This window comes from Anabaena sp. CCY 9613, from assembly GCF_963920895.1.
Taxonomy (GTDB): Bacteria; Cyanobacteriota; Cyanobacteriia; order Cyanobacteriales; family Nostocaceae; genus Cyanocohniella.
Genome location: NZ_CAWUDE010000001.1, coordinates 346,030 through 440,680, shown reverse-complemented (window position 1 = coordinate 440,680; position 94,651 = coordinate 346,030). Strand labels below are relative to the sequence as shown.

Sequence of the window (94,651 nt, the reverse complement as noted above, 5' to 3'; positions counted from 1 at the left end):
CATTGCGTTCGCGGAGCGTTCCGAAGGAAAGCAATTAGCGGTGAGAGTGTCAATAGCCCTGATTCTAAACCAGGGTAATCAGAAAAACTGGCGATCGCTAGTTGTTTTGACCATACTGACTCAGCAGTGGATAAATTATCTAGATAAGTGCGAAAATCACATATATGCGATTGAGTCAAGAGGTCATGCCAAGATTCTCGTGTTTTTTGTCAAAAACTGTTCGTAATCTTTTGGTGTATCCAAGTCGATTAGACCTTGTGAGAAGGGAATACTAATAACTTCCTGAGTATACTTTTTGATTATTTGTCTTGCACCAGTTATCCCACTGAGTGTAATTAGTTCTGAAAATAAAACACGGTTAAATAAAGCGGGAACGCCTATAATATCTGCATATTCTGAAGCAACAATTAACTTAAGAGTAGTTTGATGTATCTCAACTAGCTGATTAATAAGTTGAGGAAAAACAAAAGGTTGATCACACAGCATCAAGACAACAGCTTCTGCTTCTGGGTTGATTGCATTCAAAGTTTCCATACCAACACGAATGGAGGTACTCATACCCTCACCCCAAAGTGGATTTTCCACAGTATGTACTTGTAATGGTTCAATCTCTTGTTTAATGCGTTCAGCATCTGCCCCAATTACAACAATTACTGGGTAGCAAACTGAGGCGATCGCTACTTCAACTACGTGATAAATTAAGGTCTGCTGACCATATTTAAGCAGTTGCTTGGGTGTTCCCATACGGGTGGATGCACCAGCCGCCAGAATAATTAGACCGACACCGGACATAATACATCCTTTCTATGGATTGACCCGAATCGCTGCCTCAGCAAACCACCAGCGCGATTTTCTAAAACTGCTTGAATTTCCGCCACAATCGAGAGCGCAATTGCTTCTGGTGAATCAGCTCCAATATCAAGACCCACAGGACTAAACAAACGTTGTAGTTTTGCAGGAGTTGGTATAAATCCCTCTGATTTTAGGTCTTGTAATAATTGCTGAGTCCGGCTTTTTGGCCCCAGTATCCCGATGTAACGCACTGCTGATGGTAACAAATTTCTGAGCAGGATTAAATCAGTTTTATATTGATGAGTCATAATTACAGCGACCATGCGTGATGTGAGGAGATGGTGCTTGTGGATTTCTTGGGGGTCGCTGAAAATAATTTGATCAGCATCGGGAAAACGCTCAGATGTTATGTAACCTGGTCTGTTATCTACGACTGTAACATGCCAACCTTGGTGTTTAGCGAGGCTCACAACTGGAATGGCATCATGACCTGCACCGAAGATGACTAAAGGCACAAGGGGGTGGATAACTTCCAAAAATACTTCCACAATCCCGTCAGGCAGAGTGTAACATTCTACACGAGAGCGCCCTTGTAGGAGTACTTGCCAAGCATCTGCTAAAACCCGGTCGGCAAAAGCTTGATCTTGAATATTATTCATAACTGAATAATCTGGCTTGAGCAGCAATCGAGATCCCACTTGAGCATTAATTTCTCCCTTCACGTCAAATACCGTAGCCATGACCCCTGACTGCTGCCCGTAAAGGCATTCAGCGATAAATTCTAGCTGACCGATGGCTAATGAATGAGAGAGCGGCTCAATGAGTACCTGAACTGCACCATTGCAACCTAGACCAAAACCCCAAACAATATCGTTGCTGGCGGTGGTGTCATATTCAATAACAACGGGGTCACCACCATAAAACATCAGTGGTTGTGCAAGTTCAAACACATGACTTTCCAAGCAACCACCACTGATGCAGCCAATCATTTGACCGAATTCAGTCAGCAGCATCCGAGCGCCAGGGCGACGATAGACGGAGCCATTAGTTTTGACAACAGTAGCTAAGGCTGTCAGATGACCTTGCTGTTGAGCTTGCTTAAATGCTCCCAGTATATTTTGAAGTTCCTTCATAGATAGCACAGACCTTTTGACGGCTAGTTGAGTTTAAACAACTTTTCTGCGTTCAGATGGTATATCTTTTTCCTATCAACATCACTAATGGGAGCACTATCTATTCCTTCCACGGCTTGGGCTGTGGATTCATAAGGATAGTCAATGGCAAACAAAATACGGTCGGGACCCAGTACTGAAAGTGCAAACATCAACGCCGGCGGCCAGTTTACCCCACTGGTAGCGATCGCAAAGTTGTCCAGGAAATATTCGCTTGGTGTTTTTTGCCTCTGTTTTACTCGACCAGAAGCATCCATCTCCGTCCATGTTTTATTAGCAAAACGACCATCGATGCGGGGAAGCCAGAACGGTATACCCTCACCCATATGACCCAGAATAAACTTTAGTTTGGGAAAATCATCAAATAAACCACTGAGAATTAAGCGCATCGCGTGCAAACTGGTCTCAACCGCAAACCCCCAACCAGCACCTTCCAAACCATATGCCAGAAAGGGTTTGATCATCTCTGGAGAGGGTGTTCTGGGGTGCAGATAAATTGGTACATCCAAGGCTTGAGCTGCCTCAAACAGTACCCAATATTTTTGTTGATCCAAATACTCGCCCTGAGTGTGGGAATTAATGATTGCACCCTTTAGCCCTAAATCTTTTACCGCCCTTTCCAATTCGCGTGCGGCTTCGTCTGGTGCCTGGGTTGCCACTGCTGCGAGTCCAGCATAGCGATTTGGGTAAGCATGTACAAATTCAGCTAGCTGGTCATTGCTCTTTCGGGCCAGATCAACTGCTTTGTTTGTACTGAACACCTGAATACCCGGTGACGTAATTGATAATATCTGCATGTCAATGCCATGTTGATCCATGTCGCGAATCCGGCCTGCTCCCAGGTCAGTAAGTCGGTCACGTATATTTTTAGTGGCAGAGCTACTGAGAAACGGTGCGTATAATTTGCGGAATCCTGGTTCATTTTCTGCATTAGTAGCGAGAAGTTTTTGCCACTCAGCAAATAATTCCGGCGTTGCAAAGGCCTCCTCAATTGCTATTTTCTTGACGACGTTCTTGCTGTTATTCCTAGTATAATCAGCAACCTGGGCTGCATCTGTCGCCAACGGACTTATTACCGCACCGATAGACAGATCCATTGCTGTTTTCAAAAAAGCTCGTTTGCTAAAATCCATCACTATTCCTTAACAACCAAGAAGCCGTAATCTGGAGCCAGAATTTTTGTTAGCTGCTGAAAATTTTGTTCAAGGCATCAAAACCGACCTGAAACACCTGTTCTAGATTCTGCCGTAATCCGGGTTCTTCTTCAGGTAAGCATTTAAAGTCTGCCAGCCATTCAATATAAGTGCGATCGCCATCTGTGATTGGTAACAGCCGCAGAGTGCAAATATAGTCTGTCATTGGCTGACTAGGCTCTAACAGGAGATAGGTGCAGACATGTTGATGATCATCAAGTTCTAGTAATTGCTCTCGTAGAGTTAGCCCATCTTCACGATTAAAACTTCGGATACAGCCTATTTTATCGCTGGGTTCACCGTTTTCTATGTGGCTGTCGATTACAGACGGATACCAGTCAGGTAGACCGTTAAAGTTCCGGACTTTCACCCACACTTGTTTAACAGATGCGTTAATTACAGAACTGGTTGTAATGTTTACTAGCATTTCACTCCTCTACTAATTTTGCTAAAGTTTTTGCTGGTCACTGCAAAGTCTATGTGCCCCAAAAGCTGGCACGAACGCTCTTAAAGACCGTAGGTAGCCAACTGATTTCTTTAGCATGAGAAAATGTGGTTAGCCCTACACCTGTAATTAAAAAGATAATACCAACGATTTTTTGGAGCGAAATTGGGTCTTTAGGAGACTCTAAAATGCCTAAATGACTTACCACTGCTGCCATTACCACCTGACCCAAGACAAACAAAACAAAGAAAGTACTAGCTCCCAACCGGGGAATCAAAACGCTGGTTCCCAAGATTAATAAAGCACTAAAGACACCACTAAGATATAGATAAATCGGCACATTTCTAAATTTTGCGGCGATCGCTAACCCATCGGTGTTTGCTGTCAATAGCAAGGTGATAGACAAAGCTATGAGAGTGGTAGCTAGACCCATGAAAAAGAAAGCCATATTAGCTAGAATTGGCGAACCTACATACCGAGCCACCGAGCTATTCATGGGCAAATATATGGGGGTAATAGCTCCCATCAAAAAGGCAGCTAAGAGAAATACGATAAATTGCATGACTGAAATTTCCTTTTCTTTGTTATTAAATTCAAAAGCTGTAAAAAACGGCTGACTATGACATTTTCAAAACAGGTTTGATTGCCTTACCGGCTTTAGTATCTGCCACAGCTTTGTTGATATCTTCAAAATCATAAACAGTGATCAAACGTTCAAAAGGAAAGCGTCCTTGCTGATTTAATTCTAGTAATGTCGGCAAAAACGTATTTGGTACAGAAGACCCTTGAATAATTCCCCGTAAATTTGCTGCACGTTTAAAAATTTGCGTTGGGGAAAACGGATATTTCTCTCCAAAATGGGGCGCAATTACCATACCGCATTCTCCACCAGTAGACAGACAGGCGATCGCATCGTTCAACGCTTGCTCATTTCCAGAAGTCTCTAAGGTATAGCGCACACCATGAGGAGCAATTTCTTTAATTCGCTCGGCAACTTGCCCGTCTTTGGCATTTAATACATGGGTGGCGCCCAATTCCAGCGCCAGATGCAAGCGTGCTTCTACCACATCGATAGCAATTAATGGCGACGCGCCGACTAGCTTACCCGCCATAACTGCACTCAAACCCACAGCACCAGCACCGAAAACTGCCAAACCGTCTCTAGGGCCGACTTTAAATGTATTCAGAATAGAACCCGCGCCAGTTTGTACCCCACAGGGAATAGCCGCCAACATCTCAGCCGCCTGATTACTAGTTACTGGCACGACATTACGCTCTACTGTAATGGAGTGATTAGCAAATGAGGACTGCTGAAAAAATGCGCCAGAAATGCGCTCTGCACTCAACTTAATTGTGTGCGAGCCGTCTAAGCGAGTGCCGCCAAATCCCAAGGGAATATGATGATCGCAGAAATAAGGTTGACCCTCTAGACACCCATGACAAACACCACACCAAGGATAAGAAAGAATTACTCGGTCACCTGGTTTAACTCGACTAACTCCTGATCCCACAGCTTCCACTACCCCCGCGCCTTCGTGACCCAACACAGCCGGCAGTTTCATCAGATTTTGCGCTACAAAATCTGTATGGCAGATACCGCTTGCTTGGTTGCGAACCAATATTTCGTTGCTGCGTAGATCATCGAGTTCAATGGTTTCAAATGTAAATTGCCCCTGGGGTTCGTGGACTACGGCAGCAGTTGTTGTTGTGGTCATTTTACCTCCTGGTTTATCTGAGTGCTGATTGCAAAAATGAGGGAGCGTTGTCGTTACTGTCTCCTATCCCCTGCTTATAGGTAGTCGTCGAATTCGTTTGCCTGTTGCCGCAAAAATCGCGTTGCAGACCGCAGGTGCGATCGCTGGTGTGGCAATTTCACCTACACCACTAGGTTTTTCGGTATTTTGCACAATATAAACTTCGATTTTTGGCATTTCATTCATGCGTAGTACAGGATAATCGTGAAAATTACTTTGCTGTACACGACCGTTTTTAAATGTAATCTCTCCATACAAGGCGGCGGATAAGCCATACACAATGCCTGATTCCATTTGGGCGCGCACAGTGTCAGGGTTGATCACGATACCGCAATCTACTGCACAGATTACTCGGTGAATATGGGGCGTTCCCTCGGCCGTGACGGATACTTCAGCAACCTGGGCAACGATACTACCGAATGATTTATGTAGAGACAGCCCTTGATAAACACCTGTGGGCAGCTGGCGTCCCCAACCTGCTTTTTCCGCAGCGAGTTTCAGGGTGGTTCGGTGTCGTGGCTGCTCGCCTAACATGGCAAGTCGAAATTCTAGTGGATCTCGCCCAGCAGTGGCGGCTAATTCATCCAAGAAAGATTCAACAACAAAGGCTGTGAAACTGTGACCAACAGAACGCCACCATAGCACTGGCACACCATTATCAACCGGGTGATAATCTACCAGTTGGTGGGGAATTGCGTAAGGGTGATCTGCCCCTTCAATGGAAAGGTGATCAATGCCTTCATGAATCAATAACTTTTCAAAGGGAGTACCTTTGCCGATGGATTCACCAATCAGCCGATGAGACCATGCTGTAATATTGCCATTTTTATCGAGTCCTGCGGCAATTTTGCTGTAATGCATCGGACGGTAATAGCCGCCTCTGATATCGTCTTCCCGCGTCCAGATCACTTTGACCGGTTTGTTAATGGCTTTGGATAGTTGCACGGCTTCTTTGACGTAATCCCCATGTGGATTAGAGCGTCGTCCAAAGGAACCACCCAGTAAAGTCGTATGAATCTGCACTTGTTCGGGCTTGAGTCCGGTAATTTCGCAGGCTGCTTGCTGATCGGTCGTCTGCATCTGTGTGCCAGTCCAAATATCGCAACTATGCGATCGCACATCAGCCACACAGTTTAATGGCTCCATTGGTGCGTGGGCAAGGTAAGGTGTTTCGTATACTGCTGCCAGCTTTTTGGTTGCTACATCAAGTGTTGATGTTGCTGTGCCTGTTTTTCTGACGACTAGCCCAGAATTATTTGCTAGGTCGGCATATTTGTACAGTAGGGCTTCAGATGAAAGCTCGGCATTAAGCCCCTCATCCCATGTGATTGTCAGTGCATCACGCCCTTTTTTCGCTGCCCAGAAGCTATCTGCTACCACAGCTACACCCATAGGGAGCGCTACCACATGTTTCACACCTGCAATAGCCTTGGCAGCCTCAGCGTCAAAATGCTGCAAGCGACTGCCAAACACCGACGGACGCACCATCACTGCTATCAGCATACCGGGAATTTGGACATCGATCCCGAATACTGCTTTAGCCTTAACTTTGTCGTCGGTGTCTAAGCGTTTGATAGGTTTACCAATGAGTTTGAATTCACTCGGTTTTTTGAGTGTCACGGTTTGCGGGATCGGCATTTGAGCAGCGCGATCGGCTACTTCTCCAAAAGATAAGCGGCGATCGCTCGTTGGATGTAAAATATAACTTTTTTCCGCCACACAACTCCCCGGCGATACATCCCATATTGTGGCAGCCGCAGCAATTAACATCTCACGTGCTGTAGCACCAGCGATCCGCAGTTGATCCCAAGTGGAGCTGACACTAGTACTAGCGCCCGTGCCTTGATAATTTTTCCACACGGTATGGTCATAGTCGGAATGCACAGGCGCAGATTCAATGCGAATTTTGTCCCAATCGGCCTCGAGTTCTTCGACAAGGATCATGGGTAAAGAAGTATAAACTCCCTGCCCCATTTCAGCTTTATGCACAATAATTGTAACGATATTATCCGGCTCAATCCGGATAAATGCATTGATCTGAGACTGTGTTTGATTGCCTGGGGAGGCGGCGGCTTGCAGGCGATTGGGCAGTGGCAAATAAAACCCAAGAAACAAACCCACGCCGACTTCACCAGATGCTTTCAGGAAAGTGCGCCGCTTCATCATATTTGGTTCCATCCTGGCAACTCTCCTTATTTAGGCGGACATGAGATCAGCCGCTCTATGGATAGCGGCTCGGATGCTTTGATAAGTCCCGCAACGACAAATATTGCCGGACATTGCCGTATCAATATCTGCATCTGTAGGTTGCTGCTTCTGAGAAAGTAGTGCCGTAGCAGCAAGCATTTGCCCCGACTGACAATATCCACATTGCGGCACATCGAGTTCTGTCCACGCCTGCTGAATCGGGTGATTACTATTTGCCGCAAGACCTTCTATAGTTAATATTTCTTGGTTAACAACTGCTGATACTGGTGTTACGCATGAACGTATGGGAACACCGTCAAAAAGTATTGTACACGCACCACATTGTGCCATCCCACAACCGAATTTTGTCCCATTCAGTCCCAGATGATCCCGAAGTACCCATAAAATTGGTGTATCGTATGCAACATTTACTACCTTTTCTTCTCCATTTATCTGTAGTTTTACTATGGAGATTTCATTCATTTACCCACTCCTTCAGCATATGTGCTTCTAAATCAGATGGATATTAATAGACCTCTTGCAAAATTCATAATTTTTGCGCCTTTCTTTGCGACTTTGCGACTTTGCGCGAAACAAAAAATATTTCCGCAAGAGATTCAATGTATTACTAGATACATCTTTAACGATGTTCCATACTTCAAAAAGGACAATGTAATAATGTTTTTCAAGACTATTACTTGTCGATTTGAAGAGTCCTGAAAAGTGGCGTATCACTAAATTCAACAGGACGCATTCGCAGCCCTATTTCTATCAGCGCCAACGCAGTTATTGGTGAATGTATTGCTGTGGAATCAGGGTCATCTTGAAAATGACTCATGGCATCGGGTAGGCTAAATTGTTCACTAAACAACAAATCTAATCGGCTGAGTCTATCGAACGCAGATAAAGCATAGGCCGCAACCATATAACTAGAACCATAAGTGCTTTGCAAATAACGTTGAGAACCTGGCGTTTGTGCTACACTTGCCGACAAGATTGACAAAACGCGCGGATGAAGCATATCGGGTCTTCCTAACTGGCACGCCAGATGAATCAGATAAGTACAGCGTAAATAATCATCGACTCGCAAGCCATCTGTTGATTGTAGATATCCTTGCATACATTTATCAAAGAATGTGACCACATCGGGTACATACATATCAAGCATCCCCAGATTATCCAATGCATAAACAAAAAAGGTGATCTGCGAAGCCTGGGAAGCTGGCGAAAGCGCATGAAACAACGATACAGTTTGCTGTACCCAGTCTCTTTTGTATATCAAATAATCAGGGCGATCCAATACGGCAATTGCATTAAGTATCAACGAGAGGGGAAATATATAGTAATCGTTTCCCTCATGGACACCATCTGCATCTCGGCTTGATGAGCGATTCAACTTTGCATCAAAGATATCCAAAAGAGTTTGAAGATGATTTTCTTGGCCAGTGCATACTTGCTCTTGGCAACCGATAATTGCCAAGACAGAAAAAATAATTGCTGAACCTCTACCTCGATAAAATACATCGGAAATGGTTGTAGACACTTGCAAAGCTGTATCGGTATAGGTATCGCCTAGTAAGTCCGAAAACCCTGCCTGTCCTGCTGCTAACAAGAGATTGGCGAAAAGTTGTAGTTTTTCATAGCGAAGCTTGTCATTGGTTGGATCTAGTCTCGTCACTTGTCTAAATGCAATTTCCAGATGCCAATGAATAGTATCTCGAAAGGCTTCAAGTTGACCAAGTTTCACGAGACTCTCTGTTAACAAAGCGCAAGCACGTGCATATTGCCAATGTTGACTTGGCAACCGCTCTATTGCACTTGTGAATTGATTATGGGCGACTTGTTGGGCGAGGCGATCGCCTAACGATAGAGCCGCACATGTGGCAACAATACCATGTAACAAATGATGTGTGAATACGTGAAAGTCAGTTTGCGTTTTTCGAGACAGTGCAAGACTTATTTCGAGTAACCGATTCGATTTATCCGGCTCAAAACCAGTAGCTTCTTGCCCGATCCCCAGTCCATGAACACACCAGTGCCAAGGGGTAGGAAAAATCCGTCGCTCATTTAGCAGCCCTCGAAAGCACTGGTTTTGACTAAAAATTTGGCTACTTGGCGACGAAAATTTTGAGAAATTCATAAGACAAATACCTTTTTTTTACTTCCAGCTTCATCAGCAAACATCTCTTTTTGTTACATGTATGGAGTTTATGTGTTCACTAAATTTCTGTGAATTCCGAAATTATTAACTGGGATACCGTGGAATTTATCTATTCTTTCTTCGAGTAGATCCAGAGTTAGATTTAGCCATTTAATTCCTTCAGCATAGATCGCCAACGGACGGCTTTGGTTATGTGCATCATCGATCAAAACACCATCTTTACCCTTGCTGAAGTGAAATGGTGGCATAGCCATAAAGTGCGTACCCATGAGGAAAACAAAACGTATGAGCCAGTTAGGATCGTGACGATTGATATCTGAATCCGGATTGTCCAAATTCCAGGACGCATTCATGACTTCGCTAAAGTATTCTTCTATGCCTCTGTATGAATATTCATATGGATTATCTTCATGAAAGACCAGAAAAATATGGGGTATGTTTCTATGAAGTTGGTAAGCGAGATCAAAATGTTCGCCGTGAATTTTGTCATAATTGCCCAGGCTATTATGCCACGGCTTGTTGTCGTACATGGGATCATCGGCACCAGTATCAATACCGTTTTGATGAAACCCAATAGCACGTGGATCGAGAAAACGAATCTCCAAATCCTCAGCGCTGAAGGGAGGGTTGGTGATGGAGAAGTTGACATAATCCCTTAGCAATGGTTCGATATTGCCGATTTTTATATTTTCAGTATTAGTATCGCCTACAACCAGGGAATGGAATTTCGGTTCAAGAATATCGAGATACGCTAAATTAGAGCGGAATTTTCTCAGCAAACGAGGCAAATTAGACATTCTTTTGCCGTTAATCATAATCTCTTCAGCTTTAAGCAGTTTGTCGCTAAAAGTTTTTGGTGCCGTATCCTGCGCGAGAGCAAGACGCTTTTCAATTTTGGTAAAGTATGATTGCTCCAAAGTGGGACATGACACTTGGCGTCGGCGTTGGCTGTGGATCTTTTCATTCAGAAGTTGGAAGATGATGCGGTAGAGTGCGGCTACAATTTTCTTCGGTGGGTTATATTTTCTGACGAACTGGCTAACTTCGATACCAGGAACAAAAGTCATATCGTAAATATATTCGTAGACTGTAGAGCCATCATCCTCTGTTGCTTTTTGTTCACGCTCGATAATATTAAGTACTTTGGGAAAAAGAGGCTTAACTGTATCCGGCAGATTCATCAGGTATTGAGTTTGACTTTTGGCTTTCGCACAAGGGGGTAACATAACATTGCTTCCCTCCCTACTCCATTTGGGGGTAATCAGTTGTTCACTCAGTACCTTGCGGACAAATTTTTCACTACCCGGCTTCTGCAAAAAAAGCGTCATGGATTCACTGCCGCCGTACCCGAATCCTACTACAGTCTCATCAGAGTTCAGATACTTCTGAAGTAGCTCGTTGCTTTCTTGAGCAAGAGACAAAGCATCAGACGGCAATTCTGATCCTTTGGGATCATGATTATATTTTGGTTTACTCTCTTGAGAAGACTGATCTTTAAGTTTCATAGAGTATATTGTTTCGTTCAGTGTCATTGCTAAAAATCTCCTTTTTAGGATTAATATCTAAGATTTTTTACGCACATTTCATAGCAAAACTAGCTGTCCAAATTTATTTTTTTATCATAAACAGCAAAAAAATAAATTTGTTTTTCCGAGAAAACTTAAATGAATACAATCTGTAGAGTTATCAGACTTTAATTGGAAATTTATGCAAATTTTAAAATATTTTTTATTGAGTTGGTATTTGAGTTGATCAACCCACTCAATGAAAATATTTTAAGCGTATTTGTCTCCAGAAATGGCTACAATTATTAACTCAATACTTGGTTTTGATTACTGTTGAATTATTTTCAATTTTTATTAAAAGCAAAACCTTTAACCATTTTCATTTTCCTAGCTTTTTGATAGTCCAAGGAAAATGATATAATATTAAACAAGTTATTTCGAAAAACATGCTAAATACACTAGCTACACTAGGCTCTATATTTTACAAGTACAGCCTAAAATAACTTATTTTTCGGAAATAAAAGACATTGCTTTATGATGTGAGATGTACAATAAGTAAATAACTTATACAGTTTTAACAAAATTAAGTACACATCACTTTCACATTACCGACCTACTTATGAGAGGATATCTATGAAAGTATGAGTTGGTATATTTTGCCATTCTGAGTGGAGAAAGGGGAACAAAGAATCTAAGATTAAGCCGTTAATCAGATATGCTTTACATTCACATTATTCCAGGCTACTTTCTTTGCTTAACTAAATGAAACATACTTCATTACGCGCAATGTAATCAATGGTTTTTGTTGCATCATATTCGTGCATTTTATACAAGAATGGATTTAAATAACTTACGCATCTTCATCGAAGTCGCTCGTAGCGGTAGCTTTGCTGCTGTGGCCCGAAACCGCAATATAGACCCGTCGTCTGTATCGCGAGCAATTGCTGCTCTCGAACACGAGTTGGGTTTGCGCCTATTCCAGCGCTCGACACGGCGCATAGCCTTGTCGGAAGCCGGGAATCTCTACTTCGGTCGCATTGAGGCGTTGGTTGATGAGCTAGACCATGCGCGTGATGAAGCTCTTGCTGTTAGTGCCAGTCCTGTGGGGACATTGCGCCTCACAGCCTCAGTGGCGTTTGGTCATAAGTGCATTGTGCCGTTGCTTCCAGAATTCCGGGCTTTATTTCCGGATCTCAAACTTGAACTTTTATTATCGGATACGATCCTCGATTTAGTGTCCGAGCGTATAGACCTGGCGGTGCGCCTCGGACCAAGTATTGACATTGGTATGTTCGGCATTAAGTTATTCAATACACGCTACCGGGTGTGCGTCAGCCCCACTTACCTAAAGCAGGCGCAGCCTTTACATGTTCCAGATGACCTCAGAAATCACAAATGCCTACTTTTTACCTTACCTAACTTCCGATCGCGCTGGTTGTTTCGCGATCGCAATGGCATGGTGAACGAAGTACCTATCGACGGAGATGTAGTAATATCGAATGCTCTCACGCTTCGCGACTGTGCGATCGCAGGTATGGGGCCAGTACTGCTAGCTAATTGGCTCATTGACAAAGATATTACCCAAGGACAACTGATTGACGTGTTTCCAAACTATTATGTGACGGCAACAGACTTTGAAACAGCCGTGTGGCTTCTGTATCCTAGCCGCGTCTACTTGCCAAACAAAGTGCGGACAATGGTCGATTTTCTGAGGCGAAAGTATCAGAACTGAGCTTTCGGTTTCTCTGCGTTACGCCACTTAACGCCAGTCCCCTCCGGGAAACCCGCTCACGCGGCTGGCTCCTTTATTTCGGGGAAACCTTTTCCAGTGGTCATTTATTATTGCCAGGAATAAGCAGAATTTGACTTTTCAAGTATATAATAAAACTATATATATTCTCATGTTTTAATTAAGATTAACATATATTAAATCAGATAGCTTTACCCTGCGTCAGTACATTAAGTTTATCTTAACTAAATAATAATAAATTAATATTTAGTTAATAATCTAAATTTTACAATTAAAAACTATTGTAAAGTTGTTTGGAGAAAGCAACAAAAGTATAAAGAGCCGCACCTAAATCACAATGACAAAATAATGCTTGCAGTCGTGGTAATATCTTTCTACGGATATCTAACCGATATCTACATGACTAGTATTTGATTGTTGAAAAAGCTCCCATCTGTTCTGTGTTATTCTTAGGCTTGTTTCCCCTCTGTTGTTGAACCTAGTAGTTTATTAATCAAATTTTGCCGTAAGGCATGTTTGTATTATTTACCAAATCAGCACTTTTAGCTTTAACCATCTAGCGAAGTTGCCTTGGTAGACCGCTAAGGGTACATCTAAGACTGTTTGAGTGTCTTCATCTGAATGGCCTTGATAAATCAGCTTAACGACTAGTGCATTTTTTACCTCACACACATCTAGGTGAAGAGTAGTAAATTAATGTAGTTCTGCGTTAGCGTTCGCGGAGTTTTCTAGAGGAAAGATATCGCCTGTGAGGTTATTTTCTTTGGAAGCATCGCGGCTTTAAAGTGCTGTTTTATCATTGTTTGCGGTCAGATATAATTGCCCTTCTGTGAGATTCCAGAAAGCTTTTTCAAAAATTAAATAAAGAATCCTAACAAGTAAGGATTTTATCAATTACGTTTTTTGCAGTTCTCTAACTAACCATTATCTACCACTAAAAAAGTACAACCTTATGACAGACTCTCAGGTCAGGTTAGGTACCGTCTCTAACTTTGTTTCGTTGTTCGTAAAAAGTACAGCAGTTGCATCTGTACTTAGTGCTGCGGTGATCCCTGCAAGTTACGCTCAATTTACAGGGGCACGCCCGGATATCCAAATCGCATTTGGTGAAGTTTTTCGGAAACCGACACTATTAGGCGCAGATGTTAAACGCGGTCGAGTTGACGTTGTTATTACTAATCGCGGTACAGCAGTTTATCAAGGCCCTATAAATCTCAATATTTACGTATCACCGGACGCAATCCTTGATAAGAACCCCCTAAGTACTCCTAAAACTGTCACTCAAGTGTCAACGTTGGGTACTACCGTAAACGAGCCTCTAGTAGGTACAGATGAGATCCTGGGAACCAAAACAATTCCATCTGTGAACTTGCTTCCTGGTGCTTCTACAACTGTTACCGTAAACCTTGGTCAGACTAACTTTGTTCAACCGAGTGTTGTAGCACCAGGTGCTTACCATCTCATTACCGAGGTTGACACCACCATTCCCCAGGCCACTCAAGACAAAAAAGTCATCGAGAAGTTGGTGAATTCTGGTGACCCTGTAATTGTTTGGAATGCAACCTTGCTAAATGCCATCTTGGCAACAGGGATTCAACGTGAAAATGGCGTGATTTTAGCTAGAGGTGGTACACCACCCCCAGTAGCGACACGCAGTCAGGCGATCGTTCACGTGTCAGTCTATGATGCGGTCAACTCAATCCAACGGATTGGTTCACCTTACGCTGTGACAGTAACCCCTGCTAGTCTTGGGCTGAGTGGTGGTGCCAATGCACGCGCCGCAGCTAGCCAAGCAGCTTATACAGCCCTCATTAATCTCTTCCCAGACCCACAACTCAGACCTGTATTTGACCGACAACTGGAAGCATCTTTGGCGGGGATATCAGATGGTACAGCTAAAGATAATGGTAGAGCTGTAGGAAGAGAGGTTGCTAATCAAATACTAAAATTGCGGAACAATGATGGTTTAGCTCAAGCATTGCAGTCGGTTTACACAGGCGGAAGTTTAGCGGGTGAATGGCAACCATCTTTCCCCGACTTTTCAGCAGCAGCATTGCCAGGTTGGGGATCAATTACTCCATTTTCATCTAGCGTACCTCCTCGCGACCCCAATAATCCCCAGGCTCGCTTAAATCAGTTTGGACTGACTGGCCCCGCACCATTTGGTAGCCAACAGTTCGTAGATGAAGAAAATCTTGTCCGACAAGTAGGTGCTTTCCGCAATACTACTGTTACGACAATTACTCGTACTTCCGACCAAACTAAAACTGCTCTCTTCTGGGCTTTAGATCGTGCAAACACATTTAGACCACCCGGTCAGTGGAACCAGTACGCCCAACAAATCTCTTTGAATAGAGGTGCAACACTGGCTCAGAACGCCCTTTTATTTGCTCAGTTGAACGTGGCACAGGCCGATGTCGGTATTCTCACTTGGGATTCCAAGTACACCTACAATCAATTACGACCAATTCAGGCAATCCGCCAAGACCAACGCACCTTCGTATCCCGAACTGTTCGCGATACCACCTGGCTGCCACTGATCTCATATCATGACCCTCAAAGGTTCTTTGACATCCCCTTAACCCCGCCGTTTCCAGACTACAACTCTGGACACGCTGCATTTGGTGCAGCAGCAGGACAAGTGTTGATTAATTTCTTCGGTGACAACACAATTTTCTCCGTTCCTTCCCAAGACTTACCAGGCGTAGCTCTCACTTTCAACACCATTAGTACGGCGGTAGAGGCTAATGCTGCTAGCCGCATTTTTGGTGGAGTTCACGTTCCATCTGCAGCAGTAGTACAGGTACCAGTAACCAGATCCAGTAGCGAATCTCTGACCAACGAATCAGAAGCTTCTACTACAGAGACAGAAGCATTTACCACCACTACCTCTGAGGGTAGTACTTCTTCTACCACAGAGAAAGAACTATTTACCGTCAATACTACTGAGGGTGGTGTTCTGCTACGTATAGAGAATGATCCCGAAGTTCAATTAGGTAAAAACGTGGCTGATCTCGTAATTAAATCATTCGGAAACTAGTAGTTTGTCTAGTCTAAATTTTAGGCTTGTCAGTCCACTAGTGGTTTGTCAAAACTAAACGATATCCAAATTCTCCATATATAGAATTGGATTTGGTAGCGATTTAGCTAGGTTGGCGTTAAAAAATCAAAATATCGAAAATTAAGTTCAGGTTGTTTGCTGATTTTACATTTCGTGAAGTTGATTTTTTAACGCAAACTTACTAAAAATTTCTAGGATGAAGTCGTGAAATGACTTCATCCTGACTGACACTTCTTCATTCAATAGAATTAACAAATTTCCAAAACCGCTCTATAGATTTGAGTTAAAGAGAGTGAGCAGGTTGAACGATCGGGATAATATTGCCTGAAAAATTGATAACTAAGGCATTATGAAAATTTTCTGTGAAATTAAACCAATGCATCAATTATTATGAAACTCAAATCAATTAACGTAAAAACCAAAACAGTATTGGCAGGCATTATATTTTCTATACTTCTTGGCACAAGTAGTATTTCATTAGTTTCGTCGGGTAAATCTACAAATAAATTACTAATAGATAATGAACAAACGCGTACATTAAATACTAATTCGGTGTGGGTTTATTCAGTCGCCATTAGTCCCGACAATCAAAAGCTTGTTACAGGGAATTATGATAAAAGTATCAAGGTTTGGAATCTAAAAACTGGCGAATTAATTCACACACTTCGGGGACATGGAAACTCTGTAGAATCTGTTGCAATCAGCCCAGACGGTGAAATTTTAGCTAGTGGAAGTTGGGATTTCCAGGTTAAATTGTGGGATTTGAAAACAGGTGAACTAATCCGCACTTTATCGGGACATTCAAATGATGTTAAAGCAGTTACGTTTAGCCCCGATGGTAAAACTTTAGCTAGTGCTGGCTGGGACAAAAAAGTAAATCTCTGGAGTGTAGAGACTGGTGAATTATTGCAGACTTTCAGTCAATCAAAACCAGTGATAACTGTTGCCATTAGTCCCGACAGTCAAACTTTAGCTAGTGGCGATGAAGATGGAAAAATTATGCTTTGGCAGATAAGTACTGGTCAATTAAAAACGCCTTTAGCAGCTCATAACCAAAGAGTTTGGTCTATAGCCTTCAGTCCTGACGGACGTTTTCTAGCTAGTGGTAGTTCTGACCGTACAATTAAGTTATGGAACTTACAAAATGGACAGTTACGCTACGTTATAAAAGAGCATGATAGAGCAGTTCATTCCGTAGCTTTCAGTCCTAAGGGAGAGACTTTAGCTAGTGGTAGTTATGACAAAAAAATTAAGTTGTGGAATACACAAACAGGACAGCTAATTGATCAACTTAAGGGTCATGACAAGGCTATTTGGTCTATAGCTTTTAGTTCAGATGGACAGTTTATTGCTAGTGGTAGTTCTGATGAAACTGTGAAAATTTGGCTCAACCCTGTCAATTGAGACGGATAATTTGAGCCAAATTTTGTCTTGTTTGAAAGATGTCACAGCAATTTCATTTAGTCCCCAAGACCATAGCCAGATATCTTGCATCGGTTCTATATCCCGCCAAGAAATAAATTTTTTGGACAGATGATAGTTTTTGATGCTGGTGCAAGATATATATCTTTAATCTGGTCTAAATCTCAGGAGCAATTCGTGTAAAACATACACGAAATTCATTCATCAATTGCTATTTATTGCTTCTTTGACATCAAGTATAGTTAGTTCATGTTGATAGTTGATTACCGCAATCAACTGAAACTTGGCTCTATGAAATGGTAATAGGGTACCTACTCACCCCAAAAGCAATTACAAAGTTTGCACTAGCTCCAGCCTAAAGCGAATTATTCCAGAAGTTTGCAGAGACAACTAACTGCAAATCAGACTAGTAAACTACAAAATTTTCCCAAGAAAAAACCATGACTTTAGCACAAGAAATTGACAAAGTTCTGTCATATATGCAGAGCAATGTTCCGGTGGAAACTCTGACGACAATCAATCAGGCAACAGAAAATTTAGCTCGTGTTGGTATTGTGGAAAAATCCCTACAAGTGGGAGATACAGTACCTAACTTTACTCTACCTAATGCCAAAGAGCAGGCTGTTCAAATTCAAACGCTACTGGCTCATGGCCCTGTTGTGATTTCTTTCTACCGGGGACAGTGGTGTCCTTTTTGTAGTCTGGAATTAACTGAACTGCAAAAAGTTCTGCCGGAAATCAAGTCTCTAGGAGCTTCCTTGGTGGCAATTTCGCCTCAAACCCCAGACAATACTCTCTCTACCGTTGAGAAGAATAATCTTGAGTTTGAAGTGCTTAGTGATGTAGGTAATAAAGTTGCTAAACAATTTGGACTAGTTTACCAACTTTCTGAACAAGTGCGTCAGGTTCATAAAGGGTTTGGAATTGATGTGTCTGAGTATAACGGAGATACGTCTTACGAATTACCCATTTCAGCGACTTATGTAGTGGCTACAAATAGTCAGATTGTCTATGCATTCATAGATCCAGACTATACCAAGCGTCTAGAGCCTACAGATATCTTGACTATTCTCAAGCAGTTATAGATTTTTGCTTGTTGAATAAGCTTGTCACGCCTATACGATTTAGGCAAGACTGGCTGGACTCTACTTTACTACTTCAATATCAGTAGATCTAAAAGTTGTTGTTTTGTGATCTACTGATGTTTTAATCATCATCTGGATAAAACAAAAAACCCATGATTAATCGACACACACACTTGAGAAAACTCGGCAAAAATGTTCTGGCAGGTATGTTTGCGTCATTGTCTACTTTAATCAGTTTTTCAGCAGTAAATGCTGCAACCTTAAGGGTGAAAGTGGAAAACATAGCACCACAGCAGGGCAACTTTTTTAGCAGTTTATGGGTTGGTTTCCATGATGGGAATTTTGATTTCTTTGATGTTGATCAACCACCAAACTTAGCTCTTGAGCGTTTAGCAGAAGATGCAGACTTGAGTGAAATTAGCAGTTTGTTTAACAGCAGTAGCACTGGTTCAGTTGACGGGATAGTCTTTGGCCCAACAGGCCCAGTACGAGATTTTTTCCCTGGAGACAGCGCATCAGCAACTTTTACAGTAGATGGATCTCTTGCCAATAGCCGTTATTTTAGCTATGGTGCGATGATTTTACCTAGCAATGATGCTTTCGTTGGTAATGATAATCCTCTTGCTTACAGAATATTTGATGACGCAGGCAAATTTATTCCTACTAGCTTTGTCGTTCTTGGTGCTGATGTTTTGGATGCTGGTTCAGAAATCAACGACGAAAGTAGATTTAATGCTGCTGGTGCGGGGCCGACACCGTTTGATGATTTTCAACCCAACACAGGTATTGATGAAAATGGAGTTGTGACAGTACATCCAGGTTTTATTCCTGGAGGTAATATTTTAGGCGATCCTAATTTTGCTAATGCTAACTTTAGAGTTCCTGGTTATCAAGTTGCCAGAATTACAATTACCCAAGTTCCTGAGCCAAATACGTTTATAGGACTATTGTTTGTGGGTAGCTTGTTCTTTTTGCATCGTCAGAAAGGTCAAAAAGCAAGAAGCAGTGCCAAAATGTGAGGTACTAAAAAGCAGGGAAATAAATCACCTATGTCTAGGTGTGATGGCATCTTGAAATAGGTGATTTATTACTCGTCTAATTATTTAATGGCAAATTAAGCTAACTCTGGGAATCAGGCGATCGCAGGTGACGTAGTTTCTAACTCAGTAAGTGAAATTTAATTGTAAAAATGATGTATACAACATGGTTTGCCGATTCTATTTCCCTGGCTAACTTACTAGGTATGTTGGCAGTAGTTAGTTACATATTGACATTACTTCCAACCTCTTTAAGAGTAGTGTTTCCTGCACTTAAAAAGGCGAAACTTCCCATTAAATTATTGAAAAGTCGCCGCCAATTAGGTATTCTATCCTTTTTGTTAGCTTTGGGTCATGCTTGGCTGTTGGTAATCAAAAGAAATTTTGATTTCTTCGATTTGAACACCTATAGAGTATATGTGCATGGCTCGGCAACATTTATTATTTTCACACTGCTAGCAGTCACTTCTAATGACTGGTGTGTCAAAAAAATGAAGAAAAACTGGCAACAATTGCATCAGTTAACTTATTTAGCAATGTTTTTACTATTTTGGCATATTAATGACAAAATGTATGGACATTGGAATTTTACCACTCCTGTGACAATTATTGGCATAGCAATAATAATCATTTTGTTCTTGAGAAGATGGTGGCTGGAGCGGCAAGTGAAAGAAACTCAAACAGTAAAAGAAAAGCAATTATTAGGATAGAACAACTAAACTACCATATTTTAAGCTCAATAAACAGGAATTAATTTCCTGCCCTTAGCTTTTTTATGTAGCGCTAATTTGTCACTTTGCTAATAAATTAGGTAGTTGGTCTTACCAGTTTTTAGCACCTCACAAATAGAGTGAATTTGGATAATTTCAATACACAAGGCTTGAATGTACAGTTGGTATCAATATTATCAAACTGTTGATAGAATCATTATTGTTAAGAGGAGAGAATATGGATCTTAAACTTTATGATTTAGCTGGAGCCAAGGATGATTGCCGCTTTAGTCCGCCTTGTTGGCAAGTCAAAATGGCTTTAAAGCACAAAGGACTTAATGCCCAAGAAATCCCTTGGCGGTTTACAGAAAAAGAGGCGATCGCTTTTTCTGGACAGGGGAAGGTTCCTGTCTTGGTTGATGGTGAAAACATTGTAGTTGATAGTTGGGAAATTGTGCGTTACTTGGAAACGACTTATGCTGATCATCCCAGTTTATTTGGTGGAAAAGCCAGTGAATCAGGTGCTTTATTCATGAAGTTTTGGTGTGTGCAAACCATCACACCAATTATTTTACGGATTATTCTCCTAGATTTATTTCAGCATTTACATGAAAAGGATAAAGCATACTTTCGCGAGAGCCGAGAGAAATTTTTGGGAATGACACTGGAAGAATTTGCGACGCCGGATGATGCGACTATTACTGCTTTGCGAACAGCTTTATCTCCTCTAAGAGAAGTTCTCAAACGTCAACCCTATTTAGGCGGTGATAGTCCTTATTTTGCTGACTATATTGTATTTGCACCATTTCAATGGGCAAGGGCAGTTAGTCCCATCCAATTACTGGACCAAGATGATCTAATTTATGCTTGGCGCGAACGCTTACTGGATGCTTTCGATGGTTATGCTCGCAATTCATTTGGTTACTCAACCTAAAAAATTAGCGTTGCATATTTGCCGGATGAATTGAGCTTGTTAATCAAAGCTAAAGATTTATTCTTAGCGCTTTTGCTACGGCAGTAGTCGCCCATGGGAAAATCCCCAAGTCCGAAATTTCTGCCTAGTCTTTGCGTGCAATAAAATTTATGCAATTAATTAGCAACGCCCAAAATTCACAATATTAGTACGAAAAAATTCACGGGAGAAATAGTATGAGCAAAGTTGCATTACTGGGAATGGGTGCAATGGGATTTCGTGTAGCACAGAACCTTCTTAGTGCTAACCATAAGGTCTTTGTTTACAACCGCACGGCGGATAAAGCCATACCCTTGCTGGATAAAGGAGCTGTTTGGGCGGCAACGCCCAGAGAAGCGGCCGAGTCAGCTGACATCGTGATTAGTATGGTCACTGATGACGATGCGTCACGAGCAATCTGGCTTGACCAAGAAAAGGGTGCAGTGATGGGACTTGGCAAAGACGCAATTGCAATTGAGTCAAGCACGCTAACTGTTGATTGGACGAAAGAACTAGCAGCAAACATTGAAAGCCGTGGGATAGCCTTTCTTGATGCTCCCGTCATTGGCTCTCGTCCACAAGCGGATGCCGGAAAGCTCATTTATGTTGTTGGGGGAAGTGTAGAGACTTTAACACTAGCCCAAGATGTCCTCTATGCTGCCGGAGCCGCAGCTATCCATGTTGGCCCAATTGGTCAAGGGATGGCGATGAAACTTGCAGTCAATGCGCTTTTTGGTATTCAGGTGGCCGCATTGGCAGAAATTTTGGGAATGCTGAATAAGCAGGGGATTGACCCAGCAAAAGCGATGGAATGCCTCGGTGATATGCCTGTGATGAGTCCAGCAGCTAAAGGCGTAGGAAACCTGATGTTGATGAACAACTATGCACCGATGTTCCCGATTAATTTGGTGGAGAAAGATTTCCGCTATGTTACTCAAACAGCGCAAACTGTTGCTGCTGCGACTCCGGCATCTAATGCTATTCACGGGATTTACTTGGAAGCGATCGCCAAAGGATATGGAAACGACAATATTACAGGCGTTGCCCAACTTTTCATCTAAACGTCTCAGTTGGTGAAACCATAAAAGCTGACCCTTCGGGAAAACGCGACAATTAAATTTTCCTAGTGATTATCTAACTTTTTCGCGTTTCTCCTGGGTAGGTGCCTCTGGTGAGAGCCTCGCTACATCCTCACCTGTGAGTAATTCACTTACTTTTAGGCTGTTGAAGTAACTCCAACCATTCCAACCAGATGAGAGTAGCCTTTTGTTGTAATATTTTGGCATAGCGAACTGTATCGGCGCGTAAGCTTTCAACACTGACACCGGGTGTGGCATTAATTTCACAAGCATGGCCAATGAACCAGCGTTCTAACCCTGATGCAGTCACCTCTAGATGAAACTGTAGCCCCATGCAAGATTTACCCCAAGAAAATGCTTGATTTTGATACTCTTTGGTAGCAGCTAAATGTGTAGCGCCAGCCGGCAAATCAAATGTATCTCCGTGCCAGTGTAGAACTGGGGTTTGTTCTGTAGCTAAATGAACTAAGGGAGAATGTTTCCCAGCGTCGCTCAGTTCTATGGCAGACCAGCCAATTTCTTTTTGCGTTCCAGGGTAAACTTTGCTTCCTAAGGCACGAGCCATTAATTGAGCGCCTAAACAAATGCCTAGCGTAGGTGAATCAACTGCTAAACGTTGTTCTAATAAATGTAGCTCGTCTCTGAGGAAGGGATAGTCTTGTTCATCATAAACCCCAATTGGGCCTCCTAGAATAATCAGGAGATCTGGAGTCAGAGGCGCGATCGTGGCCAAAGAATCAACCCCAGCTTCAAAATATTTGACTGTGTAACCTTTTTGCTCAAGAGCCAGTTCTAGAGAGCCTAAATCCTCAAAAGCTAGATGTCTGATGACTGTTGCAATTTTCATGGTCAAATAATCTTTGTTAAATGAGTTGATAATCTGCAAATATTTGGGAAGCCGAGGGAATATTGAACACACCTGCCGCTTCAAACATTTTTAAGGTTGGACTAGCTGCCTGTTTTACTGAAAGTGCGACTTGTTCAGGTATATATACTTCTTGTAAAATCCCCTCTGCATCTGGGGCATTAAAGCCTAACCGTCTGACAATACTGTACTCAAGCTGACGATCTGGAGCGAGAAAAGCCCAGACTAACTTGGGTAAAATTTGCACCATTTTTTCTTTTTCGTAAGCGGAGAGATGCGCCCACAGCAAGGGAAACAAATTACGGAAATAAGCACTGTGTAATGCTTCATCAACAGCATGATCATTAATAACTTCCCGCACAACAGACGCAACTTCTGGGTCATGGGGAATATTTTTCAGCACTTTGGTCACCAAAGTTTCTGAGATTGTCACAAAAAATAACTTAATCCAGTCGGATGATAATTGTGTTTGATTTTCGGCAATTATCTTTTCAATTACCCGTTCAAAACTGGGACGACCAACCACAGAAAGATTGAGAGCAAATACCTCTTCTACTTGATGGGAAAAATCCTCTACAAACAAAGCATGACCACCTTCATCACAGTAGATTTTCAGAGCATCATTACGTTGTTGAGCGCTGAGAAGAATCGGTACTTTCCCTTGCGCTAAAGCACTACAAACAGGATTAACGTGGTTTAGCTCTAACAGTGTAGTAAATTGCAGATGAGCTAACAGATGATAACTAAGAACAGTTAGCCAACGCTGGTAATCTACCACAATTTGCGGATGAGATGCTAATGGCACTAACTCTGGAGAAAAAGGTAGCCCAGAAATAGAATCCTGGCGTATGGGTTTACTTCTAATCCAGCTTGTTTCATGCCAATGGCTAAATAAACTTTTATGTGGCTTGTGAAATTTGGAACTTAAAAGCTGCTTTACTGTTTCCATAGTAACTCTTTTATATATGTAAATAGTGGAGTTTCTTTCCGCTCATACGTGAACTGAAACAGCGTTCAATTCAATTTACTTAACCACGAGCTTGTCAGATAATCATCCACAACCATGCGTTATACTCTGCGGAAAGCCACTATACAGCAATTATCTACTAATAAATTAGTTAAAAAATGAGGTGAATTTAAATAACAAATAATAAAAGCATGAAATTACTCTAAGATAATTTTCATGCTTTTCTCATCAATAATTAATCTTCATTGAGAATTAACGGGTATGAAACTCCACCTCTTTTTCCAGAATTGTGATTCTGTCTGAGAGCATGATATTTTTCCCAGGTAACTCCAAAAATTAAATTACAAGATTTAAACAACAGCTGTAGTTTGGGAAATACCCGTTAGTAACATGCCTGTTTGGGTGTGTTGCGGTTCACCGAGCATGACAATAGAGCAAGTGAGTTGTCCAGCTAACTGAGTTGTGACATCGCTAATAGCTAATCCACTAGGATTTGTGCGATTACGTGTAAAAGGTAACACTACTAAATCATATAATCGTGCTGCTTGGAGAATTGCCTGGGCAACATTTTCGTGAGCGATGATTTGAATTTCTGGGGGATTGGACACAGCTAAATTAGATCCCAATCGGGCGAGATGCGATCGCCTGGCTGCGATTTTACTCGAACTAGTGCGGCGATCGCACACATTCAACACCGTCACTTGGGCTTGATTGGCTTCTGCCAACATTTGGGCAAATTGTAAGGGTTGCAGTGTTGATGCTGTTAAATTTTCCAATGGTACTAAAATACGTTGAAATTTTTTCGGTGAGTCCATCAGACGTGTCACCGCTACTGGACAATGAGCTGCCCACAGGACGTTATCAATCACGTTGCCAAATAAACGCGCCCTTAAACCAGTGCGTTTCCCCCAACCCATGATAATCAAACCGGCCTTTTGTTCACGAGCCGCCCTGGTAATTCCTGGAGCAAAAGCATCATCAATTCGCAGTAATGGTTCTGCTTCTACTCCCAGTACGCGACTTTGAGCTGTAGCTTTGGCCAATAACCGCTCACTTCGGCGCAGAGAAGCTTCTAACTGTGGTGCATCCATGTGAGCAGCGGCAGTAGCGATCGCTAGCGGTACAATGCGGCCATGTGCTTGCTGTGCTAATAGAGCCGCCATTTCCAGTAAATACTGCTGAGTTTGCGGATTGCAGATAGGTACAACTATCGTCCAGAGACTTTGTGTGGCTCCAGTGTTTTGGTCAGATAAATTTGGGGTGGCGACTTCTGTTACTGGTGTAGAAGTCAAAGCCACTGCTATACGACTGGTAATTAATGGCCCTACGATTGAGGTGACAAGCATTAAAACAAAGATACTGTTTAATACTTGTATTGGCAGTAACCCAGCCCGATATCCCACTAAAGCGGCGGCTAAAGTTGTACCTACTTGGGGTATCGATAGTGACCACATAGTCAGCATTTCCTGCCAGTTGTAGCGATAAACTAGTTTCGCCAAGAATGCGGCGATGAATTTACTGGCAATTAAACCAACTACAATCAACAACGTTAACTGGAGGGTGGTAATGCTGGTAATCAAAGCAGGTACATCAATAATTAAGCCAAAGTCAACAAAGAAAATGGGAATAAATAAGACGCTGCCCACAAACACCACTTTTTCTTTAACCGGCCCTTCACCCACGGCTTCATTAACTGCTAAACCTGCTAAGAAAGCGCCAAAAATTTTGTCGATTTCCATGAATTGAGCGCCCACCACAGCCAGAAAAACGGTCAGTAACACAAATAAAAACTTGTTACCTTCGTCATCCCCCGAACGCCGAAAAAATTCTTTACCCGCCCAATCAAATCCCACCAAAATGATGATGGAGTAAATACTTAACCAAGTTAATAAACTGAGTAACCAAGTCCAACCAAATGCTCCATCCTGAGGTGTGGCTACACAAACAGCTAATACTAAAAGGGCGCTCAGATTGGTAAAAATTGTCGCTCCCAGACTAATGGTGACAGCTTCATTGTTGACTACTCCCAGACGACTGATAATGGGATATGCCAAAAGGGTATAGGAAGCTAACAAAGAGCCAATTAAAATCGACGTATTCCAACCAAAGTCAAAAAACTTTCCAATTAAGGTGCCGATAATCAGGGGAAGAATAAATGTCAAGCTGCCAAATCCCCAGGAGCGTTTTCTCTGGCGGCGAAAATGCTTGATTTCAACTTCTAAACCTGCTACAAACACCAAATAAACTAAGCCAATATCGGATAGCAGGCTAATTAGTGGCGATTCTGTATCTAATAGATTCCAGCCTGATGGGCCCAGTACTACCCCAGCAAAGACCAAACCCACTAATCCTGGTAGTCTCAGTCGCTCAAACAGGATGGGTACAACTAAAATAACCAACAGCAACACAGCAAAGGTCACAATTGGTTCCTTGCCAAGAACTTGAGAAGTTGGTTCCCAAGCAAGAACTTGTAAGATGAGTTCCATAGGTTGGACTTTAAGGGGCGACGGTGAAGCTGTGATTACCTTGGAGGCAATCAACTAAACCACGAACAATAAAAAATAAAAGCCACCCTGACAAAAAATTCAAAAGCTGTATTTACACTACCTAGGTAATTGTGCAAGAACTAACTACCTAAGGATGGATTTGACTCAATATAAACCGCAAGCGATCGTAGTCGTCTTTCAACAATAAGCTGAGGGTGCGTCCAGCTTGAATGAGCCATTGTCGGTCAGTTTGGCGTAACTGGTAGACATTACGGATAGCTGCTGCGGCTAATGACTCCACTGGCGCACCATTTACAGAAAGTAGTGTCCGCAAAAAATCTAATCCCTCAGTGAATTTGATGATTGCCTCTGGTTCACATCGATAAACAGCCTGATGGATTTGCGGTGGACGGGGTGGTAGATACTGATATATTCCTTGGTTATAGCCTAGAGTATGGGACGGTTGCTCAAATCCCACGATGGCAGCCCGAAATTCCGTTTTGAGCATGGCAAATATTTGGGGTTGTTCTTCGCGTAAATCTTGTAATGACAATCCCAAAGCCACGGCCCGGTGTACAGAATCTATGGGCATAGTCGTAGCATAATACACCACAGCATAAATTTGATTGCCTGACTCTTCATCGACAGAACAGACCCAACTACCAAAAGGTGGCATGGGGGGAAAACTCAAGTCTTCCGGTTCCAAGCACTGGGCCAAAAATTCCGTAGAAGTAGTCTCGATCACCTCCGCAATGTGGTTAGGGTGGCGATCGCCTGTGGCAAACTGTGGTAAAGGTAGGCGCATCGTAGTTATGAGTTCTGGGTCACTAGTTCTTAGTCATTAGTCTTGATACTCATGACTGATGACTAATCTATTTTCCTTTTTTGCGTCCTGCTGTCAGTTCTACAGCTTCCAACTCTGACAGGCGAAAGGTAATTAATTTATCCCAGTTACCGCCTTCAAATAATACAGCTACCTTGCCATCGCTCACGCGTTGTACAAGTCCTTCGTAGCGGTAATAGGTATCTGCGGGATTCTTGACGCGAACTGTTGCTCCAGGCAGAATCATCATGTTTAGCCTCACTGGTTTACTGTTAATAGCTTAATACTTATCATTAGTCCCTAGTCAAAAGTCTAGGGTTCTTTACCGCTTTAGCTTTGACTCAATAATAGTATTTTCGTCGTTGCCGAAAATTTGCTACCGATTCTACTATTCCTAACGCCAGGAAATTAGTCAGCATGGCTGAACGACCGTAACTCATCCAAGGCAGGGGAATACCAGCTACAGGGGCTAAACCAACTGTCATCCCTACATTCACAAGTAACTGAAACACGATCATTGATAACACACCGATGGCCAACAATGAGCCAAAGTTATCTTTAGCAGTTTGAGCTATTCGCAACAAACGAAAGCAAATCAAGCAGAAGCTCAATAGCACGACCAAACAACCAACAAAACCAAATTCTTCGCCCACGGCGGAGAAAATGAAGTCTGTATGCTGTTCAGGCACAAAATTTAGTTGGGTCATCGGGCCTTTAAACAAACCCCATCCCCAAATTTCCCCAGCACCAATGGCGATACGAGACTGATGCTGGTGATAGCCAACACCCAAGATATCGTATCCCGGTTTGAGAAATACCGTGAGGCGGTCTTTTTGATAATCTCTCAATATATGGTTCCAGGCAAAAACTCCTAATTCGCCACCTAAAAGGTTAAGAGCCGATGCACCAATACCATTCAGGGCAAATTTCCGCCCAGGGAGAGTTAACCAACCAATAATCCCCATAGCAACTATCCAAACTAACCCTAAAACTCCAAAAGATAGTTCGTCAAATAAAACTATCGGTGCTGATAAGGGCCAATTAATACTAAAGAGAATGGCAGAAATTACTGGTGAAATCATCAAGATGAGCCAGCCTGGATTAGCATTTGCCCAGTACAGCATTCCTAAGACGATGGCACCAAATACCAAGGATGTGGCCAAATCTGGTTGTAAAAAGATCAATGCCCAAGGAAGAGCCGTAACAGCCAACGCGCGAAACACATTTGGCAGGGTGGAAGCTGTGCGTTTGTGTAAGACGGCCGCCAAGGTGATAATTATGCCCACTTTGGCAAATTCTGATGGTTGCACATTAAAGCTACCAATAGTAATCCATCGCTGTGCGCCTTTGGCGCTAGTACCAATGATCATCACAGCAATGAGGCTGAGGTTGGTCAGTGCGTATGTGACCCAATGCCACTGAATCAAGTTTTCATAAGGAATACGGGCTACAAGCAATGCGAGGACAACGCCAATACCAGCCATTAACCAGTGCCACCACCAGTCAGCAATCGGTTGTGTGAGTTCCGTACTCAAAATCATCAGGCCACCAAACATACTGACACCAAAAGTCAGAAAAAATAGTAGCCAATCAATTTGTTGCCAGGGCTTGAACCAATACTGCCTGCGACTTTTGGGGACTGAACGTTTTAATAACATTGTGTAACGTGTAATTTTAGACTTTAGCTATTTGAGGTTAAATTTAATGACTATAGCTTGACTATATTAATAATCTGTATTCCTAGGTTATGGCCTAGGAATCAGACAAAAATTAAAAATTTATTATGTCAGGGCAGCAACTGATACCTTACCTGCGATGTTGAGAGCGATGGCAGTTAGTGCTTTTGCCGAAGCTGAATCGGGATCAGCCACAACTATAGGCACACCGTTATCACCGCCAAATCTCGTAGCAATTTCCAGTGGGATACAACCGAGTAAAGGTACATCCAACTCTGATGCCGTCTTGGAACCACCACCAGAACCAAAGATGTCATACTGTTTATCTGGCATATCCGGGGGAATAAAGTAACTCATATTTTCTACTATTCCCAAAACAGGTACGTTCAGTTGCTGGAACATTTTCAGTCCCTTACGTGAATCTAACAATGCTACTGTTTGCGGTGTAGTCACAATTACTGCCCCAGACATGGGTACTGCCTGAGTTAAAGTTAACTGAGCATCGCCTGTTCCCGGTGGCATATCAACAATTAAATAATCTAGCTCTCCCCAGTCCACCTGATAAAGAAACTGGCGAATCACACCATTGAGCATGGGCCCCCGCCAAATTACTGGCTGATCTCGGTCAATCAAAAAGCCCATTGAGACTAATTTGACACCATGATTAAAGGCAGGTTCTAAAACTTCACCTTGTTCTGTGGAACGCACCACAATTTGAGCATCAGCTAGACCCAGCATGGTGGGATCATTGGGCCCATAAATATCGGCATCCAGTAATCCGACTTTCGCCCCAGTTTTAGCTAAAGCTACGGCTACATTCACTGCCACCGTACTTTTACCTACACCCCCCTTACCACTGGAAACAGCCAGAATATTTTTTACCCCAGTAATGCCACTGCGATCGGGCAAGCTTTTTTGCTGTGGTGTTTCCGCTGTCACTTCTATGCTTACCTCTGTAACGCCAGGTAGCTTTTTAACAGCTTTTTCACAATCTTCAACAATAAATTCACGTAAAGGACAAGCAGGTGTAGTCAAGACCAAAGTAAAGTTCACCTTACCTTGATCAATTTTGACGTTGCGAATCATATTCAGTTCTACCAAACTCTTGCGGAGTTCTGGGTCTTGCACTGGTCGCAACACTTCTAAGACAGAGCGGGCATCGAGGACATCGTACATATTGTGTTCACTGTTACCGCAGTAACAAAATTTAAGAAAATTTTATTATGTTCTATTTAGGATCTTAACTTTCTTTGGGGATTAGGGAGAAGAGGCAGGGGGCAGGGGGATATACTTCTGACTATGACCAAAATCTTCCCTATTGCCTCTGTTCTAAAAATCAAAACAACTATTGTTGAGGGATTTTTTCTTACCTGATACCCCTGGTAACGCAGCCTTTTCTACAGCATCAACTAGGGAACGCGCGACACGATCTGCATATGGGCGCGATAATGACCAAATTAAAGGAGATAACCAACCCCTTAGGGTGACCGAATAAGATAAACAGGTACCACAAACTGTAGACTCTACTTTGTAGGTAACTCGTTCTTCAACTCCGGGAATTGCTAATATCCGGATACTTAACATTTCGTTAGGATTAACACGCTCCACAAAAATGCGGATGGGTATCGGTGAAAAGCGTGTGACCGCTTGGTAAATTAATCCGGGTTTAGGTACTAATCCGTAGGGTACGTTGGTACTTTTGAGCAGTGGATGCCAGGAAACATCTGTTAAGTCAACCACCTTGAGCCATAATTCATCTACAGAAGCCGAACTAATTTCTCGATACGTCCGTACCAAAGAAGCACAAAATCGACGACGCTTGCGGTGGATGAATTTGGATAACCAACCTCGCATTTGCCTAATCCTCCTAGCTACGCACTTGCTGGTAACTCTGGTAGTGCTTGTAGACTAGTTAACCAGAGTCTGGTAATGTCACCAGAATGTTTCCATCAAGAAGTACAAAAAAAACTCAGTCAATATACAAGCCTATACGCATTTGAGGGAAAATAACTTTAGTTATGCCCAGTAATTGTGTAAATCCTCAATAAGTAAGAGAAAAGCAGATTGGGCAGATTAAGCCAAATTATCGGCTCATATTGCCCACAAATGGATAAAATGGCAAATTTGTGGCTTTTTGAAAATTGTAATTTAGGTCCGGGAATCTATGTTGACTAACTCGCAAACACCGACTGTAGAAGCATCATCAAAGTCTTTGCCTGGTAATGACTCTCAGACGAGGATCAGTCGGTTTATGAAACAACTACAAGATGAAATTACCCAAGGGTTAACAGAACTCGATGGTGTGGGTAAGTTTCAGGAAGATAGTTGGGAACGTCCAGAAGGAGGTGGCGGGAGATCGCGGGTGCTGCGTGATGGGGCAATATTTGAACAAGCAGGTGTTAATTTTTCTGAAGTTTGGGGTTCTCATCTGCCACCCTCAATTTTAGCCCAGCGCCCAGAAGCCGCCGGACACGGTTTTTATGCTACTGGTACTTCTTTGGTATTACACCCACGTAATCCTTATGTGCCTACAGTGCATCTGAATTACCGCTATTTTGAAGCTGGCCCTGTATGGTGGTTTGGCGGTGGTGCTGATTTAACGCCCTATTACCCCTTTGCTGAAGATGCGGCGCATTTTCACAAAACATTCAAGCAAACTTGCGACAAACATCACCCAGATTATTACCCAGTGTTTAAGCGCTGGTGTGATGAATATTTTTACCTGAAGCATCGAGGCGAGACTAGGGGTGTTGGTGGTTTGTTTCTCGATTACCAAGATGGCCAGGGTCTGTTATATCGCGGCCCTGACCCCAATGGCGAGGCTGCTAGTTATAGCAACCAAGTGGGCGCACCAGATACCCGTAGTTGGGAAGATTTGTTTGCGTTGGTGCAAGATTGTGGTCAAGCATTTTTACCCGCCTACGTGCCTATTGTCAAACGGCGACAGGGAATGGAATATGGCGATCGCCAACGCAATTTCCAACTTTACCGTCGAGGGAGATATGTAGAATTTAACTTGGTTTATGACCGAGGTACTATTTTTGGCCTGCAAACCAACGGTCGTACAGAATCTATTCTCATGTCTTTACCACCTTTAGTTAGGTGGGAATACGGGTATCAACCAGAACCAAATACGCCAGAAGCCGAGTTGTATGAAATTTTCCTAAAGCCCCAAGATTGGGTCAACTGGACACCCAGTACTTAAAAGGTACTCAGCATTGTTTTGGTGAGTTAAACTACTAAAGTAAGCACTTGAAGAAGTGACTTTTACTGATGTAGCTTGTTAAGCTCAAGTGTCAGTACTGGATAATTGTGTGACTGGTGAGTCAAGTAACTTACGCGATCGCTGGTAATTTTTCCGGTGATGTGAAAGTAAAAATTACTTCCAAAACGAGTTTTTTGGCTCACCAATCCCAAACTCAATTTAGATTAGTGTCACGGGGAGGCTTAGTGATTCAGATAGAACAGGCAACTTATACAACCCAAGACGGCAATACTGTGATTGTCTTAACACCCGCAGGTCGTCTAGACATCACCACAGCTTGGCAATTTCGCTTGAAGTTACAAGAGTGTATCTCCAAACTTAGTAGCCATGTAGTCGTGAATCTCGGTCAGGTAAATTTTATCGATAGTTCTGGTCTTACGTCTTTGGTGGCGGGGATGCGTGATGCTGATAAAGTTAAAGGCAGTTTCCGCATCTGTAATGTACATCCAGAAGCAAAACTTGTATTTGAAGTAACGATGATGGACACAGTATTTGAAATCTTTGAAACCGAGGAGGAAGCGTTAGAAGGTGTCCCTCGTAGCATGGCTAGTTAAAGCTGCTTTTACAGCGTATTTAAAATGAGTAAGGTACACAAGGGCGGGCAAGATGCCCACCCTACAAGATTTATCAAATTAACTGTGTACTTCATTTACTTGCAATGTGCTGTATATTGATGCACAAGATTAGCTGTATTATGCCACTAGTACTGTTTTACCTTGGTGTAGCGATACGGGCCTAAAATTGCTCCCCAGGTTGCTTTTCCAGTATCCGAATCAATTCCCTTATCGTAGCTATGAAATTCTGTTGATGTGGCTGCAAACCCTAGAGAAACTTGTATGCTTTGATTTTGATACGTAAAGCTGCAACAAGTATCTGGAGGTTGATAGGCAGCAAATTTATAGCTAGTGGGGGTGAGTTTTGTTTGGGTAACTGTGAGGATGCAGCCTGGTAATAAATCTAATTGATCCGGTGTTAATGTTTGGAGTAAATCAGGATGAAGCCCTGCACCAATGAAAACACTTGGATCTTTAAACATATAGTATTGTATCTCTAAGGGTGCATCAGTAGAGCTACCAGGCCTCAAACGCATAACTCGTTGCCGATAAGGACGATCTAAGTTGACAATATTAGCTTGCTCGGCAAACAAGGTGATACTGTCTGCTGTAAATAAATCAACTGGTCTTTGCCAAAGACGCAGATGAACATACCAGGCTGGATCTGCCAAAGCTTGTTCTTGATTATTAAACTCACCAGCTAGATACTCACCTAGGGCAACTAATTTTGGAGAAAAACTCATAAATTGTGATGCATATTCACGTTTTAGGATAATTTTTATTTAAATCTTTCGTAAAGAGGGGTCAGACCCCTCATGCCACATACTTGCTGAAGTTAATGTTCGGAAACCTGAACTTGGCAAAGTAGCCTTTAAGCGAGAAAATAAGATCACATCTCCCTTAACATTCTTAACATTTTCTTTGTGAATAACGTCCGTACTGTCTCTGATACAAAGCGAACTTTTTATTCGCTGCACACCCGGCCCATCAACACGATTTATCGTCGGGTGGTGGAAGAATTGATGGTAGAAATGCATCTACTATCAGTAAATAACGATTTTGCCTATAATCCAATTTATGCCTTGGGTGTCGTCACCACCTTTGACCGCTTCATGCAAGGCTATGAACCACAACGGGATCAAGAATCAATTTTTCATGCCCTGTGTCAAGGTGTAGAGCAAGAACCGCAACGCTACCGACAGGATGCTGAACGGTTGCAAGCCTTAGCTAAAGATTTGCCAGTCAATGATTTAATTGCGTGGTTAAGCCAAACCAATCATTTAGATCGAGATGCTGACTTACAAGCACAGTTGCAGGCGATCGCTAATAATCCGCACTTTAAATACAGCCGCTTGTTTGCAGTGGGTTTATTTTCTTTATTGGAACAGTCAGATCCCGAATTAGTCAAGGATGAAAAGCAACGCCTAGAAGCGTTGAAAACCATTGCCAATGGCTTAAATTTATCTGAAGAAAAACTCAGTAAGGATTTGGAACTATACAGTGCTAATTTAGAGAAAATGGCTCAAGCACTCATAGTAATGGCAGATATGCTTTCCGCTGATCGGAAAAAACGCGAACAGCGTCAACAACAAGCAACTACCCCAGCTACTCCGCCCACAACTAACGAATAATGAATTACTACAAAAGTAATCGATATAATTCGTAATTTATAATCCGTAATTCGTAACCTTTCCCCTCATAAATTGAGGGGATTAATTCTAGGAACAAATTTTATTTCATCCCTCAAGAAACTAAAAATTAGAATTCTTGATTAATTACGAATTACGTACAGCCCTAGCGGGCATAGCTTTGCTTACCGCGTAGCGTGCCTTGGGCTGCTATTAGTAATTATTTAAACTCCTAATAATCTGTAGATTAGGCTGTTGACGATAGTGAGTGCAAAAGCCCCAAGCACAGCACTCCAGATGCCAAAACGTAAACGAAACCCCTCTACTAACCAAGCTGCAATACTAAAACAAACTACGGCAATCATAAATGTGAAAATGCCAGATAGTAAGTTGAAAGTCAACAAGTTTGGTACTGCAAATATCAGGCGTAAAATCGGTCTGATTACTGCTGTGACAATACCGAGAATGGCCGCAGAAAAAAAGGCTTTTCCTGGGGTGTCTACTTCAACTCCTATAGGCAGCTTACTAATAATCAATAAGCTGATAGATGTTACTACCCAAACTATTAACAGCGTCACAATATTCATGCCACAACCCTTGAAACGCGAATGGTGATTGGCGGTAAATCCCTAAGCTTATCGATAAAAATCTTTGAAGCTTAACCAATTATTTATAAATTAGCAGAGATTAGTACTCTAGCTGTTATTTATTCCGGATATCTTTAGGTTTAGATGCGAAGACAAGGGGATTTATCCTCTCCCCTTGTGCATCTAATTTACCTTGCAAGTTAGGGATTAGCTGTTTCAGGTGTTACAGGCGGCGCTTGAGGTGCAAAGTCGTTGGGTACAGGAGGAATTCCTGGAGCGATACCTTGACCGGGTGGTAGTTGATTGGGGTCAAAGGGCACGTTGGGGTTAAAATCATTCATGCCGGGAACTGGTGCAGGTACTCCCCCAGGATTAATGGGTAAAGGCAGATTAGGTGAGTCTGTGGGAATTTGAGATGGGCCGGGGATAATTCCCAAGGATACGCGATCGCCTCCCACTTGCCGCATCAAGTCTAATACCTCAATCACATCATTGTAGGTGGCTGTGCGTGAAGCATTTAGCACCAAAATGCCATTGGGATTAGCTTGGAGATATTGGCTTAATCCTTGAGCCAATTGTTCTCGTCTGACAAGCTGTTTTTCTATGTAAGTATTGCCGACCGCATCAATAGTGACAATTTGAGTAGCACTTTGGGAAGTGACCCCAGGGACTGTACTGGTACTAGCTTGGGGCAAATCAATATTGATGGCTTGTTGTCGAGTAAATTGCAAAGCTGCCAGCAAAAAAAATGTCAAGATGCAAAAAACGACATCAATTAAGGGAATAATTTGAATCTGTGCGTCTTCAACTGGAGTATGTAAATTAACTTTCATCGTCTCACGCTTACGCCGATTGGGGATTACTCAATTTTGGATTAACAGATTTTTTCATTTTCAATTTAAAACACCCGCTGCACTGCTGACGCTACGCTGAGGTAAATCTAAAATCCCAAATTAATTGACTTATGGTTCAGGATCTAATGTGTCAGATGTAGCCGGGGGTTCAGGAGGTCTAGGAAACTGGTTTTTGCCTCGTTTGCGGAGATTGGGACTTTCTCGTAAAGATTCGCCCACAATTATGGATGTACTTCTGCTACCGTCAGATGGAGACTCACGATATAACAATTCCATTTCATTTCCCGCTTTGCGGAAAATTTTCACTTGGTCAACGACAAAACTTTGAAATAAGCGGTAGAAGACCAAACTCACAATGGCAACTATTAATCCCGCGGCGGTACTGATTAAGGATTCACCAATACCAGTTGTTACACCGGCGGTAGATTCAGTTCCCAAATCCCCAATGCGAATGGAACGCAAGGACTGAATCAAACCCAAAACTGTACCTAGCAAACCTAACAGTGGTGAAAGGGCTATCACCGCTTCTAAAAGTTTTTCCCCCCGACGCATTCCCGCTAATTCATCTTCGGCGGTGGACTCTAAAGCTAGTCGAAAGGTTTCCGGATCACGTTTTGGTACGCTTAAAGGCGCATAAAGGAATCGCCCCACAGGCTGATGGCTGGCGTTTCTGGCAATATCCGCCGCAACTTCCCAACTATCACGAGCCGCATGAAGAACGCGATTGACTATTTCCTTTTCTTGAGTCATGATTCGTAGCCAGAACCACAAACGCTCAAAAATTACACTTAAAGACAGAATTGACAGCACAAGCAAAGGCCACATTGCGGGCCCGCCCTTTTCAAATAAATCTAAAATATCCACTGGTTAAATTTCCTCCTCCATTTCCATAGCAACTATCCCCAAGCATTTTAATTCTAAAGATTAATGCACAATTAGCATATTTCTGTGCAGAATCGCAGAGTAGGTATTGGCGACAGATCATGAGTAGCGTCTTCCATACTATTTGGGACGGTTATTCCCACCGGGATTTATCAGCATAATTTGTCAAAATAAAAAATAACTGGAGGATCAAAAAATGAATTTCTCAATCCAATCACTATATACGTGGTATCGTAATTTACTTCGTAATCCCACTTATCGTTGGTGGGTAATTTTAGGAACACTAGTTTACATTCTCAGTCCTATTGACATTATTCCCGATGTTTTTCCTATTGTCGGACAAATTGACGATGTAGTAATTTTCTCCTTGTTAGTTTCTGAGTTATCTGGGCTAGCGATCGCCAGTTTAAAAACTCGCAAGAGTTCTCCTGATGTTAGCACTGAGACGGTTGATGTGGATGCGGTATCGATGAAGTAGGAGTTTCAACACCGCAGTTTGTTGAGCGGAGTCGATGTTCGGCCTGGCTAAAAATCATCTAATGCGACCATTGGGATACTTGGCGCAGTTGCGGGGATGAAGATGCTAGTAACCACAATAGACTCCCCACATTAATTAAGATTGAGTACCCTTTTTTCGTAATTTTGAAATTTTCTTAACATAATTATAAATATAGGTTTTAGAGAATGCTTAAACTAAGCTTGAGAAATCATCTCAGGCTTAGTTTAATTATTTGGTGTATTTGGTGGTTGCTACTAAACGAATAAAATTTTCATCGGCATTAGATAATATCAATTATTTATACTTACTGGAGAGATTTTATTTCATGTGCCGGAACTATGTGCAGGCTTACCCTTTTACTAGTTTAGAAGGATACGGCTGCATATTTTCATGAGAGCCAATGTACATAGCAATAAGCCAAGGAAATGAAGGACATCTGTTAGACCTTGATTTTTTTTGGCTATTGACTTACAAGCATCTACTCAAAGATGTAAATTTACTCACAGGAATACTCTCATGAAAACTGAAACTCCAAACGCATTGCATTTGTCTCAAGGGTACACTCAAATAACTCGTAAGTCTTTGATGGTAGCTGCTAGCGCCGCCATAATGTTTGGGCATATGCCTTTACTCGCTTCAGTCGCACAAGCAGAAACCGTCAATATAACCGTTCCCAAAGCAGCTGTTGCTACCGCTTTTAATGGGGCCCTCAGTTCAACTAAAATCCATCTCCATAATTTCGGGCCGAAAAACGGCACAACCTGGCACAAGGACGCAAGTTATATATTATTGCCCACTGGATCTAAGGTGCCACTTCCCATTCCTGAATATAAGTACGAAATTAACAATATTCGGCACCTCAAATATTACGTCAACGATTTAAATACAAGCTCTATTCAAGCCACTGTCAATGGTAACTGGATCAATGTAAATGCCAATTTTGAAAGTCAAGGTGAAGAGATCAAAGCAAAGTGTGTTCGCAGACTAGCTGGTAAATGGGGCGAGTGTTCCCTTGATATGGAACGCGATATCCACCTTGACAACTCAATTCTTTCAATTTCCCTGAATCCCGTCGCCTATAATGGCTCGATTTCCTATGGTTCTCCTAGCACTACCTTTAAAACTGACCTCAAAATCGCTAGCAAACTGTGTCAGGCATTTAAGGGCATCTGTGGCTGGATTGAAGGCAAAATCAAAACACAGCTGACCCCAACCATCGAAAGTCAGGTAACTAAATCTTTCAATAACCCTAAGATGAAGCAAGCGGTAGCAGATGCTGTGAGAAATTCGCCAGGTATCAGCAGTCTCCTGAAAGATGGGAAAGTTACTAAGATTACTAGCCAAGGTAGCAATTTCATCGTGACGGTAGATCGTCCAGACCAAATTGATGGTTCATCGGTTCAGAAGTTGTCGCTCACACCTACGCAAAAAGTAGTGACTTCAGCTTGTCCTACCACGGTGAAGCTAGATGCAACAATCCAAATGAAGCATACCGTAGCGGGTACCGGCTTTTTGACCTACGAGAACGGACAAAAATCTAACACCTTTAATTGGAGTGCTAAGAAGGGACAGACTGTGACATCTACAGTGAGCCGCCAATTCGACGGCAAACCAGGTTCAAAGAACGAGGGCTGGGGTGTAATGCAGGTGCAGTGGAAGGGTACTGATGGCAAAACTTATCAGGAAGTATCGAACAAAGCGACATTCTCGGTTAATTGCACACTTGCTGCACCCGGAGGAATCAAGCTGTGAAGAATATACCCTTCCCAAATAAATACCGGGAGAAGGGTAGAACGTGAGTAAGTCGGCGAGAAAAAATCAAACTATGTTAACGTGAGTTCGACGGAAATGGATGCTACTCGAACGACTTGAATAGGAATCTGAATTACAAATTCTGCTCCTGCTCCGGGGGTTGAAAAACACTCTAACTTGCCATTATGCTTATCAGTAATAATTTGATAGCTAATAGATAGTCCAAAACCTGTACCTTGATTTACAGGTTTGGTAGTAAAAAATGGGTCAAATATGCGTTGTTTAACTTGATCGGGAATCCCTGTCCCATTATCAGCTATGGCTATTTCTACCCACTGATGATTAATTACCGAGGTGCGGATTGTGATCGTAAATTTATCAAAGGTCGTTTGTGCTTTGTGAAATGAATCCTCTAGTGCATCAATCGCATTGACTAAAATGTTCATAAATACCTGATTTAAGGGGCCAGGATAACATTCCACTTGAGGTAAATCACTGTAATCTTTGATGATTTCAATTGCTGGACGTTCTGGTGTAGCTTTCAGGCGATGTTGCAAAATCGTCAGGGTGCTATTGATTCCCTCATGAATATCAACAGCTTTAAACTCTGCTTCGTCAGTGCGGGAAAAATTGCGGAGAGTTCTGACAATTTCTCGGATGCGATCGCTCCCAATTTTTACAGAAGCGAGGATTTTGAGCAAGTCATCCTGTAAAAAGTCCAGATCCTCATCTTCTGATTTTGCTTGAATTTCTGGTACAGGTTGAGAATAATGCTTCTGGTAGAGTTGAATAAATTCTAAAAGCGTTTGCACATAGTCCTCGATATGACTGAGATTGCCGTGAATAAAATTGACTGGATTGTTAATTTCGTGAGCAACACCTGCTACCAGTTGTCCCAAAGTTGCCATTTTTTCTGATTGCACTAACTGAACCTGGGACTGTTGCATTTGTTGTAGCGCAGTAGTGAGTTCAGCTGTCCGCTCGGTAACTTGCTGTTCAAGGGTTTGAGTCAAATGGCGTAATTTTAAATGGGTTTTGACACGGGCAAGCAGTTCTGCCTCTTGAAATGGCTTGGTGATATAATCAACTGCACCCAAATTAAACCCAGTAACTTTATCAGTGGTGTCTGAAAGGGCTGTCATGAAGATAACAGGAATATCTTGAGTGATGGGTGAGGCTTTCAGGCGACGACACGTCTCGAACCCATCGATACCGGGCATCATAATATCTAGCAAAATCAAATCGGGCAGATTGCGTTCGGCTTGTTTAATAGCGCGATCGCCATCTTTAGCGATCGCTACTTCAAAGCCTGCATCAGTCAGCGCTTCGGAAGTTACTGCTAGATTAGCAGGGGTATCATCTACCACCAAAACTAATTGTACATCTCTCATACCCCACCTTATTTATGTATTAGTTAATTCATGGATAAATTGTTGGATAAAGACTTCAAGTTTTTCCACTTGAAAATCAGCTGTGAGTGCTAAAATATGCTGTACAAAAGGAGCATAACGTTGATCATGCTGCTCCAAAATCAGAGCCACTTCAGCTAGTTTTTTCAACCTTCCATCTTGGACAAGTTGCAGTAACTGTGCTAAGTCTTCTGAATTAGGGGGAATTAGTTTCATCGATAGGGTATTTGTCTCTGGTGAATAAACTAATGGCTCAAGAGGTGATGTAGTAGATTCATAAACCCATTCGATTTGCAAATGTTTTTGTAAGAGTTTAAATAGTTCATCGGCTGGGACGGGTTTGACTAAGAAATCATCGCCACCAGCATCAAAACTTTTTTGCTGATCCATTGTCGAAACTGATGCTGAAGAAACAATTACTGGTAGTGCCTTTAATGTCTCAGACTCCCTAATTTGTTTGAGGAATTCATACCCATCCATCACAGGCATTAATAAATCGGTAATAATTAAATCGGGTTTGACTTGAGTCGCTTTAATTAACCCATCCTGCCCGTCTCCCGCTTCCACAACAACAAAGCCTAGCGGTTCGAGGAGATTGACAATCACTGAACGATTTTCCCATTTGTCATCTGCTACTAAAATCGTTTGCTTGCGCCCCTCATATTTAACTAATTGCTGGCCAGTCATATTCATGGCAGACTGTTGCCATTCCACAGCTAACGGTACATCTACTTCAAAGGCAAAAGTGCTGCCTATACCTAACTGACTCTGCACCTCAATTTGGCTATCCATCAAGGTAATGATATTGTGGCTGATAGCAAGTCCTAATCCTGTTCCTTCGGAGTGGCGTTTAGCATCGCCCACTTGTTCAAAAGGCAAGAAAATTTTGGACAATGATTCTGGACTCATACCAATGCCACTATCACTGATTTGGAACCGAATTTGAGAGCGTGTAACTGGTGTGTTTTCCTGATTAATAACTTCAACTTTAAACGTTACCTTGCCTCGCTCGGTAAACTTAACAGCATTTCCCAATAAATTAATTAACACCTGCCGCAACCGTTTATCATCGGCTGCAATGCCTTCTGGTAAATTAGCATCGGGGAAATAGACAAAATCAATACCTTTTTGCTCTGCGCGAATCCTGACTATCTCTGCAATCCCCTGCAATAAGGATGGTAGATGAATCGCTTGGGGTTGCAATTCCAATTTGCGGGCTTCAATTTTTGATAGATCAAGGATGTCATTAATCAGCGTCAGCAAATGAGAACCGCACTGATGGATAATATGAACACCTTTACGTTCTTTTTTTCCCCAACTTTGGGAACGGTTGAGGATTTGAGCATAGCCCAGGATGCCATTGAGCGGGGTACGGAGTTCATGGCTCATATTAGCCAAAAACTCGCTTTTTGCTTGGTTTGCGGTATCGGCGGTGGCTCGTTTTTGTTCTAGGGAAGCATATGACTCTGACAATCTCGCTGCCATCTGGTTAAATTCCTGCGCCAATTGCTCAATTTCATCGCCAGTATGGATATCTAGGCGATAGTCTAAATCACCAGTACCCAATTCTGAGGCTCCTAATTGGAGCTTTTGAATCGAACGAATCACTGGCAACAGTGTCAAGGCAAACTGCGCGATGAAAATCAACAGTACTATACCAATTAACCCGTAAGTGGCAATGGCAGCGTTTTGTTTGAATTGTCCGGCGGCTTGGCGGGTGTCAGCATCCTGTTGCCCTACTTCCTCCACTAATGCTTGGAGGAACAGCTTGATGTCATCCTGGAAGGAGTTAATCGCTTTCACATCTTGCTGTATCTGAAGGGTAGAAGATTCTGTTTGATTTTTCAGACCCTCTACCAAGCGTACTAAGAACTGATGGCGGCGACGCACCACATCAGTTTGCTTTGCCTGTGGCATTAGCTGTTCGAGTGTAGTCAAATGTGTGGAAAACTTGGACACGGCTTGCTCGTAAACTACTATGTCTGCTGTACTACGGTTTAACAGTAAATAGTTTTTCAGTGCTGAGATTTGTTCTTCTAATGCCAGTTGGAGATCTTGGGTTTTGTCGACGGCTTGATTGGTGCGATCGCGGCTGCTTTCAACTGATTTTTCAATTTGCTTGATCAGCAGCGTACTACCCCACAATAAAAAAATCACTAATCCTACAGAAATTGCCGTCGAGCCAATAAACTTAGTCAGGATTTTCATTTAGCCGCCACCACTACAGATTTTAGACGGGTGTAAATTTGCCGAATTTGCTCAAAGTCTGTGTTTTTTGCCAAAGTGTATCCGTAAGAATTTGAGCCATTCACGTCCACCATTCCCTCTGGAGCATCAATCAAGGCTCGCTGGAGTTGGGTGATGACTTCTGGTGAGAACTTTTTTGTATTGATGACAATCGGTGTGGTAGGAATCGGTTCAGATTCCCAAATCATTTTGTAATTGGCAGATTTGAGTTTGCCTTTTTTTTGGCTTTGTACGAAGATGGCTTTTTCAGTAGCGATCGCATCAACCGCACCTGCTGCCAAATCTGCCTCTGCTTTGTCATGACTGCCAGAATAGCGGATACGCGTAAAGTCCTGTGTCGGATCAATACCCTGTTGCATCAAAGCATTCATCGGCATGAGGAATCCAGAAGTAGAGGATGGGCTGACAAAGGCGAAACGTTTACCTTTCAAGTCTTGAAAGGAATTTATTCCCCGCTCCGAGTTGGCAATAATTACACTGGTGTACCAGGGTCGTCCTGTGATTTGTTCGATGGGAAGCACAAGCGGCTTGATGTTGGGATTGCGATCGTGTGCCTGAATATAGGTTAATGCTCCTAAATAAGCCATTTCCACCTTTTCTGTTACTAGCAAATCTACGGCAGTCTCATAGTTCTTAGCGAGTTGAATGTTAACTGGACGTTTTACGATTTGCTGGAGGTAAGTAGCCAGAGATTGTAGTTTCTGTTCTTGTTGTTCAGAACTTCGCGCCGGAATCACCACCACACTCAAGGCTTGAGTCACCTCAGAATTGTTGGTTGCTGTTGCGGTAGATTGAGCAGGATTATTAGAGGAGGTTGCTGTACAACTTACTCCCAGTGCCGTAATTGAAAACAGTAGGATAAAGCTCATAACTCGCCCAAAAAAGCGATCAGGTTGCCGCAAAAGAAGCTGTTTGCTCATGTTTTTGAAGCTCAATTTTAAAGTAACTACTGCATAGGCATTGATGCAATTATCATTAATAGTTCCCAAAAATCATCTTGGAGTTGCAAGCTACGTAAATTTATTTAATTAGATGCGTATTATTATTAACGTGAGTTCGATGGAACTAAAAAATGGCAGGAGGTAGAGCAGGCAAATCTTTTGGGTAGGTGTCAATGGAAGGTTTTTTAGGTAAATAAGTATAAGCGGCTAAACCAGCCATCAAATTGACCAAAAAGTTAAATGGACTACGGTGACGAGAGTGTTCGATTTGACATATATTTTTGAGATAATCATTTACCGACTCAATCACAGCACGTTTGCGTAACAGAATTTTATCAATCAGTTTGACCAAACGATTTTTCATTACCCTACGGGTGATGCCGACCGATGCCGAAGGCTGTATGTTAGTCGCTCATGGGGGAAACCACGCCAGTTGCTCATGGGGGAGACCCCCAAGACCGCACTGGCTCCCCAAGACCGCGCTAACTCACTACAAACCTTTAATTATTTACTTCGTCCTACTTAACTTTTAAGGTTTTGCTGTGTCAGATGGCTACACTATCGTTGACAAATTCCGTCAAGAATCTAAATGCCTTCAAAATGTAACTGACACAATCTTGAGGAGAGGTATTATAAAACGATCGCCACGCATTAGCCTTATCCTCATCATAGCGATCGCCTCTTTCTTGATGTTGTTCTAGCCATGCCAAGCGGACTGCGTGACCAATTAATACATCTAAAACTATGTATTCTTCGATTTGCAGGTTGGGGTTGTTAGCGACAATGGTGGCTAATTCCATTAAGGCTTCAATATTCACTTGGCGGTATTCTGGCGCTTGAATTTTATTTAAAAGATGCTCTACTCTTAAAGCAAAATTCTTTTCGCCGGCGGTCATCTCTGATAAAATCAACTCGCTATCTAAACGATTGCGGCGCTCTAGTTTATCGCCAATGACCAAACCTTTACAATGTTGCATTAATAGCCAAACTTGCTGGAAGAAGTCCTTGGGTACACGGTTTAATGCTCCTTCTGCTTGGCGAAATCTCCGCCAGCCACCTGGAGGAACGGTGTTTTCTTCTTCTTCATTTGTCGGTAGCACTACCCAAGCAATATCGCTTTCTTTTTGTTTGACGTGCAATGATTCCTGCTGGCGCAACAAATTACTCACACCTGTATAACCTGTCAACACCTGACGCAAGCGCATTTTCACTTCAAAGGGTGGCAATTCCATCAAGCGTTCGTAGGCTTCATCTTGGGTGACATGCAACTCTTGGGCTAATTCACTGGTAATTAACAAAATCAGATAGCCGACTCGCAGAGTTAACAATCCTTGAAACAGTTCAGGTTCTGATCTAATCAACACCCCCAGATAAATGATAATTTCTTGAGTGAGGACGCGATCGCGGATATCTTCACGACAAAAATGATTAATTTTTTCCACAATTTCCCGGTGGGGCATGGGTACAGCAATCAATGATGCTTGACTGTAAGCTTTACCTACAGCAATTTGCTTACCCCGCACCAAAATACTGGTGACTGTATCTGACAAGCTAATATCAACCATCTGTCGCAATCCAGCCGCCCGCCGTACCACTGCCCAAAAACCTAAATCCCCGGCTTTGGTGTAGACTTCATCAAGTAAATCGGCTGCTGTCACAGGCTGCTGTGGTCCACCAAAACCTGTATCAAACTCTAATCCTTGTAAACGAATTAAAGTTTGTAATAATTCAATTTGTTCGTAAATATTTTCTGAGGCACGTAAAGAAGAAAGTAATAATCCCAAGTTAGTTTCGTATTCCATCTGGAATTCTTGGGTATTTCCTAAGCGTAAGTTTTCTCCAGGATGGTAAGCCAGGTAATAGCAACGAGGCCCGGCATCTTTGACAGGTGGTTGGAAGAAATCTCCATCTTGGAGAAAATCAATCCTTTGCATCCCAGCTGTTAGCATCAGTTGATTTAATCGTCCTAATTTCACCTGCACGCCGTTACATATACCACTTTTCAATTCCTGCATTAATTCTAGTAAGGCTTCAGAACCGATTTCCAACATGGTATGGGTCAACATCAAAGTCAGGGTAGGCCGCCCCAACTCACTCCAATACGTTTGAATGTAAGCGAGTTCACTTCTAATTTGATCTAGAAGAAAGTGATAATCAAGGGTTAAATAAAACTGTTGAGCATCTAAAAATGACGGTAAAAAGACAATGGTTTCGTTGTGAATCCGAAAGATTCTCGATGTAGTCAAACTCCGCAATCGCCGCACCGGACGACCAGTTAAACCGAGTTTATCATTACGCCCAATTTGGGTATAAATAGCTGAAAGTTCTCCAGCTTTTCTGACTTGAATTGGTTCTACTTGTTTTGGTGTTTGGGTTTCAATACCGTGAACTTCTAGTTTGCTTTGTAAGTCTTCATCCTCAGCTAGCAAGGCAATTTGGACTAAAGCTTTGCGTTTTTTACCTATACATAAATGTCTGCCTAAGGGATCTATATCACCAACTGCCAGTAAGTCTTCACTTAACAGTTGACCGAGAAAATATAAACTTTGCGCCCAAACTAAAGGAATGTTCTCATTAGGTAATCGGGGTTGACTTTGGGGATCTAACCTTTCGGCTTCTACGTTTTCGGCTGGTACGTAATAAAGTTCTGGTAATAAACCGACACCATCACGTTCTACTAATAATGACTGTAAACGTTCTTGGTAATCTTTAACTTGCTGGCTATTACCGCGAAACAACCCATCTAAAAATAAATAAGTGAAAAATAAAGGCCATTCACATTCAATATGCTCAAATTGCTTGAGTTCCCAAGGTTCGTAGTGTAAGCGTTGGCTATCTTCTAAAACGGTTTGGTGTCCATCGCGCAAGAAGCGTTTGCAGCCGTATTTACCTTGGAGTTTGTTGATAATATCGTTAAATGTGCGCTCGTGTAATTGCACATCTTCAATGGCAAAGGCAGGATAACTAATAATACTCAGCAGCGCCGCATCAATTTCTTTAGAAGCCGATTCTCTAGGTAATAAAGATTCCAAAGTAAGCCGGGCGCGGGCGATTTCATCGGGTAGGACATGAATTACTGATGCTTGACTACCACGGACACCAAACAAATCTAGTCCGTTAATCGCTTCTAAGGCCGCTTTAGCCATGCCTACTGAACTGGCGTTTAACTCGGCACTGCCATGATTAATTTTATTACCCCGTTCCCAAATCCCAAAATCTGGTGTGCGGTAAGCGCGTCCAATGTAATAAACCAAGTTTTGGACAAAATTTACTTCATCAATCGTATAAATAATTTGCAATCCAGATGCGGTCATTTGGGCCAGCATCAGTAAAAATAGAGATGTGGCGTCAAGTTGCAAATGTCCCCATTCGTCATCGCCGACCACAATATCAGCAGTTGCAGTGTTGTATTTAGCGTGTAGCCCATCCAGTGGCGATTGTGTGTGTTTAAATTGCTCCACTTTATGGGACTGACGCAACATGGCAAATAGCAACCCCCGCATCAACTTGATGACGCTGTGTTCTAATTCGTAAGTACGCCCCTTGTCTTCATCAATTTTGCGGTATGCCAGAGCTAAACCCCAAACTCCTAAAATGCTGTAAACATTGTCTCGTACCCAAGCATCAGTATAATCACCGTGGGCAGTGATTGCCGTACTCGCAGGCAGTAAACCAGTAATGGGATTTTGACGCGTGAGGATGATCGTCTTAATTTGCTGGTAGTAGTAATCCAGTCGGTTTGACAATGCGGTGACTGTTTTCATCATCTGATTTTGGGGTAGCTTGCGAAATTAGAATCTGTGGCTGTGAAGTGAATAATATCAGCCAAGCCAGAACAGAATACTTGATCAACGAAGGTGTAACAAATTCGGGTAGCGTGAAAAATCTTATTATCTCGCGTTAGTAGCCTTTTGGTGACGCAATTGTCAATGAACCATAACTAATTCCCCAAATTTGTGCAAATCCTTGTTTACACTTAACTGAATTTATACCAATTTTTAGAAACCCTCTGTTAAATATAAAATATGCTTGACAAGCACAGTAAAAAATGCATAAGCAAAATTTAATTACAATCAAGGTTTTCAAAGTTGGGTACACAAAGAAACTTCTCAAAAAGAGGTGTAATTATGTCTCTGCGTTACAACGAAAATCATGCCCGGTTAGTTAAAGTTGTTTATTCTCAAGTAAAAGTGAATGGTAAAACAGAGTTAGTGCCATTGGAACTATATGCTGATGGTTCCTTGAGACGCGTAGGATAAATCAGTTATCATTCAAAGCTGTTAACTGTATCTACTCTGGATATTGGTGAGAAACAAAGGGTATGTCTACTACTTCACCTTCGGTTTCTCCTACTTGGACTTTTAAACCAACACCACCGGCTTTGCTGCGGATGTAACCTAATCCAAAGTAACCATCAGTGGTTTCAGTGTAACTGGTAAGCTTACCAACTTTTTCATCTTGAATGGCGATCGCACTTCCCACTGTTGCAGGTGCATTAAGACGGATACCCCAGAGGTATTGTTTGACACCTTTATAGGTATTTAATCGGGCAATGGTTTCTTGACCGATATAGCAACCCTTATTAAAGGAAATTGTTTGCCATAAACCCACTTCTAAAGGATTGTAATCATCAGTAAGTTCCGCATCTGGGGCTGGTCGTCCTTGTAATATGCGTAACATATCCCAAGCGCGATCGCTCAATTCAACTACACCTAAATCTAAAATTTGCTGCCATAGTTTCTCTTTCTCGGCAACTGGCAATATCAGCGTATATCCAGGAGTAACCAAACCACTACCCACAGCAACGATTACCTGATTATCTAATACAAGATGATTACCATCAGGTTGATCGATGATGGCCTCAGCACCCAGATGTTTGATCACGGCATCACTTTCTGGGCCAATTAAACTAAAAGTAGCTGTTTCATCGGTGACATCGGTTAATTGCACCTTATCAGCAAAAAAGATATAGCGATCCAGCCATTGTGTTAGAGATTCACGGCGGCTAGGAGACACCAGCAATAGCACTGCATCCTCTAAAATATATGCAGTTACCAGGTCAATGGTGCGGGCGGTAGATGACACCATCACAGTATCACAACCCTGTCCTGGCTTACGGCTTTGGAAATCGTTAGTACTTTGATTGTGTAAAAAACGTATCCGGTCATCATCAGAAACACGGATGCGTCCCCAAAAAGAGCGATCGCATACAGCAACCTTGGTTGTTGCGGCTTGGATAGCTGTTGCGTCTTGAGTGTCAATTGCAGATGTGGACATAGGAATGCAGAGAAGTTTGTCACCGAGAGGATCTTAGCAAATTGGGGTAATGCGAACAACTTGACCAGATTTATGATTGGTAATAAAGGTTGTGGCAACATAAGAATGATGGATGCGATAAAGCTTATATACTTTGGTATATTAGGAGCAAACCTATAACTGAATACACTGGAAAGTTAAACGTTCTAGCATTGTATTCGACAATACAATGAACTTTAAGCAGTCTTCTGAGTCATCACCATCCGATTCCATTGCTTTTGGAACATCGACACAGAAGCAACAAGATAAAGGCAAAGAACTATTTCCTATTGTCGGGATTGCAGCATCCGCAGGCGGATTAGAAGCATTTACGCAGTTACTGAGTCATCTACCTATCGACACTGGGATGGCATTTGTGTTAATTCAGCACTTAGATCCCAATCAGAAAAGTCTGCTGACTGAGATTCTGGCAAAGACGACCCAGATGCCCGTCCGTGAAGTGCAGAATGGCATGTTTGTAGAACCGAATCAGGTATATGTCATTCCGCCAAACACGAAGATGACAATTGCTCAAGGGATGCTGCAACTCGTGCCCCGTGAGAAGATTGAAGGTAAATACATGCCTGCTGATGCTTTTTTGACTTCATTGGCGGTAGAAATAGGAAGCAAAGCCATCAGTGTTATTCTATCTGGGAGCGATGGAGACGGCACCCAGGGATCAGAAGCAATTAAGGCGGCTGGTGGTATTACTTTTGCTGAGTGTGAATCATCGGCACAATTTAGTAATATGCCGCACGCTGCTATTGCCACTGGCGATGTGGACTTCATCTTACCACCAGATAAAATTGCTGAGGAACTAGCTCATATTGCTCGCCATCCCAACGTCACTAGTCCGATTGACTCACAAAGAGTACCGCCATTCTCTGAAAGTGAGGATACTTTACCTATCATCTTTGCTTTGCTTTTCAGTGCTACTGGGGTTGATTTTATCCACTACAAGCAAACTACCCTCAAGCGGCGAATTGCTCGGCGGATGGTGCTGTACAAGCTGCAACGCCTTGAAGATTACGTTCAATATCTGCAAAATAATCCAGATGAAGTGCAAGCACTGTACTACGAGATTTTAATCAGTGTCACCAGTTTCTTCCGTGATCCAGAAGCTTATCAAGCTTTGAAAGAGCGAGTATTTCCAGCGATCGCTAAGGGGAAGTCAGTTAATGAGCCGATTCGGATCTGGGTAGCAGGCTGTGCAACTGGGGAGGAGGTTTACTCCATTGGTATTTGTCTATTGGAGTTTTTGGAGAATGTACTTCCCAAACCTGCTCTTCAAATTTTTGCTACGGACGTAAACGAGACAGCAATTGAAAAAGCCCGTTTAGGCATTTACAAGCCCAGCCAAATAGTTGATGTCTCACCAGAACGGCTAAGACGCTTCTTTAACCAAGTAGAGAGCGGTTATCAGATCAGCAAATCGATTCGTGAACTTTGTGTCTTTGCCAAACACAACTTGATTAGCGATCCGCCATTTTCCAATCTTGATTTAATTAGTTGTCGCAATGTGCTGATTTACTTTGAATCTGTTTTGCAAAAGCAGGTGATGCCAATTTTCCATTACAGTCTCAAGCCGACTGGGTTTTTGATGTTAGGTATTGCCGAAAGTGCAGGAGAATTCTCCAACTTATTTACTTTAGCGGACAGAAAAAACAATATTTATACCAAAAAATTAATACCTACTCCCCTTAACTTTAACTTTGCGACCAGTAACTATCCCATAGCGAGAGTAACTCCTGACAGAGCCACCATGAGTAATAAGACTTGGGATATTGTTGACTTAAATAAACAGGCTGACCAAATTGTTTTGCATCGCTATGCCCCAGTTGGCGTGATGATTAACGACAATATGGACATTCTGCAATTTCGAGGGGAAACCAGTCCCTATTTGAAACCACCCCCTGGCGATCCCAGCTTCAATCTGTTCAAAATGGCACGAAAAGGGCTGCTGGAAGAATTGCGTACCGCGATTTATCAGGTGAAAAGGCAGGATATTTCTGTAAGAAAGGAAGGGATACAGATTGAAGGGAGTGAATCGTCCAGAAAAGTCAATGTTGAGGTGATTCCGTTCCAGGCTGACTCACTAGAAACTCGCTGCTTTCTTGTCTTATTTGAGGATGTACCTGCCTCAATAATTCAACAAGTGCCCGTCACAGATGAAAATGTAGAACAAGCAGTTACGGAGGAAATCCTCCGACTCCAAGAAGAACTGACAGCCACTAAGCAAGAACTGACTGCTACTCAAGAATATCTGCAATTGATTACCCAAGAGCATGAAGCCACTACTCAACACCTGAAAGTAGCAAATGAAGAAATCCTCTCCAGTAATGAGGAACTACAAAGCACTAATGAAGAGTTGCAAACAGCCAAAGAAGAGGTGCAAGCAACCAACGAAGAACTGCATACAACTAACCAAGAACTGTATAGTCGCAATCTCGAATTACACGAGGTCAATAACGACCTCTTAAATTTGCTCAGCAGTGTCAATATTCCCATACTTATACTCACCAACGATTTACGGATTCGGCGTTTCACTCCTACAGCACAGCAGTTGTTCAATCTGATACCGACAGATGTGGGACGACCACTTAGCAATATCCGTTCCACTCTTAACGTTCCTAATTTAGAGTCATTGTTCACAGAAGTAATTGACACCTTAACTATTAAAGAACTAGAAGCGCAAGACACTTGTGGGCATTGGTACAATCTGCGAATTCGACCTTACAGAACTACAGAAAATCAAATTGATGGCGTGGTGATGGTATTGATGGATATTGATGCCCTCAAACGCAGTACACAGCAGTTGCAAGAAGCTCTTGATTATGCTGAAGCCGTCGTGGAAACTGTGCCAGAGCCTTTAACTATTTCGCCGTAAGTCCCCCACTGAATTTGGTACTCCGAATCAGTGGCGGGATATAAGGCGGGAAAAGCCGAAATCGTTCTCAACCAATACGAGGCGCAGCCAAGTAAGGACGGAGAACATTTGAGGCTTTTCTAATATTGTAGATTAAATCTTTACCAAAAAACATATATCATGGTAAAATAAATATGCCAAGGAGGTGATGTTAAGTGTTGCACAAGGCTGTCCAGGTTCGTTTATATCCAACAAAAGAGCAAGAAATTCAATTAGCTCAAGCTTTTGGTTGCGCTCGTTGGTGGTGGAATTATGCTTTGAACAAGTCAATTGAGACTTACAAAGAAACAGGAAAAGGACTGACACGTGCAGCACTCAACGCATTTCTCCCTGCCCTCAAAAAAGCAGAAGATACTTGTTGGTTAGCTGATTGTTATAGCCAAGTTTTGCAGGCTGCAACGCTCAACCTAACTACGGCGTATAAGAACTTTTTTGATAAGCGTGCAGGGTTTCCTAAATTCAAATCCAAGCATGGTAAACAGTCGATTCAGTATCCTCAAAACGTCAAAATTGTAGACGGTAACGTAAAACTTCCCGGCAATATTGGGGTAGTCAAAGCCAAAATACATAGACCAATTGAAGGGAAAATAAAGACTGTTACTGTGAGTAAAACGCCGTCTGGTAAATACCTTGCATCCATACTCACTGAATTGGAAGGTGAAAACCCTGTCATCTCGGAGGGTAAAATCTACGGTATTGATTTAGGATTGAAACACTTTGCTGTTGTAACCGATGGTGAAAAAGTTTCTAAATACAACAACCCTAGACATATTGCCAAGCACGAAGAAAACCTCAAGCGTAAGCAGAAGAAATTAGCTCGTAAACAAAAAGGGAGTAATTCAAAAAATAAATATAGAAAAGTTGTTGCCAAAGTATACGAACGAGTTAGCAATTCGCGGCAAGATTTTCTGCATAAACTTAGTTACAAGTTAGTCAGCGATAGTCAAGCTGTCATCGTAGAAAATCTTCATGTCAAGGGCATGGTTCGTAATCACAAATTGGCGAAAGCAATATCTGATTGTGGATGGGGAACATTCACTAACTTCTTAGCCTATAAGCTAGAACGCAAGGGCGGAAAGTTGGTAGAAATTGATAGATGGTTCCCCAGTTCCAAGCTTTGTTCTAATTGTTTCTATCAGATGGGTGAGATGCCGTTGGATGTCCGTGAATGGACTTGTCCTCACTGCGGCACTCATCATGACCGAGATGGGAACGCAGCGATAAATATTAGAGCAGAGGGTATCAGAATGCTAAAGGCGGAAGGTTCAGCCGTCTCTGCTGTAGGAGGGGAGGTCAGACCAAAGCTAGGACGAAAGTCCAAGTTGCGGCACTCTCCCGTGATTACAGAAGCCGACACTGTACTTGGTACTCCAAGTCAGTGTGGGTAGTTCACTATCTCAAATTATACAAATTCCAAGAAAGCCTCAACCGAGCAATAGAGATGCACAACACTGGCTCTCAAAACTGTTACGATAGCTTGGCTATGATAACTCTTGGTAAGAAATTTTTTCCGAATTTTCTTACTTTGAGTAGTATATCCAGGATGAACTCTTGCAGACGATTTTCTTAAAATACACTAAGCCAACGTAAGGACGTTCAAAACCGATTTCTTTCCCAACTAGCAATGATAAAGTAACTGTTTTGGCAGAAATATAAATCTACTAAATAACAACTTACTCATCTTCTTCAAAAAGGCTTTGGATATCTCTGGCCCCATGTAGAATACGAATAACTTCAATACCTTGATTTATGGGACTGTAGAAAATTAGATAATTCCCTACCGGAAAACTCCGTAAATTTGGCGCTAAGGAATCACGCTTTCTTCCTATACCTGGGTTTGATGCCAGCATTTTGAGTTGGCTGTCTATTTTTTGTAACAACTGATCTGCTTTTTCAAAGCTATCGTTAGCAATAAAATTCCAAATATCCAATAAATCAGCTTGCGCTAATGGTTTTTTGAGAATTTTCGCCATTATGCGGATTCTTTCTGCTGCCGTTGTTGTTTTGCCAATTCAATAATTTCATCCATGTTCAGAGGTGTAGATTTTCCGCTATCAATACCTTGCTGTATCTCCCGGCGCAACTCGGCAAGACGTATTGCTTTAAGAGCATCCTGCTCCTTAAGTAACCTTAGACTTTCACGGATCACTTCACTAGCTGAAGTATACATACCGCTTTCAACTTTGGATTGCACCCACTTTTCCAGTTCTGGGGTCAAAGAAACGTTCATCTGCTACCTCTTGATCGGCTGGCTCATAGCGATAATACTACTAAGAATAACAAAGAATATCCAAGTTGGTTATTTACTCTTTATTTAGTCCCCAGTCCCTAATCCCTAATTAACAATTCGCCCATAACGCGCAGTTGAACCATTTTGATTTAACCAAGCCCACATTTGATCACCATAGGAGAAATGCCACCATTCTCTTTACGCACTCGCTACGAAAATCAAGACTTTGAGATTGCTTCCTTACGGTCGCAATGACAAAAATACGTAGTTGGTTACGTAAGTCCTGATCGCAAATAACGCTATCGTACTTTGATATTTGCTTCTCTCATTTTTGATGCCAAATTACTACTCAGCACCTAAAGACCGTTCTATCGCACGTCTAATGTAACGCTGATAGGGAATACCTTCTTTCTGGGAAACAGATTTAACTTTTTCTAGCATCTCCTCAGACATCCTTACATTGACACTTTTATCTTTAGGCTTAAATTCAAAAGTTACTGGCTTGAAATTATCAGGAGTAAGATAATCTGACAAATCATCTTCTAAGAGTGCCTCTATTTCTTCATCACTTTTAAGTCTTGGGAAAGTTTTGTCCATATTTCTGTACCTCTGTGTCTCTCATATATCTGGCACTGATCGGTCTAATGAGTATTTCATCCTCTTGGTTTCGGAGCGTGAAAGCCACAAAAATGTACCTTTGTTGGCTTGAAATCCCTATGGCTAAATACCTATCCTCATCCTGAGAATGTTTTATGTCTGGCGCAATAAGGACACCCGGTTGTTGAAACAGGTACTCAATTTCTTCTTTAGAAACACGATTCCAGCATTTGGCAGAGTTTCCTTCATCCCAATCAAAGCCACATACACTTTCAAGCATAACTCTGAAATCTACATTTGTATATACAAATGTAGCAGTGTCTCAAACATTACCTTGCTGTATCTCCCGGTGCAACTCGGCTTGGTTATTTACTGTTTAGTCCCTAATCCCTAATCCCTAATTAACAATTCGCCCATAACGCGCCGTTGAACCATTTTGATTTAACCAAGCCCACATTTGATCACCATAGGAGAAATGCCACCATTCTCTGGGATTGCGTTGAAATCCGGCTTTTAACATGACTTCGTTTAATATTTGCCGATTGTTGTGATATTGTTGGGCTTCTGGGTGGTCACTATGGGCATAGTAATTGGGATGCGATCGCTCTGACAATTCATCAATAGGCGATCCCATATCTACTATTTCCCCGGTATCATCAACCAGCGTCACATCTACAGCCGCACCTGTACTGTGGGGAGGGGGAGTTTTTTCATCTAAACTCGGTACAGCCCAAATTTCATAAACTGATTGCCAAACTTCTTGACGTTGGTTTGGTGATAACTCAGCCTCAGTCAATCCGTGTTGCTGTAACGCTTGGGTAAAGCTGTAATCTACCATAAACTGTTGTACAGCCACCGGGCGATAAGCATCAAAAATCTGTATATACCAACCAGAGTGAATTTCTTGTAAGTAATTTTGGGCTTGAATTAAATTTTTTACCACACTTGCGCGCAAATAATAAGGAGAATGTTCCCCATAAGGCGCACCGAGTTTTTCATAAGGATGGGGAGATTCCACTGCAAACAATTCCAAAGGAATCTGCACCAGCAATTCACTGCATTCTAATATAGGAATTTGGTGATAAGGTCTCATTATTCAATATTATGTATTAATTAATCTTACTCCCCTCTCCTTAATAAGGAGAGGGGCTGGGGGTGAGGTTCTTAAATCTCGTATATTCTGAACAATACTTTCTAAAACACCAGACAAATTACCATAAATATCATTATTAGCGAATCTAATAAACTTGATCCCTACTGATTCCATAAACTCTTGTCTTGCCTGATCATATTCAGCAGCACCATCTTCAAAATGACTGTCACCATCAATTTCTATAGCTAAATTTAATTCAGGGCTGTAAAAATCTATAACAAACTTATCCACGCTATATTGTCTACGAAACTTGCAATTTTCAAGCTGTCTATCTCTTACTTTATGCCAAATAAGTTTCTCAGCTTGTGTGATATTTTGGCGTAATAGGCGCCTTTTTTCTATTTCATTATTTTTGTTATAAAGTTTAGTCATTTTAAATATTAATATCTATATAGATAGGTCAAGCCTGAACTATGTACCCACTATAATATTAACCTCACCCCGCCCTTCGGGCACCCCTCTCCTTATTAAGGAGAGGGGAAAATATTATGTGCTGAAGTACTTAGCTACCGGGTGATAAGCAATAATGGCCGTCGTAGACTGTTCTGGATAAATTTGCTCACTTTCATCCATATACAGATTAATTCTGTCAGTCCCTAACAACTCTAACTGCTTGTATTGATCCTGCATATTTGGGCAAGCAGGATAGCCAAAACTATACCGTGAACCTTGGTAACGCTGCGCCAAAATATCCCGAATATTATCCGGCTCTTCTGCCACAAAACCTAACTCCCGGCGAATCCTGGCGTGTGTCCATTCCGCCAACGCCTCAGCTACTTGCACAGCCAAACCGTGGAAATACAGATAATCAGTGTATTGATTAGCAGCAAATAACCCTTGGGCAAACTCCGTGGCAATATCCCCCACAGTCACCGCCTGCATGGGAAATACATCAATGATCCCCGACTCCTTCGGCGCAAAGAAATCAGCAATACACAGCCTCCTCAAAGACCTCTGTCTCGGAAACTCAAAACTTGCTCTTATCTCTGCGTCCTTGGCGCTTTGGCGGTATGCGCTTCGCGCACGCTCCGCGAACGGATCATAAACATACAACGTATTCCCCTCAGCCTGACAAGGAAAATACCCATAAACCACCTGGGGATGCAACAAATTCTCCTCAATTACCCGTTGCTTCCAACTCTCCAAAATCGGATAAACCTTCTCAGCCAAGAAAGCCTGATACTCCTCCTTAGATTGTTCCTTCGGCTTACGGAACTGCCATTGTCCAGCAACCAAAGCCTGTAAATCCAAATGCCAGAAAATTTCCTCAAGGGGAATATCACCAGGCTTTAATAACTGAGTTCCCCAGAAAGGCGGCGTAGGACGGGGAATATCTACAGCTACGGCTTCAGAACGACGGGTATCTGGGGGAAGTTGGGAGTCGGGAGTGGGGAGTGGGGATGATTCAGTTGGAGATGGAGAAGCGGTGATTTCTGGTTCTGCTTCTACCTCATCCAAAAATCCTTGGAAATCATCCCAATTATTAACAGCCTTGGCTGGCATTAATTTATCCATGAAATGCAAATCAGCAAAGGCATCTTTACCATAAACCACCTTACCCTTGTAGGTATTTTGGCAATCTTGATGCACAAACTTGGGGGTTAACGCTGCACCACCTAAAATCACCGGTACAGTAATTCCCTTTTCGTTGAATACTGCCAAATTTTCTTTCATAAAGGCAGTAGATTTCACCAACAAACCACTCATAGCAATGCAATCAGCTTTATGCTGTTGGTAAGCCTCGATGATATTTTCTACAGGCTGCTTAATTCCCAAGTTAATTACCTTGTAGCCGTTGTTAGATAAGATAATATCCACCAAGTTTTTACCAATGTCATGCACATCACCTTTGACTGTGGCAATAATAAAAGTTCCCTTAGCATTATTGCCCGATTCTGACTTTTCCATAAACGGTTCTAGATAAGCAACCGCTGCTTTCATGGTTTCCGCAGACTGCAACACAAAAGGTAATTGCATTTGTCCCGAACCGAACAACTCACCGACAACTTTCATCCCATCCAATAGAAAGGTGTTGATAATTTCCAAAGGGGGATATTGTTCTAAAGCTTTTTTCAGTTGGTCTTCTAACCCAATACGTTCACCGTCGATGATATGGCGTTTCAAGCGTTCTTGGATGGGGAGATTTTCATCAATACCTTTGTCGCGTTTGGTTGTCACGCCTTCAAAAAGTGTGGTCAATTCTCCCAAGGGATCATAAACGCAGACATCACCCTCAAATTTACGTTGATCATAAATTAAGTCAAGACAAACTTCTTGATGCTTTGCTTCAATTTTTGACAAAGGTAAAATCTTGTTAGGGCTGACAATGGCTGCATCCATGCCGGCTTGTATCGCCTCGTGCAGAAACATCGAGTTCAGCACGACTCGTGATGCGGGATTCAAACCAAAGGAAATATTAGATACACCCAAAATTACATGACATCCCGGCAATTCTTGGCGAATCCGCCGAATGGCTTCAATGGTAGCCTTACCATTGGCTCTGTCTTCTTCAATCCCTGTGGAAATTGGTAGAGCCAAGGTATCAAAGAATATCTCGGTAGCAGGAATACCATATTCTACAGCTTGACGATAAGCACGTTGGGCAATTTCAAACTTTCTCTGTGCTGTGCGCGCCATGCCATCTTCATCGATAGTACCAATGACTACACCAGCACCATATTTTTTCGCTAATTCCAGCACTTGGAGAAAACGCGGTTCCCCGTCTTCGTAGTTGGTGGAGTTCAACAAACACTTACCACCGGCTACCTTTAAACCTGCCTCCATTTTTTCCCATTCAGTGGAGTCCAGCATTAAAGGTAATGTAACATTATTGACAATGCGCGAAACCAGTTCGTGCATATCTCGCACACCGTCACGTCCTACATAATCGACGTTGACATCCAAGATGTGTGCGCCTTCTTTAACTTGCGCCCTAGCCATTGAAACTAGACCATTCCAATCTTCGGCATTCAGTAAATCGCGGCACTTTTTAGAACCACTGGCGTTAAGACGTTCACCGACAATCAAGAAGGAATTATCTTGGTCGTAAGGTTGAGTCGAATAAATTGATGCAGCGGCTGGTTCTAAGCTGGGCTGTCTGGTTTTTGGTGTGAGTTGTTGGGCAATTTCTGCCAATTGTTGAATGTGTTCTGGACGTGTCCCACAGCAACCCCCAATCACTTGGACACCCAAATCTTCAACAAAATGCATTAACGCCATGCGTAATTCCATGGGAGTCAAGCGGTAGTGTGCTTGACCACCAACGTTTTCTGGTAAACCTGCATTAGGAATACAAGAGACAATGAATGGTGAATGTTCTGATAGATATTTGATGTGTGGTTTCATCAAGTCTGGGCCTGTGGCACAGTTTAAACCCAGGATATCTATAGGATATGGTTCGAGAATTGTCAGGACAGCACTGATTTCTGAACCCACCAGCATTGTACCCATACTTTCCATTGTCACAGACACCATTAACGGGCGGCGATCGCCTTTTTTGGCAAAGACTTCTTCAATTCCATTCAACGCTGCTTTGATTTGCAGCACATCTTGACAAGTTTCTACCAAAAATAAATCAACACCACCATCAAATAGCGCTTCGGCTTGTTCGGCGAAGTTATTTTTTAAGGTGTCAAAGTCAATATGTCCCAAAGTTGGGAGTTTGGTTGTGGGGCCAATGGAACCGGCGACAAACCGGGGTTTTTCTGGTGTGGAAAATTCGGCGGCGACGCGTTTGGCTATTTCTACGGCTGTTTTATTTAAATAATAGGTTTGGTCTGCTAAGTCATATTCTGCTAACACAATGGATGTTGCACCAAAGGTGTCTGTTTCAATGACATCAGCGCCGGCGGCGAGAAAATCGCGGTGAACTTTGGCGACAGCTTCGGGATTTGTATGGACTAGGTATTCGTTACAACCTTCATACTGTGGGCCTCCGAAGTCATCAGCAGTGAGGTTTTGGGTTTGTAGGTTGGTTCCCATTGCACCGTCAAAGACCATAACTGGACGGTTGGGACTACGCAGACGTTCTAGGAAAGGATGGGTCATATTTTCCTAAGGGAAATTTGTTAGTCTAATGATATTTTCCCATTTAAACGCAAAGGTGAGACAGCAGGTTGGGCGGGCAATGCCCGACTTGTAGCGACTATCATGCGCGAATGTAAGCGCAGAGAATTGGCCATGATGTGATGTGGGTTTTATCTAGGCTAATCCGACTGGAGCAATCATCTATAATTACTTGTAAATCAAGTCATGCTTCACAAGAATATGAGTGAATTACAAACAAAGCTCAATTCTGATACTTGGGTAGTAGCTACTTGGGATGAATATATTCAAGTGATTGAAAGTCCTGCTTGTGAAAAAGCAAAAGGTTACTACTATGGTGGAAAAATGAGGGTCGAAATGCCACCAGTGGGAAATGATCATGCCAGTGATCACACAATTATTATTTCTGCTATTAGCATATTTACTGCCGTTAAGGGTATTAACCTAAATGGTAAGGATTGCTGTAGTTATCGGCAAGTAGGATGTAGAGAAGTCCAACCTGATATTTCTTATTATATTGGTGACAATGCTGATGCTATTCCCTACGGTATTTCTATTATCAACCTCGATGTTTATCCACCACCAGATTTAGTGATTGAGGTGGCGAATACTTCATTGGCTGATGACCAAGGTGCAAAACGACTTTTGTATGAAGATTTAGGGGTGAAGGAATATTGGATTGTTGATGTTTTAAATGTTCAAGTTATTGCTTTTGCTATTGAGAATGGTGGTAGTCGCCGTATTAGTGAATCTTTGGTTTTACAGGGCTTGGTGTTTTCTCTACTCAATGAGGCTTTACGGCGGACTCGTCAAATGAATCATGGTCAAGTTGGTAGTTGGTTATTAAGCCAATTTCGTAATTCGTAATTACAGCCAACTATGTTATTTATACCTCCCTTGTATAACAATCTTCACGAATAAATTTAGTTTTGCCCAACTACTGAAAATAATCACTGAAAGATTAAGTTGAGTCGCTGCTGGGTTCTGGTTAATGCTTCAGATGGGGAGCTTTGCCCTAATAAGACAGATTCAATTGCCCGGCCTAAACTATCGGAAATGCGATTATAACCCGGAAAGATGGGACGCGATCGCCCGTGTTGAGCTTGGTCTAAAAATACTTGCAAGGATGGTTGCTTTTTGACAAATTCTTGATAACGGGGATTTTCGCGTGATTTCAAGTTGATGGGTAAATAGCCTGTTCCCAAAGCTAGTTCTGTCTGAAATTCTTCACTCATGGTATATTCGGCAAAGGTGAAGGCTGCTTGTTCTCTTTCTGGTGTGGTTTTGAATAAAAACAGGTTTTCGCCACCAACACTGGTAGCTGGTTCTTTATCTACGGGAATGGGAAATACGCCAAAATCAACGCCACTTTCAGTAAATTCACCAAGACTCCAAGGGCCAGTTACCTGCATGGCTACATTACCAGCAATTAAATCGCCTGTCTCATAACCCCGTTCTGGGGCAGATAACATGGCGGAACCATCGGTAATTAAATTACGCCAAAATTCTAACGCTGCGATCGCGCCTGGATTATCTTGTAACATGACGTTAGATGGGTCTTGTGCATTCCCGGTGACTAACTCGCCGCCGCTACTCCACATAAATGGTAACCAGGTGAAAACGGTAAATTCTCCTTTCCCTGAAGGTAAAAACATACCATATTGATCTGTGCGGCCATCGCCATCAAAATCACGAGTTAATTGTTTAGCAACTTGGCGAAACTCTACCCAAGTCCGGGGTAATTCTTTGATTCCGGCTTTCTCAAACAAACTAGGACGATAATACACACCCACGTTATTGGTCGCAAACGGTAATGACCAAATTTGCCCCTGGTATTCCATTGATTCAAACAACGCCGGGTCAATTTCGTCTTTTACCGGAGATTTGTCTAGCTTGTCATTTAAAGGAATTAGGGCTTCTAGTTCTACTAATTGACCAGCAATGGTGGGGTTGTACCATAGTAAATCTGGCGGCGCATTACCAACGACGGCTGCCAAAATTTTGGGTGTTTGCTGATCCTGTTGTCCAGCATACAAAGACTCTACTTGAATATTCGGGTGAGTTTGATTAAATTTATCTACCAGCTTTTGTAAAACATCCCGATTTGGCGGTGGATTCACACCTTGCCATAAAGTGATGTGAATTACATCTGCTTCTCTAGTTTGTGTAAATTGGCATCCACCTAAAGCCAGTATACCTACCAGGAATAACAGCAATAAATTTCTCAGGTATCGCAGGTTTTTTCTTTTTTTCTGGTAATTCCGGGGTGCAGAAGAAAGCCGTGCATCACTTATGTTTAGTACATTGGCCAACTTTAGCGATTTGATAACCACAATTTTGGCACTACTTATGAGATATCGCACAATTGAAGTAATTTTCACCGTTTCAGTTACATAATTCAACAAATATGCCTTTGCATCTTGGCAAAAGCTATGTATATCCTAAACTTTGAAGGGAGCGTTCATCATTTGAGATTATGGCAGGACATAGTAAATGGGCAAATATTAAGCGCCAGAAGGCTGTAGTAGATGCCAAAAAGGGTAAGACATTCACGCAGTTATCTAGGGCAATTATTGTGGCTGCGAGAAGCGGTGTACCAGACCCGGCGGGAAATTTTCAGTTACGCACAGCCATTGATAAAGCTAAGGCGGCGGGTATACCTAATGATAATATTGAACGGGCGATCGCAAAAGGTACTGGCACTTTTGGCGCGGATGGTGCCAGTTTTGAGGCTATTCGTTACGAGGGTTATGGCCCTGGTGGTGTGGCAGTTTTAATTGAAGCTTTTACAGATAATCGTAATCGGACGGCTGCTGATTTGCGGGTTGCTTTTAGTAAAAATGGGGGCAATTTGGGTGAAACTGGCTGTGTTAGCTGGATGTTTGACCAAAAGGGTGTTTGTCTAGTGGCGGGTGTGGTGGACGAAGACCAGCTTTTGGAAGCTTCCCTAGAAGGTGGGGCGGAATTTTATGAAATGACTGAAGATGAGACTGCTGAGGTGTTTACTGAGGTGACAAATTTGGAAGTTCTCTCCCAGGCGTTGAAGGAACAAGGATTTCAAGTGAATGATGCGGAATTGCGTTGGCTTCCGAGTAATTATGTGGAAGTGACTGATACCGACCAGGCGCGATCGCTCCTCAAGTTAATTGATACTCTAGAGGGGTTGGATGATGTGCAAAATGTGACTGCTAATTTTGATATGGCAGAAAATTTGATGGATTTGATGATGGTTTAAGATTTAAATTAACCGTAATTACGAATTACGAATTACGAATTATTGATATCCCGCAGCTTGCAAAGAAAACAATTTGGCATAGCGTCCTTCTGTTTGTAGCAATTCTTCGTGAGTGCCTTGTTCTGTAACTTTTCCACTTTCAATGACTACGATTTTATCGGCCATTCGCACTGTGGAGAAGCGATGAGAAATTAAAAATACCATCTGATTTTTGGTCAGGGTGCGAAAATGATTGAATATATCAAACTCTGCTTGAGCATCCATTGCTGATGTGGGTTCATCTAAGACTAAAATATCTGCCTGTGTTCGCATAAAGGCGCGGGCTAGGGCGATTTTTTGCCATTGTCCCCCGGAAAGTTCTTGTCCTCTGTTGAACCAACGCCCCAGTTGCGTTTGGAAGTTTTGCGGTAATTTCTCGATGAAGGGTTGGGCCATACCTTTTTCGGCGGCTATTTGCCAACGATGTTTATCTTCTAAATATTCTACGTCACCAACACCGATATTCTCGCCGACAGTGAATTGGTAACGGACAAAGTTTTGAAAAATTACTCCAATGCGTTGTCGTAAGACATTTACATCCCATTGTTGCAAATCTAAGCCATCTAAATAAATTCGCCCGGAATCTGGGGTGTAGAGTCGGGTGAGTAATTTAATTAAAGTTGTTTTACCAGAACCGTTTTCACCGACAATTGCGAGTTTTTCTCCTGGTTTTAAATGCAGTGAAATATCTGTTAATGCAGGTTGGGAACTTCCGGGATAAGTAAATGATACGTTCTCAAAACGAATACCATCTTGAGGCTTGATACCTGTAGTAGCATTACCCCAAGTTTGTGGTACTTCTTCTTCTAAGAAATCGTAGAGATTCGATAAATATAAGTTGTCTTCGTACATTCCCCCGATGGAAGTCAGGGCGTTAGAAAATGTAGACTGTCCTTGGCGAAATACGGTGAGATACATGGTCATATCTCCTAAGGAAATTCTCGCCATGACTGTTTCTATGACAATCCAAGCGTAGGCTAAGTAAAAAGCCGCTGTACTCACTAAACTCAGCAGATATCCCCACAGTCCCCGCCGCAGTGTTAAATCTCGGTCTTCGCCATAAAGTTGATGAAACAGATTGCGGTAACGTCCTAATAAAGTGTCTCCGAGTTGGTAGAGTTTGATTTCTGTAGCAAAGTCTTCTCTGGCCAATAAATTTTCAATGTAGTGCTGTTGACGAGTTTCTGCGGCCCGCCAACTAAATAAACGAAAGGCTTGTCCAGCAAACTTGGTTTCGGCAATGAAGGCTGGCATGGCTGCTAAAATTAGCACTAGCACTGCCCAAGTTGAGAAATTGACTAATAATACGCCGTAGGTAATTAAAGACAGGGCGTTTTGTACCAAACCAAAGGTGCGATTTACTAAAGAAAGGGGACGCACAGATGCTTCTCGCCGGGCGTTGGTGAGTTTGTCATAAAATTCCGAATCTTCAAAGTGGCGTAAATCTAGTGTGAGGGCTTTTTCTAAAATCAGTACATTTACCTTTTGCCCAAGTAGCACACGCAACAATGACTGACAAATAGAGATGCCTCGTTGACTAGCAGCCAACAGAGCGATCGCAATGGCTTCTAATCCTACATATAATAAAGGTTGAGAGATATCGCCATCACCCGCTTGAGCAGCTAAAACTACGGCATCGACAATTAACTTACCAAGGTAGGCGATCGCCGCTGGTAATAAACCAGCTATTAAAGTTAAAGTAGCCAGAATAATGGTCAGGATGTGGCTAGTATTCCACACTAAGCTGATAGCCCGTCCACTGTAGCGAAAAACTGCTAGTGATTGGCGCACCGTATTTCGTATCTTTTTCATACTTATTTATATAACGTAGAAACACCTATAATCACCAATTTCACCAATGAAGGTGACAATATGACTAGGTTGGGTTTCCTACGTCAACCCAATTTACAATTTTTTTGCCCCAATTTAGGCGTGTCAGTCCACTACAGTTAATGAACTTAGCCAACCGAAAACGCTATAACTTTTTAAAAGCTAAATGTTGTCCGCACTGTACCAACATAAATGGTGTCATTACCTTGATTATTTTCTGGACTAGTAATCACAAATAAACCAGGAGTAATGGCAATATTATCGGTGACTTGAAAATGATAAAAGGCTTCTAGATGTAAGGAAGTATCTTGATCTGCAAGGTTATTACCGAAACTATTGTAAGTGACTTTAGGAGGTTGACCCACCACAAACCCAGCAAAACTATCGTCTTCTTGCAGATCTCTAATAGCTAACATTAATGCCCATGTAGAAATGACAGCGCTTGGGGTAGTTGGTAAATCTTCTGCTTGTGCTTGGATAAAACCAATTCGGCCTCCAAGGGTGATACTAGGGTTAAGTTGCCAAGCTGCTTCTGCACCAAAGGAATTAGCAGCGATCGCATCTGCCTCATTATCAAACGGATCACCAGTTAAGTCACTGCCAGTTCCCGTATTCAGATTATTGTAAGAGTAGATATAGGTAAAACTGAGTGCTGTGGTTTTAGTGGGTTCAAGGGTAAGTTGCGCGATCGCCCCATAAGGACTAGCAAAAATCCCCCTCTCTGGGTTATTGACATCGCTGGTAATATATCCTATCGAGAAATTGAGAGAGTCATTGAAATTATGAGAAATACCGACACCTGCACCACCACCTTGGCGGCGAATGGGATTTTCTCGTCCAAATGTAGAAATCGAGCCGTCTCCACTACCACTAAAAAGAGGATTGACACTAGGAACAAAGTCACCTAATCCTCCTCCCAAAGCGTACACAGTCATGCGGGTTTCCTTGCCTAGTGGGAATCTATAATCTAGTTCATCTACTTCTATTTCATTATTATTATCACCATCAAAACCCAAATTTGCCATTTGAGTGCCGGTAAACTCTTCTAATTCTGGTGTATTACGTGCTTGCAAACGTACTTGCAATTCATCCTTACCAGTGAAACTGCTTTTGAGGCTCAGACGCAGGCGATCGCTCAATACTAAATTGTTATTTACTGGCTTTGTTCTACTGTTAGCTCTGTTTCCCCCAGCAAATCCACTTACAGCAAAAATAATTTCTCCTTCTAGTTCAATATGAGGGGAAAACTGTTGTTTTTCCAACGTTGTAACTTTGGATTCTAATAAATCTACTCGCTGATTCAGGGTTGCTAATTCTGGAGAAAATTCTGCTTGTAATCTTTTGATAGTATTTAATGTTTCTTGATTAATTGTCTCTGATTTATTTATATTTATTAAGCAAATATTTAATTGGCGAGCAAATTGATATCTGTTTAAGGTTTTATTTTCAATTTCAGCACAATTGTATTGTTTAATTAATGCTTTTAAGGTGTGAAATTCCCAACTATCAATGTTAATGTCTAATAATTGATAAACTGGTATAATTTGATTTAATTTAGCATCTGGGGTGGCAATAGCTTTAGTTATGCTACTCATACAAAGTGAACTAATTACAGTAATCAAGCGAATTTTTCGCCAACAAGTTGAATTTATCAATGCTATCTCCTGAAAGTAAGTAATAAGTAGGAATTTATGTCACGCAAAGCCGCAGAGACGCAGAGAGTAAGTATTAATTAATTGATATGGAGACGCTGTTCGCATAAGTTTAATAGTTCTGGGGTAAAAGGGCGACGTTCTGGAAATTGGGTACTGATATGAATGTGTCGAACTAAGGTGAGAGTAGTGTAGGTTTCAATTGCTGGCAGGTATTTATCTGTTGTCAGTTGTAGAAATTTTTTAATTAAAGCAGTTTCATATTCACGTAATGCTTCAGAGTTGCCAAAGGTGCGGAGGCTATATTCTTGAAGATGAGCAATGAAATTACCAATATCAAGTGCTGGATTACCGTGACAATATAAATCTAGATCGATGAGATACAACCGAGAATTATTAATAATCACTTGATCGGGATAAAAATCACGGTGAATACCACAGGGTTTTAATTCTGGTGTATTTTGTCCTAAATGATTACTTGCTGCTAATATTTCTTCTAAGCGTTTTTGCCATTGTGGATATTGCTGCATCACTAAAGTAATGCGTTCCTGTAAAATTTGCAGTTCGTCTGAAATGGTATGAGAACGCCGAGGAGGAATATTAGTTTGGTGAAGTTTATGAGCAGCTTCCGCAACTTTATTAGCTAGTAAAATATTATTATTTGGTGTCAGCAATTGAGTAGCAATCTTACCTTCAACCTGTCGCTGTAACCACATTTGCCATTGCGGAATTATCCCCACAGGTTCAGGTACAGAAATACCATCAGCACTATTATCTGCAAAACCCTGCTCCCACAAAGATTTTTGTAATTCATAACTATGAAAATCTGTTCCTTTAGCTCTCACCTTACCAATCAGCGTAATTATTTGCCCAGAATTATTAATTAATTCATATTTAATCAAACAACGCCTACCCGGTTTATGACGAATAACTTCCACTTTTTGCAGACAACAATTTTGCGCGATCGCCAAACACCGACCAAAACATTCTTCCACCTGTACCCGATCAATCGCCGCCTCCAAAAAAGGCATTTTACTATCATTAACAAAAACAGTCATAATTCTTCTTCTACTCTTTGCGACTTTGCAACGCTAGTTGCTACAAGTCGGCGGAGCCGCCCAACACACTAGCTCGCCTTTGCGTGAGTTAATTCCTCATTTCGCATTGCATTTTGCACCTCATACAAAGCCTTATAACGCCCATTTACTTGCATCAACTCCACATGAGAGCCTTGTTCTACCACTCGCCCATGTTCCAAAAAAACAATCATATCTGCACTCCGAGCAAAATCAAGGTCATGAGTAATTAAAAAAGTCGTACAATTTTCTGATAATTGTTGTAGTGCATCAATCACAACCTTCTCATTGCCCTTATCTAACCCTGTAGTCGGTTCATCTAAAATCAAAATAGGTGCTTGACGAATAGCAGCACGGGCGATCGCAATGCGTTGTCTTTGTCCACCAGATAGAGTTGCGCCTCGTTCCCCTACCACAGTGTCGTATCCTTGCGGTAAAGCTTGAATGAAATCATCAGCATTAGCTAAACGAGCGGCTGCTATAATTTCCGCATCAGATACCCCAGCAATCCCGTAAGCAATATTTTCCCGAATAGTTGCAGCAAATAAAATACTATCTTGCAAAACCACACTAATTTGCGGGCGTAATGATGCTAATGTATACTCTCGAATATTCCGCCCATCAATGATCACACGACCTTGTGAAGGGTCATAAAGGCGTAATAATAAACTGACTAATGTAGATTTCCCACCACCAGAAGTCCCTACAATCGCTACTTGCTGTCCTGGTTGAATGTTTAAATTGATATCTTGCAGTAAAACTTGTCCTGATTCATAACCAAAGTGAACATTCTCAAAACGCACTGCACCTCGGAAAATCGGGGCGGGTATTGCATCCGGTGAATCCCGGACATCTGGTTGCTGATTTAATACATCTAAAATGCGCTCACCAGAAGCCGTAGCTTTCGCCAGTCGTCCAGTGTACTTAGCAAAGTTCTGCACCGGCTTAAAAGCATTCTTGAGATAAGTGAGAAATACCAACACATCCCCAGGCGTTAAAGCATCTCGCAACGCCAGCCAAGAACCGTACCATAATACAATGGCTGTTCCTAAAGCAATCACAGCATCTACAGTACGTTCTAAATGCGCCGCTAGACGTTGGGTTTTCACACTTTCTTTGAGACTACGCTGATTTTGTTGAGCAAATACCCGCGCAAAAGCATCTTGTAACGAAAGTGCTTTCACCAATTTAATCGCCGCAATAGACTCCGCAGCCGTCGCCGCTACCATTCCTTCTTGTTGGCGTTGCTTTAATGAAGATGCGCGAATGCGTTTGCTCAGTCGCTGAGTAATTAACCAAAATAACGGTAGGGTAAATAGTGACAGTAAAGTCAGACTGGGATTCATCAAAAACATCACCCCAATCATGCCAAATAAAGTGAGAATGCTCACTATCAAGGGTAATGCAGCCGTAATCATAATTTCTTGTAAACGACTAGCATCACTACTCACACGCACAATCAAATCACCGCTACGCGCCTTGGTGTGATAACCCAACGATAAATCCTGTAAGTGGCAGTATAAATGATTACGGATTTTTCCCATAACTCGGCTACCCACAGTAGCTAGTCCCACAGTACTCCAGTAAGCAGCTAGAGCGCGTAAAACAGTAATAACTAGAACTGCAACGGCTGAAAATGTCAGCAATGTCATTGGTTCTAGGTTAGCAATAGCGGGAATATTCTTTAACTTATCACTTCGTATTAATACGTAATCAAAAACAAACTTCAGCGGCCAAGGTTCCAACACCCGTAGCCCCACATCTGCAAGCAAAGCGATCGCAGAAGTTAAAAGTAGTCCTGATTGAGGACGAATGTAAGGCCAGAAATAAGCTAGAACTCCCCACAAACTAGGCTTTGACATTTATCGCCTCACCTCCATAGCAATTCCAGCTAGATGCAGAATCTTTTGAGCGATCGCATCCCAAGTATGATGTGTTAGCACCGTGTTGCGAGCAGCTTGTCCTAAAGAACGGCGGAGATTAGGCGATCGCCACAATTGTTCCAAGGAATTAGCCAGTGCGATCGCATCACCAGGAGGACAAAGAATACCATTCACCCCTGAATCAATTAAATTCGTTAATTGCCCAATATTACTAACAACCACAGGCAAACCAGCCGCCATATATTCATACACTTTTAACGGGGAAAAATAAAAATCAGATTGTGCAGGATAAGGTGCAACAGCAACATCTATTTTTGTTAATAATTGGGGAACTGCATCAGGATTTACTGCACCAGTAAATTGAGTATAAGCATCTAATTTCTTAGCAACTAATTCCGCTTCTAAATTTTCTCTTTCCGGGCCATCACCCACAATTAATAGTTGGGCATTGGGAACATGCTGATGCAGACGAGCAAAAGCCTCTGTGAGAATTGATAATCCATGCCAAGGTTTCAAAGAACCGACAAATCCCACAGTAAAACTGTCTGCTAAATTATCATTAGCAACAATAGAAAACCGCTGCGGATTTACCCCATTAGGAATCACATAAACTTTAGATTCATCCACATAATTCATTAAATAACTTTTCACTTCCTCAGATACAGCAATAATCACAGTAGCCGCCGAAAAAACCCGATTAGCCACCTCTTCAGCACCATGAACATTAATCAATCCCCGATGCTTTGACTGTTCTGTAATTAAAGGAGAATTAACCTCCAAAATCCCAGGAATACCCATAGCTTGAGCAGACTCCATAGCGCTATAACTCCAAAGAGAATAACGCTCATAAACACAGTCAAAACAGCCAAAACTCTGCAAATACTTAATTAAATCAGCATTAATCGTCAAAGCAGCCTGCTCCCGTAAAGCCTTTTCCTGCTTAGGAATAGCCGGAAGTTGACAAACCCCAACATTAACCAAATCAGCAGGTAAATCGCCCCCCAACCGAGTAGCAAACAAATCCACCTCACACCCCTGTCCTTGCAACCCCCGAATCACCTCCTGCACATGAATCGAGCAACCCTTGCGCCCAAAAACAGGAATCCCCGGATCAGCACAGATATATGCAACTCTCACCCCTTACACCTCCTTTGCGTCTTTGCGCGCCAGTTGCTTCTCTTCTCTACGAGAGGCTGCGCCAACGAGACGCTCCGCGAACAAGTCGGCGGAGCCGCCCAACGCACTGGCTTGCCTTTGCGTGAAAAATAAACCCCTCAAACTCCCAGCATTACGCTCAATATCAAACTCCGACTCAATCAAACTCCTAGCCCGAACCGCCAAATCAACCCGCAAACCCGAATCAGTAAGGAGTTGCTGAAAGGCGATCGCCAACTTCTCAGCATCATATTGCGGCACAATAAAACCAGTCTCCCCATCACGTACCAACTCCGGAATCCCCGTCACATCAGTACTGACACAGGGTGTTCCCAAAGCCATCGCTTCCAACAAAACCGTAGGTAAACCATCCCGATTCCCATCCTTACCAATCACATAAGGCGCTGCAAACACAGCCGCTTGCTGCATCAATTGAAACACCTCATTTTGAGGACGCGGCCCCACAATTTCCACCCTAGACTGCAATTTTAAATCTTGAATTTGCCTTTTTAATGCAGGTTCCAACGTCCCTGTACCCACAATTTGACATTGAAAATCATAATTTTTTTCCTGCAAAATAGCGCAAGCATCTATCAAAACAGATAATCCCTTCTTCTCAATCAACCGCCCCACAGAAATAATTACAGGAGGACGATTAGCGGGAGAAGAATATTCTAATTTTCGTAAATCTAAACCGTTATAAATGCGCTTGACATGTTTTGCAGCTACACCATAAGTCTCTTGCAAATACTTGAGGTTATAGTCACTGACAGTCACCACAGTAGCCGCATCCTCTAACTTGCGTTGCATATCTGCAAATTCCACACTTTCATGAAAGATATCTTTAGCATGAGCCGTGAAAGTATAAGGAATACCTGTAACGTGAGATGCTAATCGAGTCACACTAGTAGCCACAGTACCAAAATGAGCGTGTAAATGAGTAATGCCTTTTAGTTGTGCTTCTCGTGCTAACCATGCAGCTTGGTAGACAGTACTAGCTTGTTCCCCTTCAGCAACTGCTAACTTTGTCCAAAAGTCTGGGATCACTTTACTAGCTTCTTGTAATTCTGCCCAAAAATAACTAGCAGCTGTCGGTGCAAGACTATTGAGTGAATCGCTTACTCGTCCTTGAATTGGTTTTTTAATGTAAGTGACAGGCGCACGCACCAGGGAAATAATATTTTGAAAATGAGTATCACATGGTGGTCTTAAAGCAAAAATTTCAATGTTTAAACCAGCTGCTTCATGAGCCAAGATTTCATTAACTACAAAGGTTTCAGAATATCGAGGATAACGTTTGAGAACGTAACCAACACGTGTCATAGTTCGTAATTAGTAATTCGTAATTAAATAAGGTTGGATGTTAAATTTTATCTCCCTCATCCTCTCACGATGCTTGTTGTGATGAATGATGACCAGAGGTGAGGATTTCTTCAATAAATTGAGGAATGCGGGTGAGTCCGTTGAGATCAATATGGTTACGGACTTGGGGTGGTTGGATGTCTTGTTTTAGCCAGTCTGTTATGGCTTGAGAGGTTAGATGATTTGGGTGTAGTACGTCAATTAAGCCTAGTGCTTGTAATCGTTCAGCCCGGATTAGTTGTTCTTTTCGGGGTTTGATGCGGGGTACAATGAGCGATCGCTTGGCAAATGACAGTAATTCACAAGTTGTATTATAGCCACCCATCGAAATAACGCGTTCGGCTCGATTCAATAACAGTGTTGGTTCAGCTAAGTATTCTAATACTTGTAAGTTGTCACGTTGAGCGGCATAGTTTTGCAGTTTTTGCCTTTCTTCTCGTGGCATAAATGGCCCTGTCAAAATAATGCCATTCATTTCTGGTGGTAATTCAGCATGAGCAAATGTTTGCGCTAACCTCGCTCCATCTTGTCCACCACCCACCAAGCACAATACTAATTTTTTTGATGGTAAATTGAGTGATTTAAATGCCTGGATGCTTTCAATATCCATGAACTTGAGGCGGCTACGTTGATCAAGATAGCCAGTGTAGCGGAATTTAGATCCGGTTTTTGGCTTAAATTGATATTCTTGCACTAAATCATAGATGGTTGGATCACCATACACCCAAACAGCATCATAGTATGTTTGAATCGCCTTTTCATTAGCTTTGCGTTTCCAATCTCGACGTACGGATTTGGGTTCATCTAAGACATCCCGCAAACCGAGAATGCAATGTGTTTGTTTTTGGCTCTGCAAGTAATTGAGCGTGGGATCTAGCTCGTTGACGGCTCCCCGTGGCACATTATCCACAATGAAGATATCGGGTTTAAAGGCTTGAATTGTCGTGAGAATGACTTGCGATCGCAGTGTAATAATTTCCTGCAATGATAAATCCCATCGGCGCGCCTGATATTCCCCATCAATGTTTTTATGTAAAGCAGGTAAGGTTAAACAATCTACGCCTGGAGGTGTGGGGATATTACTGGCATCTTTGATACCGCTAATCAGTAAAATATCAGTTTCTAGGGTCGAACAACCTAAGGTTTGAGCAATTAAAAAATTGCGGCGTTTGTGTCCCAACCCCATTGTGTCATGAGAGTATAAAGCAATACGCCACTTTCGTCCATTGCTGAATGAATTACTGGCCTCCGGAGGCTCTACACTAGCCGATGTTCGTGTTATTTCTCTACAGTGAGGGAACAAGTTCTTCATTTGCACTCCTGACAAATATTTTATCCGGTGCTAATACCGTTTTTTTTATCGCCATATCCACATAATTAACCTGCCTATATAGGCTTATTTATTAAGTCCTTTACTTCAGCCTCTGGGTGGATAATGTGCTAGTCAGCCTGTATTCAACAATTGACAAATTGAGGAAACACTTTTTTCAGAAAATCAACTTGATTATTACTGAACTTAGCCTGACAAATGATTGCCAACATCGCTCTATCCATCGAATTTAATGAGATAAATTTCTAACGATGACTGATGGATCTCTTAGGAGAGATATCCTGTTGTTTGACAAAAACTGTTTTTTCTCCTTTTTATGCGGTTTATCTAAAAGATTTAAATTAAGACTAGGTTATTAAAAAATTAACAAAAGTTAAACGATATTTTATAGCATATCAATTTAATATAAAAATTGCATGAAATTTAGATGAGAATTTTTTCATGTTTTATTACTAAACTAATTACCAGGATTCAGCCGAAATTAAAACATTAGTGAAGAAGGTGATTTTGCTCGATTTAGTTCAATCAAAACATTATGTATAAGTCATAAATAGTGATACAACTACTGCCAAAATTAAATGGGCGAAATTAACTTGAATGGATTAAATGCAATTTTTTTAAGTTTAATAAACAAGATACGCATCTAAACAATTGCAAACCACAAGGATGAAAAATGAGCAGGTCAATAAATCGTCTACACGAACGCCTCCGGCTCGGCTTTACTGAACGCTTTTCTATCTGCAACATCCCGCAAGGGCTGACATTGTGGCAGCAAGTGTTAGGAGAAGTACGCACTCGGATTTTGCTTTGGTACTTACTGATTTTAGGAATCACATTTCTCATTGCCATTCCGGCATTTCGCTATCAGCTCTACCAGCGTATTGATGAACGTGGTCGTCAGGCTATAAAAGCAGACATGATAGCTTTTCGGGCATTAATTAGCGGTACAAGCATAATTCCAGCGGATGCAACCACTGATGATGACCCACAACAAATGCTCATTGAATCACAGCAGAATTGGTTACTCTCGCAACAAGAAAAAATCGTTGTTTCCAAATCTGTAGAAGATTTAATGAAGCTATTTCGAGCTTATCTGTTGTATCGCATACCCGAAGATGAAACCTATTTCATTACTTTTATTGATGGTGAATTTTACAAATCCAGTCCGAGCGCTCGTCCCAAACAATTAGCCACAGACTCACTACTCATGAAACAATGGGCAACACAAACCCAAGCAGAACAGGACGAACAAGAATTTTTCACTCCTGAGGGTAATAAAATTATTTACACAGTAGAACCCATTGCCATTAATCAAAAAACACGGGGAGTGTTTGTTGTTGCTCATAATACTGCCGGGCAACGAGTACAAGCACTAGAAGCAGTCCGCGTGATTATTCAAGTTTCTAGTTTAGTCTTTGTGGTGTCATTAATCTTAGCTTGGTTAGCGGCGGGGAGGATCATGGCTCCTTTAAGGACAATCATTACTACCGCTCATGCCATTAGTGAGTCAGATTTAACTCAGCGTTTACCGGCTCATGGTAGAGGAGAACTAGGAGAACTGGCTAGCACATTTAATGAAATGATGGATAGATTAGAAGCCGCCTTTGCTACCCAACGTGAATTTGTGAACGATGCGGGACACGAACTAAGAACTCCCATCACCATTATTCGTGGACATTTGGAACTCATGGGAGATGATCCCCAAGAACAACAAGAAACTTTGGCATTGGTGATAGGAGAACTAGACCGCATGAGTCGTTTAGTTGATGATTTAATTTTGCTAGCCAAAGCAGAACGCACAGACTTTTTACAGTTAACAACAGTCAATGTGGCAGAGTTAACCCAAGAGTTATTTTGCAAAGCTCAAGCACTAGCAGAAAGAGACTGGCAACTAGATGCTGTGGCCAAAGGTCGAATTGTCGTAGATCGCCAAAGAATTACCGAAGCCATGATGAATCTCGCACAAAATGCTACTCAGCATACAAACAACAATGATACTATTGCCATAGGTTCAGCGATCGCCAAAGGCAAGGTGCGTTTCTGGGTACGCGATACAGGCGAAGGCATTCCCCTTGTCGATCAAAAACGGATCTTTGAGCGCTTTGCCCGAACTTCCAACAGTCGCCGTCGTTCTGAGGGTGCGGGGTTAGGACTATCCATCGTGCGAGCGATCGCCGAGTCTCACTGCGGGCAAGTATTACTTCGCAGTCAATTAGGAAAAGGTTCGATGTTTACTATTGTTTTACCCCTCGATCCGCCGCAAAAAATCAGTGCCCATGCCCAACATTCTCATCGTTGAAGATGAATCCCGAATTGCCTCGTTTATCCAAAAAGGATTGCGATCGCAGGGATTTACAACCACAGTCGTGACAGATGGACAAAATGTACTAGATGTGGTAGCAAGTAGCACATTTGATTTATTAATTTTGGATTTGGGTTTACCTAGCAAAGATGGATTTCAAGTACTTCAAGAACTGCGGGGACAGGGCGAAGACCTACCAGTAATTATCCTTTCTGCCCGTAGCGACATTAACGACAAAGTTGCTGGACTAGAAGGAGGAGCAGATGATTATGTCACCAAACCCTTCCGATTTGAAGAACTCCTGGCGCGAGTAAGATTGCGGTTGCGAGGCCACAGAAATGTCAGAGATGCTACACACTTAACCCTGAGATCCGGTAACCTAGTACTTGATTTACGAACTCGACAAGTTAAGATAAGCGATCGCCTCATTGAACTACCCGCCCGTGAATTTGCAATGGTAGAAATGTTTTGCCGTCATCCGGGACAAGTCATCAGTCGAGAACAACTGTTAGATCACGTTTGGGGTTACGATTATAACCCAGGTTCTAATATTGTTGATGTATACGTCGGTTATCTCCGCAAAAAACTAGGTAGCAAAATCATTGAGACTGTTAGAGGTATGGGCTATCGTCTACGGATTTAATACCCACTGGAACGGATTCAAGTTCATCTAAGTCTTGATTGATTATGAAACAGCACAATAACTTTGATGAACTGGCTGTTGACCAGTCAAAAAGCCCCTTGAGTTCGAGGTATTGGTTCAGACATCTGAAGGTTGGTCAAAAAATTGCTCTGGGATATGGACTGCTTTTAAGCGTTGTCTTACTGGGAACTAGCATCGGTTTTTTGATTGCAGATCATTACCAGCGACAAGCGCACCAACGGAAAGAGGCAGCCATTGAACAGTTATATCAGATGTATCAACTGAAAACCATTGTGTTTCGGGTTCGCACCAATCAACACAAGTTGATTTTATACATGGATCAACCACCAAGATGGGGAGAACAATATACTCAGTTACTGAAGTATGTTGAGCAAGCTAGACAAGTTTGGTTTGATTTCAAGGCTAACTACAGCACTGAAAACAGCATCATATATGATTCTGTAATCGAACAAAAAGCAGTTCACCGCTTATTGCAGACCCATAAAGGCTTTGATGCTTACTTAGAGCGCACAGAATCTCTATTTAAGAATAATAATCCCAGTCAATTATCATCAAACGAAATTAGAACAGCACAAACGCAACTATTCAATTTCATGCATGGCTCATCAGTTTTCATGATTGATGATTTTCTAGATGACATTACTAACCTTGTGGAAGTGATTACCCAGGAGTATCAGCAAGCCAATGTGGAACTGCAAAGGGCAGAAAAATTGCGCCTCAACATTATTTTAGGCAGTCTGTCACTATCAATTGCCATCGCTACATTATTGGCAATTTACACTAGTCGCGCCATTGCCCGTCCCATTCAAGCAGTTACTCATGTTGCCCAACAGGTGACAGAGGAATCTAATTTTGACTTGCAAGCACCCGTCATGACTAATGATGAAGTTGGTATCTTAGCTGCTTCTCTGAATCGTCTCATCCAGGAAGTTCAGCAATTCATTCAAGTCCAACATGATACCAACGAACAGCTAGAAGTATACAGCCAGGTTCTAGAAGAAAAAGTCCGGGCCCGCACACGAGAGTTAAATGAAAAAAATCTCAGCTTAGAAGCAGCATTAGAGGAATTGCGGCGTACTCAAGCTCAACTAGGAGCAACTGAGCAAAGTATTCAGAGCAAATCCTAAAGTTTTGCTTTAGCGATGGAACTACCCACAGCCATCTTCGCACCCATAGCTAGCAACAATAGCAGTCATAGGAAGATGCGATCGCTCTTGTAACCAGCAAGCTATCATGTATGGGAAAAATATGCAGCAATAGCCTGAGGTTTGGCATGAAAGTAGCAGTCTTCAGTACAAAGGCCTATGACCGACAGTTTTTAGAAGCTGCAAATTCTCCCATTCAACATGAGTTGGTTTTTTTTGAACCCCGTTTGAATCAAAGCACCGCTATCTTAGCCGCAGGATTTCCGGCTGTGTGTGTATTTGTACATGATCTGGTTGATGCTCCAACTTTAGAAATTCTCGCTTCCGGAGGAACTCGCCTCATTGCCTTGCGATGTGCCGGATTTAACAATGTAGATTTACAAGCCGCCGCAGATTTGGGTATTAAAGTCGTCCGTGTCCCTGCTTATTCACCCTATGGGGTTGCAGAACATGCAGTAGGATTGATTTTAAGCCTCAATCGCAAAATTCATCATGCCTATAACCGTGTCCGCGAAGGTAATTTTGCCCTCTCAGGACTATTGGGATTTAACCTCAATGGACGCACCGTCGGGATTATTGGTACTGGCAAAATCGGTCTAATTTTAGGACAGATTATGAAAGGTTTTGGCTGTCATTTACTCGCCTATGATGTGTATCACAATGCAGAATTAGCAGCAATGGGTGGAAAATATGTAGAGTTGCCTGAGTTATTTGCTAACTCTGATATCATCTCCCTCCATTGTCCCCTGACGCCGGAAACTCATCACTTGATTAATGTCGAGTCCATAGAACAAATGAAGCCAAAAGTGATGTTAATTAATACCAGCCGAGGCGCATTAATTGATACCCAGGCAGTCATCGAAGGACTAAAGTCACGCAAAATTGGTTCTTTGGGCGTGGATGTCTACGAACAGGAATCGGATTTGTTTTTTGAGGATTTATCTGGCGAAATCATTCAAGATGATGTCTTCCAACGCCTGACAACCTTTCCCAATGTATTAATTACGGGACATCAAGCCTTTTTTACCGAAGAAGCTCTCCACAATATTGCAGAGACAACCTTTAATAATATTACTGACATTGAACATAATCGTCCCTGCCCCAACGAAATCAGCGCTCAACCGCAAACCCCAAGGGACTTCCAATTAAAAAAATAATCAAATCCCTACGGGACGCTACGCGGTAAGCGCAGCTATGCCCGTTAGGGCTTTACGCTGTGTAGGCAGGGGCGCAGGGGGACAGGGGGAAAAGAAAAATACCATTAAAATTATTTTCTTGTCTCCCCCAACTCATGTAAGTTTTGTAAAACCGATAAAAAAATTTTAACTGCCAATTTGGCAGAAAATTCTGTAATTCCCGTAAATTAGATCCTAAAAGCAGAGTATGTTGTAATGACTGTCACACCAATTGTGCAATTGGTTGACTTATGATCAACGACAAATAGTTAATTGGGGGTGAACTGATGGCAGAGCCTAATCAGGAAGGTAAAAATAATTTTCTTTACCCTCGGAGTCGCTACTATGGTCATTTTCATCCAGACAACATAGTATTTAACGCCAATCTCCAAGAGTTTGCTCAAAAAGTTGGCTACATCTCCAGTTTAGAAACATCTGGAAAACTGACTCCCCAACAGGCTTATAAAAGAATTAAAGCTCTTTGGAAACAGTTAAAACGCAGTAAAAAAGAACTAGGAATTGGGAACCAACAAGAACCACCAATATCATCCTGAAATTATTGAAATTCTGAGCCAAGCACCTGAAATTCATCTGGAGTGAGTGACACCATCATATTTTCAGATTCTATTTGAATAATCCAACGCTTACTCGTTTGATTTCGGGAATTTGACTCTACACCACAAACTACGCCAACTTTTCCGATTACGTACGCTGGACGGAGAATCAAGACTTTGTTCCCTACTTGAATATTCTTGGAGGTATACAATTATTTCTCCTAGAGGTTTTTGATTTTATAAGAATAAAATTATACAAGTAAGAGCCGATAGTTAATCTTATTTTAACGAAAATTTGTATATTCAATAATCTTTTCTTAACTAAATACGGCAGATACCATGCATTCTGGGCGGTGGCTGGGGACAGGAACGAACAATTGCGAATTGGAAATGACAGGCTTTGAGAGTGAGCCAACAAATGGGAGTGAGAAAACCAACCCAAGTGTGTGGTGTAATTTTCAGACTTGTGTGTACACGCGATGACTGTAACTGTGTGAATATATTTTCAGGCCAAAATAATCGGGTCTGAAATCACGTCTAACCATCAGGCAGCCCATAGCCCTCTCGAACAGATAAAATTGACAATATGAACGCTACACAAGAACAACTAAAACTGAAATTTGCCCAGGCTTTGGCGGCTGCTTTTGGCACTGAATACGCTGGAGTCGATCCCATTTTGGTGGCTGCGAGTAATCCTAAATTTGGTGATTATCAGGCGAACGTGGCTTTATCGTTGAGTAAAAAGTTAGGACAGCAACCAAGAGCGATCGCTACTGCTATTGTTGAGAAATTAGATGTATCTGATATTTGTGAACAGCCAGAAATAGCTGGGCCCGGTTTTATTAATCTGAAACTCCAAACAGCATACCTGGAAGCCCAACTCAACGCCATTCAAGCAGATGCTCGGCTAGGAGTCCCAGCTGCTAAAACACCAAAACGGGAAATTGTCGATTTTTCCAGTCCGAATATTGCCAAAGAAATGCACGTCGGACACTTGCGTTCGACAATTATTGGTGATTCCATCGCCAGAATTTTGGAATTTCAAGGACATGATGTTTTGCGCTTAAATCACGTAGGTGATTGGGGTACGCAGTTTGGCATGTTAATCACCTATCTGCGGGAAGTTTACCCGGAAGCCCTCACTACTGCCAATGCTTTAGATATTGGAGATTTAGTCAGCTTCTACCGCAAAGCTAAACAGCGCTTCGATGAAGATGAAGTTTTTCAAGAAACAGCACGACAGGAAGTTGTCAGATTACAAGCAGGTGCAACCGATACACTCCACGCTTGGAAACTATTATGTGAACAATCCCGGCGAGAGTTTCAGGTAATTTATGATTTGCTCAATGTGCAAGTCACCGAACGGGGAGAATCTTTTTATAATCCTTTACTACCAACAGTGGTAGAAGATTTACAGTCATCTGGTTTGTTAGAAGAAAATCAAGGCGCTCAGGTGGTTTTCTTGGAAGGGTTTACCAACAGAGAAGGTGAGCCTTTGCCTTTAATTGTGCAAAAATCCGATGGTGGTTATAATTACGCCACAACAGATTTAGCAGCCTTACGCTACCGCATCCAACAAGATGAAGCCAAGCGGATAATTTATGTTACAGACGCGGGACAGGGAAATCACTTTGCTCAATTTTTTCAGGTAGCAGGTAAAGCTGGATGGATTCCTGATGATGTGGAATTAGTTCATGTTCCCTTTGGTTTGGTATTAGGAGAAGATGGCAAAAAATTCAAAACTCGTTCTGGTGATACAGTCAGGTTACGAGATTTATTAGATGAAGCAGTGATTCGGGCCCGTGCAGATTTAGCAGCTAGGTTAGAAGAAGAAGAACGCACGGAAACAGAAGAATTTATTAATGAAGTTTCCCAGGTAGTTGGTATTAGTGCGGTTAAATATGCCGATTTAAGTCAAAACCGTACAAGTAACTACATTTTTAGTTACGACAAAATGCTGGATCTTAAGGGCAATACTGCACCCTATATGCTGTATGCTTATGCGCGGATTCAGGGAATTAGCCGTAAGGGTGGGATTAATTTTCAGGAGTTGGGAGATCATGCTCAAGTTTTGTTACAGCATGAAACAGAATTAGCACTGGCAAAGTATTTACTGCAATTAGATGAGGTAATTAGTGCGGTAGAACAAGATTTGTTACCTAATCGGTTGTGTGAATATTTGTATGAATTGAGTAAGAAGTTTAATCAGTTTTATGACCGTAATCAAGGGGTAAGAGTGCTGGAGGCGGAGGAACCATTAAGGACTTCTCGTTTGGTTTTATGTGATTTGACGGCTAAAACTTTGCGGTTGGGATTGTCTTTGTTGGGGATTCAGGTTTTAGAGAGGATGTAGGAGAAAAATATTAATTTTTTTAACGCCAAGAGGTACGAAGGTAACGTGAAGGTTTTTTGTTGTGTTTCCTTGACGTTTTGGCGGTCATTCCTGTTAGCTTGTGTCAAATGATGGTGACGCTTGCTTTTATTATGGGTAATATCCCCAACCTCAAAGCACGATCGCCATGAATGATAAAGAAATCAAACAATTAATGGAGAGTAATGCTAAAACTGCCCAAGCTATGTTAGATGAAATAGCTGATGCTCGACAGGAACGGCAAGAACTTAGGGAAGGAATGGTACAACTGCAAAATGCAATGGCACGGCTAATGAATATCCAAGAGACAATGGCTAATTTACTCGTTTCTCTTGATGGCGATCGCCCCACTATTCTCAAGAAACTGTCAGCAATTGAACATAAGTTGGATCAGCTATTGCCACAAGAACCAGAAGATGCTTCCAAATAAATTAGTTTTGCTCATGGGCGATGTCTGGTGGCAATTTAAAGCAATTTTAAATCACACAATTATGTGTTTTCCACCAAAACTGTCACAGATGCTACAGCTATCAACATTTCATCATTTTTATCGTTGAGAGAGGAAATAGCTCGTCCTTGAACCACCATCCCCCCAGATTCTACAGTCAGGGTTTTGCGGCCAAATGGCAGTACAGCTAGTACTTCGGCTTCCCTGACTTGTTCTGGATAGGGAACGGCTACTTGAACTTCCACAATCATTTCATCAGGATCGCTTAAACCAGCCACTTCCCACGCACCAGGTAAGGCATTATGAGCGATCGCATTGCGTACAGCCCTAGCTGCTGCTACTGTTGGTTCCTGTCCATGCTGATCTATTCCCATCCCCATCTCAATAATCAAACGTTTACGAGCCACAGCCATCTCCTGTAAATATTTAAATTTGTTCTTCTTCCTCAGAGAACCAAATCTCTGCTAATAAACTCAAACCAATGAGCCAAAAAAAGCAGCAAACCAAAAACCAAAATAGTCCCATCATTTCCATTACCTCCAATTAGTAGTTTTTTGCAAAAAAATCTCACGTTTCAGGTAAATTCATCAGGAAAATCTTAGCTATAACACAGTTGTTTATATCATCATAAATCTACATATTTTCTAACAATTTAGTTGAGATTGCTCTCTGAGTAAATTATTACTTTGATTAAAAAGATTATTTATAAAATTAATAAAAATAAATCTTTAAAGGGGTTTTTTAGTAAACAATGTATTCAATTACACTATTGTTCTGCCATCCTGTGACTTTAAACCTCGTCCATCGTGAACAGTGCAGTTGTTGCCATTGCGACGTCAGGAAGCAATCTCATAATCTTGACGGCAAACTACAGTAGTTCTCAAAATAAACAAGCTTAACAGCCAAAATACTTAATTTTTCGGCAAATTATCCACCGGAAAAGCTCTGCGCTAAAATAGAGGCATTGGGGTAAAAATCTCTGTCATTGACACTCTCCCGGCTAAAGCCACGGAGATTCTTGATTCAACGAGTCCACTTAGATGAAACTCCTTGCGGTATCTCACCCAGAGGTGGTTCTCTCCTCAAGCGTTAACTTTCGGTATGCCCTACCGTAGTTGGATGACTCCAAAATTTGTTTGAGTGTAAATACTGGTTGTCTAGTCCCCATGAAAATTTTACCTATTCCTGGTATTGAGCTAGAACTATGGAATAGAACCCCATATTTTCAATTGTCAAGGTGCAGCGTAGAGCCGTTAGGCAACATTGGGTTTTTATACAGGTTGATTACCCTTCCTGTTCAAATCAGTTTAACATCAAAACACCCTCAAGGGTGCAGCTAGCTTTCATCACCTGCCTAAAGTCCGAAAAACGCCACAATGTTGCTGTTTCTCAGGTGTTTTCAGCGTCTTTCTTATAAGTTCCACAAATGACCAATTTTTACCACTCAAGTAACAATGTCTCAAGAGCATAACGAATCACTCCAGGTTCAGCAAATAGCCAGTCTTAAACCGAAACATTTTGCTGATTTAATCAGAGCTGCTCAGTTAATTTTTGACCCTACTGCGGGACTCGCAGGCAGACATTTAGAAATTGACTGGCAAGATTTTGGTGTTCCCGATGATGTAGAACAAAATTTGAAGGCACTGGGTCAACAATATCAATATGCCTCTCCCCATATTCCTAGTGATATCATCTGGAGTCAATTAACTCCCGAAACTCGGATCTGGTTTCTCGACAATAAAGATGAACTGTGGCACTTTGAGGAGGCGTTTCCGGCGCTGGATGAAGATTAGTGTTCTTAGACAGGTACATTGTACCTGCCTACAGCGATCCTATTGATAAGCATCCATTGGTAGACAAGAACACACAAAATTCCTGTCACCAAAAGCCGCATCAATTCTCCCTACACTAGGCCAGAACTTGTGTTCACGAGTCCAAGGCGCAGGATAAGCAGCTTGTTCCCGCGAATAAGGATGATTCCATTCCCCGACAATCAAACTTTCAGCCGTATGAGGTGCATTTTTCAAGAGATTATCTTGAATATCCATCTTGCCAGATTCAATTGCCGCGATTTCTTGACGAATAGCAATCATGGCATTACAGAAACGATCTAATTCTGCCTGAGATTCGCTTTCTGTGGGTTCCACCATAATAGTCCCCGCTACAGGCCAAGAAACAGTGGGCGCATGGTAACCATAATCCATCAACCGCTTGGCAATATCATCAATTTCGATGCCTGCTGATTTTTTGAGTGATCGTAAATCTAAAATACACTCATGGGCAACTAAATTATTTTTGCCTTTGTATAAAACAGGGTAATAAGAACTCAGCCTGTGCGCGATGTAATTAGCATTAAGAATTGCCACCTTGGTTGCTTGCGTCAAACCATCGGCACCCATCATGGCGATGTACATCCACGAAATCACTAGTATACTAGCACTACCCCAAGGCGCAGCTGCAATCGCACCAATCCGCTGAGAATCAGAAATTTTCTTCTCCCTATTCCCCACCACCGGGTGTCCAGGTAAAAACGGCACCAAATGAGCCGCCACACCAATAGGCCCCATACCAGGGCCACCGCCACCATGAGGAATACAGAAAGTTTTGTGCAAATTTAAATGACAAACATCTGCACCAATATCACCAGGACGGCAAATACCCACTTGGGCATTCATATTCGCCCCATCCATATAAACTTGTCCACCGTGTTCATGCACCACGGCGCAAATTTCTTGAATTGCTTCCTCAAAGACACCGTGAGTTGAAGGATAAGTCACCATCAAAGCAGCTAGTTCATGACTATGCTTTTCTGCTTTGGCTTTTAAATCATCAACATCAATATTACCGTCTTCATCACAGGCAACTGCTACCACCTTCATACCACACATGACTGCACTAGCTGGGTTTGTCCCATGTGCTGAGGTAGGAATCAAACAAATATTGCGGTGTGTTTCCCCACGACTTGCATGATATTGGCGAATTACTAAAAGTCCTGCGTACTCTCCTTGAGAACCAGCATTAGGTTGGAGAGAAACTCCCGCAAACCCGGTAATTTCAGCTAACCACGCTTCAAGTTGCTGAAAGAGAATTTGATAACCCCGTGTTTGAGACAAAGGGGCAAAAGGATGAATCTTGCCAAATTCCTCCCAAGTGACAGGAATCATCTCAGCCGTGGCATTCAGCTTCATGGTACATGAACCCAAGGGAATCATGGACGTAGTTAAAGATAAATCCTTAGTTTCTAGCTGATGTAGATAACGCAATAATTCTGTTTCTGAATGATAGCGATTAAAAACAGGATGGGTGAGGTAGTCGCTGGTACGGGGGAGAAAGAGGTGGGACGAGGGAGAAGTTAATTCTTCTAGGGTGAAGGGGAGGTTATCTGTACCTGCGAAAATTTGCCAGAGGTCAATTAAGTCTTCTGGCGTGGTGGTTTCATCTAAGGATATACCCACAGCAGTGGCATCGAAAATTCGCAAGTTAATATTGCGGGCTTGGCAAGCTTCCAGAATTGCTTTAATGGAGTATGTGCCTAACTCGACGCGCAACGTATCAAAAAAAGACTCAGAACTAACTGTGTAACCTAGTCTTTTTAATCCATGTGCCAAAATCACCGTTTGCTGGTGGATATTTTGGGCGATCGCCTTCAATCCAGCTGCACCATGATAAACTGCGTACATACTGGCCATAACAGCCAATAATACTTGTGCAGTACAAATATTACTCGTAGCTTTTTCACGGCGGATGTGCTGTTCACGGGTTTGTAAAGCTAGACGCAAAGCCACCTTGCCCTGGACATCTTTTGATACCCCAACAATTCGTCCAGGAACCTGCCGCTTATACTCTGCTTTCGTAGCAAAATAAGCAGCATGAGGCCCCCCAAACCCCAAAGGAATACCGAAGCGTTGAGTGCTACCCACAGCAATATCAGCACCAAATTCACCTGGTGGCGTGAGTAAAGTTAAGCTTAATGGGTCTGCGGCTACCGTTACCAATGCACCTTGAGCATGGGCTTTGGCAATAAAGGCACCATAGTCGTAAATAGTACCATCACTGGCAGGATATTGCAGAATTGCCCCAAAAATTGGTTGATCAAAATCAAACGTCTGATGGTCACCGACAATAATATTAATACCTAGAGGTTTAGCCCGTGTTTGCAAAACATCAATAGTTTGGGGATGACAATCATCAGCAACAAAATAAGCATTTGCCTGATTTTTGCAAACACCATAGCTGAGACTCATGGCCTCTGCGGCGGCTGTCGCCTCATCAAGTAACGACGCATTGGCTATTTCCAAACCTGTGAGATCGATAATCATGGTTTGAAAATTCAGCAACGCTTCCAAACGTCCTTGGGCAATTTCTGGCTGATAGGGAGTGTAGGCAGTATACCAACCAGGATTTTCGAGGATATTGCGCCCAATAACAGGAGGTGTAATGCAATCGTAATATCCCATGCCAATGTATGAACGGCAAACCTGATTTTTGGCAGCAATTTGTTTTAATTTAGCCAGTGCAGCATACTCGCTTTGCGCTTCTGGTAACTTCAGATTTTTATTTAACCGGATAGCCTGGGGTACTGTTTGGTCAATCAGTGAGTCCAAACTGGGAAATCCCAATACCTGAAGAATTTGCTGAATTTCATCAGAGTTAGGGCCAATGTGTCGTTGTGCAAAATTAATTGATGTTTGACTCCTATTATTCAGCACTTGCGGATGACTTGATTGAGGACGAGGGGCATGAGATACCACAGATGGAACTCCAGACGCAACTATTTAATATTTTGCAACAAATACTCACAACAAGTGGGAGTTGCTACTTCAAAATACCACCTAGCCCCATTTCTAATGTTGATGCACCTTTTCCAGTAACCATATAGAAGCCACCGTACCTACAAAGTGAGCGCCAATAGCATTAAGATTAGCCACCACAATGAACACATCAAGGGCGCGAATTATTTTATTAGGGTCAGTAATTGCGACACCAGGGGGTTGGGATACAGCTTTGGCCACCAACACACTTACACTGATGCTAGCTCCCACAATAGTAATTAATATTCCCACTAAACTCACAATAATTCCCAGGCGGATGGCTCTGATTGTATCGGCCTTACTAGGATGTAGAGTAGGGTTAGGATTATCTAAGCGTCTACCTATGCGAGTGTAACGAAAATCCCAAAAGACGCTGAATAACAAAATTAAAATTCCACATACAGCCCAAAATATGCCAACCCCCAAGCCTGGATTTGGCTGTTCAGCAGCATCACGTCCAGTAGCAGCAAATAACAAAGTTATCCCAGAAACCAGTGCCAGTGCCAATTGTAGCCATAAAGTAATCCACCCTGTCAGGCGAATAGTATTGGCGATTTTATGCAGCTTATGCAGCGATGTGGCGAGCGATCGCTCTTCTGATTCTGGTTGCATACTTTATATTCATTTCTTTAACCCCATGATAAATAATATGTCTACACACCTGACATATACGCCCATCCCAGGACAGAAATCTCGCCAAATGGATAGTCATGAGTCATTGGCTAAAATCCTCCCTTGTTTCTAATCCCCAGCCTCAGTTATCAAACTCTGGGATGATGCTTCATTAGTCACTTAATTGACAAAATACTCCTAGAAAACATGATATTTAAGCCATAGGCAGCAAATCGCAAAGGATAAGGGGCATGATTAGATCTTGGATGGTGATTGGGGGTGTAGCTTTGTTGATTGCCTTGGCGGCTAACTTCATTACACCAAGCGATCGCCAATGGTTCAAGCACTTACAAAGACCCCGATGGTTAACCATTGAAGCAGCAATTCCCATTATCTGGACTGTAATTTTTATTTGCGGTGCTTGGTCAGCTTATATTATTTGGGAAAGTAACCCAGGAACCACTAGCACTTGGTTATTAATGGGCTTATATTTACTCTTAGAAATTGTCACTATTGCTTATACACCTGTCATGTTCCGGTTACGTAGTCTGCGAGTGGGTACGATTCTGGGCGGCACAGGTTTGATTATTTGTATGATCTTGATACTTGCAGTCTTACCTATTTCTGGTTGGGCTGCACTATTACTAGTTCCCTATTTACTGTGGAGTCCCATTGGTACTTATACCACCTGGCAAATGATGCGCCTCAATCCTCAAGATGTTTAATTAAACCTCATCCATCCTTTTTTGTCATGGCGACGCCAGGAAGCAATCTCATAATCTTGACTACAAACTACAGTTTTCAAAGTAGACACTGTGCGATCGCTGATTTTGAAGGACTTGCAAGAAAGCGATAAATCGCTCACTACGAACAAAAAATCTGGATTCCTGTAGCCCCAAAATTTTCTTCTGGGGCATTTTAGTATAACTGACCACTCAGCACGGATTAATTATCTGGTAAATTAGCAAACGCTTGCTCAACCAACTCCTTAGTCTTCTCTTCCAAGCGTTGCCAATCTACTTCCCCAGCCTCGTCAATTAAACTAGTATCAATATTGGCAGTTGCACTGTCGGGAGTGTAATTTAGAAAACACACTTGATAACATAGCTCCCACAAATCTATACTTGTGTCTTGCTGTTGACGTTGCAAACGCAGATGATATCCTGGATGGGGCATTGGCAAATCGGCAAGAGTTTCTCTGATTTCATCTACTTGTTCCGATGTTGCAGTTTCCATTTCTTGTAACAGGTGAGTCACCAAAGCTTTCATTTCATCAGTAGTGCTAGCTGGCCAAATTAGTACATCGTGATAAGTTCCCTTCCAAGAAGATGCATCAAGATGTTTGCGAATATTATCGACGACACGAATAAAAGCAGGTTGCATGAGGAGTTCAGCCTGCTGCCATGTAACAGGATTAGTTATTTTAGGTGGCATTTGTAGTAAACAAGGACACTAAAAGACAAATAAACAAGTCTGTGTTTATTAAAAAGCTGATTTTTTAGTTTAAATCTTTATCTCAAGATAGCGGATTTCATACAAAAAAAATTGGAGATATTTATTACCAGCAGGAAAATTAGGTAATAACTCTGAGGGGAAAATATGATAGGCAAGCTACTAGACCATCGTTACCAAGTTATCCGAGTCCTGGCCCAAGGGGGATTTGGTCAAACCTATATTGCCCAAGATACCAGGCGACCCGGCAACCCTATCTGTGTTGTCAAGCACCTCAAGCCTGCAACTTCCGACCCCAGAGTTTTTACAACCGCCCAGCGTTTATTTAACAGCGAAGCGGAAACCTTAGAAAATTTAGGCAATCATGACCAGATACCCCGCCTACTGGCTTACTTTGATGAAAACCAGGAATTTTATTTAGTCCAAGAATTTATTCCTGGACAGACCTTAGCTGAGGAACTCATCCCCGGTCAGCGTTGGAGTGAAAGCCAAGTTATTCAACTGTTGCAAGAAGTTCTGAAACTGCTCGAATTTGTCCATGGCCAAGGCGTGATTCACCGCGATATTAAACCAGATAATATTATTCGTCGTGCTGCTGATCAAAAATTAGTTTTAGTAGACTTTGGGGCAGTTAAGCAATTGCGATCGCAATTGGTAACCGTGGGCGGACAACCAACTGCTACAGTCGTTATCGGTACTCCTGGCTATATGCCAACAGAACAAGGACAAGGTAAACCGCGTCCTAATAGTGATATATATTCCCTGGGGATTATTGCCATTCAAGCGCTGACAGGACTAACAGCAGGAGAATTACAAGAAGACCCTAATACTGGAGAAATTCTCTGGCAGCATTTAACAAACGTAAATTACCGGTTGGCCGCTGTCTTAAACAAAATGGTGCGTTATCACTTCAAAGACCGCTACCAAAATGCTACAGAAGCGCTGCAAGCTTGTACAAGCATCATGAATCCGGTGTTTACACCTGCCATACCTCCAGCATTTCCCCAAAATCAACGCTACCAGCCTACTAAATCGTTATCTCAAGTATCCCCACACAAAACCGTTGCCGTAGCGCCAGCAAATCCTGTGGCGGCTAAACCCATTCACCAAGAAACTAGCAAATCCGATCCGTGGCCGTTTTTAATTGGTTTATTTTTGGCAGGTGGGGCGGCTGCTTTGGCAGCAAATGTGTATCCTAATATGAGAAATTTAGCTGCTAATTTTACAGGTAATCGTCCAGCAACAAATAGTTGTGTAGCTGTAATTACAGGTAATTCTAATATTCGTTCTGAACCTAGTTCTATTAATTCTGACAATGTTTTGCAGTCCGTTGGCAGTAACACCAACTTAGAGGTGACTGGTAATCGTACAAAACGTGGTTGGATAGAAGTAAAACTTAATTCTGGCCGTTTGGCTTGGGCGCACCAGGATGTGATTGCCAATAATGAACAATGGGTGGCTTGCCTCCGAGACAAAGGTTTGGCTATTAACACAGTAGATGATACTTCCTTAATTACAGCTAGACCAATTCCTCAACCCAAACCAAAACCTAGCAATGTAGCAACTCCATCTCCTACGCCCATAGACATATCAAATGAATCACAACCTAGTGATAACAGTGATAAAGTTGTGGCACAAGCAAAACAGAAGTATGAATCAGGCGATATCCGGGGGGCGATCGCTTTGCTACGGTCTATTCCCGGCAATGCTTCTTCTAGTATTAGAGAGACAGGCGCCATTATTGCCCAGTGGCAGCAAGATTGGGCGAAAGCAGACGCAATATTTAATGAGATCAATAAAGCTATAGAAGATGGTCAATGGGATAAAGTTTTAGATTATAAAAACCATCCCGAAAAATTACCCGATACTCAATATTGGCGCAACAAAATACAACCATTATTTCAACAAGCAGCCGAAAATTTGGCAAAGCAGGCATTTCCTCCAGCAGAAAATTCCAATAATCAACATCAGTCCCAAAAGGAAGCTGCCAATTCTGAAAACCCACCTGCTACTAATAATCCTAGTGCCAATGATGAAGCACAGGAATAAGATTCTACAACAAAACAGATCCCCAACTTTTTGCACCAATGAGGGATCTGAGCATCAATTTACAAAAATAATCAATAATTCGTAATTAAACAGCCAGTAAAAACTTTCACTAATCGTAATTACGAATTACCTCTTAATGCATCTCGTCGTATTCTGGGGCTTCAACTCGTCTAGCTTCAACTCGAGCCGAAGGTAAAAATTCAGCGCGACGCACAGGAGCTAAAGGCGGTGTTGCACCCTGGTAAGGATGAATTACTTGTACTGTCCGAGTAGGACGCTGCCGTGGCGAAAATAAAGCCAATACACCAGCAACTACGACACCACCACCAATGGTAAGTGTTGCCCCTCCTACTGCCCAAACGATGGGTGAAGACCACCACGGGTCTTGTGGCTTTAAGACTTCTGATGCAACTTTTTGGCTATTTTGTTGAGCCATTTGCAGTTGCTGGTTATTGTAATTTTGGAATTGGAACTGGAGTTGTCTATTTGTCTCCCGCAGCTGTTCGTTGTCACTTTTTAAACGCTCCAACTGCATGTTCATCCGTTCCATTTCCACACGCTGCTCTGGATTGGGAGCCGCAGGTTGGGGATTGAAATTAGGATTGTAGTATGGATTGTAAGGCGACGGATACATGGGGGGCTGCTGCATCATGGGCGGCGCTAAATTAGCCGGCATCTGGGGAGAAGGTATAGCGAAATTACTTTGCATGGGAGTGTTTGCACCCCTGAGCATTACAAGAGCCGCCAGCCCAGCTACGGCAACTCCGCCGATAAATGCCATACTCTCACTCATCGCCTTTGCCTCTCAATTGCGACGTAACTACTATCATTTGCGACTGACTCACTCTCACACTCATCATTATTTCGCCTACTCAACGTCACATAACACTCAACTATAAGCGACCGTATTAGCTAGTTTTTTTTACAGCCTACTATCTGCTGTTAATATTCAAAACTATATCCGCTAAATTGTCCACTCAACAAGGGTAAAAAAACGACGCTGTTATCTTTTTTAATCTACTTTCTCTTTCTGTGCAAGATTGAGTAGTTTTGCTAGCACTAGGTTGTTTTAATAGCAGCCTTGAGGCTTTGACAAAATTCGGTGATCGCCTTTAGTCCTTGTTCTGGTGTCCCCTCTGCTAAACGTTTAACAAAGGCACTGCCGACAATGGCGGCATCTGCGCCCCATTCTTTGACTTGCTTCGCTTGTGCTGCTTCGGAAATACCAAATCCTACGCCAATGGGTTTATCAGTAACATTACGAATACTTGTTAATAAATCTGATACACGAGATTCTATTTGCGATCGCATCCCTGTGACGCCCGTGACACTGACCAAATAAATAAAACCTTGGGACGCTCGCGCGATGGCTTCTATGCGTTCGGCTGAACTAGTAGGAGCCACCAATAAAGTTAAATCAATGCCAATTTTACTGGCTGGTTCCAGCAAACCCGCAGCTTCCTCTAGAGGTAAATCGGGTACTACTAACCCTGATACCCCAGCACCAGCAATGTCTTGGAGAAACTTATCAATGCCACGGTGCAAAATGGGGTTGTAATAAGTAAACAGGATAATAGGCGATCGCAAACTCGGTGTAGTCGCTTGCAGCATTTCCAGCACTGCTTCTAATTTCGTTCCCCGTTGCAAGGCGCGGGTAGCAGCAGCTTGAATCACTGGCCCATCAGCTAACGGATCAGAATAAGGCACACCGAGTTCGATAATATCGGCTCCATTGCGATCCAAAATCTGCAACGCTGCGGCTGTTGTCTCTAAATCGGGGTCACCAGCAGTAATAAACGGAATCAAAGCACATTCTTGATTTCGTCCCAAGGTTTGAAAGCAGTCAGAAATGGCGGTCATGAGTCGAGTGTTATGAGTCACAAATTGGCATGGTCAGTGGCCAGTTCACAAACAATACACAACTGACCAATGATCACTTTACACCTGAGTCTGCTCATCTTGTTCTATTTCCGCCTGAAGTTTCGCTAATTCTTCGGGAGATAGTTCATCCAGTCTTTTTTGCAGAAAAGCTTTTTCGTACTCTTCGCGTTGTTCGTGGTAGGTCATTTTATTTCCCACCGCACGGAATACATAGGTGAATAACCAGCCAATCAAAGCACTGACTAGCAAGACTTGGCTCCAAATACCAGCTTGTTGACCATCTAAACCCACTAGCTGTAATCCGACATATGCCAAGCCACCAGCAATAAAAACACCCAAGCCAATTCCAATAGCATCAATGCGTCGCATGAGAGTTATGACCTACCAATCTCGTTAAACTTCAATTTGTCTGGGCCGGGGTCGAAGATTGACGAATGGCGATAAAACCAACAACCCTGGCAAGAATAAAAACACCATAAAATACATCACAGTCCGCTCAATGGAGCTAGCTACATACCAGCGCTGCTTGAGATACAGCATGATAGCAACCGGGATTGCCAACAGGTAAGCTCCAGCTAAAACCAGATACAGCAGGGCGACAATCATAAATTCTTTCTCTAAGTGGACAAGAGCATTGAGTGCATCTATATTTCCATCATAGGCTGAACCCCCAACCTGAGGAAAGTCTCGCTGTTGTGCTTTTGAGATGAATTTGCTGAAATTGCTTGCATCTGCCGATATAGATGCTACAATGGCAAAGCCAGTAACCAAGAACTGTTTTTGTCAAAAAAAATTGAAAAAGCTCATCCAGATAAATATAGAAGCAACAACAAACACTTCCTTCTGACTCTGGAAAAAAAACTTTCAATTTAGTTGCACAAAAGACACAATTGATGATGGAATAGATGAGGAGGTATTTGCTACCTCTAAAGAATAAAAAGCTCCTCATAAACGAGGGGGTGTGGCGGAATGGTAGACGCTACGGACTTAGACAACTGAGCCTTGATCGAGAAATCTTTCAAGTGTAAGCTCTCAAACTCAGGGAAACCTAAATCTGTTAACAGATATGGCAATCCTGAGCCAAGCCCAAAAATTTTCAGTTTTAGATGTGAGATTGTCCATCAATCCCAGACCCAGAACTAAAAATTAAGGGAAGGTGCAGAGACTCGACGGGAGCTACCCTAACGTTAAGCCGAGGGTAAAGGGAGAGTCCAATTCTCAAAGCCGGAGGTTATTAAAACCTGGCAGTAGTGAAAGCTGCAAGAGAATGAAAATCCGTTGACTGTAAAAAGTCGTGAGGGTTCAAGTCCCTCCACCCCCACTCAAAAATGAAATCTTCCATTGGCCTGCCTTGTGACTTTACCCATAACTTTGCCGCAACGGCAAGCTTATGCTTACAACTACCTATTCCCTAATGATGTCTGTTGGAGTGTCTGGGGTGAAGGTTAAACCGCGATAGACTTTTTCAGCGGGGAAATTGAGGTTAATGCTTTTGAGTTCGATTGTGTCGCCTACTTTGTAGTTAATAATCAACCAGTCACCTGCTTCGTTTTTATGATACAGGTCGATTTCGATGCTAGTGGAACTGACTAGTAAATAATCGATTAAGACTGGGTTTTGGCGGTACATGCGGAATTTGC

The 94,651-nt window shown here is 42.3% G+C and carries 80 protein-coding genes and 2 pseudogenes (1 of these 82 cut by a window edge); 28 read left to right on the top strand and 54 right to left on the bottom strand.

Annotation, left to right across the window (positions count from 1 at the left end; all coding sequences use genetic code 11):
- Positions 1 to 183 precede the first annotated feature (183 nt).
- The 10 genes from ACM0OT_RS01875 to ACM0OT_RS01830 all read right to left on the bottom strand — a co-directional run bounded on the left by ACM0OT_RS01875 (position 184) and on the right by ACM0OT_RS01830 (position 11,236).
- Complete coding sequence (locus ACM0OT_RS01875; RefSeq protein WP_414562218.1) at positions 184 to 792, bottom strand: nucleotidyltransferase family protein; 609 nt, start codon at positions 790 to 792, stop codon at positions 184 to 186.
- Positions 774 to 1,925 (bottom strand): XdhC family protein, encoded by a 1,152-nt coding sequence (locus ACM0OT_RS01870; RefSeq protein ID WP_414562216.1) that lies wholly within the window; start codon positions 1,923 to 1,925, stop codon positions 774 to 776. Before ACM0OT_RS01870 ends, ACM0OT_RS01875 begins: the two co-directional genes overlap by 19 nt.
- Before the next feature lie 23 nt (positions 1,926 to 1,948).
- Positions 1,949 to 3,097, bottom strand: a complete 1,149-nt coding sequence (locus tag ACM0OT_RS01865) for an amidohydrolase family protein (RefSeq protein ID WP_414562214.1) — start codon at positions 3,095 to 3,097, stop codon at positions 1,949 to 1,951.
- 49 nt (positions 3,098 to 3,146) lie between these two features.
- Positions 3,147 to 3,584, bottom strand: coding sequence for an SRPBCC family protein (locus ACM0OT_RS01860; RefSeq protein WP_414562213.1), 438 nt, complete (start codon positions 3,582 to 3,584; stop codon positions 3,147 to 3,149).
- Positions 3,585 to 3,633: 49 nt separating this feature from the next.
- Positions 3,634 to 4,164: a DMT family transporter gene (locus ACM0OT_RS01855; RefSeq protein ID WP_414562211.1), complete on the bottom strand. Its 531-nt coding sequence runs from the start codon at positions 4,162 to 4,164 to the stop codon at positions 3,634 to 3,636.
- A 55-nt stretch (positions 4,165 to 4,219) separates the two neighbouring features.
- Complete coding sequence (locus ACM0OT_RS01850) at positions 4,220 to 5,317, bottom strand: NAD(P)-dependent alcohol dehydrogenase (RefSeq protein WP_414562209.1); 1,098 nt, start codon at positions 5,315 to 5,317, stop codon at positions 4,220 to 4,222.
- A 63-nt stretch (positions 5,318 to 5,380) separates the two neighbouring features.
- Positions 5,381 to 7,534: a molybdopterin cofactor-binding domain-containing protein gene (locus tag ACM0OT_RS01845; protein WP_414562208.1), complete on the bottom strand. Its 2,154-nt coding sequence runs from the start codon at positions 7,532 to 7,534 to the stop codon at positions 5,381 to 5,383.
- A gap of 18 nt (positions 7,535 to 7,552) precedes the next feature.
- On the bottom strand, positions 7,553 to 8,026 hold the full coding sequence (locus tag ACM0OT_RS01840) for a (2Fe-2S)-binding protein (RefSeq protein WP_414562206.1): 474 nt from the start codon (positions 8,024 to 8,026) through the stop codon (positions 7,553 to 7,555).
- Between the two features lie 211 nt (positions 8,027 to 8,237).
- Positions 8,238 to 9,683, bottom strand: coding sequence for a hypothetical protein (locus ACM0OT_RS01835; RefSeq protein WP_414562204.1), 1,446 nt, complete (start codon positions 9,681 to 9,683; stop codon positions 8,238 to 8,240).
- Between the two features lie 68 nt (positions 9,684 to 9,751).
- On the bottom strand, positions 9,752 to 11,236 hold the full coding sequence (locus tag ACM0OT_RS01830) for a hypothetical protein (protein ID WP_414562202.1): 1,485 nt from the start codon (positions 11,234 to 11,236) through the stop codon (positions 9,752 to 9,754).
- An 808-nt stretch (positions 11,237 to 12,044) separates the two neighbouring features.
- Here ACM0OT_RS01830 and ACM0OT_RS01825 point away from each other — a divergent pair.
- The 8 genes from ACM0OT_RS01825 to ACM0OT_RS01790 all read left to right on the top strand — a co-directional run bounded on the left by ACM0OT_RS01825 (position 12,045) and on the right by ACM0OT_RS01790 (position 22,287).
- Entirely contained in the window at positions 12,045 to 12,941 is an 897-nt protein-coding gene (locus ACM0OT_RS01825) for a LysR substrate-binding domain-containing protein (protein WP_414562255.1), read from the top strand.
- Positions 12,942 to 13,911: 970 nt separating this feature from the next.
- A complete protein-coding gene (locus ACM0OT_RS01820) occupies positions 13,912 to 15,999 on the top strand; it encodes a vanadium-dependent haloperoxidase (RefSeq protein ID WP_414562200.1) in 2,088 nt (695 codons plus the stop codon).
- A 411-nt stretch (positions 16,000 to 16,410) separates the two neighbouring features.
- A complete protein-coding gene (locus ACM0OT_RS01815; protein WP_414562198.1) occupies positions 16,411 to 17,424 on the top strand; it encodes a WD40 repeat domain-containing protein in 1,014 nt (337 codons plus the stop codon).
- A 458-nt stretch (positions 17,425 to 17,882) separates the two neighbouring features.
- On the top strand, positions 17,883 to 18,527 hold the full coding sequence (locus ACM0OT_RS01810) for a peroxiredoxin-like family protein (protein ID WP_414562196.1): 645 nt from the start codon (positions 17,883 to 17,885) through the stop codon (positions 18,525 to 18,527).
- A 152-nt stretch (positions 18,528 to 18,679) separates the two neighbouring features.
- Positions 18,680 to 19,546 (top strand): spondin domain-containing protein, encoded by an 867-nt coding sequence (locus ACM0OT_RS01805; RefSeq protein ID WP_414562194.1) that lies wholly within the window; start codon positions 18,680 to 18,682, stop codon positions 19,544 to 19,546.
- Between the two features lie 170 nt (positions 19,547 to 19,716).
- The gene (locus ACM0OT_RS01800) at positions 19,717 to 20,274 is read left to right on the top strand and encodes a ferric reductase-like transmembrane domain-containing protein (RefSeq protein WP_414562192.1); all 558 of its coding nucleotides are present in this window, start codon (positions 19,717 to 19,719) and stop codon (positions 20,272 to 20,274) included.
- Between the two features lie 238 nt (positions 20,275 to 20,512).
- Positions 20,513 to 21,208 (top strand): glutathione S-transferase N-terminal domain-containing protein, encoded by a 696-nt coding sequence (locus tag ACM0OT_RS01795; protein ID WP_414562190.1) that lies wholly within the window; start codon positions 20,513 to 20,515, stop codon positions 21,206 to 21,208.
- 197 nt (positions 21,209 to 21,405) lie between these two features.
- Positions 21,406 to 22,287 carry an NAD(P)-dependent oxidoreductase gene (locus tag ACM0OT_RS01790; RefSeq protein ID WP_414562253.1) on the top strand — a complete coding sequence of 294 codons (882 nt, stop codon included), beginning with the start codon at positions 21,406 to 21,408 and terminating at the stop codon, positions 22,285 to 22,287.
- Between the two features lie 145 nt (positions 22,288 to 22,432).
- Here the strand turns inward: ACM0OT_RS01790 and ACM0OT_RS01785 are convergent, their stop codons facing one another.
- From ACM0OT_RS01785 to ACM0OT_RS01750, 8 genes are all read right to left on the bottom strand, one after another.
- Positions 22,433 to 23,152, bottom strand: coding sequence for a glutamine amidotransferase (locus ACM0OT_RS01785; RefSeq protein WP_414562188.1), 720 nt, complete (start codon positions 23,150 to 23,152; stop codon positions 22,433 to 22,435).
- 16 nt (positions 23,153 to 23,168) lie between these two features.
- Entirely contained in the window at positions 23,169 to 24,119 is a 951-nt protein-coding gene (locus ACM0OT_RS01780; RefSeq protein ID WP_414562186.1) for a diiron oxygenase, read from the bottom strand.
- Between the two features lie 368 nt (positions 24,120 to 24,487).
- Complete coding sequence (locus ACM0OT_RS01775) at positions 24,488 to 26,623, bottom strand: cation:proton antiporter (protein WP_414562185.1); 2,136 nt, start codon at positions 26,621 to 26,623, stop codon at positions 24,488 to 24,490.
- A 148-nt stretch (positions 26,624 to 26,771) separates the two neighbouring features.
- The gene (locus ACM0OT_RS01770; RefSeq protein ID WP_414562183.1) at positions 26,772 to 27,428 is read right to left on the bottom strand and encodes an HAS-barrel domain-containing protein; all 657 of its coding nucleotides are present in this window, start codon (positions 27,426 to 27,428) and stop codon (positions 26,772 to 26,774) included.
- Positions 27,429 to 27,495: 67 nt separating this feature from the next.
- Positions 27,496 to 27,693, bottom strand: coding sequence for an NAD(P)H dehydrogenase subunit NdhS (locus ACM0OT_RS01765; protein WP_414562251.1), 198 nt, complete (start codon positions 27,691 to 27,693; stop codon positions 27,496 to 27,498).
- Between the two features lie 94 nt (positions 27,694 to 27,787).
- Positions 27,788 to 29,104, bottom strand: a complete 1,317-nt coding sequence (gene rodA / locus ACM0OT_RS01760) for a rod shape-determining protein RodA (RefSeq protein ID WP_414562181.1) — start codon at positions 29,102 to 29,104, stop codon at positions 27,788 to 27,790.
- A 123-nt stretch (positions 29,105 to 29,227) separates the two neighbouring features.
- Positions 29,228 to 30,298: an Mrp/NBP35 family ATP-binding protein gene (locus tag ACM0OT_RS01755; protein WP_414562179.1), complete on the bottom strand. Its 1,071-nt coding sequence runs from the start codon at positions 30,296 to 30,298 to the stop codon at positions 29,228 to 29,230.
- Positions 30,299 to 30,451: 153 nt separating this feature from the next.
- Positions 30,452 to 30,976, bottom strand: a complete 525-nt coding sequence (locus tag ACM0OT_RS01750) for an SRPBCC family protein (RefSeq protein WP_414562177.1) — start codon at positions 30,974 to 30,976, stop codon at positions 30,452 to 30,454.
- A gap of 310 nt (positions 30,977 to 31,286) precedes the next feature.
- Here ACM0OT_RS01750 and hemF point away from each other — a divergent pair, with 310 nt between their 5' ends.
- Both hemF and ACM0OT_RS01740 read left to right on the top strand, forming a co-directional pair.
- The gene (gene hemF / locus ACM0OT_RS01745) at positions 31,287 to 32,327 is read left to right on the top strand and encodes an oxygen-dependent coproporphyrinogen oxidase (protein WP_414562175.1); all 1,041 of its coding nucleotides are present in this window, start codon (positions 31,287 to 31,289) and stop codon (positions 32,325 to 32,327) included.
- A gap of 245 nt (positions 32,328 to 32,572) precedes the next feature.
- Positions 32,573 to 32,941 (top strand): STAS domain-containing protein, encoded by a 369-nt coding sequence (locus ACM0OT_RS01740; protein ID WP_414562249.1) that lies wholly within the window; start codon positions 32,573 to 32,575, stop codon positions 32,939 to 32,941.
- Between the two features lie 146 nt (positions 32,942 to 33,087).
- On the opposite strand, the gene ACM0OT_RS01735 is transcribed toward ACM0OT_RS01740, so the two are convergent.
- Positions 33,088 to 33,684: a chromophore lyase CpcT/CpeT gene (locus ACM0OT_RS01735; RefSeq protein ID WP_414562173.1), complete on the bottom strand. Its 597-nt coding sequence runs from the start codon at positions 33,682 to 33,684 to the stop codon at positions 33,088 to 33,090.
- 180 nt (positions 33,685 to 33,864) lie between these two features.
- On the opposite strand from ACM0OT_RS01735, the gene psb29 reads away from it, so the two are divergent.
- Positions 33,865 to 34,572, top strand: a complete 708-nt coding sequence (gene psb29 / locus ACM0OT_RS01730) for a photosystem II biogenesis protein Psp29 (RefSeq protein ID WP_414562171.1) — start codon at positions 33,865 to 33,867, stop codon at positions 34,570 to 34,572.
- Positions 34,573 to 34,793: 221 nt separating this feature from the next.
- On the opposite strand, the gene ACM0OT_RS01725 is transcribed toward psb29, so the two are convergent.
- The 3 genes from ACM0OT_RS01725 to ACM0OT_RS01715 all read right to left on the bottom strand — a co-directional run bounded on the left by ACM0OT_RS01725 (position 34,794) and on the right by ACM0OT_RS01715 (position 36,874).
- Positions 34,794 to 35,156, bottom strand: coding sequence for a phage holin family protein (locus tag ACM0OT_RS01725; protein ID WP_414562170.1), 363 nt, complete (start codon positions 35,154 to 35,156; stop codon positions 34,794 to 34,796).
- Positions 35,157 to 35,356: 200 nt separating this feature from the next.
- Positions 35,357 to 35,989: an ExbD/TolR family protein gene (locus ACM0OT_RS01720; protein ID WP_414562168.1), complete on the bottom strand. Its 633-nt coding sequence runs from the start codon at positions 35,987 to 35,989 to the stop codon at positions 35,357 to 35,359.
- A gap of 129 nt (positions 35,990 to 36,118) precedes the next feature.
- Positions 36,119 to 36,874, bottom strand: a complete 756-nt coding sequence (locus ACM0OT_RS01715; RefSeq protein WP_414562166.1) for a MotA/TolQ/ExbB proton channel family protein — start codon at positions 36,872 to 36,874, stop codon at positions 36,119 to 36,121.
- Positions 36,875 to 37,088: 214 nt separating this feature from the next.
- On the opposite strand from ACM0OT_RS01715, the gene ACM0OT_RS01710 reads away from it, so the two are divergent.
- Positions 37,089 to 37,370 (top strand): YkvA family protein, encoded by a 282-nt coding sequence (locus ACM0OT_RS01710; RefSeq protein ID WP_414562164.1) that lies wholly within the window; start codon positions 37,089 to 37,091, stop codon positions 37,368 to 37,370.
- A gap of 537 nt (positions 37,371 to 37,907) precedes the next feature.
- A complete protein-coding gene (locus ACM0OT_RS01705; RefSeq protein WP_414562162.1) occupies positions 37,908 to 39,143 on the top strand; it encodes a hypothetical protein in 1,236 nt (411 codons plus the stop codon).
- Positions 39,144 to 39,214: 71 nt separating this feature from the next.
- On the opposite strand, the gene ACM0OT_RS01700 is transcribed toward ACM0OT_RS01705, so the two are convergent.
- The 5 genes and pseudogenes from ACM0OT_RS01700 to ACM0OT_RS01680 all read right to left on the bottom strand — a co-directional run bounded on the left by ACM0OT_RS01700 (position 39,215) and on the right by ACM0OT_RS01680 (position 47,504).
- Positions 39,215 to 40,534, bottom strand: coding sequence for a sensor histidine kinase (locus ACM0OT_RS01700; protein WP_414562160.1), 1,320 nt, complete (start codon positions 40,532 to 40,534; stop codon positions 39,215 to 39,217).
- 12 nt (positions 40,535 to 40,546) lie between these two features.
- The gene (locus tag ACM0OT_RS01695) at positions 40,547 to 42,760 is read right to left on the bottom strand and encodes an ATP-binding protein (protein WP_414562157.1); all 2,214 of its coding nucleotides are present in this window, start codon (positions 42,758 to 42,760) and stop codon (positions 40,547 to 40,549) included.
- A complete protein-coding gene (gene phnD / locus ACM0OT_RS01690; RefSeq protein WP_414562155.1) occupies positions 42,757 to 43,719 on the bottom strand; it encodes a phosphate/phosphite/phosphonate ABC transporter substrate-binding protein in 963 nt (320 codons plus the stop codon). Before phnD ends, ACM0OT_RS01695 begins: the two co-directional genes overlap by 4 nt.
- A 145-nt stretch (positions 43,720 to 43,864) precedes the next feature.
- Positions 43,865 to 44,113 (bottom strand): annotated as a pseudogene (locus tag ACM0OT_RS01685) (transposase); the annotation flags it as partial.
- A gap of 172 nt (positions 44,114 to 44,285) precedes the next feature.
- Positions 44,286 to 47,504, bottom strand: coding sequence for a glycoside hydrolase family 15 protein (locus ACM0OT_RS01680; protein WP_414562247.1), 3,219 nt, complete (start codon positions 47,502 to 47,504; stop codon positions 44,286 to 44,288).
- Positions 47,505 to 47,867: 363 nt separating this feature from the next.
- Here ACM0OT_RS01680 and ACM0OT_RS01675 point away from each other — a divergent pair, with 363 nt between their 5' ends.
- Positions 47,868 to 47,999, top strand: a complete 132-nt coding sequence (locus ACM0OT_RS01675) for a hypothetical protein (RefSeq protein WP_414562154.1) — start codon at positions 47,868 to 47,870, stop codon at positions 47,997 to 47,999.
- Between the two features lie 31 nt (positions 48,000 to 48,030).
- Here the strand turns inward: ACM0OT_RS01675 and ACM0OT_RS01670 are convergent, their stop codons facing one another.
- The gene (locus ACM0OT_RS01670) at positions 48,031 to 49,017 is read right to left on the bottom strand and encodes a YgfZ/GcvT domain-containing protein (protein ID WP_414562152.1); all 987 of its coding nucleotides are present in this window, start codon (positions 49,015 to 49,017) and stop codon (positions 48,031 to 48,033) included.
- A 208-nt stretch (positions 49,018 to 49,225) separates the two neighbouring features.
- Here ACM0OT_RS01670 and ACM0OT_RS01665 point away from each other — a divergent pair, with 208 nt between their 5' ends.
- Both ACM0OT_RS01665 and ACM0OT_RS01660 read left to right on the top strand, forming a co-directional pair.
- Positions 49,226 to 51,922: a chemotaxis protein CheB gene (locus ACM0OT_RS01665; RefSeq protein WP_414562150.1), complete on the top strand. Its 2,697-nt coding sequence runs from the start codon at positions 49,226 to 49,228 to the stop codon at positions 51,920 to 51,922.
- A gap of 194 nt (positions 51,923 to 52,116) precedes the next feature.
- A complete protein-coding gene (locus ACM0OT_RS01660) occupies positions 52,117 to 53,349 on the top strand; it encodes an RNA-guided endonuclease InsQ/TnpB family protein (RefSeq protein ID WP_414562148.1) in 1,233 nt (410 codons plus the stop codon).
- Positions 53,350 to 53,634: 285 nt separating this feature from the next.
- Here ACM0OT_RS01660 and ACM0OT_RS01655 read toward each other — a convergent pair whose 3' ends face one another.
- The 8 genes and pseudogenes from ACM0OT_RS01655 to metH all read right to left on the bottom strand — a co-directional run bounded on the left by ACM0OT_RS01655 (position 53,635) and on the right by metH (position 59,988).
- Positions 53,635 to 53,934: a type II toxin-antitoxin system RelE/ParE family toxin gene (locus tag ACM0OT_RS01655; RefSeq protein ID WP_414562146.1), complete on the bottom strand. Its 300-nt coding sequence runs from the start codon at positions 53,932 to 53,934 to the stop codon at positions 53,635 to 53,637.
- Complete coding sequence (locus ACM0OT_RS01650) at positions 53,934 to 54,191, bottom strand: type II toxin-antitoxin system ParD family antitoxin (protein ID WP_414562144.1); 258 nt, start codon at positions 54,189 to 54,191, stop codon at positions 53,934 to 53,936. The genes ACM0OT_RS01655 and ACM0OT_RS01650 overlap by 1 nt, the downstream gene beginning before the upstream one ends.
- A 105-nt stretch (positions 54,192 to 54,296) precedes the next feature.
- Positions 54,297 to 54,389, bottom strand: a pseudogene (locus ACM0OT_RS01645) (D-alanyl-D-alanine dipeptidase); the annotation flags it as partial.
- A 147-nt stretch (positions 54,390 to 54,536) separates the two neighbouring features.
- The gene (locus tag ACM0OT_RS01640) at positions 54,537 to 54,788 is read right to left on the bottom strand and encodes a CopG family antitoxin (RefSeq protein WP_414562142.1); all 252 of its coding nucleotides are present in this window, start codon (positions 54,786 to 54,788) and stop codon (positions 54,537 to 54,539) included.
- Positions 54,763 to 55,068 carry a BrnT family toxin gene (locus ACM0OT_RS01635; protein ID WP_414562141.1) on the bottom strand — a complete coding sequence of 102 codons (306 nt, stop codon included), beginning with the start codon at positions 55,066 to 55,068 and terminating at the stop codon, positions 54,763 to 54,765. The genes ACM0OT_RS01640 and ACM0OT_RS01635 overlap by 26 nt, the downstream gene beginning before the upstream one ends.
- 117 nt (positions 55,069 to 55,185) lie before the next feature.
- Positions 55,186 to 55,881, bottom strand: coding sequence for a M15 family metallopeptidase (locus ACM0OT_RS01630; protein WP_414562140.1), 696 nt, complete (start codon positions 55,879 to 55,881; stop codon positions 55,186 to 55,188).
- A gap of 9 nt (positions 55,882 to 55,890) precedes the next feature.
- Positions 55,891 to 56,313, bottom strand: a complete 423-nt coding sequence (locus ACM0OT_RS01625) for an endonuclease domain-containing protein (RefSeq protein WP_414562138.1) — start codon at positions 56,311 to 56,313, stop codon at positions 55,891 to 55,893.
- Between the two features lie 114 nt (positions 56,314 to 56,427).
- Complete coding sequence (gene metH, locus ACM0OT_RS01620) at positions 56,428 to 59,988, bottom strand: methionine synthase (protein ID WP_414562136.1); 3,561 nt, start codon at positions 59,986 to 59,988, stop codon at positions 56,428 to 56,430.
- Between the two features lie 219 nt (positions 59,989 to 60,207).
- Between metH and ACM0OT_RS01615 the strand changes: the two genes are divergently transcribed.
- Complete coding sequence (locus ACM0OT_RS01615) at positions 60,208 to 60,852, top strand: Uma2 family endonuclease (RefSeq protein WP_414562135.1); 645 nt, start codon at positions 60,208 to 60,210, stop codon at positions 60,850 to 60,852.
- Between the two features lie 83 nt (positions 60,853 to 60,935).
- Here the strand turns inward: ACM0OT_RS01615 and ACM0OT_RS01610 are convergent, their stop codons facing one another.
- A complete protein-coding gene (locus ACM0OT_RS01610; protein WP_414562245.1) occupies positions 60,936 to 62,222 on the bottom strand; it encodes an ABC transporter substrate-binding protein in 1,287 nt (428 codons plus the stop codon).
- A gap of 239 nt (positions 62,223 to 62,461) precedes the next feature.
- Between ACM0OT_RS01610 and ACM0OT_RS01605 the strand changes: the two genes are divergently transcribed.
- Complete coding sequence (locus tag ACM0OT_RS01605; protein ID WP_414562133.1) at positions 62,462 to 63,220, top strand: YebC/PmpR family DNA-binding transcriptional regulator; 759 nt, start codon at positions 62,462 to 62,464, stop codon at positions 63,218 to 63,220.
- A gap of 39 nt (positions 63,221 to 63,259) precedes the next feature.
- Here ACM0OT_RS01605 and ACM0OT_RS01600 read toward each other — a convergent pair whose 3' ends face one another.
- The 7 genes from ACM0OT_RS01600 to ACM0OT_RS01570 all read right to left on the bottom strand — a co-directional run bounded on the left by ACM0OT_RS01600 (position 63,260) and on the right by ACM0OT_RS01570 (position 73,529).
- The gene (locus ACM0OT_RS01600) at positions 63,260 to 65,071 is read right to left on the bottom strand and encodes an ABC transporter ATP-binding protein (RefSeq protein ID WP_414562131.1); all 1,812 of its coding nucleotides are present in this window, start codon (positions 65,069 to 65,071) and stop codon (positions 63,260 to 63,262) included.
- Positions 65,072 to 65,244: 173 nt separating this feature from the next.
- A complete protein-coding gene (locus ACM0OT_RS01595; protein ID WP_414562129.1) occupies positions 65,245 to 66,684 on the bottom strand; it encodes an iron uptake porin in 1,440 nt (479 codons plus the stop codon).
- A gap of 137 nt (positions 66,685 to 66,821) precedes the next feature.
- Positions 66,822 to 67,799: an aminoglycoside phosphotransferase family protein gene (locus tag ACM0OT_RS01590; RefSeq protein WP_414562127.1), complete on the bottom strand. Its 978-nt coding sequence runs from the start codon at positions 67,797 to 67,799 to the stop codon at positions 66,822 to 66,824.
- Positions 67,800 to 67,867: 68 nt separating this feature from the next.
- Positions 67,868 to 69,679, bottom strand: coding sequence for an ABC transporter ATP-binding protein (locus ACM0OT_RS01585; protein ID WP_414562125.1), 1,812 nt, complete (start codon positions 69,677 to 69,679; stop codon positions 67,868 to 67,870).
- Positions 69,680 to 70,837, bottom strand: a complete 1,158-nt coding sequence (locus tag ACM0OT_RS01580; RefSeq protein WP_414562124.1) for a glycosyltransferase family 4 protein — start codon at positions 70,835 to 70,837, stop codon at positions 69,680 to 69,682. It abuts the gene before it with no gap.
- 3 nt (positions 70,838 to 70,840) lie between these two features.
- Positions 70,841 to 72,178, bottom strand: coding sequence for a glycosyltransferase family 4 protein (locus ACM0OT_RS01575; protein WP_414562122.1), 1,338 nt, complete (start codon positions 72,176 to 72,178; stop codon positions 70,841 to 70,843).
- Positions 72,179 to 72,242: 64 nt separating this feature from the next.
- Positions 72,243 to 73,529, bottom strand: coding sequence for a glycosyltransferase family protein (locus ACM0OT_RS01570; protein WP_414562120.1), 1,287 nt, complete (start codon positions 73,527 to 73,529; stop codon positions 72,243 to 72,245).
- Between the two features lie 691 nt (positions 73,530 to 74,220).
- Here ACM0OT_RS01570 and ACM0OT_RS01565 point away from each other — a divergent pair.
- The 5 genes from ACM0OT_RS01565 (at position 74,221) to ACM0OT_RS01545 (ending at position 79,387) form a co-directional block, all read left to right on the top strand.
- Positions 74,221 to 75,846 (top strand): sensor histidine kinase, encoded by a 1,626-nt coding sequence (locus ACM0OT_RS01565; RefSeq protein ID WP_414562118.1) that lies wholly within the window; start codon positions 74,221 to 74,223, stop codon positions 75,844 to 75,846.
- Entirely contained in the window at positions 75,824 to 76,492 is a 669-nt protein-coding gene (locus ACM0OT_RS01560; protein ID WP_414562116.1) for a response regulator transcription factor, read from the top strand. Before ACM0OT_RS01565 ends, ACM0OT_RS01560 begins: the two co-directional genes overlap by 23 nt.
- 44 nt (positions 76,493 to 76,536) lie before the next feature.
- A complete protein-coding gene (locus tag ACM0OT_RS01555; RefSeq protein ID WP_414562114.1) occupies positions 76,537 to 77,640 on the top strand; it encodes a HAMP domain-containing protein in 1,104 nt (367 codons plus the stop codon).
- A gap of 146 nt (positions 77,641 to 77,786) precedes the next feature.
- Entirely contained in the window at positions 77,787 to 78,815 is a 1,029-nt protein-coding gene (locus ACM0OT_RS01550; RefSeq protein WP_414562112.1) for a 2-hydroxyacid dehydrogenase, read from the top strand.
- Positions 78,816 to 79,120: 305 nt separating this feature from the next.
- Positions 79,121 to 79,387: a hypothetical protein gene (locus ACM0OT_RS01545; RefSeq protein ID WP_414562110.1), complete on the top strand. Its 267-nt coding sequence runs from the start codon at positions 79,121 to 79,123 to the stop codon at positions 79,385 to 79,387.
- A gap of 2 nt (positions 79,388 to 79,389) precedes the next feature.
- On the opposite strand, the gene ACM0OT_RS01540 is transcribed toward ACM0OT_RS01545, so the two are convergent.
- The gene (locus tag ACM0OT_RS01540) at positions 79,390 to 79,599 is read right to left on the bottom strand and encodes a hypothetical protein (RefSeq protein ID WP_414562108.1); all 210 of its coding nucleotides are present in this window, start codon (positions 79,597 to 79,599) and stop codon (positions 79,390 to 79,392) included.
- A gap of 374 nt (positions 79,600 to 79,973) precedes the next feature.
- Between ACM0OT_RS01540 and argS the strand changes: the two genes are divergently transcribed.
- Both argS and ACM0OT_RS01530 read left to right on the top strand, forming a co-directional pair.
- On the top strand, positions 79,974 to 81,740 hold the full coding sequence (gene argS, locus ACM0OT_RS01535; protein ID WP_414562106.1) for an arginine--tRNA ligase: 1,767 nt from the start codon (positions 79,974 to 79,976) through the stop codon (positions 81,738 to 81,740).
- A 166-nt stretch (positions 81,741 to 81,906) separates the two neighbouring features.
- On the top strand, positions 81,907 to 82,188 hold the full coding sequence (locus tag ACM0OT_RS01530; protein ID WP_414562104.1) for a hypothetical protein: 282 nt from the start codon (positions 81,907 to 81,909) through the stop codon (positions 82,186 to 82,188).
- 59 nt (positions 82,189 to 82,247) lie between these two features.
- Here ACM0OT_RS01530 and ACM0OT_RS01525 read toward each other — a convergent pair whose 3' ends face one another.
- The gene (locus tag ACM0OT_RS01525) at positions 82,248 to 82,613 is read right to left on the bottom strand and encodes a Lin0512 family protein (protein ID WP_414562103.1); all 366 of its coding nucleotides are present in this window, start codon (positions 82,611 to 82,613) and stop codon (positions 82,248 to 82,250) included.
- A 1,047-nt stretch (positions 82,614 to 83,660) separates the two neighbouring features.
- On the opposite strand from ACM0OT_RS01525, the gene ACM0OT_RS01520 reads away from it, so the two are divergent.
- Positions 83,661 to 83,999: a hypothetical protein gene (locus ACM0OT_RS01520; protein ID WP_414562102.1), complete on the top strand. Its 339-nt coding sequence runs from the start codon at positions 83,661 to 83,663 to the stop codon at positions 83,997 to 83,999.
- 39 nt (positions 84,000 to 84,038) lie between these two features.
- On the opposite strand, the gene gcvP is transcribed toward ACM0OT_RS01520, so the two are convergent.
- Positions 84,039 to 86,957: an aminomethyl-transferring glycine dehydrogenase gene (gcvP, locus tag ACM0OT_RS01515; RefSeq protein WP_414562101.1), complete on the bottom strand. Its 2,919-nt coding sequence runs from the start codon at positions 86,955 to 86,957 to the stop codon at positions 84,039 to 84,041.
- Positions 86,958 to 87,050: 93 nt separating this feature from the next.
- Positions 87,051 to 87,629 (bottom strand): DUF3611 family protein, encoded by a 579-nt coding sequence (locus ACM0OT_RS01510; RefSeq protein WP_414562099.1) that lies wholly within the window; start codon positions 87,627 to 87,629, stop codon positions 87,051 to 87,053.
- A gap of 251 nt (positions 87,630 to 87,880) precedes the next feature.
- Between ACM0OT_RS01510 and ACM0OT_RS01505 the strand changes: the two genes are divergently transcribed.
- Complete coding sequence (locus ACM0OT_RS01505; RefSeq protein ID WP_414541741.1) at positions 87,881 to 88,354, top strand: TspO/MBR family protein; 474 nt, start codon at positions 87,881 to 87,883, stop codon at positions 88,352 to 88,354.
- 220 nt (positions 88,355 to 88,574) lie between these two features.
- Here the strand turns inward: ACM0OT_RS01505 and ACM0OT_RS01500 are convergent, their stop codons facing one another.
- Positions 88,575 to 89,063 (bottom strand): hypothetical protein, encoded by a 489-nt coding sequence (locus ACM0OT_RS01500; RefSeq protein ID WP_414562098.1) that lies wholly within the window; start codon positions 89,061 to 89,063, stop codon positions 88,575 to 88,577.
- Between the two features lie 165 nt (positions 89,064 to 89,228).
- Between ACM0OT_RS01500 and ACM0OT_RS01495 the strand changes: the two genes are divergently transcribed.
- Positions 89,229 to 91,130, top strand: coding sequence for a protein kinase domain-containing protein (locus tag ACM0OT_RS01495; protein WP_414562096.1), 1,902 nt, complete (start codon positions 89,229 to 89,231; stop codon positions 91,128 to 91,130).
- A gap of 133 nt (positions 91,131 to 91,263) precedes the next feature.
- Here ACM0OT_RS01495 and ACM0OT_RS01490 read toward each other — a convergent pair whose 3' ends face one another.
- From ACM0OT_RS01490 to ACM0OT_RS01470, 5 genes are all read right to left on the bottom strand, one after another.
- Positions 91,264 to 91,923 carry a heterocyst differentiation related protein gene (locus ACM0OT_RS01490; RefSeq protein WP_414562094.1) on the bottom strand — a complete coding sequence of 220 codons (660 nt, stop codon included), beginning with the start codon at positions 91,921 to 91,923 and terminating at the stop codon, positions 91,264 to 91,266.
- A 266-nt stretch (positions 91,924 to 92,189) separates the two neighbouring features.
- Entirely contained in the window at positions 92,190 to 92,990 is an 801-nt protein-coding gene (gene trpA, locus ACM0OT_RS01485; protein WP_414562092.1) for a tryptophan synthase subunit alpha, read from the bottom strand.
- A 78-nt stretch (positions 92,991 to 93,068) separates the two neighbouring features.
- Positions 93,069 to 93,380 carry a DUF3007 family protein gene (locus ACM0OT_RS01480; protein WP_414562091.1) on the bottom strand — a complete coding sequence of 104 codons (312 nt, stop codon included), beginning with the start codon at positions 93,378 to 93,380 and terminating at the stop codon, positions 93,069 to 93,071.
- A gap of 24 nt (positions 93,381 to 93,404) precedes the next feature.
- Complete coding sequence (ndhL, locus tag ACM0OT_RS01475; RefSeq protein WP_414562244.1) at positions 93,405 to 93,617, bottom strand: NAD(P)H-quinone oxidoreductase subunit L; 213 nt, start codon at positions 93,615 to 93,617, stop codon at positions 93,405 to 93,407.
- A 798-nt stretch (positions 93,618 to 94,415) separates the two neighbouring features.
- A protein-coding gene (locus ACM0OT_RS01470; RefSeq protein WP_414562089.1) for a Uma2 family endonuclease crosses the window boundary here: on the bottom strand, positions 94,416 to 94,651 show its end. 364 nt of this gene lie beyond the right edge of the window; only the last 236 of its 600 coding nucleotides appear in the window; its start codon lies beyond the right edge, outside the window; the stop codon is at positions 94,416 to 94,418.

Bases quoted from the DNA above. Each gene is read 5' to 3' on its own strand.
- ACM0OT_RS01795 (WP_414562190.1), top strand. From the start codon at position 20,513: ATGGATCTTAAACTTTATGATTTAGCTGGAGCCAAGGATGATTGCCGC.
- ACM0OT_RS01655 (WP_414562146.1), bottom strand. From the start codon at position 53,934: ATGGCGAAAATTCTCAAAAAACCATTAGCGCAAGCTGATTTATTGGAT.
- ACM0OT_RS01750 (WP_414562177.1), bottom strand. From the start codon at position 30,976: ATGCGAGGTTGGTTATCCAAATTCATCCACCGCAAGCGTCGTCGATTT.
- trpA (WP_414562092.1), bottom strand. From the start codon at position 92,990: ATGACCGCCATTTCTGACTGCTTTCAAACCTTGGGACGAAATCAAGAA.
- ACM0OT_RS01605 (WP_414562133.1), top strand. From the start codon at position 62,462: ATGGCAGGACATAGTAAATGGGCAAATATTAAGCGCCAGAAGGCTGTA.
- ACM0OT_RS01695 (WP_414562157.1), bottom strand. From the start codon at position 42,760: ATGAAAATCCTGACTAAGTTTATTGGCTCGACGGCAATTTCTGTAGGA.
- ACM0OT_RS01550 (WP_414562112.1), top strand. From the start codon at position 77,787: ATGAAAGTAGCAGTCTTCAGTACAAAGGCCTATGACCGACAGTTTTTA.
- ACM0OT_RS01530 (WP_414562104.1), top strand. From the start codon at position 81,907: ATGAATGATAAAGAAATCAAACAATTAATGGAGAGTAATGCTAAAACT.
- ACM0OT_RS01640 (WP_414562142.1), bottom strand. From the start codon at position 54,788: ATGGACAAAACTTTCCCAAGACTTAAAAGTGATGAAGAAATAGAGGCA.
- ACM0OT_RS01785 (WP_414562188.1), bottom strand. From the start codon at position 23,152: ATGAAAATTGCAACAGTCATCAGACATCTAGCTTTTGAGGATTTAGGC.
- ACM0OT_RS01650 (WP_414562144.1), bottom strand. From the start codon at position 54,191: ATGAACGTTTCTTTGACCCCAGAACTGGAAAAGTGGGTGCAATCCAAA.
- ACM0OT_RS01680 (WP_414562247.1), bottom strand. From the start codon at position 47,504: ATGAAAACAGTCACCGCATTGTCAAACCGACTGGATTACTACTACCAG.
- ACM0OT_RS01570 (WP_414562120.1), bottom strand. From the start codon at position 73,529: ATGAAGAACTTGTTCCCTCACTGTAGAGAAATAACACGAACATCGGCT.
- ACM0OT_RS01575 (WP_414562122.1), bottom strand. From the start codon at position 72,178: ATGACACGTGTTGGTTACGTTCTCAAACGTTATCCTCGATATTCTGAA.
- ACM0OT_RS01850 (WP_414562209.1), bottom strand. From the start codon at position 5,317: ATGACCACAACAACAACTGCTGCCGTAGTCCACGAACCCCAGGGGCAA.
- ACM0OT_RS01670 (WP_414562152.1), bottom strand. From the start codon at position 49,017: ATGTCCACATCTGCAATTGACACTCAAGACGCAACAGCTATCCAAGCC.
- ACM0OT_RS01560 (WP_414562116.1), top strand. From the start codon at position 75,824: ATGCCCAACATTCTCATCGTTGAAGATGAATCCCGAATTGCCTCGTTT.
- ACM0OT_RS01720 (WP_414562168.1), bottom strand. From the start codon at position 35,989: ATGAAAGTTAATTTACATACTCCAGTTGAAGACGCACAGATTCAAATT.
- ACM0OT_RS01585 (WP_414562125.1), bottom strand. From the start codon at position 69,679: ATGTCAAAGCCTAGTTTGTGGGGAGTTCTAGCTTATTTCTGGCCTTAC.
- ACM0OT_RS01830 (WP_414562202.1), bottom strand. From the start codon at position 11,236: ATGACACTGAACGAAACAATATACTCTATGAAACTTAAAGATCAGTCT.
- ACM0OT_RS01755 (WP_414562179.1), bottom strand. From the start codon at position 30,298: ATGTACGATGTCCTCGATGCCCGCTCTGTCTTAGAAGTGTTGCGACCA.
- ACM0OT_RS01625 (WP_414562138.1), bottom strand. From the start codon at position 56,313: ATGACTAAACTTTATAACAAAAATAATGAAATAGAAAAAAGGCGCCTA.
- phnD (WP_414562155.1), bottom strand. From the start codon at position 43,719: ATGAGCAAACAGCTTCTTTTGCGGCAACCTGATCGCTTTTTTGGGCGA.
- ACM0OT_RS01595 (WP_414562129.1), bottom strand. From the start codon at position 66,684: ATGAGTAGCATAACTAAAGCTATTGCCACCCCAGATGCTAAATTAAAT.
- ACM0OT_RS01725 (WP_414562170.1), bottom strand. From the start codon at position 35,156: ATGAATATTGTGACGCTGTTAATAGTTTGGGTAGTAACATCTATCAGC.
- ACM0OT_RS01810 (WP_414562196.1), top strand. From the start codon at position 17,883: ATGACTTTAGCACAAGAAATTGACAAAGTTCTGTCATATATGCAGAGC.
- ACM0OT_RS01500 (WP_414562098.1), bottom strand. From the start codon at position 89,063: ATGCCACCTAAAATAACTAATCCTGTTACATGGCAGCAGGCTGAACTC.
- ACM0OT_RS01555 (WP_414562114.1), top strand. From the start codon at position 76,537: ATGAAACAGCACAATAACTTTGATGAACTGGCTGTTGACCAGTCAAAA.
- ACM0OT_RS01510 (WP_414562099.1), bottom strand. From the start codon at position 87,629: ATGCAACCAGAATCAGAAGAGCGATCGCTCGCCACATCGCTGCATAAG.
- ACM0OT_RS01545 (WP_414562110.1), top strand. From the start codon at position 79,121: ATGGCAGAGCCTAATCAGGAAGGTAAAAATAATTTTCTTTACCCTCGG.
- ACM0OT_RS01860 (WP_414562213.1), bottom strand. From the start codon at position 3,584: ATGCTAGTAAACATTACAACCAGTTCTGTAATTAACGCATCTGTTAAA.
- ndhL (WP_414562244.1), bottom strand. From the start codon at position 93,617: ATGATTGTCGCCCTGCTGTATCTGGTTTTAGCTGGAGCTTACCTGTTG.
- rodA (WP_414562181.1), bottom strand. From the start codon at position 29,104: ATGTTATTAAAACGTTCAGTCCCCAAAAGTCGCAGGCAGTATTGGTTC.
- ACM0OT_RS01600 (WP_414562131.1), bottom strand. From the start codon at position 65,071: ATGAAAAAGATACGAAATACGGTGCGCCAATCACTAGCAGTTTTTCGC.
- ACM0OT_RS01520 (WP_414562102.1), top strand. From the start codon at position 83,661: ATGTCTCAAGAGCATAACGAATCACTCCAGGTTCAGCAAATAGCCAGT.
- ACM0OT_RS01820 (WP_414562200.1), top strand. From the start codon at position 13,912: ATGACAGACTCTCAGGTCAGGTTAGGTACCGTCTCTAACTTTGTTTCG.
- ACM0OT_RS01615 (WP_414562135.1), top strand. From the start codon at position 60,208: ATGAGTGAATTACAAACAAAGCTCAATTCTGATACTTGGGTAGTAGCT.
- ACM0OT_RS01770 (WP_414562183.1), bottom strand. From the start codon at position 27,428: ATGCGCCTACCTTTACCACAGTTTGCCACAGGCGATCGCCACCCTAAC.
- ACM0OT_RS01775 (WP_414562185.1), bottom strand. From the start codon at position 26,623: ATGGAACTCATCTTACAAGTTCTTGCTTGGGAACCAACTTCTCAAGTT.
- ACM0OT_RS01705 (WP_414562162.1), top strand. From the start codon at position 37,908: ATGAAAACTGAAACTCCAAACGCATTGCATTTGTCTCAAGGGTACACT.
- ACM0OT_RS01805 (WP_414562194.1), top strand. From the start codon at position 18,680: ATGATTAATCGACACACACACTTGAGAAAACTCGGCAAAAATGTTCTG.
- ACM0OT_RS01735 (WP_414562173.1), bottom strand. From the start codon at position 33,684: ATGAGTTTTTCTCCAAAATTAGTTGCCCTAGGTGAGTATCTAGCTGGT.
- ACM0OT_RS01630 (WP_414562140.1), bottom strand. From the start codon at position 55,881: ATGAGACCTTATCACCAAATTCCTATATTAGAATGCAGTGAATTGCTG.
- ACM0OT_RS01765 (WP_414562251.1), bottom strand. From the start codon at position 27,693: ATGATTCTGCCTGGAGCAACAGTTCGCGTCAAGAATCCCGCAGATACC.
- ACM0OT_RS01505 (WP_414541741.1), top strand. From the start codon at position 87,881: ATGATTAGATCTTGGATGGTGATTGGGGGTGTAGCTTTGTTGATTGCC.
- ACM0OT_RS01495 (WP_414562096.1), top strand. From the start codon at position 89,229: ATGATAGGCAAGCTACTAGACCATCGTTACCAAGTTATCCGAGTCCTG.
- ACM0OT_RS01635 (WP_414562141.1), bottom strand. From the start codon at position 55,068: ATGCTTGAAAGTGTATGTGGCTTTGATTGGGATGAAGGAAACTCTGCC.
- ACM0OT_RS01710 (WP_414562164.1), top strand. From the start codon at position 37,089: ATGAATTTCTCAATCCAATCACTATATACGTGGTATCGTAATTTACTT.
- metH (WP_414562136.1), bottom strand. From the start codon at position 59,988: ATGACCCATCCTTTCCTAGAACGTCTGCGTAGTCCCAACCGTCCAGTT.
- ACM0OT_RS01875 (WP_414562218.1), bottom strand. From the start codon at position 792: ATGTCCGGTGTCGGTCTAATTATTCTGGCGGCTGGTGCATCCACCCGT.
- hemF (WP_414562175.1), top strand. From the start codon at position 31,287: ATGTTGACTAACTCGCAAACACCGACTGTAGAAGCATCATCAAAGTCT.
- ACM0OT_RS01490 (WP_414562094.1), bottom strand. From the start codon at position 91,923: ATGAGTGAGAGTATGGCATTTATCGGCGGAGTTGCCGTAGCTGGGCTG.
- ACM0OT_RS01480 (WP_414562091.1), bottom strand. From the start codon at position 93,380: ATGCGACGCATTGATGCTATTGGAATTGGCTTGGGTGTTTTTATTGCT.
- ACM0OT_RS01845 (WP_414562208.1), bottom strand. From the start codon at position 7,534: ATGGAACCAAATATGATGAAGCGGCGCACTTTCCTGAAAGCATCTGGT.
- ACM0OT_RS01870 (WP_414562216.1), bottom strand. From the start codon at position 1,925: ATGAAGGAACTTCAAAATATACTGGGAGCATTTAAGCAAGCTCAACAG.
- ACM0OT_RS01825 (WP_414562255.1), top strand. From the start codon at position 12,045: ATGGATTTAAATAACTTACGCATCTTCATCGAAGTCGCTCGTAGCGGT.
- ACM0OT_RS01590 (WP_414562127.1), bottom strand. From the start codon at position 67,799: ATGACTGTTTTTGTTAATGATAGTAAAATGCCTTTTTTGGAGGCGGCG.
- ACM0OT_RS01815 (WP_414562198.1), top strand. From the start codon at position 16,411: ATGAAACTCAAATCAATTAACGTAAAAACCAAAACAGTATTGGCAGGC.
- argS (WP_414562106.1), top strand. From the start codon at position 79,974: ATGAACGCTACACAAGAACAACTAAAACTGAAATTTGCCCAGGCTTTG.
- ACM0OT_RS01565 (WP_414562118.1), top strand. From the start codon at position 74,221: ATGAGCAGGTCAATAAATCGTCTACACGAACGCCTCCGGCTCGGCTTT.
- ACM0OT_RS01800 (WP_414562192.1), top strand. From the start codon at position 19,717: ATGATGTATACAACATGGTTTGCCGATTCTATTTCCCTGGCTAACTTA.
- ACM0OT_RS01700 (WP_414562160.1), bottom strand. From the start codon at position 40,534: ATGAGAGATGTACAATTAGTTTTGGTGGTAGATGATACCCCTGCTAAT.
- ACM0OT_RS01780 (WP_414562186.1), bottom strand. From the start codon at position 24,119: ATGGAAACAGTAAAGCAGCTTTTAAGTTCCAAATTTCACAAGCCACAT.
- ACM0OT_RS01855 (WP_414562211.1), bottom strand. From the start codon at position 4,164: ATGCAATTTATCGTATTTCTCTTAGCTGCCTTTTTGATGGGAGCTATT.
- ACM0OT_RS01835 (WP_414562204.1), bottom strand. From the start codon at position 9,683: ATGAATTTCTCAAAATTTTCGTCGCCAAGTAGCCAAATTTTTAGTCAA.
- ACM0OT_RS01675 (WP_414562154.1), top strand. From the start codon at position 47,868: ATGTCTCTGCGTTACAACGAAAATCATGCCCGGTTAGTTAAAGTTGTT.
- ACM0OT_RS01840 (WP_414562206.1), bottom strand. From the start codon at position 8,026: ATGAATGAAATCTCCATAGTAAAACTACAGATAAATGGAGAAGAAAAG.
- ACM0OT_RS01665 (WP_414562150.1), top strand. From the start codon at position 49,226: ATGAACTTTAAGCAGTCTTCTGAGTCATCACCATCCGATTCCATTGCT.
- ACM0OT_RS01865 (WP_414562214.1), bottom strand. From the start codon at position 3,097: ATGGATTTTAGCAAACGAGCTTTTTTGAAAACAGCAATGGATCTGTCT.